118 protein-coding genes and 2 tRNA genes (2 of these 120 cut by a window edge) are annotated in these 108307 nt (G+C 62.9%); 59 read left to right on the forward strand and 61 right to left on the reverse strand.

What is annotated here, in order from left to right:
* Together ACEN84_RS12965 and ACEN84_RS12970 are read left to right on the forward strand one after the other, a co-directional pair.
* Window positions 1-15, forward strand: the 3' portion of a protein-coding gene (locus tag ACEN84_RS12965) for an aromatic ring-hydroxylating oxygenase subunit alpha (RefSeq protein WP_203429493.1). Its footprint begins 1230 nt before the window's first position; the window shows 15 of its 1245 coding nt (coding positions 1231-1245); its start codon lies beyond the left edge, outside the window; the stop codon is at window positions 13-15.
* A 161-nt stretch (window positions 16-176) separates the two neighbouring features.
* A complete protein-coding gene (locus ACEN84_RS12970; protein ID WP_112712983.1) occupies window positions 177-626 on the forward strand; it encodes a BA14K family protein in 450 nt (149 codons plus the stop codon).
* 53 nt (window positions 627-679) lie between these two features.
* Here ACEN84_RS12970 and ACEN84_RS12975 read toward each other — a convergent pair whose 3' ends face one another.
* Window positions 680-1675: a transporter gene (locus ACEN84_RS12975; RefSeq protein WP_112712981.1), complete on the reverse strand. Its 996-nt coding sequence runs from the start codon at window positions 1673-1675 to the stop codon at window positions 680-682.
* Window positions 1676-1891: 216 nt separating this feature from the next.
* Between ACEN84_RS12975 and ACEN84_RS12980 the strand changes: the two genes are divergently transcribed.
* The 5 genes from ACEN84_RS12980 to ACEN84_RS13000 all read left to right on the forward strand — a co-directional run bounded on the left by ACEN84_RS12980 (window position 1892) and on the right by ACEN84_RS13000 (window position 7653).
* Window positions 1892-3670 carry an acyl-CoA dehydrogenase gene (locus tag ACEN84_RS12980; RefSeq protein ID WP_413711073.1) on the forward strand — a complete coding sequence of 593 codons (1779 nt, stop codon included), beginning with the start codon at window positions 1892-1894 and terminating at the stop codon, window positions 3668-3670.
* 7 nt (window positions 3671-3677) lie between these two features.
* The gene (locus ACEN84_RS12985; RefSeq protein ID WP_413711074.1) at window positions 3678-4430 is read left to right on the forward strand and encodes a crotonase/enoyl-CoA hydratase family protein; all 753 of its coding nucleotides are present in this window, start codon (window positions 3678-3680) and stop codon (window positions 4428-4430) included.
* A 214-nt stretch (window positions 4431-4644) separates the two neighbouring features.
* Complete coding sequence (locus ACEN84_RS12990) at window positions 4645-6711, forward strand: methyl-accepting chemotaxis protein (RefSeq protein ID WP_413711075.1); 2067 nt, start codon at window positions 4645-4647, stop codon at window positions 6709-6711.
* A 119-nt stretch (window positions 6712-6830) separates the two neighbouring features.
* Window positions 6831-7178: an ArsR/SmtB family transcription factor gene (locus tag ACEN84_RS12995; protein ID WP_413711076.1), complete on the forward strand. Its 348-nt coding sequence runs from the start codon at window positions 6831-6833 to the stop codon at window positions 7176-7178.
* 4 nt (window positions 7179-7182) lie between these two features.
* On the forward strand, window positions 7183-7653 hold the full coding sequence (locus ACEN84_RS13000) for an SRPBCC family protein (protein ID WP_413711077.1): 471 nt from the start codon (window positions 7183-7185) through the stop codon (window positions 7651-7653).
* A 245-nt stretch (window positions 7654-7898) separates the two neighbouring features.
* Here the strand turns inward: ACEN84_RS13000 and ACEN84_RS13005 are convergent, their stop codons facing one another.
* Together ACEN84_RS13005 and ACEN84_RS13010 are read right to left on the reverse strand one after the other, a co-directional pair.
* Entirely contained in the window at window positions 7899-9149 is a 1251-nt protein-coding gene (locus ACEN84_RS13005; RefSeq protein ID WP_413711078.1) for a class I SAM-dependent RNA methyltransferase, read from the reverse strand.
* Window positions 9146-9892: a TlyA family RNA methyltransferase gene (locus ACEN84_RS13010; protein ID WP_413711079.1), complete on the reverse strand. Its 747-nt coding sequence runs from the start codon at window positions 9890-9892 to the stop codon at window positions 9146-9148. Before ACEN84_RS13010 ends, ACEN84_RS13005 begins: the two co-directional genes overlap by 4 nt.
* Before the next feature lie 128 nt (window positions 9893-10020).
* On the opposite strand from ACEN84_RS13010, the gene ACEN84_RS13015 reads away from it, so the two are divergent.
* Together ACEN84_RS13015 and ACEN84_RS13020 are read left to right on the forward strand one after the other, a co-directional pair.
* Window positions 10021-11028 (forward strand): DUF4424 domain-containing protein, encoded by a 1008-nt coding sequence (locus ACEN84_RS13015; RefSeq protein WP_413711301.1) that lies wholly within the window; start codon window positions 10021-10023, stop codon window positions 11026-11028.
* A 236-nt stretch (window positions 11029-11264) separates the two neighbouring features.
* Complete coding sequence (locus tag ACEN84_RS13020) at window positions 11265-13208, forward strand: methyl-accepting chemotaxis protein (protein ID WP_413711080.1); 1944 nt, start codon at window positions 11265-11267, stop codon at window positions 13206-13208.
* Between the two features lie 195 nt (window positions 13209-13403).
* On the opposite strand, the gene ACEN84_RS13025 is transcribed toward ACEN84_RS13020, so the two are convergent.
* A complete protein-coding gene (locus ACEN84_RS13025) occupies window positions 13404-14279 on the reverse strand; it encodes an AraC family transcriptional regulator N-terminal domain-containing protein (protein ID WP_413711081.1) in 876 nt (291 codons plus the stop codon).
* A 169-nt stretch (window positions 14280-14448) separates the two neighbouring features.
* Between ACEN84_RS13025 and ACEN84_RS13030 the strand changes: the two genes are divergently transcribed.
* Together ACEN84_RS13030 and ACEN84_RS13035 are read left to right on the forward strand one after the other, a co-directional pair.
* A complete protein-coding gene (locus ACEN84_RS13030) occupies window positions 14449-15186 on the forward strand; it encodes an SDR family oxidoreductase (RefSeq protein WP_413711082.1) in 738 nt (245 codons plus the stop codon).
* A gap of 2 nt (window positions 15187-15188) precedes the next feature.
* On the forward strand, window positions 15189-15515 hold the full coding sequence (locus tag ACEN84_RS13035; RefSeq protein WP_413711083.1) for an Atu4866 domain-containing protein: 327 nt from the start codon (window positions 15189-15191) through the stop codon (window positions 15513-15515).
* Between the two features lie 164 nt (window positions 15516-15679).
* Here ACEN84_RS13035 and dxs read toward each other — a convergent pair whose 3' ends face one another.
* From dxs to ACEN84_RS13065, 6 genes are all read right to left on the reverse strand, one after another.
* Window positions 15680-17596: a 1-deoxy-D-xylulose-5-phosphate synthase gene (gene dxs / locus ACEN84_RS13040; RefSeq protein WP_413711084.1), complete on the reverse strand. Its 1917-nt coding sequence runs from the start codon at window positions 17594-17596 to the stop codon at window positions 15680-15682.
* 103 nt (window positions 17597-17699) lie between these two features.
* Window positions 17700-18623: a pirin family protein gene (locus ACEN84_RS13045; protein ID WP_413711085.1), complete on the reverse strand. Its 924-nt coding sequence runs from the start codon at window positions 18621-18623 to the stop codon at window positions 17700-17702.
* Window positions 18624-18687: 64 nt separating this feature from the next.
* On the reverse strand, window positions 18688-19023 hold the full coding sequence (locus ACEN84_RS13050; protein WP_413711086.1) for a DUF86 domain-containing protein: 336 nt from the start codon (window positions 19021-19023) through the stop codon (window positions 18688-18690).
* Between the two features lie 16 nt (window positions 19024-19039).
* A complete protein-coding gene (locus ACEN84_RS13055; protein WP_413711087.1) occupies window positions 19040-19351 on the reverse strand; it encodes a nucleotidyltransferase family protein in 312 nt (103 codons plus the stop codon).
* A gap of 73 nt (window positions 19352-19424) precedes the next feature.
* Window positions 19425-19676 carry an exodeoxyribonuclease VII small subunit gene (locus ACEN84_RS13060; RefSeq protein WP_025582353.1) on the reverse strand — a complete coding sequence of 84 codons (252 nt, stop codon included), beginning with the start codon at window positions 19674-19676 and terminating at the stop codon, window positions 19425-19427.
* Between the two features lie 2 nt (window positions 19677-19678).
* The gene (locus ACEN84_RS13065) at window positions 19679-20614 is read right to left on the reverse strand and encodes a histone deacetylase family protein (RefSeq protein ID WP_413711088.1); all 936 of its coding nucleotides are present in this window, start codon (window positions 20612-20614) and stop codon (window positions 19679-19681) included.
* A gap of 163 nt (window positions 20615-20777) precedes the next feature.
* On the opposite strand from ACEN84_RS13065, the gene ACEN84_RS13070 reads away from it, so the two are divergent.
* Window positions 20778-21179, forward strand: a complete 402-nt coding sequence (locus ACEN84_RS13070; RefSeq protein WP_203429476.1) for an acyl-CoA thioesterase — start codon at window positions 20778-20780, stop codon at window positions 21177-21179.
* Here the strand turns inward: ACEN84_RS13070 and ACEN84_RS13075 are convergent.
* The 3 genes from ACEN84_RS13075 to ACEN84_RS13085 are packed head-to-tail and all read right to left on the reverse strand — an operon-like array spanning window position 21176 to window position 23046.
* Window positions 21176-21739 carry a biotin transporter BioY gene (locus tag ACEN84_RS13075; protein ID WP_112712947.1) on the reverse strand — a complete coding sequence of 188 codons (564 nt, stop codon included), beginning with the start codon at window positions 21737-21739 and terminating at the stop codon, window positions 21176-21178. The two genes, ACEN84_RS13070 and ACEN84_RS13075, sit on opposite strands and share 4 nt — an antisense overlap.
* A 24-nt stretch (window positions 21740-21763) precedes the next feature.
* Complete coding sequence (locus ACEN84_RS13080; protein WP_413711089.1) at window positions 21764-22372, reverse strand: CbiQ family ECF transporter T component; 609 nt, start codon at window positions 22370-22372, stop codon at window positions 21764-21766.
* Window positions 22372-23046, reverse strand: a complete 675-nt coding sequence (locus ACEN84_RS13085) for an energy-coupling factor ABC transporter ATP-binding protein (protein ID WP_413711090.1) — start codon at window positions 23044-23046, stop codon at window positions 22372-22374. The genes ACEN84_RS13080 and ACEN84_RS13085 overlap by 1 nt, the downstream gene beginning before the upstream one ends.
* 98 nt (window positions 23047-23144) lie before the next feature.
* Here ACEN84_RS13085 and ACEN84_RS13090 point away from each other — a divergent pair, with 98 nt between their 5' ends.
* Together ACEN84_RS13090 and ACEN84_RS13095 are read left to right on the forward strand one after the other, a co-directional pair.
* A complete protein-coding gene (locus ACEN84_RS13090; protein WP_413711091.1) occupies window positions 23145-24335 on the forward strand; it encodes a winged helix-turn-helix domain-containing protein in 1191 nt (396 codons plus the stop codon).
* 151 nt (window positions 24336-24486) lie between these two features.
* Window positions 24487-24804, forward strand: coding sequence for a KTSC domain-containing protein (locus tag ACEN84_RS13095; protein WP_413711092.1), 318 nt, complete (start codon window positions 24487-24489; stop codon window positions 24802-24804).
* Between the two features lie 29 nt (window positions 24805-24833).
* Here ACEN84_RS13095 and ribB read toward each other — a convergent pair whose 3' ends face one another.
* From ribB to ACEN84_RS13110, 3 genes are all read right to left on the reverse strand, one after another.
* Window positions 24834-25937: a 3,4-dihydroxy-2-butanone-4-phosphate synthase gene (gene ribB, locus ACEN84_RS13100; RefSeq protein WP_112712939.1), complete on the reverse strand. Its 1104-nt coding sequence runs from the start codon at window positions 25935-25937 to the stop codon at window positions 24834-24836.
* A 10-nt stretch (window positions 25938-25947) separates the two neighbouring features.
* Window positions 25948-27045, reverse strand: coding sequence for a chorismate synthase (gene aroC / locus ACEN84_RS13105; RefSeq protein WP_413711093.1), 1098 nt, complete (start codon window positions 27043-27045; stop codon window positions 25948-25950).
* A 162-nt stretch (window positions 27046-27207) separates the two neighbouring features.
* On the reverse strand, window positions 27208-30354 hold the full coding sequence (locus ACEN84_RS13110) for an EAL domain-containing protein (RefSeq protein ID WP_413711302.1): 3147 nt from the start codon (window positions 30352-30354) through the stop codon (window positions 27208-27210).
* 276 nt (window positions 30355-30630) lie between these two features.
* Between ACEN84_RS13110 and ACEN84_RS13115 the strand changes: the two genes are divergently transcribed.
* Complete coding sequence (locus tag ACEN84_RS13115) at window positions 30631-30891, forward strand: DUF1344 domain-containing protein (protein WP_112386465.1); 261 nt, start codon at window positions 30631-30633, stop codon at window positions 30889-30891.
* 6 nt (window positions 30892-30897) lie between these two features.
* Here the strand turns inward: ACEN84_RS13115 and ACEN84_RS13120 are convergent, their stop codons facing one another.
* From ACEN84_RS13120 to ACEN84_RS13135, 4 genes are all read right to left on the reverse strand, one after another.
* Window positions 30898-31488, reverse strand: coding sequence for a histidine phosphatase family protein (locus tag ACEN84_RS13120; RefSeq protein ID WP_112712935.1), 591 nt, complete (start codon window positions 31486-31488; stop codon window positions 30898-30900).
* Window positions 31489-31514: 26 nt separating this feature from the next.
* Window positions 31515-32333 (reverse strand): enoyl-ACP reductase FabI, encoded by an 819-nt coding sequence (gene fabI, locus ACEN84_RS13125; protein WP_130278924.1) that lies wholly within the window; start codon window positions 32331-32333, stop codon window positions 31515-31517.
* 122 nt (window positions 32334-32455) lie between these two features.
* The gene (locus ACEN84_RS13130) at window positions 32456-33658 is read right to left on the reverse strand and encodes a DnaJ C-terminal domain-containing protein (protein WP_413711094.1); all 1203 of its coding nucleotides are present in this window, start codon (window positions 33656-33658) and stop codon (window positions 32456-32458) included.
* A 241-nt stretch (window positions 33659-33899) separates the two neighbouring features.
* A complete protein-coding gene (locus ACEN84_RS13135) occupies window positions 33900-34358 on the reverse strand; it encodes an RT0821/Lpp0805 family surface protein (RefSeq protein ID WP_130278922.1) in 459 nt (152 codons plus the stop codon).
* A 66-nt stretch (window positions 34359-34424) separates the two neighbouring features.
* Between ACEN84_RS13135 and pdxH the strand changes: the two genes are divergently transcribed.
* On the forward strand, window positions 34425-35045 hold the full coding sequence (pdxH, locus tag ACEN84_RS13140; RefSeq protein ID WP_112712927.1) for a pyridoxamine 5'-phosphate oxidase: 621 nt from the start codon (window positions 34425-34427) through the stop codon (window positions 35043-35045).
* A 4-nt stretch (window positions 35046-35049) separates the two neighbouring features.
* On the opposite strand, the gene ACEN84_RS13145 is transcribed toward pdxH, so the two are convergent.
* Window positions 35050-36096 carry a polysaccharide deacetylase family protein gene (locus ACEN84_RS13145; protein WP_413711095.1) on the reverse strand — a complete coding sequence of 349 codons (1047 nt, stop codon included), beginning with the start codon at window positions 36094-36096 and terminating at the stop codon, window positions 35050-35052.
* A gap of 220 nt (window positions 36097-36316) precedes the next feature.
* Between ACEN84_RS13145 and ACEN84_RS13150 the strand changes: the two genes are divergently transcribed.
* Complete coding sequence (locus tag ACEN84_RS13150) at window positions 36317-37600, forward strand: D-alanyl-D-alanine carboxypeptidase family protein (RefSeq protein WP_112712923.1); 1284 nt, start codon at window positions 36317-36319, stop codon at window positions 37598-37600.
* Window positions 37601-37623: 23 nt separating this feature from the next.
* Here the strand turns inward: ACEN84_RS13150 and ACEN84_RS13155 are convergent, their stop codons facing one another.
* Window positions 37624-38604, reverse strand: coding sequence for an AraC family transcriptional regulator (locus ACEN84_RS13155; protein WP_413711096.1), 981 nt, complete (start codon window positions 38602-38604; stop codon window positions 37624-37626).
* A gap of 126 nt (window positions 38605-38730) precedes the next feature.
* Between ACEN84_RS13155 and ACEN84_RS13160 the strand changes: the two genes are divergently transcribed.
* Both ACEN84_RS13160 and ACEN84_RS13165 read left to right on the forward strand, forming a co-directional pair.
* Window positions 38731-39762, forward strand: coding sequence for an SDR family oxidoreductase (locus ACEN84_RS13160; protein WP_413711097.1), 1032 nt, complete (start codon window positions 38731-38733; stop codon window positions 39760-39762).
* A 104-nt stretch (window positions 39763-39866) separates the two neighbouring features.
* Window positions 39867-40166, forward strand: a complete 300-nt coding sequence (locus ACEN84_RS13165; protein ID WP_413711098.1) for a pyrophosphatase — start codon at window positions 39867-39869, stop codon at window positions 40164-40166.
* A gap of 1 nt (window position 40167) precedes the next feature.
* Here the strand turns inward: ACEN84_RS13165 and ACEN84_RS13170 are convergent, their stop codons facing one another.
* From ACEN84_RS13170 to ACEN84_RS13190, 5 genes are all read right to left on the reverse strand, one after another.
* Window positions 40168-40575, reverse strand: coding sequence for a DUF2442 domain-containing protein (locus tag ACEN84_RS13170; protein WP_413711099.1), 408 nt, complete (start codon window positions 40573-40575; stop codon window positions 40168-40170).
* Complete coding sequence (locus tag ACEN84_RS13175; RefSeq protein WP_413711100.1) at window positions 40568-40807, reverse strand: DUF4160 domain-containing protein; 240 nt, start codon at window positions 40805-40807, stop codon at window positions 40568-40570. Before ACEN84_RS13175 ends, ACEN84_RS13170 begins: the two co-directional genes overlap by 8 nt.
* Window positions 40808-40837: 30 nt before the next feature.
* Entirely contained in the window at window positions 40838-41338 is a 501-nt protein-coding gene (locus ACEN84_RS13180; RefSeq protein ID WP_413711101.1) for a GNAT family N-acetyltransferase, read from the reverse strand.
* Window positions 41339-41355: 17 nt separating this feature from the next.
* Entirely contained in the window at window positions 41356-42771 is a 1416-nt protein-coding gene (gene tldD, locus ACEN84_RS13185; protein ID WP_112712909.1) for a metalloprotease TldD, read from the reverse strand.
* A gap of 87 nt (window positions 42772-42858) precedes the next feature.
* The gene (locus tag ACEN84_RS13190) at window positions 42859-43458 is read right to left on the reverse strand and encodes an invasion associated locus B family protein (protein ID WP_112712881.1); all 600 of its coding nucleotides are present in this window, start codon (window positions 43456-43458) and stop codon (window positions 42859-42861) included.
* A 340-nt stretch (window positions 43459-43798) separates the two neighbouring features.
* Between ACEN84_RS13190 and coxB the strand changes: the two genes are divergently transcribed.
* The 6 genes from coxB (at window position 43799) to ACEN84_RS13220 (ending at window position 49197) form a co-directional block, all read left to right on the forward strand.
* Complete coding sequence (gene coxB / locus ACEN84_RS13195) at window positions 43799-44689, forward strand: cytochrome c oxidase subunit II (protein WP_413711102.1); 891 nt, start codon at window positions 43799-43801, stop codon at window positions 44687-44689.
* 20 nt (window positions 44690-44709) lie between these two features.
* Window positions 44710-46407 (forward strand): cytochrome c oxidase subunit I, encoded by a 1698-nt coding sequence (ctaD, locus tag ACEN84_RS13200; RefSeq protein ID WP_112712877.1) that lies wholly within the window; start codon window positions 44710-44712, stop codon window positions 46405-46407.
* A 146-nt stretch (window positions 46408-46553) separates the two neighbouring features.
* On the forward strand, window positions 46554-47510 hold the full coding sequence (locus tag ACEN84_RS13205; RefSeq protein WP_112712875.1) for a heme o synthase: 957 nt from the start codon (window positions 46554-46556) through the stop codon (window positions 47508-47510).
* A complete protein-coding gene (locus ACEN84_RS13210; RefSeq protein ID WP_165402624.1) occupies window positions 47510-47647 on the forward strand; it encodes a hypothetical protein in 138 nt (45 codons plus the stop codon). Before ACEN84_RS13205 ends, ACEN84_RS13210 begins: the two co-directional genes overlap by 1 nt.
* Window positions 47648-47651: 4 nt before the next feature.
* Window positions 47652-48260 carry a cytochrome c oxidase assembly protein gene (locus tag ACEN84_RS13215; RefSeq protein WP_112714332.1) on the forward strand — a complete coding sequence of 203 codons (609 nt, stop codon included), beginning with the start codon at window positions 47652-47654 and terminating at the stop codon, window positions 48258-48260.
* A gap of 58 nt (window positions 48261-48318) precedes the next feature.
* The gene (locus ACEN84_RS13220) at window positions 48319-49197 is read left to right on the forward strand and encodes a cytochrome c oxidase subunit 3 (protein ID WP_112712873.1); all 879 of its coding nucleotides are present in this window, start codon (window positions 48319-48321) and stop codon (window positions 49195-49197) included.
* Window positions 49198-49258: 61 nt separating this feature from the next.
* Here ACEN84_RS13220 and ACEN84_RS13225 read toward each other — a convergent pair whose 3' ends face one another.
* Window positions 49259-49900, reverse strand: coding sequence for a chloramphenicol phosphotransferase CPT family protein (locus ACEN84_RS13225; RefSeq protein ID WP_112712871.1), 642 nt, complete (start codon window positions 49898-49900; stop codon window positions 49259-49261).
* 120 nt (window positions 49901-50020) lie between these two features.
* Here ACEN84_RS13225 and ACEN84_RS13230 point away from each other — a divergent pair, with 120 nt between their 5' ends.
* The 6 genes from ACEN84_RS13230 to ACEN84_RS13255 all read left to right on the forward strand — a co-directional run bounded on the left by ACEN84_RS13230 (window position 50021) and on the right by ACEN84_RS13255 (window position 54622).
* Window positions 50021-50401, forward strand: a complete 381-nt coding sequence (locus ACEN84_RS13230; RefSeq protein WP_203429461.1) for a DUF983 domain-containing protein — start codon at window positions 50021-50023, stop codon at window positions 50399-50401.
* Window positions 50394-51149, forward strand: coding sequence for an SURF1 family protein (locus ACEN84_RS13235; RefSeq protein WP_413711103.1), 756 nt, complete (start codon window positions 50394-50396; stop codon window positions 51147-51149). The genes ACEN84_RS13230 and ACEN84_RS13235 overlap by 8 nt, the downstream gene beginning before the upstream one ends.
* A gap of 63 nt (window positions 51150-51212) precedes the next feature.
* Window positions 51213-52214 (forward strand): 4-hydroxy-3-methylbut-2-enyl diphosphate reductase, encoded by a 1002-nt coding sequence (ispH, locus tag ACEN84_RS13240; RefSeq protein WP_413711104.1) that lies wholly within the window; start codon window positions 51213-51215, stop codon window positions 52212-52214.
* Window positions 52215-52391: 177 nt separating this feature from the next.
* Window positions 52392-53357, forward strand: coding sequence for a homoserine kinase (locus ACEN84_RS13245; protein WP_413711105.1), 966 nt, complete (start codon window positions 52392-52394; stop codon window positions 53355-53357).
* Window positions 53354-53794, forward strand: a complete 441-nt coding sequence (gene rnhA / locus ACEN84_RS13250; protein ID WP_112712859.1) for a ribonuclease HI — start codon at window positions 53354-53356, stop codon at window positions 53792-53794. The genes ACEN84_RS13245 and rnhA overlap by 4 nt, the downstream gene beginning before the upstream one ends.
* Before the next feature lie 24 nt (window positions 53795-53818).
* Window positions 53819-54622, forward strand: coding sequence for an endonuclease/exonuclease/phosphatase family protein (locus tag ACEN84_RS13255; RefSeq protein ID WP_413711303.1), 804 nt, complete (start codon window positions 53819-53821; stop codon window positions 54620-54622).
* Here the strand turns inward: ACEN84_RS13255 and ACEN84_RS13260 are convergent.
* A complete protein-coding gene (locus ACEN84_RS13260) occupies window positions 54619-56514 on the reverse strand; it encodes a diguanylate cyclase (protein ID WP_413711106.1) in 1896 nt (631 codons plus the stop codon). The two genes, ACEN84_RS13255 and ACEN84_RS13260, sit on opposite strands and share 4 nt — an antisense overlap.
* A gap of 197 nt (window positions 56515-56711) precedes the next feature.
* On the opposite strand from ACEN84_RS13260, the gene ACEN84_RS13265 reads away from it, so the two are divergent.
* Window positions 56712-57146, forward strand: a complete 435-nt coding sequence (locus ACEN84_RS13265) for a hypothetical protein (RefSeq protein WP_413711107.1) — start codon at window positions 56712-56714, stop codon at window positions 57144-57146.
* Between the two features lie 60 nt (window positions 57147-57206).
* Here the strand turns inward: ACEN84_RS13265 and ACEN84_RS13270 are convergent, their stop codons facing one another.
* Window positions 57207-58649 (reverse strand): FAD-binding oxidoreductase, encoded by a 1443-nt coding sequence (locus ACEN84_RS13270; protein ID WP_112712853.1) that lies wholly within the window; start codon window positions 58647-58649, stop codon window positions 57207-57209.
* A 219-nt stretch (window positions 58650-58868) separates the two neighbouring features.
* On the opposite strand from ACEN84_RS13270, the gene ACEN84_RS13275 reads away from it, so the two are divergent.
* A complete protein-coding gene (locus ACEN84_RS13275; RefSeq protein ID WP_112712851.1) occupies window positions 58869-59177 on the forward strand; it encodes a Dabb family protein in 309 nt (102 codons plus the stop codon).
* Window positions 59178-59213: 36 nt separating this feature from the next.
* Here the strand turns inward: ACEN84_RS13275 and ACEN84_RS13280 are convergent, their stop codons facing one another.
* The 3 genes from ACEN84_RS13280 to ACEN84_RS13290 are packed head-to-tail and all read right to left on the reverse strand — an operon-like array spanning window position 59214 to window position 61740.
* Window positions 59214-60113, reverse strand: coding sequence for a metal ABC transporter solute-binding protein, Zn/Mn family (locus ACEN84_RS13280; protein ID WP_112712849.1), 900 nt, complete (start codon window positions 60111-60113; stop codon window positions 59214-59216).
* Window positions 60114-60130: 17 nt separating this feature from the next.
* The gene (locus tag ACEN84_RS13285) at window positions 60131-61003 is read right to left on the reverse strand and encodes a metal ABC transporter permease (protein ID WP_413711108.1); all 873 of its coding nucleotides are present in this window, start codon (window positions 61001-61003) and stop codon (window positions 60131-60133) included.
* Window positions 61000-61740, reverse strand: coding sequence for a metal ABC transporter ATP-binding protein (locus tag ACEN84_RS13290; RefSeq protein WP_413711109.1), 741 nt, complete (start codon window positions 61738-61740; stop codon window positions 61000-61002). The genes ACEN84_RS13285 and ACEN84_RS13290 overlap by 4 nt, the downstream gene beginning before the upstream one ends.
* Window positions 61741-61995: 255 nt before the next feature.
* Between ACEN84_RS13290 and ACEN84_RS13295 the strand changes: the two genes are divergently transcribed.
* Both ACEN84_RS13295 and ACEN84_RS13300 read left to right on the forward strand, forming a co-directional pair.
* Window positions 61996-62235: a type II toxin-antitoxin system ParD family antitoxin gene (locus tag ACEN84_RS13295; protein WP_112712845.1), complete on the forward strand. Its 240-nt coding sequence runs from the start codon at window positions 61996-61998 to the stop codon at window positions 62233-62235.
* A 5-nt stretch (window positions 62236-62240) separates the two neighbouring features.
* Window positions 62241-62543, forward strand: a complete 303-nt coding sequence (locus ACEN84_RS13300; RefSeq protein ID WP_413711110.1) for a type II toxin-antitoxin system RelE/ParE family toxin — start codon at window positions 62241-62243, stop codon at window positions 62541-62543.
* 29 nt (window positions 62544-62572) lie between these two features.
* On the opposite strand, the gene ACEN84_RS13305 is transcribed toward ACEN84_RS13300, so the two are convergent.
* Both ACEN84_RS13305 and ACEN84_RS13310 read right to left on the reverse strand, forming a co-directional pair.
* A complete protein-coding gene (locus ACEN84_RS13305; protein ID WP_413711111.1) occupies window positions 62573-63058 on the reverse strand; it encodes a peroxiredoxin in 486 nt (161 codons plus the stop codon).
* 67 nt (window positions 63059-63125) lie between these two features.
* Window positions 63126-63968, reverse strand: a complete 843-nt coding sequence (locus tag ACEN84_RS13310; protein WP_413711112.1) for a protein-disulfide reductase DsbD domain-containing protein — start codon at window positions 63966-63968, stop codon at window positions 63126-63128.
* Between the two features lie 143 nt (window positions 63969-64111).
* Between ACEN84_RS13310 and ACEN84_RS13315 the strand changes: the two genes are divergently transcribed.
* The 3 genes from ACEN84_RS13315 (at window position 64112) to ACEN84_RS13325 (ending at window position 66164) form a co-directional block, all read left to right on the forward strand.
* The gene (locus ACEN84_RS13315; protein WP_112712837.1) at window positions 64112-64717 is read left to right on the forward strand and encodes a YqgE/AlgH family protein; all 606 of its coding nucleotides are present in this window, start codon (window positions 64112-64114) and stop codon (window positions 64715-64717) included.
* A gap of 87 nt (window positions 64718-64804) precedes the next feature.
* Window positions 64805-64996 (forward strand): CsbD family protein, encoded by a 192-nt coding sequence (locus ACEN84_RS13320; protein WP_413711113.1) that lies wholly within the window; start codon window positions 64805-64807, stop codon window positions 64994-64996.
* Window positions 64997-65078: 82 nt separating this feature from the next.
* Window positions 65079-66164: a putative zinc-binding metallopeptidase gene (locus ACEN84_RS13325; protein WP_413711114.1), complete on the forward strand. Its 1086-nt coding sequence runs from the start codon at window positions 65079-65081 to the stop codon at window positions 66162-66164.
* Here the strand turns inward: ACEN84_RS13325 and ACEN84_RS13330 are convergent, their stop codons facing one another.
* On the reverse strand, window positions 66165-66737 hold the full coding sequence (locus ACEN84_RS13330) for a TetR/AcrR family transcriptional regulator (protein WP_112712831.1): 573 nt from the start codon (window positions 66735-66737) through the stop codon (window positions 66165-66167).
* Between the two features lie 217 nt (window positions 66738-66954).
* Between ACEN84_RS13330 and ACEN84_RS13335 the strand changes: the two genes are divergently transcribed.
* Window positions 66955-67353: a RidA family protein gene (locus ACEN84_RS13335; RefSeq protein ID WP_413711115.1), complete on the forward strand. Its 399-nt coding sequence runs from the start codon at window positions 66955-66957 to the stop codon at window positions 67351-67353.
* Window positions 67354-67415: 62 nt separating this feature from the next.
* Here ACEN84_RS13335 and ACEN84_RS13340 read toward each other — a convergent pair whose 3' ends face one another.
* The 5 genes from ACEN84_RS13340 to thrC all read right to left on the reverse strand — a co-directional run bounded on the left by ACEN84_RS13340 (window position 67416) and on the right by thrC (window position 75061).
* A complete protein-coding gene (locus ACEN84_RS13340) occupies window positions 67416-68516 on the reverse strand; it encodes a porin (RefSeq protein WP_413711116.1) in 1101 nt (366 codons plus the stop codon).
* A 277-nt stretch (window positions 68517-68793) separates the two neighbouring features.
* Complete coding sequence (locus ACEN84_RS13345) at window positions 68794-71706, reverse strand: EAL domain-containing protein (protein WP_413711117.1); 2913 nt, start codon at window positions 71704-71706, stop codon at window positions 68794-68796.
* Window positions 71703-72317, reverse strand: coding sequence for a GNAT family N-acetyltransferase (locus tag ACEN84_RS13350; protein WP_112712823.1), 615 nt, complete (start codon window positions 72315-72317; stop codon window positions 71703-71705). The genes ACEN84_RS13345 and ACEN84_RS13350 overlap by 4 nt, the downstream gene beginning before the upstream one ends.
* 28 nt (window positions 72318-72345) lie before the next feature.
* Window positions 72346-73644, reverse strand: coding sequence for a M16 family metallopeptidase (locus ACEN84_RS13355; protein WP_112712821.1), 1299 nt, complete (start codon window positions 73642-73644; stop codon window positions 72346-72348).
* 25 nt (window positions 73645-73669) lie between these two features.
* Window positions 73670-75061 carry a threonine synthase gene (thrC, locus tag ACEN84_RS13360; protein ID WP_413711118.1) on the reverse strand — a complete coding sequence of 464 codons (1392 nt, stop codon included), beginning with the start codon at window positions 75059-75061 and terminating at the stop codon, window positions 73670-73672.
* A gap of 207 nt (window positions 75062-75268) precedes the next feature.
* Here thrC and ACEN84_RS13365 point away from each other — a divergent pair, with 207 nt between their 5' ends.
* Both ACEN84_RS13365 and ACEN84_RS13370 read left to right on the forward strand, forming a co-directional pair.
* Entirely contained in the window at window positions 75269-75967 is a 699-nt protein-coding gene (locus ACEN84_RS13365) for a hypothetical protein (protein WP_199626802.1), read from the forward strand.
* 58 nt (window positions 75968-76025) lie between these two features.
* Window positions 76026-76943: a diacylglycerol/lipid kinase family protein gene (locus ACEN84_RS13370; RefSeq protein ID WP_112712815.1), complete on the forward strand. Its 918-nt coding sequence runs from the start codon at window positions 76026-76028 to the stop codon at window positions 76941-76943.
* Here the strand turns inward: ACEN84_RS13370 and ACEN84_RS13375 are convergent, their stop codons facing one another.
* Window positions 76944-77633: an HAD family hydrolase gene (locus ACEN84_RS13375; protein ID WP_112712813.1), complete on the reverse strand. Its 690-nt coding sequence runs from the start codon at window positions 77631-77633 to the stop codon at window positions 76944-76946. It abuts the gene before it with no gap.
* Between the two features lie 114 nt (window positions 77634-77747).
* The gene (locus ACEN84_RS13380) at window positions 77748-78431 is read right to left on the reverse strand and encodes an ArsR/SmtB family transcription factor (RefSeq protein ID WP_413711119.1); all 684 of its coding nucleotides are present in this window, start codon (window positions 78429-78431) and stop codon (window positions 77748-77750) included.
* Window positions 78432-78502: 71 nt separating this feature from the next.
* On the opposite strand from ACEN84_RS13380, the gene ACEN84_RS13385 reads away from it, so the two are divergent.
* From ACEN84_RS13385 to ACEN84_RS13400, 4 genes are all read left to right on the forward strand, one after another.
* Window positions 78503-78832, forward strand: coding sequence for an NIPSNAP family protein (locus tag ACEN84_RS13385; protein ID WP_413711120.1), 330 nt, complete (start codon window positions 78503-78505; stop codon window positions 78830-78832).
* Window positions 78829-79185 carry an antibiotic biosynthesis monooxygenase family protein gene (locus ACEN84_RS13390; RefSeq protein ID WP_413711121.1) on the forward strand — a complete coding sequence of 119 codons (357 nt, stop codon included), beginning with the start codon at window positions 78829-78831 and terminating at the stop codon, window positions 79183-79185. Before ACEN84_RS13385 ends, ACEN84_RS13390 begins: the two co-directional genes overlap by 4 nt.
* Before the next feature lie 200 nt (window positions 79186-79385).
* Window positions 79386-80759 (forward strand): pilus assembly protein TadG-related protein, encoded by a 1374-nt coding sequence (locus ACEN84_RS13395; RefSeq protein WP_112712805.1) that lies wholly within the window; start codon window positions 79386-79388, stop codon window positions 80757-80759.
* Between the two features lie 150 nt (window positions 80760-80909).
* Window positions 80910-82040 carry a site-specific DNA-methyltransferase gene (locus tag ACEN84_RS13400; RefSeq protein WP_112712803.1) on the forward strand — a complete coding sequence of 377 codons (1131 nt, stop codon included), beginning with the start codon at window positions 80910-80912 and terminating at the stop codon, window positions 82038-82040.
* 110 nt (window positions 82041-82150) lie between these two features.
* On the opposite strand, the gene ACEN84_RS13405 is transcribed toward ACEN84_RS13400, so the two are convergent.
* The 4 genes from ACEN84_RS13405 to mutY form a co-directional block, all read right to left on the reverse strand.
* Window positions 82151-83071, reverse strand: a complete 921-nt coding sequence (locus tag ACEN84_RS13405; protein ID WP_413711122.1) for a hypothetical protein — start codon at window positions 83069-83071, stop codon at window positions 82151-82153.
* Between the two features lie 255 nt (window positions 83072-83326).
* Complete coding sequence (locus tag ACEN84_RS13410) at window positions 83327-83692, reverse strand: nuclear transport factor 2 family protein (protein WP_112712799.1); 366 nt, start codon at window positions 83690-83692, stop codon at window positions 83327-83329.
* A gap of 2 nt (window positions 83693-83694) precedes the next feature.
* Window positions 83695-84303 carry an HAD family hydrolase gene (locus tag ACEN84_RS13415; RefSeq protein ID WP_413711123.1) on the reverse strand — a complete coding sequence of 203 codons (609 nt, stop codon included), beginning with the start codon at window positions 84301-84303 and terminating at the stop codon, window positions 83695-83697.
* A gap of 3 nt (window positions 84304-84306) precedes the next feature.
* A complete protein-coding gene (mutY, locus tag ACEN84_RS13420; protein ID WP_413711304.1) occupies window positions 84307-85398 on the reverse strand; it encodes an A/G-specific adenine glycosylase in 1092 nt (363 codons plus the stop codon).
* A gap of 96 nt (window positions 85399-85494) precedes the next feature.
* Between mutY and ACEN84_RS13425 the strand changes: the two genes are divergently transcribed.
* Window positions 85495-85980, forward strand: coding sequence for a DUF721 domain-containing protein (locus tag ACEN84_RS13425; protein WP_112714324.1), 486 nt, complete (start codon window positions 85495-85497; stop codon window positions 85978-85980).
* Between the two features lie 4 nt (window positions 85981-85984).
* On the opposite strand, the gene ACEN84_RS13430 is transcribed toward ACEN84_RS13425, so the two are convergent.
* Window positions 85985-86404 carry a type II toxin-antitoxin system VapC family toxin gene (locus ACEN84_RS13430; protein WP_413711124.1) on the reverse strand — a complete coding sequence of 140 codons (420 nt, stop codon included), beginning with the start codon at window positions 86402-86404 and terminating at the stop codon, window positions 85985-85987.
* Window positions 86401-86640 (reverse strand): FitA-like ribbon-helix-helix domain-containing protein, encoded by a 240-nt coding sequence (locus ACEN84_RS13435; protein WP_112714322.1) that lies wholly within the window; start codon window positions 86638-86640, stop codon window positions 86401-86403. The genes ACEN84_RS13430 and ACEN84_RS13435 overlap by 4 nt, the downstream gene beginning before the upstream one ends.
* Before the next feature lie 211 nt (window positions 86641-86851).
* Between ACEN84_RS13435 and ACEN84_RS13440 the strand changes: the two genes are divergently transcribed.
* From ACEN84_RS13440 to ppdK, 3 genes are all read left to right on the forward strand, one after another.
* Entirely contained in the window at window positions 86852-87544 is a 693-nt protein-coding gene (locus ACEN84_RS13440) for a DsbA family protein (protein ID WP_199626362.1), read from the forward strand.
* A 177-nt stretch (window positions 87545-87721) separates the two neighbouring features.
* Window positions 87722-91183, forward strand: a complete 3462-nt coding sequence (locus ACEN84_RS13445; RefSeq protein WP_413711125.1) for a chromosome segregation SMC family protein — start codon at window positions 87722-87724, stop codon at window positions 91181-91183.
* Between the two features lie 414 nt (window positions 91184-91597).
* Complete coding sequence (gene ppdK / locus ACEN84_RS13450) at window positions 91598-94264, forward strand: pyruvate, phosphate dikinase (RefSeq protein ID WP_413711126.1); 2667 nt, start codon at window positions 91598-91600, stop codon at window positions 94262-94264.
* A gap of 12 nt (window positions 94265-94276) precedes the next feature.
* On the opposite strand, the gene ACEN84_RS13455 is transcribed toward ppdK, so the two are convergent.
* Window positions 94277-94552, reverse strand: a complete 276-nt coding sequence (locus tag ACEN84_RS13455; protein WP_112712789.1) for a hypothetical protein — start codon at window positions 94550-94552, stop codon at window positions 94277-94279.
* A 98-nt stretch (window positions 94553-94650) separates the two neighbouring features.
* The gene (locus ACEN84_RS13460; RefSeq protein WP_112712787.1) at window positions 94651-95040 is read right to left on the reverse strand and encodes a hypothetical protein; all 390 of its coding nucleotides are present in this window, start codon (window positions 95038-95040) and stop codon (window positions 94651-94653) included.
* Between the two features lie 254 nt (window positions 95041-95294).
* On the opposite strand from ACEN84_RS13460, the gene ACEN84_RS13465 reads away from it, so the two are divergent.
* Window positions 95295-96206, forward strand: coding sequence for a DUF1499 domain-containing protein (locus ACEN84_RS13465; protein WP_413711127.1), 912 nt, complete (start codon window positions 95295-95297; stop codon window positions 96204-96206).
* Here ACEN84_RS13465 and ACEN84_RS13470 read toward each other — a convergent pair.
* From ACEN84_RS13470 to ACEN84_RS13485, 4 genes are read right to left on the reverse strand one after another with little or no spacing between them, the layout of a single operon-like run.
* Window positions 96203-97888: a DUF4166 domain-containing protein gene (locus tag ACEN84_RS13470; protein WP_413711128.1), complete on the reverse strand. Its 1686-nt coding sequence runs from the start codon at window positions 97886-97888 to the stop codon at window positions 96203-96205. The two genes, ACEN84_RS13465 and ACEN84_RS13470, sit on opposite strands and share 4 nt — an antisense overlap.
* Window positions 97885-98343: a thiol-disulfide oxidoreductase DCC family protein gene (locus ACEN84_RS13475; RefSeq protein WP_413711129.1), complete on the reverse strand. Its 459-nt coding sequence runs from the start codon at window positions 98341-98343 to the stop codon at window positions 97885-97887. The genes ACEN84_RS13470 and ACEN84_RS13475 overlap by 4 nt, the downstream gene beginning before the upstream one ends.
* The gene (locus ACEN84_RS13480; protein WP_413711130.1) at window positions 98340-99254 is read right to left on the reverse strand and encodes an MBL fold metallo-hydrolase; all 915 of its coding nucleotides are present in this window, start codon (window positions 99252-99254) and stop codon (window positions 98340-98342) included. Before ACEN84_RS13480 ends, ACEN84_RS13475 begins: the two co-directional genes overlap by 4 nt.
* Before the next feature lie 3 nt (window positions 99255-99257).
* Window positions 99258-99554 (reverse strand): cupin domain-containing protein, encoded by a 297-nt coding sequence (locus ACEN84_RS13485; RefSeq protein WP_112714318.1) that lies wholly within the window; start codon window positions 99552-99554, stop codon window positions 99258-99260.
* 164 nt (window positions 99555-99718) lie between these two features.
* On the opposite strand from ACEN84_RS13485, the gene ACEN84_RS13490 reads away from it, so the two are divergent.
* Window positions 99719-99793: transfer RNA gene (locus ACEN84_RS13490), tRNA-Gln, on the forward strand.
* A 25-nt stretch (window positions 99794-99818) separates the two neighbouring features.
* Here the strand turns inward: ACEN84_RS13490 and ACEN84_RS13495 are convergent.
* From ACEN84_RS13495 to ACEN84_RS13505, 3 genes are all read right to left on the reverse strand, one after another.
* A complete protein-coding gene (locus ACEN84_RS13495; protein ID WP_413711131.1) occupies window positions 99819-100244 on the reverse strand; it encodes a type II toxin-antitoxin system HicB family antitoxin in 426 nt (141 codons plus the stop codon).
* 24 nt (window positions 100245-100268) lie between these two features.
* Window positions 100269-100436: a hypothetical protein gene (locus ACEN84_RS13500; RefSeq protein WP_413711132.1), complete on the reverse strand. Its 168-nt coding sequence runs from the start codon at window positions 100434-100436 to the stop codon at window positions 100269-100271.
* A gap of 215 nt (window positions 100437-100651) precedes the next feature.
* Complete coding sequence (locus ACEN84_RS13505; RefSeq protein ID WP_130278879.1) at window positions 100652-101065, reverse strand: hypothetical protein; 414 nt, start codon at window positions 101063-101065, stop codon at window positions 100652-100654.
* 271 nt (window positions 101066-101336) lie between these two features.
* Here ACEN84_RS13505 and ACEN84_RS13510 point away from each other — a divergent pair.
* The 6 genes from ACEN84_RS13510 (at window position 101337) to ACEN84_RS13535 (ending at window position 104387) form a co-directional block, all read left to right on the forward strand.
* A tRNA-Pro gene (locus ACEN84_RS13510) sits at window positions 101337-101413 on the forward strand.
* A gap of 57 nt (window positions 101414-101470) precedes the next feature.
* Window positions 101471-101713 (forward strand): hypothetical protein, encoded by a 243-nt coding sequence (locus tag ACEN84_RS13515; RefSeq protein WP_199626381.1) that lies wholly within the window; start codon window positions 101471-101473, stop codon window positions 101711-101713.
* A 235-nt stretch (window positions 101714-101948) separates the two neighbouring features.
* Complete coding sequence (locus ACEN84_RS13520; protein WP_413711133.1) at window positions 101949-102983, forward strand: LacI family DNA-binding transcriptional regulator; 1035 nt, start codon at window positions 101949-101951, stop codon at window positions 102981-102983.
* A gap of 78 nt (window positions 102984-103061) precedes the next feature.
* Window positions 103062-103376: an ArsR/SmtB family transcription factor gene (locus ACEN84_RS13525; RefSeq protein WP_413711134.1), complete on the forward strand. Its 315-nt coding sequence runs from the start codon at window positions 103062-103064 to the stop codon at window positions 103374-103376.
* Complete coding sequence (locus ACEN84_RS13530) at window positions 103373-103732, forward strand: SRPBCC family protein (RefSeq protein ID WP_413711135.1); 360 nt, start codon at window positions 103373-103375, stop codon at window positions 103730-103732. The genes ACEN84_RS13525 and ACEN84_RS13530 overlap by 4 nt, the downstream gene beginning before the upstream one ends.
* Before the next feature lie 43 nt (window positions 103733-103775).
* Window positions 103776-104387, forward strand: coding sequence for an ATP-dependent Clp protease proteolytic subunit (locus ACEN84_RS13535; protein WP_203429418.1), 612 nt, complete (start codon window positions 103776-103778; stop codon window positions 104385-104387).
* A gap of 96 nt (window positions 104388-104483) precedes the next feature.
* Here the strand turns inward: ACEN84_RS13535 and cysN are convergent, their stop codons facing one another.
* The 3 genes from cysN to ACEN84_RS13550 all read right to left on the reverse strand — a co-directional run bounded on the left by cysN (window position 104484) and on the right by ACEN84_RS13550 (window position 107793).
* Window positions 104484-105968 (reverse strand): sulfate adenylyltransferase subunit CysN, encoded by a 1485-nt coding sequence (gene cysN, locus ACEN84_RS13540; protein ID WP_112712763.1) that lies wholly within the window; start codon window positions 105966-105968, stop codon window positions 104484-104486.
* A gap of 1 nt (window position 105969) precedes the next feature.
* Window positions 105970-106923 carry a sulfate adenylyltransferase subunit CysD gene (cysD, locus tag ACEN84_RS13545; RefSeq protein WP_112712761.1) on the reverse strand — a complete coding sequence of 318 codons (954 nt, stop codon included), beginning with the start codon at window positions 106921-106923 and terminating at the stop codon, window positions 105970-105972.
* 126 nt (window positions 106924-107049) lie between these two features.
* Complete coding sequence (locus ACEN84_RS13550; RefSeq protein ID WP_112714314.1) at window positions 107050-107793, reverse strand: phosphoadenylyl-sulfate reductase; 744 nt, start codon at window positions 107791-107793, stop codon at window positions 107050-107052.
* Between ACEN84_RS13550 and ACEN84_RS13555 the strand changes: the two genes are divergently transcribed.
* Both ACEN84_RS13555 and ACEN84_RS13560 read left to right on the forward strand, forming a co-directional pair.
* Entirely contained in the window at window positions 107792-108007 is a 216-nt protein-coding gene (locus ACEN84_RS13555; protein ID WP_130278838.1) for a hypothetical protein, read from the forward strand. The genes ACEN84_RS13550 and ACEN84_RS13555 overlap by 2 nt on opposite strands.
* 207 nt (window positions 108008-108214) lie before the next feature.
* A protein-coding gene (locus ACEN84_RS13560) for an RrF2 family transcriptional regulator (protein WP_112712759.1) crosses the window boundary here: on the forward strand, window positions 108215-108307 show its 5' portion. Its footprint extends 354 nt past the window's final position; the window shows 93 of its 447 coding nt (coding positions 1-93); the start codon lies at window positions 108215-108217; the stop codon falls past the right edge of the window.

A 108307-nucleotide genomic window follows, 5' to 3' on the forward strand; every position in this document is an offset into this window, starting at 1 on the left:
TCCGTCGTCGCCTGACATTCGCGTGATCTGACGAGCGCCGATGACCCGGTTAATCTCCGGTTCATCGGCGCTTTCGTAACTTCAACCCGTGCTTGAAGAAAACGCCAGTTGGAACAATTTCCACCCTCGCGCGTTTGCTGGCAGGCAAATTCTGCTCTTGGGATTGGAGAACTACGATGATTGGCCTCAGTAAGAAGATTTCGGCCGCTGTCCTGTCCGCCGCCGTTGTCCTGACGAGCTTCCTGCCCTCCGAAGCGATGCCGCTGCCGGCAGCGCCACAGGTCGCGCCGCAGGAGCAGGCTTCGAACGTTCAGGATGTCCAGTATCGCCGCTATTACGGCCGTCCGGGCTGGTATGGCGGTTATCGCGGCTATCCGTACTACCGCCGTGGCTACCGTCACTATAACGGCTATTGGTATCCGCTGGCTGCCTTCGGCGCCGGTGCGATCATCGGTGGTGCGATTGCTTCGCAGCCGCGCTATTACGCCCCGCCGCCGGCCTATGCGCCGCGCCTGACGGCCGCGCATGTCCGCTGGTGCGAAAATCGCTACCGTTCGTATCGCGTCTACGACAACACCTTCCAGCCCTATGGCGGCCCGCGTCAGCAGTGCTACTCGCCCTACTGATATCGAGCGATCGGAATGACAAAAGCTCGGCAGAGATGCCGGGCTTTTTGCTGTCAGAGAATGTTGACCCGCTTCAGGAGCCACCAGGCAAACAGGATCGAGGCGAGGATCAGCGCCACCGCATACTCCGTGCCGCCGGTGCCCTGCGCGAAGGGCAGGTTGGCGGTGTTCATGCCGAAGAAGCCGGTCACCAGCGTCGGCGGCAGCAGGAAGGCGGTCATGATCGACAGGATGTAGAGATGCCGGTTGGTCTCCGAGGAGAGCTTCGAGTCGATTTCTTCGTGCAGCAGGCGGGCGCGCTCCTGCAGGGCGTAGATGTCGTGATCGACTGCTTCCAGCCGGCTCGTCAGCCGCCCGGCGATATCCTCGAAGCCGAAGGGCATCTCGTCCTCATCTGAAGCGGAGGCCCGGCGCATCAGCGTCAGCACGTTTCTCAGATGCCGGTGGAGACGTACGATCGTCCGGCGCACCGGCGCCAGCCGCCGCCGCTCGTCGCGCGGCGTGTTGTCGTAGACGAAATCCTCGATCAGATTGAGCTCATCCGTCAGGTCCATGACGACGGAGATCAACGTGCGCTGGAACTCGATGACCAGGAGCTCGAAGATATCGGCCGGATGGTCGAACTTCGCCGGATTCTTCTCGATCATGATCCGCGCGCGATCGACGCTGCGCAACGGCTGCAGCCGCGTGGTGATGATGAACTTGCCCGAAATCGCAAAATGCAGCCAGCCGAGATCGGCGGTGTCCTGATCGAATTCGCGCTGGCAGTCGACCAGCGTTCCATAGAGCATCTGCTCGTCGACGGTGAGCGCCGCATGCGTATCGCGCGTCGTCAGCGCCGCCCGGGCATCCTCGTTCAGCCCGGCAAGCTGCTCCAGCAGCGCCGGCACGCGGGCATCGACGAGATTGAGATGCAGCCAGTAGAAACCGTCCTGCGCGGTGAGCTCGGCCGCCTGCGCGCTGTTTTCCAGCCGGATCGCCGTCTTTGATCCTGCCGGAAATCGATAGGCCCAGATCAAGCCGGGAATATTGGCGGGCAATGTATCCATCGGCGGGGGATCCTCTTCGATGCGGGCATTCTCTTTTTGGCAATCCGCTCTAGAGATTCTCCATGACACCAGTTTGTGCAAGGGCTCGAATAAACTTGAGCCGGGACATCATGGCGCAGATCGGAAAACAAAATTGACGTTTACGTAAAAATCAATTAGCTCTGGCGGCGGAGGATGGTCTTTGCCGCGGGCAGGGCCGAGATGCGAGGAGACAAGATGTACAAGGCGCCCGTCGAGGATATCGCTTTCACCCTGAAGCATGTCGCTGATCTGAAGGATGCGCTGGATAGCGGCATCTTCGGCGATCTCGGCGAAGACCTCGTCGATGCGATCCTCAACGAAGCTGGCCGTTTCGCAACGGAAGAAGTCGCCCCGCTTGCCGAGATCGGCGACAGGCAGGGCTCCCGCCTGATCGATGGCGAGGTGAAGACCCCCGATGGCTGGGCGAAGCTGTATCAGGAATGGATCGCCGGCGGCTGGAACAGCCTGACCGGGCCGGAAGAATTCGGCGGGCAGGGGCTGCCCGTCCTGCTCAATGTCGCGGCCCTCGAAATGTGGAATTCCGGCGCCACCGCCTTCGCGCTATGCCCGACGCTGACGATGGGCGCCGTCGAGGCGCTCAGCGCCCATGGCTCGCCTGAATTGCAGAATGCCTATTTGCCGAAGCTGGTCTCCGGCGAATGGACCGGCACCATGAACCTCACCGAGCCGCATGCCGGTTCGGACGTCGGGGCGCTGAAGAGCCGTGCCGAACGCCGCGATGACGGCACCTACCGCATCTTCGGCCAGAAGATCTTCATCACCTGGGGCGAACACGACGCCACCGACAACATCATCCATCTCGTCCTCGCCCGCCTGCCGGATGCGCCTGCCGGAACGCGCGGCATCTCGCTTTTCCTCGTCCCGAAATTCCTGGTGAACGCCGATGGTTCGCTCGGCGCCCGCAACGATGTCTTCGTCCACTCGCTCGAACACAAGATGGGCATCCACGGCTCGCCGACCTGCACGATGATCTATGGCGACGCCAAGTTCGGCGATGAGAAGGGCGCCATCGGCTGGCTGATCGGCGAGGAGAACAAGGGCCTCAACTGCATGTTCACGATGATGAACAATGCCCGCCTGACGGTCGGCATGCAGGGCGTGGCGATCGCCGAGGCGGCGACCCAGAAGGCCATCGCCTTCGCGAAAGAACGCACCCAGGGCAAGGCGCCCGGCTGGAGCGGCTCCGGCATGAGCCCGATCATCGAGCATCCCGATGTCATCAGGATGCTGCTGACGATGAAGGCGCTGACGCAGGGCGCGCGCGCCATTTCCTATTCCTGCGCCCACGCCATCGACATGTCGCATCACGGGAGCGGCGATAGCAGGCACTGGCAGGAGCGCGCCGCTCTGCTGACCCCGATTGCCAAGTCCTTTGCTACCGACGCCGGCGTCGATGTCGCCTCGCTCGGTATCCAGGTCCATGGCGGCATGGGCTTCATCGAGGAAACCGGTGCCGCCCGTTTCCTGCGTGACGCCCGCATCGCGCCGATCTACGAGGGCACCAACGGCATCCAGGCGATCGACCTCGTCACCCGCAAGCTGCCGCTCTCGAACGGCGAGCATGTGAAGGGTTTCATCGCCGAGCTCTCTGCCATTGCCGACGCCGTGCGCGGCTCGAACCTTTCTTCCTTCGGCGAAACCGCCGCCCGGCTCGATGCCGCGATCGCCGACCTGACGGAAGCCACGGATTGGCTGATGAAGGCGCAGGCCGATGGCAGGATCGCCGAAGCGCTCTCGGGTGCCACGCCCTACCAGCGCCTGTTCGGCCTGGTGCTGATGAGCGGCTACCTCGCCAAGGGCGGTCTCGCCAAGACCGGCGACGGCGCCGAAGAGGGCCGCATCGCGCTCTGCCGCTTCGCCGCCGAAAACCTGCTTTCCGAAACCGCTGCCCTGAAGGACCGCACCGTCAATGGTGCCGCGAGCCTTGCCGCAGCCAGCGCCATCTTGGCCTGAGGATATCATGACCGATCACATCATCGTCGAGCAATCCGCCGAGCATCCCGGCGTCCAGATCATCCGCTTCAACCGCCCGGAAAAGAAGAACGCCATCACCCGCGCCATGTACGTGCAGATGACGGAAGCGCTGAAGGCCGCCGATGCCGATGAGGCGATCCGCGCCACCGCGTTTCTCGGCACCGAAGGCGCATTCTCTGCGGGCAACGACATCGCCGATTTCCTCGCCGCCGCCATGGGCGGCGGTCTCGGCCACGAGCTCCTCGATTTCCTCTATGCGCTGGTCAACTCCCGCAAGCCGCTGGTCTCCGGCGTCGATGGCCTGGCGATCGGCATCGGCACGACGATGCACATGCATTGCGACCTGACAATCGCCTCCCTCCGCAGCCAGTTCCGTACCCCCTTCGTCGATCTGGCGCTGGTTCCGGAAGCCGCCTCCAGCCTGCTTGCGCCCCGCATCATGGGCCATCAACGCGCCTTCGCGATGCTGGCTGCAGGCGAGGATTTCTCGGCTGCCGACGCGCGCGATGCCGGACTGATCTGGAAGGTCTGCGCTCCGGGTGAGGTCGAACATCTGACGCTGGCAACCGCCGCCAAGCTCGCCGCCAAGCCCGCTTCCGCGCTGCGGATCGCCCGCGATCTGGTCCGCGGACGGCGCGAAGAGATTATTGCACGTATAGATGAAGAAGCGCGCCACTTCACCGCACAGTTGAAAAGCGATGAAGCAAGAAAAGCCTTCGAAGCCTTCATGCAGCGCTAATATAAAAACATAGGGTTTTAGCTAAATTTTAAGCGTGTTTTAATTCGGGCCTACTAATCAAAGGGTGACGAATTGCCCATTCGTCCGGGCGCATGACGCGCTTTGCTGAGCTTTGCCCAACCCCATTCGCCCGATCCGCGTTGCCGCGCAGTCCATCCGCGCAAACGAGACGGTGGAATACTTCGAAAGAACGCACTTGAAGAAGACGAATTTGATGACGCGCATCCTCGTCGCCGCGTCAGCCGTGGTTCTGGCGGCCTTCGCCGCCTTTTCCTATTACATCAACTCCGTTCAGCGCGACGTGACGACGGCTTCGATCGAGGCCAACATCCAGTCGTCGGGCGAGCAGGCTGCCCACAGCCTCGCCAACTGGATGAACGGCCGCGTGACGCTGACCGCCATGGTCGCCAACGCCATCGGCCGCGCCGCCGATCAGGCCGGCACGCTCAACGTCCTGCAGAACGATATCCTCACCAACCAGTTCGTCAGCACCTATTTCGGCGATGAGCAGGGCGTCTTCACCATGTGGCCGAAGCTGCCGATGCCCGATGGCTACGACCCGCGCAAGCGCCCGTGGTACCAGGATGCCGTCAAGGCCAATGCCAGCGTCATGACCGAGCCCTATGTCGATGCCTCCAGCGGTGACCTGATCATCAGCGCGGCCGTTCCGGTCCAGCGCGATGGCAAGCTCGCCGGCGTCGTCGGCAGCGACTTCTCGCTCGAAACCATGGTCAAGATGATCAAGGAGATCGATCTTGGCGGCCAGGGCACGGCTTTCCTCGTCAACAAGAGCGGCCAGATCCTCATCCACCCGGATGCCAAGCTCGTCACCAAGACGCTCGCCGACGCCTTCCCGGCGCAAACGCCGAAGATCGGCTCCGGCCTCGTTGCGACGGAATTCGGCGGCAAGCCGGTCCTCGTCAGCTTCATGCCGGTCACCGGCCTGCCGACCGTCGAATGGTATCTCGCCTTCGTCGTCGATAGCGACAAGGCTTTCGCTTCGCTCAACGAGTTCCGTATCGCCGCCACCGTCGCAACGCTTCTCGCCGTCGGCCTGATGATCGCTGCCATGGCATGGCTGCTGCACGGCCTCGTCGTCCAGCCGGTCACCGCCATGACCGCCGCGATGCAGAAGCTCGCCGCCGGTGATTTCTCGGTCGCCATTCCAGGCGAGGAGCGCCGCGACCAGATCGGCTCGATGGCCGAAGCCGTCGCGGTCTTCAAGGCCAACGCGATCGACCGCCAGCGTCTGGAAGGCGAGGCCGAAGAGGGCCGTTCGCTGACCGAGCGCGAGCGCCAGGACCGCGAACAGCAGAAGGCCCGCGAAGCCGCCGAAATCCGTACTGCCGTCGATGCCCTTGGCGGCGCTCTCGGCGCGCTCTCGGACGGCAATCTCGCCCACCGCATCGAGACGCCCTTCGCCGCCCATCTCGACCGGCTGCGCAACGACTATAACAGCGCTGTCGGCAAGCTGCATGGCGCTCTCCAGACGGTCGGCAGCAATGCCAATGCGATCGACGCCGGTGCCGCCGAAATCCGCACCGCCGCCGATGGTCTTGCCCGCCGCACCGAGCAGCAGGCAGCCTCCGTCGAGGAAACCGCAGCTGCGCTCGAAGAGATCACCACGACCGTCAAGGACACGGCCCGCCGTGCCGAGGAAGCCGGTAACCTGGTCGATCGCACCCGCAACGGTGCCGAGCAGTCCGGCGAGATCGTCCGCAAGGCCGTCGATGCTATGACCGGCATCGAGCACTCCTCGGAGCAGATCTCCAGCATCATCAGCGTCATCGACGACATCGCCTTCCAGACCAACCTGCTTGCTCTCAATGCAGGCGTCGAGGCAGCCCGTGCCGGTGAAGCCGGCAAGGGCTTCGCCGTCGTCGCCCAGGAAGTCCGCGAGCTCGCCCAGCGTTCTGCAAAGGCCGCCAAGGAAATCGAGGCGCTGATCACCGCATCGAACGCCCAGGTCCGCTCCGGCGTGACGCTGGTCGGCGAAACCGGCAAGTCGCTGGAAGCGATCGTCGCGCAGGTCCAGGAGATCAGCCGCCACGTCGGCGCGATCGTTACCGCCACCCGCGAACAGTCGACCGGTCTCCACGAGATCAACACGGCCGTCAACACCATGGACCAGGGCACGCAGCAGAACGCCGCCATGGTTGAGGAGCAGACGGCAGCCAGCCATGGTCTTGCGGCGGAAGCCGCCAAGCTGATGCAGCTGCTCTCGCAGTTCAATCTCGGCACCGGCCATGCCACCGCATCCGGCCACCGCCGCGTCGCCTGATACGGTCTGTGCCTGAATTGAAATGCCCGCGGAGACGCGGGCATTTTTGTTTGCGTAAATAGCTAGGTATCTGCCTAACCATTATTGACAGGCAGTCGCGGATGCATATAGTTAGGTGTATGCCTAACCAATCGCATGCACTCGATCTGATGTTTCAGGCGCTGGCCGATCCGGCGCGGCGCAGCATGGTCGATCGTCTGTGCAAGGGGCCGGCCTCCGTCAAGGAACTGGCGGCGCCGCTCACCATGGCCCTGCCTTCGGTTCTGCAGCATCTGCAGATGCTGGAAGCGAGCGGCCTGGTGAAATCGGAAAAACTCGGCCGCGTGCGGACCTGCCGCATCGAGCCATCGGCGCTGCGCTCGGCCGAAAGCTGGATCAACGAGCGCCGCACCCATTGGGAGCGCAGCCTCGACAGGCTGGGAGAATACCTGAAAGCCAACCCGGAAATGCCAGAAGTAGAGGAGTAAGCGCATGTCTGAATACAGCACCGTCCATTCCACCTTCTCCGTCGAACGCACCTACGAAGCCTCGCCCGCCTGCGTCTTCGCCGCATGGTCGGATCCGAAGGCCAGGCTGCAATGGGAGGCGATCGGCGACAACTTCACCACCACCTATACGCAGAACGATTTCCGCGTCGGCGGCCGCGATGTCAGCAAGTTCGATTTCGGCAAGAGCGACCAATATGTCGCCGACGCCCGCTACGAGGATATCGTCAAGGACCGCCGCATCGTCTACGCCTACACGATGTCGCATAACGAGCGCCGCATCTCCTCGTCGCTGACGACGATCAGCCTGACGCCGGTCGCCGAGGGCACCCATGTCGTCCTCACCGAACAGATCACCATCCTCGACGGCGGCGACAAGGTGGAATACCGCCAGGCGGGGATCGCGGGCCAGCTCGACCAGCTGGGCACCTTCCTGGCAAGCCGGCCGGTGGCTTGATCTGTCTATACACGAGTTGAAGATGCCTGCGGGGAGGCGGGCATTTTTGTTTGCGTCGGTTGAGCGTTGGGTGGGAGAGGGCTGCATGCCCAACATCTCCCTCATCCCTGTGCTTGTCACAGGGATCCAGCCACCGCGCGTCTGCGCGGTGAATGACTCATTCCCCTTGAAGGCCATCTCCCGCGCCCCAGGACTGGGGCGCACTGGATTCCTGTGACAAGCACAGGAATGAGGGAGGCGCGGAATTACTTCTCCAGCGTCGCCACCACTTCCACATGCGCCGTCCAGAGGAACTGGTCGATCGGCGTGACGCTGGTGATGCGGTAGCCGCCTTCGATCAGGATCGCGAGATCGCGCGCCAGCGTCAGCGGATTGCAGCTGACGGCGACGACTCTCTTGACGGCCGAGCGCGCCAGTTCCTGCGACTGGAATTCGGCGCCGGCACGCGGCGGGTCGAAGACCACGGCGTCGTAATGCTTGAATTCCGCCGTCATCAGCGGACGGCGGAAGAGGTCGCGCTTCTCGACGCTCACCGGCTTCAGCCCCTGTGCCTTGCGGGCGGCGTGATCGAGGGCGGCGAGCGCCTTGTCGTCGCCTTCGACCGCATGGACGCGGCCGATGCGGGCAAGCCGGAGCGAGAAGGTACCGGAACCGGCGAAGAGATCGGCGATGCGCTTGGCCTTGCCGACATGGGCGACAACGAGTTCCGCCATCGCCTCTTCGGCAGGCTTCGTCGCCTGGGTGAAGCCGCCGGCCGGAGGCGAGACCTGCACGCCACCGAAATCGACGATCGGTTTCTGCGGCTCGACGAGGATCTCGCCGTTCAGCGAGACACGGGCGATGCCGCGCATGCCGAGCACGGTCTCGACAGCCTTGCGGCGCTGCTGGTCGGCAAGCTTCTTGATGCCGTCAACGGCAAGGTCGAGACCCGACAGCGTCTCGAGCACCGAAATGCGGAAGGCTTCGGCATTCGTCGCCATCGCCGCGCCGATCGCCTTGATCGCCGGCAGCCGGGCCATGATCCCTGCCGACGAGATCGGACATTCCTCGATCGCGACGATATGGTGGCTTTCGGCCTGGTTGAAACCGATCAGCATGTCCTTCTCGGTCTTGCGCGCCGCGAAGACGACGCGGCGGCGCTCGCCGGGATGGGCGGCAACGAGTTCGCCGACCTCGGCATCGATCCCCTGCGATTTCAGCGCGTTGACCACCAGCTGCCGCTTGAAGGCGCGGTAGGGCGCGTCCGAAAAATGCTGCAGCGTGCAGCCGCCGCAGGTGCCGTTGACGCCGTCGGGGCCGAAATGGCGGCAGGCCGGCTCCTGCCGGTCCGGCGAGGCCTTGGCGATCGACATGATCGTGCCCTGGTTCTTGACGCGCGCGATCGCGACCTCCTCGCCCGGCAGTGCGAAAGGCACGTAGATCGCGCCATCCCTGCCTTCGGCGATACCGTCGCCCTGTCCGCCGAGTTTCTTGATCGTGACTGTTTCGGTGCTCACGGCTTTATTCCTGCAAGTAGATATTCCTGATTGCCGTCGCCGCCGGTAATCGGCGAGGCGATGAGGCCGAGGCTCTTCCAGCCCATGTCTTCGGTAAACCAGCGCTCCAGCTCTGCGGCCACCGACGGCGCGGAGGAGGGGTCTTTCAAGAGACCGCCCTTGCCGATCGCCTCGCGCCCGGCTTCGAACTGCGGCTTGACCAGCAGCGCCGCCTTGGCGCCCGGCTCGGCGATGTCGAGTGCCGGGGCAAGCGCCAGCTTCAGCGAAATGAACGAGACGTCGGAAACCAGGAAGGTCACGGCATGGCCGATATCGTCGGCCGTCAGATTGCGGGCGTTCAGCCCCTCTATATTCGCTACGCGCGGATCGGCCGAAATGCGTGGATGCATCTGCCCGTGGCCGACATCGATCGCCGTCACATGCGCGGCACCGCGCTCCAGCAGCACTTCCGTGAAGCCGCCGGTCGAAGCGCCGACGTCAAGACAGTGATGCCCGGCCGGATCGAGCCGGAAGTGATCGAGCGCCGCCGTCAGCTTCAGTGCGGCGCGCGAGACGTAATCCTGCGCCGGATCGTCGATTTCGATCTCGGCCGTTTCGGCAAACAGCGCGCCCGGCTTGGTGACGACCTTGCCGCCGACTTTCACGGTGCCGCGGTCGATCGCATCGCGCGCTCGCGAACGGCTGGCAAAGAGACCGAGGCTGACGAGCAGCTGGTCGAGACGTTGTGGGTTCTGATCGGACATTGGCAGTCCATGACTGGCAAAACCCGCGCTTGCAAGCCTTTTGTTTGCATCGCCGCCGTTGACGCCCGCCGGCACCCGGCGATAATTCCGCCGTTGTCCATGGGGTAGGGGAGTGAGACGGCATGCCGATATCGAGAAGCGTGGCTCTGATCGCCGCCGTCCTGACCGCCGCCCCGGCGCTCGCCAATGATACGATGGCCGAGCTGAAAACAGGCGGCCTGACCTTCATCGAATCTCCTGACGTCAGCATGGAGAGCGAGGCGCTTTTCATCTCGGCCAGGGAAGTGCGCGTCGATTACGTCTTCGAAAGCAGCGCCGGCAAGGATGTCGAGACGCTTGTCGCCTTCCCGATGCCGGATCTGCCGGGCCATGTGGAGAGCGATATCGCCATTGCCGATTCCGGCAAGGACAATTTCCTCGATTTCACGGTGACGCAGGACGGCAAGCCGATCTCGCCGGCATTGCAGCAGCGGGCGATCGCCGCCAGCATCGACGTCACCGATGACCTGAAGGCGCAGAACATTCCGCCGCTCCCCTACGCCGAGGGCACGGCCGCAGCGCTCGAAAAGCTCCCCGACGCGGTCAAGCAGGACTGGCTCTCCCGCGGCCTGCTCTACGACGACGTCTATGACAATGACGGCAGCGGCATGAAGCATCACATGACGCCGCTCTGGACGCTGCGCTCCACCTACTGGTGGAAGACCGTCTTTCCGGCCAGGGCGAAGGTGACGGTCTCGCACCGCTACACGCCGAGCGTCGGCGGCACCGTGGCGATCAGTTTCCTGGAGGATGGCCAGGCCAAGGGGGATCGCTTCGCCGAATATAGCAGCCGCTACTGCATGGACGGAGGCTTCGTCAAAGCCGCGCAGAAACTGGCGAAGGCTGAGGCGAATGGCGGCCCGAACTATACCGAAAGCTGGATTTCCTACATCCTGAAGACCGGCGCCAACTGGAACGGCCCGATCAAAAGCTTCAAGCTGACGCTGGATAAGGGCGACCCGAAAAACCTCATCAGCTTCTGCGGCTCGAACGTCAAGAAAACCGGCCCGACGACATTCGAGATGACGGCGGCGGATTTCTGGCCGGAGCGGGATCTCGATATTCTGATCCTCAACGCGCCCGGGCAGGTCCAGTAAGCGCCGGGGTGGCGCAATATCGCCATCCCCTATTTTTGTGCGGTGCAAACTTAAGCAATTTTAAAGCCGCGCCGCCTAGGTTCGCCCCGATTGCAGTGGTTCGCCTGAATCGCTTTTGCCATGACGGCACGCATTTTCTGCCCGCAAATCATGTTCCTCCCAAATTTCTTAGCCTGCTGCCGTCGCCCCGCGGTGGCCCGATCAGACACGCCGATTATTTGCCAGGAGAATTACCGGTGTTCGCCAATATCTCACTCAAGGGGAAGCTTGCGGCCACGTTCGCAGCCCTCATCGTCATTTTCGTTGCCGTCTCGTCCTTCGTCTATATGAAGGCAAACGCCTCCGCTGAGGCCTCCGCACAGCAGGAAAAATCCGAGCTGCTCGTCAACCAGGTAGACGACGCGCTGCAGGCCATGCTCGAGCAGGCCGTCAATCTGCGCGGCTTCATCCTCTTCCGCTCCGACAGCACCTATGGCGATATCTTCGCCAACCGCGAGCGCATGCTCAAGGCGATTGCCGCCGCCAAGCAAACCGCTGCCGGCGAGCCTGAAATCCTCGACATGATCGACGGCATGCAGAAGGCTGCCGACATCTATTTCCATGAGCTCGCCGAGCCGCAGGCCAAGGCCCGCAAGGAAACCGAAACCCCGATCGCCGATGTCGTCAAGATCGGCGTCAATGCCACCAAGGGCCAGCTCGACGGCTTCCGTCAGGCTTCCGCCAAGATCAAGGCTGCCGCCCGCGACAAGTCCGCTGAGCTCGCCGCCATCCAGGCCGATGCCGATAGCGACCTGAACAGCACGCTGCTCTTCGGCGGTATCGGCGCCTCGCTTGCCGCTGCCGTTCTTGCATGGCTGCTGTCGCGCGCCATCGTCCAGCCGATCATCGGCATGACCACGGCGATGAGCCGCCTTGCCGATGGCCATCACAATGTCGACGTTCCCGCCCTCGACCGCCGCGACGAAGTCGGCCGCATGGCCCAGTCGGTTCTGGTCTTCAAGGAAGCTGCCGCCGAAAAGCTGCGCCTGTCGGGCGAAACCGACCGCATGCGCAGTGAAGCCGAGCGTCAGCGCCTGCTCTCTGATGAGGACAAGGCCCGCGAAGCCGCCGACATCCGTTTCGTCGTCGATGGTCTGGCAACCGGCCTGTCGAATCTCGCAAACGGCGATGTCGCAAGCCGCATCACTTCGCCGTTCTCTCAGCAGTTCGATGGTCTGCGCACCGACTTCAACCATGCTGCCGAAAAGCTGCAGGCGACCCTGCAGGCCGTCGGCCGCAACGCCTCGGCGATCAATGCCGGTGCTGGCGAAATCCGCTCGGCTGCCGACGATCTCGCCCGCCGCACCGAACAGCAGGCCGCAGCGGTCGAAGAGACCGCCGCAGCCCTCGAAGAGGTCACCACCACCGTCCGCGACAGCGCCAAGCGCGCCGAAGATGTCGGTCATCTGGTCGAGCGTGCCCGCGTGGGCGCCGAACGCTCCGGCGACGTTGTCCGCAAGGCCGTCACCGCCATGGAGCAGATCGAGAAGTCTTCGGGCGAGATCAGCAACATCATCGGCGTCATCGACGATATCGCCTTCCAGACCAACCTCCTGGCGCTGAATGCCGGTGTCGAAGCCGCCCGCGCTGGTGAAGCCGGCAAGGGCTTTGCCGTCGTCGCCCAGGAAGTCCGTGAGCTGGCCCAGCGCTCCGCGCAGGCAGCCAAGGAAATCAAGGCGCTGATCAACACCTCGGGCGAACAGGTCAATACCGGCGTGTCGCTCGTCGACCAGACCGGCAAGGCGCTGGCCGAGATCGTCAACGAGGTCCAGGAGATCAACCGCCACGTCGGCGCTATCGTCACCGCCACCCGCGAACAGTCGATCGGCCTGCAGGAGATCAACACCGCCGTCAACAACATGGACCAGGGCACGCAGCAGAATGCCGCCATGGTCGAGGAACAGACGGCGGCCAGCCACTCGCTGGCCCAGGAAGCAGCATCTCTCGATGCCCTGCTGCACCAGTTCAAGCTCGGTGCCGCCGCAGCCGTCGCCGTCGCCCCGCGCGCCGTCATCGCCCAGCCGGCCTCCCGCTCGGTCGCCTCTCCGGCCCGCGCGCTGAACAACCGCGTCGCCAGCGCTTTTGGCGGCCGCGCTGCAACGGCCGCTGCTGTTGTGCAGGAAGATTGGGAAGAGTTTTGAGACCAGCCTGATTATCTAAGATGGGGCCTCCGAAGGAAACTTTGGGGGCCTTTTGTTTTGGGCGCTTGCGTGGCCCCCTCATCCGGCTGCCGCCACCTTCTCCCCGAGGGGGTCCGAAGGACGGGTCGAGACCGTTGGCTCGACCCCGGTGGGCAGGGTGAGGGGGCTCCGGGGCGCGACAGTAACTACCGAGGCCTACCCCGCCACCACCCGCATCCGCTCCACATCCCGCCGCGGCGGCACGCTATGCACGCGCACATAATCCCGGCTGAACTGCGAAGGGCTATCATACCCCACGCGAAACCCCGCTTCCGCCGCCGTCAGCCCCTCGGTCACCATCAACCGCCGCGCCTCCTGCAATCTCAGCTGCGTGCGAAACTGCAGCGGGCTCATCGCCATCACCGATTTGAAATGCTCGTAGAAGGTCGAGGCGCTCATGCCTGCCACCGAGGCGAGATGCTCGATCGCGAAGGGCTCGCTGAAATTCTTGCGGATGAAGTCTACTGCCCGGCCGATCTGGTTCAGCCGGCTTTCGCGATTGGCGATCTGCCTCAGCAGCGGCGCCTGCGGGCCGCGGATCAGGCGGTAGAGCATCTCGCGCTCGATCATCGGCGCCAGCACACCGGCATCCTCGGGCGCATCCAGCAGCTGCAGCATCCGCACGGCAGCATCGAGCAGCTCCGGCGTCGAAGCGCTGACGCCGGCTGCCGCACTCTCGTTCGCCTTGTTTTCCGCCGCAGGCATCAGCTCCGCCAGCATGCCGCGATCGAGCTGCACCCGCATGCAGAGATAGGGCCGGTCGGCGCTCGCCTCGACGACGGCGCCGATGACCGGCAGGTCGACGCCGACGACGAGGTAATGAGCACTGTCATAGACATGCACCCTGTCGCCCACCACCGCGCGTTTTCGTCCCTGCGCCACGATGCAGCAGGAGGGCTCGTACATCGTGTGGATCGGCTCGGTCTTCGCCGAGGATCGTATGATCCCGACGCGCGGCAGGGCGGTATCGAAGCTGCCGTCGGTTCCGGCATGGCGATCGATCAATTCTGCAAGCTGGGCAATCTTTTCCATGAGAACAGCATGACCGGCAGCGGCGCAAATGCCAAGCCGTGACGCTCCGCTTCCGGAAGATCGTACAAGAAATCCGGAGAAGCCTGCTACCGGCCGGTGCCATCAAGCGACCATTCTCTGCCGGGGCCGCACCCGGCGGCCTTCACAGTCACAGCATGAGGAAGAAGACATGACCGGCATCAAAGGCAAGACAGTTCTGATCACCGGCGCCAGCAGCGGCATCGGCGCCGCAACCGCCCGCGAACTTGGCGCCGCCGGCGCCAGGCTCGTCATCGGCGCAAGGCGGACCGACCGGCTGGAGGCGCTCGCAACCGAAATCCGCAATCAAGGCGGCACCGTCGAATTCCGCGCCCTCGACGTCACCGACCGCGCCGATATGGAGGCCTTCGCCAGGGCGGCGATCGATGCCTTCGGCCGCATCGACGTGCTCGTCAACAATGCCGGCGTCATGCCGCTATCGCTGATGTCGTCGCTGAAGGTCGAGGAATGGGACCGGATGATCGACGTCAACATCAAGGGCGTGCTCTATGGTATCGCGGCCGTCTTGCCGATCATGAATGCGCAGGAAAGCGGCCAGATCATCAACGTTTCCTCGATCGGCGGCCTCGCGGTGTCGCCGACCGCGGCGGTCTATTGCGCCACCAAGTTTGCGGTGCGGGCGATTTCGGATGGCCTGCGCCAGGAAAACCGCAAGCTCCGCGTCACCTGCATCAATCCCGGCGTCGTCGAATCCGAACTCGCCAGCACCATCACCGAGCCCTTCGCGAAGGATGCCATGGCCACCTACCGCGCCATCGCGCTGAAGGGCGATGCGATCGCCCGCGCCATCCGCTTCGCGATCGAGCAGCCCGACGACGTCGATACCAACGAGATCACCATCCGCCCCACCGCCAACGCGGCGATCTGATCATGCGCGGGCTCTCTCTGATAACAGGCGCCGCCCTCTGCGGCGCCACCCTTGCCTTCGCCAATGACCAGGAGACTAAAATGCAGACCCATCCCTATATCGGCATGTGGATCACCGCCGACGGCCATATCCGCCAGGAACTATTGCCGAACGGCCGCTACGACGAAGCCCGCGGCACCCGCAAGAGCGCCTACCAGGGACGCTACGAGGTAGACGGCGACCATATCGAATACTGGGACGACACTGGCTTCACCGCCGACGGCGATTTCATCGACGGCGTGCTGCACCATGGCGGGATGGTGTTTTATCGGGATGGGATGGTGGAGTAGCTCTGACGCGGAGGTGGTGCCCGCGGCCCCCTCATCCGGCCCTATGGGCCACCTTCTCCCCGCGGGGGAGAAGGGATCGGAGACGTTGCGGCAATTCCCTTCTCCCCTCGGGGAGAAGGTGCCCGAAGGGCGGATGAGGGGGCTCCGGGTAGGGAGTTTCAGACTTATCCAGCAACCCCAACCGCAACACTGCGGCCAAGCGCCTTGAATACCGTCGAAACGATCCCGGCGCGATCGAGCCCTGCATGGGCATTCATCGCCTCGGGCTTTGCCTGCTCCATCCAGATATCGGGCATGACCAGCGAGCGCACCTTCAGGCCGTTATCAAGCAGACCTTCCATCGCCAGGAACTGCATGACGTGGCTGCCGAAGCCGCCGATGGAGCCTTCCTCGATGGTGATCAGGATTTCGTGGTGGGCGGCGAGCTGGCGGATCAGGTCGTGGTCGAGCGGCTTGGCAAAGCGCGCGTCGGCAACGGTGGTAGACAGACCGGCCGCATCGAGATCTTCGGCGGCAAGCAGGCTGTCGGCGAGGCGCGTGCCGAAGGAGAGCAGCGCCACCTTGGTGCCTTCCTTGACGATGCGGCCCTTGCCGATCTGCAGGATTTCACCGCGAACGGGCATTTCTACGCCGACACCTTCGCCACGCGGATAGCGGAACGAGATCGGACCGGCATCATAGGCAGCGGCGGTACGCACCATATGCTTCAGTTCCGCCTCGTCGGCCGCCGCCATCACGACGAAGCCCGGAAGTGCCGCCAGGAAAGTCGTGTCGAAGGAACCCGCATGCGTCGGCCCATCGGCGCCGACGAAGCCGGCGCGGTCGATCGGGAAACGCACCGGCAGTCCCTGGATCGCCACGTCGTGCACCACCTGGTCATAGGCGCGCTGCAGGAAGGTGGAATAGAGCGCGGCAAACGGCTTGTAGCCTTCGGCGGCGAGGCCGGCAGCGAAGGTCACAGCATGCTGCTCGGCAATGCCGACATCGAAACAGCGGGCCGGATAGAGGCTCGCCAGCTTGTCGAGGCCGGTGCCGTTCGGCATAGCGGCCGTGATGCCGACGATCTTGTCGTCGAGTTCGGCTTCCTGCACCAGCGCTTCGGCGAAGACGCTCGTATAGCTCGGCGCATTCGGCTTCACCTTCGCCTGTGCGCCGGTGATGACGTCGAACTTGTTGACGCCGTGATACTTGTCGGCCGCAGCTTCGGCCGGCGGATAGCCCTTGCCCTTCTGGGTCACGACATGGATCAGCACCGGGCCTTCCGCATGGTCGCGCACATTGCGCAGAACCGGCAGCAGGTGTTCGAACGAGTGCCCGTCGATCGGGCCGATATGGTAGAAACCCATCTCCTCGAACATCGTCCCGCCGGTCACATAGCCGCGCGCATGCTCGACGGCGCGGGTGATGGCGCGGTCGACCTTCTTGCCGAGATAGGCGGTCAGCTTCTTGCCGAAGTCGCGGAAGCCCATATAGGTGCGCCCGGAGGCGAGACGCGCCAGATAGGCGCTCATCGCGCCGGTCGGCGGAGCGATCGACATGTCGTTGTCGTTGAGGATGACGATCAGCCGCGCGTCGAGTGCGCCGGCATTGTTCAGCGCCTCATAGGCCATGCCCGCCGACATTGCGCCGTCGCCGATGACGGCGATCACGCGCTTGTCGGTCTGGTCGAGTTCGGCGGCGACGGCCATGCCGAGACCGGCGGAAATCGAGGTCGAGGAATGCGCGGCGCCGAAGGGGTCGTATTCGCTCTCGGCACGGCGGGTGAAGCCGGAGAGGCCGTTTTCCTGGCGCAGCGTACGAATGCGGTCGCGGCGGCCGGTCAGGATTTTGTGCGGATAACACTGGTGGCCGACATCGAAGATCAGCCGGTCGTCGGGCGTGTTGAAAACGCTGTGGATGGCGATCGTCAGCTCGACGACGCCAAGCCCTGCACCCAGATGTCCGCCGGTGCGCGACACGGCGTCGATCATCTCGTCGCGAACCTCGCGTGCGAGCTGCGGCAGCTCGCGGTCATCGAGCTTGCGCAGGTCGGCTGGAAGCTTGACCTGATCGAGCAGCGGTGTCTTCGGCGGTTGTGTCACGGGCGGGCGCTCTTTCTTATCATTCTCGGAGATGCTTATTCCGATTAAATTGCGGCGAAACAAGTGCGTTTCAAGAACCGCAACCGCTCCATTCTAGAGAAGTTCAGCCTTCAGGCAAAGGCACGAATTCCTCTTCATCCCCCGGAACGATGTCAAAACGGCCGGTGCGCCACTCTTCCTTGGCCTTCTCGATCCGCTCTTTCGACGATGAGACGAAGTTCCACCAGATATAGCGCTTGGAGTTCAGCGCCGCGCCGCCGAAGAGCATCAGGTGACAGCCCTGTTCGCCCGCCTCGAGCGTGATGGCATCGCCGGGACGGAATACCAGCAGCTGATCGGCCGCAAACCGGTCGCCGGCAATCACCACCTCGCCGGAGAGAACGTAGACGGCGCGCTCTTCATGCGCAGCACCGAAGGGGAATTTCGCTCCCGGCTGCAGGCTGATATCGGCATAGAGCGTATCGGTGAAAACCTTCACCGGCGACTTCAGCCCCTCGAAGGAGCCGATCACCACGCGCCCGGTCACGCCGCCATCGTCGATAACAGGCATGTCGCCCTTTTCGGTATGGGTGAACTCCGGGTTCATCTCTTCCTTTTCATCGGGCAGCGCCAGCCAGGTCTGCAGCCCGGACATCGCCAGCGGATGTCCGCGCAGATTGTCTGGAGTGCGCTCCGAATGCACGATGCCGCGCCCCGCGGTCATCAGGTTGATATCACCGGGGCGGATCACCTTCTCGGTGCCGAGGCTGTCGAGATGGCGGATCTCGCCGTCGAAGAGATAGGTGACCGTCGAAAGCCCGATATGCGGATGCGGCTTCACATCCAGCGCCTCGTCGGGCCTGAGGATCGCCGGCCCCATCCGGTCGAAGAAGATGAACGGCCCCACCAGCCGCCGCTGCCTGGTCGGCAGCGCGCGACGCACCTGGAATCCGCCGATATCGCTGGTGCGCGGAATGATCAGATTCTCGATCGCATCACAGGCAAAGGCATCGCCGGGCAGGGGATCTTTACCGGGGAAGAAGGACATGGCGGTTTCCTCTAAATACCAGCGAGATCCGGAACATGCGGATAGCGCGACGCGATTTCAATGGTCAGAGCGTTTCCTGCTCTTCAGGATAATGGGCAAGGAAAGATGTAAGCTCGGCGAGCAGAAGTGGAAGCGGATCGGTGGCGGCGTTCCAGATCACAGTATCGATAACGCCGCGGTAGTCGTGGCGAAGCACATTGCCGAAATGACGCATCGCCAGCCAGTCGTGAGCCGGAAACAGTTCTTCGGCCAAGGGTCCCAGTTTGACGGCTGCTTCCGATATCCTGGCAAAGCAGCGCTCAGTCGCATCGCGAACGAGGCGATTCTCGCGGTAGGCTTTCAGGTCCATGCCTCGGATATAGTCCAAAACGGCCTCCCCATTCTCGACGATGTCGCGCATCCGCGTCAGGGGGCGTTTAGAAGGCAACAGTGCGGTCCTGTTCCACGTTCAGGCGAAACCGCTCTTTCTCCAGGGGCTCGGCGATTACATCCACCTTGTGGAAGCCTGTGATCTCGGTGATCTTGTCTTCCAGGTTCGCGATCGCGCTGAAGTAACCGAGACCCGATTTCATAACGGGGTCGCTCAGCTTGACGAGGATGTCGAGGTCCGATTCCGGTGTCGCTTCACCGCGTGCCACGGAGCCAAAGATAGACATATGCTCCGCACCTGCGGCGCGCAGCTCATCTTCGTGCTCTCGGAGCTTGGCGATGACCGTATCCTTGTCCATGCCAAGCAATATAGGGAATTTGCGTTGTCCGGTCGAGTGCCACTCTGGGGTGCATTCATCCGGCTGCCGCCAATCAAGCCCCGTCGAGAGGCTCCACCCCCTGCGGCTTGCCTGACCTGTCGAGGCGGATCTTCTCGATACGGTTTTCGGCCGCGGAAAGCAGCGTCTCGCAATGCTTCTTCAGCGCTTCGCCGCGCTCGTAGATCTCGATGGATTCATCCAGCGCCACGTCGCCGCGTTCCAGGCGCGCGACGATGCTTTCGAGTTCGGCCACGGCCTTTTCGAAGGAAAGACCTGATACCTCAGGCTTGGCGCTGTCAGTCATACTCAACCCTTCATCAATCGAAGCACATGCAGCCCGGCCGATTCGGCTAGACCTTCGAGATCATAGCCGCCTTCCAGCAGGCTGACGACCCGGTTGGAGGCGCTTTTGTCGGCTATCTCCAGCAATCTTCCGGTTGCCCAGTCGAAATCCTCGCCGACGAGATTGATCTGCGCCAGGGGATCGCGGTGATGGGCGTCGAAGCCGGCGGAGATGATGATCAGGTCCGGCCGGAAGTCGTTGAGCGCCGGCAGCACGCGGGACTTGAAGGCCTCGCGGAAATGGTCGCTGCCGACATTCGGCGAAAGCGGCGCATTGACGATCGTGCCGTGCTTGCCGCTTTCGTCCTTGGCGCCGGACCCGGGATAAAGCGGCATCTGGTGCGTCGAGCAGAACAGCACCGAGGGATCGTCCCAGAAGATGTCCTGCGTGCCGTTGCCGTGATGCACGTCCCAATCGACGATCGCGACGCGCTCGGCGCCATAGCGCTTCTGCGCGTGGCGGGCGGCAATCGCGGCATTGTTGAAGAAGCAGAAGCCCATCGCCTTGTTCTTCTCGGCGTGATGGCCGGGCGGACGCGCCGCGACGAAGACATTGTCGGCCTTGCCGGTGAACACGTCATCGACAGCGGCCATCGCCCCGCCGACGCCGGTCAAGACCGCCTGCAGGCTCTTGGCGCTGGCATAGGTATCGGCTTCAAGCTGGTTGATTTCGCCTTCTTCTTCGGGGATCTGCCGCATCACGGCGAAGAGGTGCTCTTCGGGATGCGCCAGCAGCACCGCGTCCTCATTGGCCTGCGGCGCCTCCTTGCGGTCCAGCCGCTCGAAATTCGGATGGCCGAGCGCGACATTGATGGCACGCATGCGGTCCGGCCGCTCCGGATGGCCGTCCGGTGTCACATGTTCGAGGAAGATCGGATGTTCGTAAAGACGGGTGCTCATGGCGAAATACTTATCCTCTGGCCCTGTCATGATCCACAGCAGATGGTGCTGAGGCGGGCTATTTCAACAGACACATGCTGTCGCAACCACGTCACCGCAAGCGTTTACTTCACCTCCGCCCGGGCCTAGTCTTGCTCGTGATGGCAGGGGGAGCCGGCAGACGATGGTGAAGGCAGCGCGCTCGAACAGAGAGCAGATCCGCATTCCGTTCCGTGACGTGGACATGAACGGGCAGATGTTTCTCGCCTCATACATTTCCTATGCCGAATCCGCGCTGGCCGGTTTCTGGTCGATGCGGCCGGAACTCGCCGATGAGCCGCTCTACATCGCCTGCAAGGTCTCCTGCACGCTGCACCGTCCGTTGCGATACGAAGAGGACGCGGTCTTCACCGCCGCCGTCGACAAGATCGGCCTGAGGTCCGTCGGCTTCGTGGTCGCCGTCGATGCGGATGGAGAGCGTGCCGCCGAAGTGGAGATCACCTGGCAGGCCCGCAGCCGCGAGATCGGCGAGCCAGTCTCGCTGCCTGAAGAGACGCGCGACTGGCTCTACACGTTTCTCGATTAGGCGCGAACCGGCAGCAGCGGATAGCCGACCATGACGGCGCGGCCGACGAGGGCTGCGACGAAGGCCTTGGCGACATCGCCGGGCACGAAGGCCATGGAGCCGACAAAGGCTTGCTCGAGGCTGACACCACCGGCAATCGCCAGATAGATGATCCCGAAGGCATAGAGAACGACGATCCCGCCGATCATCGCCGACAGGAAGAAGCCGACGGTCTGGACGAGACCGGACTGCTCGGCCTTGACGAGGCGCTCGCTGAGATAGCCAGTGGTGAAGGCGGCAAACAGCCAGCCGATAAGGAAGCCGGTGGTCGGCGCCGCAAAGGCGGCAAGTCCGCCGCGGCCGCCCGAAAGAACCGGCAGGCCGATGGCGACGAGCACCCAGACGATCAACACGGCGATCGAGCCACGGCGCGCGCCGAGCACGACACCGGCCATCATCACGCCCATCGACTGCGCGGTGATCGGTACCGGAATGAAGCCGAGGGTGATCGGCGGCAGGATGCCGAGCGCGACGATGATCGCGGCAAAAAGGGCAGACAAGACAAGGTCGCGGGTGCTCATTATGGGCTCCGTGTTTACGATCGGTTAACTGACATGCCGCCGAATGCCGCGCGCGTCAATCGCCGCGGCAATGTTATCCGCATCTCTGAGGGTGAGGATGATCAGCGGCGCAAGCAGCGTCACCGGCCGCACCTTGATGCCGCGCGCCGCATGCGCTTCCTTGATCGCCTGATAGCGCCCGAGGATTTCAGGCACGAAACGCACGACAAGCCCGACGGCGAGACCGACATCATTAGCCTGCACCAGCCCGATCCGCTCGAGCGGCCGCGCCAGCAGGGTGATCTCGTCGATGAATTCGGCAATCGTGGTCGTGGCGGTCACGGCCGCCGCAAAGAACATCAGCGATGTCAGCCGCAGCAGCGCCACGACCGCGCCATGCCAAGGATTGAAGGCAAGGCTGAACAGCGCAACGATGGCGATCGTCAGCAGCACCGGCTTCAGCCGGTCGAGCGCCTGCGCAAGGGGAATGCCGAGCCGAAAATAGATGGCTGCCGTCGCCAGCACCGCAAATGACAGCAGCGGTATCTCGCGCGTCGTGAACAGGATGACGCCGAGGATCGCGAGCACCACGAGCTTGGCACGCGCCGGCAGGCGGTGCATGACGCTCTCTCCCTCGACGTAGAGCGACTGCATCAGCGGGCGACCTCCCTGTAGCGCGCGATCGCATCGGCGGCAGGCGCATCGGCGGCAAGCGTGCCCTCGTGGAAGACCAGCACCCGGCCGAAATCGGCGATCAGCTCGAGATCATGGGTAATGACGATCGCATTTTCCGGCAGCCCCTCGATCAGCCGCTGCACCAGCGCCCGGTTCTTTAGGTCCAGCTGGTTGGTCGGTTCGTCGAGAATGAGAATGTCAGGACCGGTGACCAGCACTGCCGCCAGCGCCGCAATCTGCAATTCGCCGCCGGAAAGTTCATGCGCCCGGCGTGGCGCCAGATGCGCGGCGCCGAAACGCGAGAGGACGGCTTCTACCTTCGCGTCGATCTCGCCCTTCGCAACGCCGCGGCTCTTCAGCCCAAAGGCGATGTCGTCCTTGACGATAGGCAGGATGATCTGGTTCTGCGGCTGCTGGAAGATGAAGCCGACATCGGAAAGCGCGCCGCGCTCGCCCGCCGTATCGCGGCCATTGACGAGAACGCGCCCTGCCGTCGGCTTCGCCAGCCCGTTGATCAGCCGCGCGAAGGTGGTCTTGCCGGAGCCGTTCAGGCCGATGATGCCTATGCGGTTTTCGCTCAGCTGCAAGGTCAGCGGTGCCAGTGCCTGGCGCGCGCCATAGCTGACCGAAGCCTCTTCGAAACGGATGTCCAAATGCAGTCCCTCATCCTTCTGGCGCTCGCTTCTATAGCGGCGGCGCCAAAAGTGCAAAAGCGGGTGGCTAGGAAGATTTTCCGGCATATGATGCCGTCATGACGAATCTGCTCTCGAATGCCGATGCCCGCCGCGTCTTCATCGCCAAGCAGGGCCTGAGTACTCCGCCCAACCGCGCCTTGACCAAGGACGGGCTCCTGCAGCTCATCCACGATCTCGGCTTCGTCCAGGTCGACAGCATCCAGACGGTGGAACGCGCCCACCACCAGATCCTGTTCTCCCGCAACCAGACCTATCGCCGCGAACACCTGACCTCGCTGCTGGAGAAGGATGGCGCGCTCTTCGAACACTGGACGCATGACGCCTCGATCCTGCCGAGCAGCTTCTTCAAGTACTGGAAGCACAAGTTCGTCCAGCAGGAGGAGGTGCTGGTCGAGCGCTGGCGCAAATGGCAGGGCGAGGGCTTCGAACACGCTTTCGAGGAAACCTATGACCGCGTCGTCCAGAACGGCGCGATCCTCGCGCGGGACATCAAGGCGGACGATCACGTTTCCGGCGGCTGGTGGAACTGGCATCCGAACAAGACGGCGCTTGAATATTTCTGGCACACCGGCAAGTTCGCCATCGCCGGGCGCTCGAATTTCCAGAAGATCTACGACCTCGTCGAGCGCGTCATCCCCGACGAGTTCCGCGAGCAGGAAGTCAGCCGCGAGGAATTTGTCGACTGGGCCTGCCGCAGTGCGCTGACGCGTCTGGGCTTCGCCACATCAGGCGAGATAGCGGCCTTCTGGCGGCTGATCTCGCCGGAGGAAGCGAAGGCCTGGGTCACCGCCCATCGCGACGAACTCACCGAAGTGATCATCGAACCCGCGCTTGGCGGCAAGCCGCGCCCCTCTTGGGCGCTCGCGGAATTTCCCGCGGAGATCGCCGACTTCCCCGAGCCGCCGGCCCGCATCCGCGTGCTCAGCCCCTTCGACCCGATGATCCGCGACCGCAACCGCACCGAACGCCTCTTCGGCTTCTTCTACCGCATCGAGATCTTCGTGCCCGAGCCGAAGCGTGAATATGGCTACTACGTCTTCCCGCTGCTGGAGGGCGACAAGCTCATCGGTCGCATCGACATGAAGGCTGACAGGAAGAAGGGCACGCTGGATGTGAAGCGTCTGTGGCTTGAGCCGGGTGTGCGGGCCTCCGCCGGACGTCTCGACAGGCTTGCTGCCGAGCTCGACCGCGTCGCCCGCTTTGCCGGCGTGGAGCGCGTGATCCTTGCTGACGGCTGGCTCGGGTAGTCAATGCCAATTGATTGAATTTTAAGAAGTTTTTTCGAAATTACTCGACGTTAATCTTGACGCCGGTTTACCATGCCCGTGCCGAACTTGTTAAGCACCGTTCCCCTACGGTTGGCGCATGAAAACGCACCCCATCAGATACGCCGCATTGTTGGCTTGGAACGACCTGGGCCGCAGGGTCAGGGCTCTGATCCGCAACCGCCGCGACGCCCGTGCCGCGGCGGCCTCAACTGTCTCGATGGGCGAACAGCGAGAGCCGATGAAGCCGGTCGCGGTAAAGTCGGCGCTGATCGACGCGGTCTATTTCAGCCAGCAGGACGGCCGTCTTCGCGTCTGCCTTAGCAACGGCGAGGACCGGACCTTCGAGGGCGTCAACGAGGCGCATGTCATTGCCATGGTCACCTCGCAATCGCCGGGCAAATATTACATGCGCAACGTCCGCCCCCGCTTCAAGCGTATCGCTGCCTGAGCGCGGGCGTTTAAGCACATCTGCTGTGATCAGCCGAGTTCAGTCTTGGTGATCTTGATCCCAAAACCCTCGAGCCCGACATAGTGCCGCTCGCGGGTGGTCAAGAGCTTGATAGAGGTCACGCCGAGATCCTTCAGGATCTGTGCGCCGAGACCGATTTCCAGCCATTCGCTCTCGCGCGTTGCTGCCTCGGCATGCGACTCGCGGCCCTGGCTGCGGGCTTTGCGGCCGTTGTCGATATGGCCGACGCCGACGGAGCCTTCGCGCAGATACACGATGATGCCGCGGCCTTCCTCGGCGATCTTCTGCATATAGTGGTCGACAGGGCTCTTCTTGCCGAACAGGTCCTCGGCGACGTTCTCCGGATGCAGGCGCACCGGAATGTCGATACCGTCGCGGATGTCACCGAAGACGACGGCGAGGTGCTGCATCGGATCCCAGGGCAGCGAATAGGTATGCGCCTTGGCCTTGCCGAACGGCGTCTCGATGTCGAAGCTCTGGCCGAGCTCGATCAGCGTTTCCTTGCGCTGGCGGTAGGCGATCAGATCGGCGACCGACACCTGCTTGAGGCCGTGTTCTTCCGCAAAGCTGCTCACCTGGGGGCCGCGCATCACGGTGCCGTTGTCATTGACGAGCTCGCTGATGACGCCGATCAACGGCAGGCCGGCGAGCTTGCAGAGGTCAACAGCGGCTTCCGTATGGCCGGAGCGCATTAGCACGCCGCCTTCGCGGGCAATCAGCGGGAAGATGTGGCCCGGGCGGACGAAATCGGCCGCACCCACATTCGGGTTGGCGAGGTTGCGCACCGTCAGCGTGCGGTCGTCGGCGGAAATGCCCGTCGTCGTGCCATGCTTGAAATCGACCGAAACGGTGAAGGCCGTCGTATGCGCCGAGTCGTTTTCGGCGACCATGGCGTTCAGGTTCAGGCGCTTGGCCTCTTCCTTCGGCATCGGCGTGCAGACGATGCCAGACGTGTGGCGGACGATGAAGGCCATCTTCTCCGGCGTGCAATGCACGGCAGCGACGATCAGGTCGCCTTCGTTCTCGCGGTCATCGTCGTCCATGACGACAACGATCTCGCCGGCTTCGAAGGCACGGATGGCATCGACGACACGCTTCTGATCGTAAGGCATGGGGTAATTCCTATTTCAACCGGCCGGTCTGGCCGCGGTCGCGGAGATAGTGATCGGCAATGGCGCATGCAACCATCGCCTCGCCGATCGGCACGGCGCGGATGCCGACGCAGGGGTCGTGACGGCCCTTGGTGCGCACATCGACATTCTTGCCGTCGGCATCGATCGACTGGCGCTCGGTCAGGATCGACGAGGTCGGCTTGATGGCGAAGCGGGCGATGACCGGCTGGCCGGTAGAAATGCCGCCCAGGATGCCGCCGGCGTGGTTGGACAGGAACAGCGGCTTGCCGTCATTGCCCATGCGCATCTCGTCGGCATTCTCTTCGCCGGTGATTTCGGCCGCGCCGAAGCCGTTGCCGATCTCGACGCCCTTGACGGCATTGATCGACATCAGCAGCGAGGCGATGTCCTGGTCGAGCTTGGCATAGATCGGCGCGCCGAGGCCTGCCGGAACATTCTCGGCGACGACTTCGACGACGGCGCCGACCGACGAGCCGTTCTTGCGGATGCCGTCGAGATATTCTTCCCAGACCGGAACGATCGCCGCGTCAGGCGCAAAGAACGGGTTCTTGTCGACCTGATCCCAATCCCAGTTCTGGCGGTTGATCTTGTGCTTGCCGATCTGGATCAGCGCCGCACGCACCTTCATGTCGGGAACGACGAGACGGGCGATGCCGCCGGCGGCGACACGGGCCGCGGTCTCGCGCGCCGAGGAGCGCCCGCCGCCGCGATAGTCGCGGATGCCGTATTTCACGTCATAGGTATAATCGGCATGGCCCGGCCGATACTGGCGGGCGATCTCGCCGTAATCCTTGGAGCGCTGGTCGGTGTTCTCGATCAGCATGGAGATCGGCGTGCCCGTCGAGATCATCGTCTCGTCGTCCTCGTCCAGCATCACGCCGGAGAGCACCTTCACCAGATCGGCCTCGCGGCGCTGGGTGACGAAACGCGACTGGCCGGGCTTGCGCTTGTCGAGCCAGACCTGGATGTCCTCGAGCTTGAAGCGCAGGCCGGGCGGCGTGCCATCGACGACGCAGCCGAGGGCCGGCCCATGGCTTTCGCCCCAGGTCGTGACGCGGAAAAGATGACCGAATGTATTATGCGACATGTGGTACCGACCAATGCGCGCCGAACGGACCGTTGCCGGCAGCGCCAACCTTTAGAATTCGGGGTCACTCATAGGCCAAAAAGCCAGGCGGGCAAACGCCTTTCTTTGCCGAAATGCGGGCGGATCTGAGAATGATGTTTCCGCAATTTGGAAACGATGGGCTCAGGAGGCGAGACGCCACGCGGTGCCGAGTGCTGCCTGCGTGAAGTCGTCGAAGGAGAGGGGACGCGAGAAGGCATAGCCCTGCAGCATGTCGCAGCCGAGATCGCGCAGCATGTCGGCATGGTCGATGGTCTCGACGCCTTCGGCCACGGTCTCGACGCCGAGCGAGCGGGCAATGTCGATGATCGAGCGCACCAGCGTGCGCTCCTGCGAGGAATGCAGGATCGGCTGCACCAGCTGCCGGTCGATCTTCAGCCGCTTCGGCTTCAGCTTCAGGAGCGAGACGATCGAGGTGTGGCCGGTGCCGAAATCGTCGATCTCGATATCGATGCCGAGCGCCTTGATGCGGTCGAGGTTCTGGGCGGCGACGTCTTCGCTTTCGTCGAGGAAGATCGATTCCACCAGTTCGAAGGAGAGTTCGCCCGGGCGGATATGCAGGTGGCTGAGCGACTCGAACAGGCTGCCGTCATGCAGGCGCCGCGCCGAAACGTTGACCGAGACCTGCGGCACGATGAGGCCATGGGCCGTCCAGCGCATCTTGTCCTTCAGCGCCGTTTCCAGAACGATGCTGTCGAGCGTCTGGACCACGTTGATCTCGTCGGCGATGCGCAGAAACTTGTCGGGCGTCAGCACGCCGCGGGTCGGGTGGTGCCAGCGCACCAGCGCTTCCACACCGGCGAGCTTCATCGTGCGGGCGCAGAACTGCGGCTGGTACCAGGCGGCAAACTCGTTGTTCTCGATACCGGCGAGAATCTCGTCGGCGGTGCGCTTGTTATTGATGATATCGGCCTGGAGGTTCTGGTTGAAGAACTCGTAGCGGTTCCGGCCCATGCTCTTGGCGCGATAGAGCGCGATATCGGCATTGATAAGCACCTTGCGCGCATCGACATGGATGCCGTTCGCCAGTGCAATGCCGATCGAGACGCCGCAGCGGCAGGAGAAGCCCTGGAAATCGATCGGCTGGCGCATCTCCTCGATGACGCGTCCCGCAAGCTCCGCCATATCCACGTCGCTGACGTCATGCGCCAGGATCACGAACTCGTCGCCGCCGATACGCGCTACAAGATCGCTGCCGCGCACGTTCTTCGACAGAACCTTCGATGCATGGACCAGCATCGCGTCACCCGCCGCATGGCCGAGCGTGTCGTTGATTTCCTTGAAGCGGTCGAGGTCGATATGCAGGATTGCGAATTTCTGGCGCTGCGAGCGGGCATCGACCGTAAGGCTCTCGAGCGCGATGTCGATCTTGCGGCGGTTGGCGAGGCCGGTCAGCGGGTCATGCAGCGAATTGTGCTCGATGCGGTTCTTGGCGAGCTCCAGCTCGATATTCTTGGCGACCGCCTCGTCCTTGGCCGCCTTCAGTTCGGCGGTCAGCAGCGAATCTTCCGTCACGTCGAAGGCGACGCCGATGATTTTCGTGGTGCCAGACGGCGTCTGGTGCACCTTGCCGGTCGAGCGCACGTAGCGGACGCTGCCATCGTCGCAGGGAACGCGGCAGATCAGCGTATGGGTGTCGCCCGGCTGCTTGAAGTAGCGCGCGCTCTCGACGGCTGCAGCCCTGTCGTCAGGATGCACGCGCGAAAGCCAGAGTTCTTCGGGAACGAAGCCGTACTGCGCCGGCAGGCCGTAGAGCTCGTGCATGCGCTCGTCCCAGAGCGAGCCCTGCTCACCGCAGGTCGCGTCCCAGATGCCGCACTGATAGGCGTCGAGCGCCAGATCGAGCTTGCCGGAGATTTCGGTCAGCTGCGCCTCGCGCCGCGAGATTTCGTCCAGCGCCAGTTCCAGCTCGGCATTCTTGATGTCGCTGACATCCTTGGCGTGGCGCAGCGTTTCGGCCGCTTCCGCATCCGTTGTCACGTCGGCGACGATGCCGATCGTGCGGCCGACGCCACCGGCATCGGTGTAGAAGGAGCCGACGGAGCGCAGGTAGCGGACCGTGCCGTCATCGAGAAGGATGCGATACTGCGCGGTGCAGGAAGCCCCGGCAACGCTGCAGTTGAAGAAGTGCATTTCGGCAATGTGGCGGTCGTCGGGAGCGATCCGCGAGAACCAGTTCTCCAGCGGATGGCTGCCTTCGCCTGCCGCTTCGCCGTGCAGCGCCGAGGCGCGCCCGTCCCAATAGAGGCTGTGGCCGCCTTCTTCGAGTTCCCAGATGCCGATGTTGGACGAATCGAGCGCCAGGTTCAGGCGCTGCGAGAGCTCCAGCAGCTTTGCTTCGCGGCGTTCGAGCTGCGAGATGTTGCGGTTGCGCTCGCCGAGCAGCAGCGTGGCGAAGAAGATCGGGATGATGATGACGCAGCCCGCGGTGATGATGATGACGCGCAGCTGCGACTGGTTCGCCGGCGCCTCGTTCCAGCCGGTGGTCGGTACGGCCGAGAGTTCCCAGCGGCCGCCGGCAAAGGCGATCTTGCGGCGCAGTGGCTGCTTGTCGAAGACATCGGTATTGCCGAAGAAGGGCAGGGCGGCATCGGCAGCAGCCGTGCCGAGATCGCGCACCGCGATCGACAGGTGATCGAGATGCGGGTAGCGCTCCTGGTTTTCGCTGTTGCGCGCCGGCTTCAGGCCGGTGTTTTCATAGAACATGTCGCGGTCGATGGTGACCTCGACGGCACCCCAGATTTTCCGCTGGCCGTTTTCCTTGACGAAGATCGGGAAGAAGATCGCAAAGGCATCCTTGCCCTCGGCGGTCTTGATCGGGCCGTAGAACCGCGCCTGCTGGTCGCCGGTATTGCGCCCGACCGATTGCATGGTCGACAGCGCCTCGCGCACGTCCTTGCCGATACGGTCCTTGTCGGATTGTGGCGGATAGACGTTGCTGACGATGAAATTGGGGGCGACGGCGACATTGAGGAAATGCGGGTTCTGGATCAGCAGCCAGTTGATCTGCCGCTCCATTTCCTCGTCATTGGTGCGCGCGCTCAGTGAAATCATGTTGGAGAGGTCACGGACGATAGTAATGTCCATGTTGATCTGCGCTGCCATGCGGGCGCGGATCAGGTTAGTCTCGTTTTCGGTGCGGATCTGCAGTTCGCGCAGATGGGCGGCATTATTGGCGCGATCAAGAGTGATGCCGACAGCGACGACCATGAAGGCGACGAAGCCGGAGACCAGCAGCGAAAGCCAGGTATTCTTGAAAATTCGCCGCAATTGCCTGTGGCCGCCCAGCCCGATAAGCAAAACAAGTTCCCCTTTGTTTAAAAGCAACTGTAGGGGGAACTTGTTAATTTACGATTGCCCGGCCCTCTATATTTCGGGTGCCGAAACAAGACAGAGTGGATGGTTAACGGCGCCTCTTGATTATTGTTAAAATGCTATTCATCAATTGGGCGGTGAAAGCCATTCTTCCGGGCAATTTTTGCCATATTCAGGGGATTATCTGTGTTTGATAAGATTTTAGCGTCGAGTGTGAAGAGGGTTGCCGCGATGCGTTTTTTTGTTGCCACGCTGTTGGCCACCGCAAGTTTCCTGTCGCCGATCAGCGGTTTTGCTGAGAGCGCGGATGTCGAGGCGACGATCAAGAAGGTCGATACCGCCAATCTCAGCCTGACGCTCGATGACGGCAAGACCTACCAGGCGCCCGAAGAGTTCAATTTCGATGGTCTGAAGGCCGGCGTGAAGGTCGTGATCTTCTATACCGAAGTCGACGGCAAGCGCGTCATCAACGATCTCGATATCGTTCAGTAAGCCGGTTCAGATCCAGCCGATCAGCCGCTCGGCAGTATCGATCTTCAAGATCCGGTCCTGCCAGATTTCTCCCTCAGCGGCCTCGTGCTTAGGAACATCGCCAATCATCTTGAAGAGACTGCGGATGACGCCGCCGTGCGTCACGCAAACCGTTGGTTTGTCAACGGAATTCAGCCAGGATGCGCTGCGCCACGACATGATCTCGTAGCTCTCCGCGTCGTCGCCCGGCGGGATGAAATCCCATTTGTTGAGGTTGCGCTCGCTGACCCGGTCGCGCTGCGTCGCCTTCAGTTCCTTGAGCGTGAAGCCTTCCCAGTCGCCGAAGGAAACCTCGACGAGACGCTCGTCGGTGCGGTAGCCCCTGGGGTCGATCCCCATGGCAGTGCGCATGATTTCCATCGTCTGGCGGGTGCGGGTCAGGGGGCTTGCGACAAAGTCGAAGGCAATGCCTTCGACCTTTAGGATCTCAGCGAGATCGATGCCGTTCAGCCGTGCCTGTTCGCGGCCGATGGCGTTCAGCGGAATGTCTTTCTGGCCCTGAAGGCGGCGTTCGGCATTCCAGTCGGTCTGGCCGTGTCGGACCACATAGATAAGCACGGCATATTCCGCTTCTTGGAGTTCGATCAGTCCTTGATAACGGAAATATCCGGCGCGTCCACAGCCTTCATGCCGATGACATGGTAGCCGCTGTCGGCGTGATGGACTTCGCCGGTAACCGAACGCGACAGGTCGGACAGCATGTAGAGACCGACGTCGCCGACCTCTTCGATGGTCACGGTACGGCGCAGCGGAGCGTTGTACTCGTTCCACTTAAGGATGTAGCGGAAGTCGCCGATGCCGGATGCCGCAAGCGTCTTGATCGGGCCTGCAGAGATCGCGTTGACGCGAATGTTCTTCGGTCCGAGGTCGACGGCCAGATACTTGACGCTGGCTTCGAGAGCAGCCTTGGCAACGCCCATGACGTTGTAGTTCGGCATGACCTTCTCGGCGCCGTAATAGGTTAGCGTGAGAAGCGAGCCGCCGTCCGTCATCAGCTTCTCGGCGCGGCGAGCGACCGAGGTGAACGAGAAGACGGAGATGTTCATCGTCTTGGCGAAGTTGTCGGCCGAGGTGTCGACGTAGCGGCCGGTCAGCTCGTCCTTGTCGGAGAAGCCGATGGCGTGAACGACGAAATCGATCTTGCCCCACATCTTTTCGACATTGGCGAAAACTTCGTCGATCGTTGCTTCGTCAGAGACGTCACAGTGGCCGGCCAGAACGCCGCCGAGTTCGGCAGCCAGCGGCTCGACGCGCTTCTTCAGCGCCTCACCCTGATATGTAAAGGCAATTTCGCCGCCCTGTGCATGAATGGCCTTCGCAATGCCCCACGCGATCGAGCGATTGTTCGCGACGCCCATGATGACGCCGCGCTTGCCTGACATGAGGCCTGTTGCTTGAGCCATATTTTGCCCCCTAATGAACCAATTGGAAATTGCCTATGGCATAGGCCGTTAATCGGTTCAAGATTGGGAGCAATCATCAACTGTTAGGGAGCGTAACAAAGGGTGCGCATGTCACGAAAATTTCACAGGAAAAGACCTTCGCGCATGCTGCGCATCAAATCCGTGACCTTATCGTCGGGTTTTTCCCACAGCATGATGCGCAGTTCGACCACCAGATCGCCCCGTCCACTGTTGCCGTCGGGCAGTCCCTGACCCTCGATCCGGATGGTCTTGTCGGAACCCGACCAGGCCGGAACGGTGACCTTGAGCCGGCCGCCCGGTCCCTCGATCTCGGTCTCGGTGCCGAGCACGGCATTCTCGATCGTCACGGGCAGAACCGTGTGCAGGTCGAAGCCGTGCACGGTGAAGCGATGATCGGCCGCGATATGGACGCCGATCACTGCATCGCCGCGCTGCATGTTCGGCAGCTTCAGGCCCTGGCCCTTGAGGCGGATCTGCTGGCCCTCGGTCGTTCCCGGCGAAAGCGTAAAGCTTGCTTCCTGTCCTTCGCCGAGCGGCACGATGATGCGGCTGCCCTTCATCAGGTCGTCGATCGTCACGGTCGCCTGAGCGAACTGATCGGGCGCCTTTTCCGGGGCAGGGGCGGTGCCGGTGAACCGGCGCACCAGCGCATTCAGGATGCTGAACGGCTGGAGGATGCCGGCCGAAGCCGCAGCATTCGGGTCGATGGCGTCAGCGTCGGTCTTCGGCGCGTCCGTTTCGGTCTTGGCGGTCTCGGCGTCTGCCGGCTTGGCCTTTGCCTGGGCCTGAGCTTGCCCCTGTGCCTGCGATTGCGCCTGACCGGCATTGCCGGCGGTACCGCCCGCAGCCTTGGTCTGCGTGCCGAAAATGCGGTCGACGACCTCTTCGGCGCTCTCGGCGCCTGCCGCGTTTGATGCCTTCTGCTTGGCGGCTTCCTCAGCCGCTGCCTTCGCCGCCTTCTGGGCGTTGGCGCGGGCGAGCTCTTCCATCACCCGTTCGGCATTTTCCTGCGCTGCCTTGGCGCGGGCTGCTGCCTCGCGGGCCGCCTGGCGCTGCTGCATGATGGTCTCGCCGCCGCCCATCTTCGCCTCGGCCATGCGGGCCGCGGTGTCGAAGAGGCTGCGTTTCTTTGGGTCCTTGAGGGTCTCATAGGCGCGGCCGATCTCGGCAAAACGCGCCGTTGCATTCGGGTCGCCCTGATTGTGATCGGGATGCACGGCCTTCGCCATATGGCGCCATGCTGCCTTGATCTCGTCTGCCCCTGCGTCCTTCTGGACGCCCAATACCTTATATGGATCGCGCATAGTAATCCGCCGGTGTCCGTGCGGCTGCCGTCCCTTCTGGCAGCCGAAGCCCAATATCAACTCTTTGCGCGCCATCCGGTTCAACCGGACCTCGCGCTTATGGGCTGGATCGTGCGGTAGAGTTGCTAATCACTTGTTATTTTCGCCGGGCGCTCGGCGGCTTTTGCGGCAAATGGTTATCGTTCTGCTAAGCATCGCAATGCCGCAGGCGCCGGTATTAAGCATATGTGTGGAAAACGGATCAGCTCTCGGGCTGGAAGCTCAGAAGCTGCCAGTTGCCGCCGCCGACGAGGCAGGTCTTGCCCATGAACTTGGCAATGCCGTCATAGGAATGGCGGGTGGTGCGGAACTGCCGGCAGACCTGGCCGGATTCATTGTTCTCGACGATCGTGTCGATGACGCCGGCGCTGCCGGTGGAGGCGTTTGCCCAGGCAAGCGGCTGCGCGCCGATCCGGCCGACATCGGCAGACGTCACGGCATTGCGCACGGTCATTTCATCGGAAAGCGTATCGGTGCTCGGTGGGTTCTGCGGCACGGTGCCGGTCGCAACGGACCGGTCGACCTTGGATTCGCTCAGGAAGTCAAAACCACCCGTCATGCAGCCGGAGAGCGACAGCGTCGCCACCCCGATCAGAATGAGAGAGCTGCTGCGTCGCAGGAGCCCCTTTGTATGGTGAGTTGACTTTGCTATGACTTCCACCCTGTGTCCTGTCCAGTCGCTACCAGCTGGGCATTCAACCTAAAACCCCGGGGCATTTGAGCTAATATGTCGGCAAATGAGTTAACAAGCGGTGACTTTACCCAACGCGGCGAACCATTCAAGCTTTTCGCGGAATGGCTGAAGGAAGCCGAGGCTTCGGAGGTCAACGACCCCAATGCCGTGGCATTGGCAACCGTCGACGAAGCTGGTCTTCCCAATGTCCGCATGGTTCTCCTGAAGGGATTCGATACAGCAGGCTTTGTCTTCTACACCAATTTCGAGAGCCAGAAAGGTCGCGAAATCTTGGGGCAGAAGAAGGCCGCCATGTGTTTCCATTGGAAGACGCTGCGCCGCCAGGTGCGTCTGCGTGGTCCGGTGGAGGTGGTAACCGACGAGGAGGCCGACGTCTATTTCCAATCGCGTGCGCGCGGCAGCCGCATCGGCGCCTGGGCATCGAAGCAGTCGCGTCCGCTGGAGAGCCGTTTCGCGCTGGAGAAGTCCGTCGCCGAGTATACGGCGCGCTACGCCATCGGCGAAATTCCGCGCCCGGCCTATTGGTCCGGCTTCCGCATCAAGCCTGTTTCGATCGAGTTCTGGAAAGACCAGAACTTCCGCCTGCACGACCGCGTCGAGTTCCGCCGCGAGACGCCGGAAGCCGATTGGGACAAGGTACGGATGTATCCGTAACTTCTTATTTTCCCATCAGTTTCAACGGAATGCCTGAAGCCAGCGCCGAGACATAGCGCGGCTTCTGATAGAGCCCGTTAAGCGAGAGCCGCGGAAGATAGGTCGTCCCGCCCGCCATGCCGGGCCGGATCACGCCGGGCTGTGTTGTCACCGCAGCCGTAAAGCCGAGCTCGGCCGCGATCGCCGCTTCGCGCAGCGTCGCGGCTTCGCGGGTGCCATAGGGAAAGGCGATCGTCGCGGGCGTCTTGCCGGTGATCACCTTTACGTGTTCCGCCGACCGCAGCATCTCTTCGCGTGCTTCGGCCTCGCTGAGCCGTGCCAGTGCGCGGTGGCTGATCGTATGGGCGCCGAGGCTTGCCAGCGGGCTCGCCTCGATGAGATTGAGCTCGGCCTCGCTCATCACCAGATCCTCGACCAGTTCGCCCGGAGCGATGTCGTAGCGCCGCGCAAGCACGTCGAGCGAGCGCACCGCCTTCTCCTCGTCGCTCATGTGGAGAAAGGCGGCAAATCTCGCGAATGCCGCGTATTGTTCGGCGGGCGTATCGGTCTCCAGAACCTCCTCGCCACGGCCGAAGTCGAAATGCAGCCGGTCGGTGCGGCGCAGCAGCAATGTCAGCGTTTCCCACCAGATCGTATGCGTTCGCTCGGTCAAACCCTTGGCGACGAAGATGGTGAAGGGCGCCTCATGCTTCTCGAAGATCGGATAGGCATGCACGAGGTTGTTGCGGTAGCCGTCGTCGAGCGTGAATGCGGCAAACGGCGCTTCGCGGGCGGGGCCTGAGAGCAGGGCAGGGACATCGGCGAGCGCCGCGAACTCGTAGCCGTCCTGCTTCAGTCTCGTCAGCGCCGCATCCAGGAATTCGGGTGTGATCTCGAGATGCGCATTCGGCTCGAAGTCATGCGCTTCGTAGGGGCGGACATGATGCAGGGTAAAGATCGCGCCGCGGCCACGCGCGCCGCGCATCAGCCGTGCGGCCGAAATCAGATGCGCCGCCTCGAGACCGGCGGTGATGGCAGCTTTCTTGGCCCGTTTTTTCCACAACCCCTGCATGTCAGCTCCGTGAAAGGTGCGGATCCTACCAATTCTGGTGTTAAACCTTGTTGAAGATTGCTTTTCCGACTGAAATCTTTACGTTTCCTTCACCACGGGTGGAAAAAACTCAGAAAACCAGTGTCCGTTGCCTCAAAGTCGCGCGAATGTGCAGGCTCTGTCACAGAACGGGACATATTTTGGCAATGCCGCGCATGCGTGGCACCTAGAGGGGAAATCCATGAAGAGGTTGTTGGCTGCTTTGTTGAGCGTGACGCTCGCCGTGTCGGCGCCCGTCGCGGCTATGGCCGGCAGCGCGTCGTTCATCCTCGATGCCCGCACTGGCAAGGTTCTCGCTTCGGAAAATGCCGATACCCTGAATCACCCGGCATCGCTGACAAAGATGATGACCCTCTACCTGGCCTTCGAAGCGATCAATCGCGGCAAGCTCAGCTGGGACAGTCAGATCGTCATGTCGAAATATGCGGCAAGCCGCCCGCCGACCAAGCTCGGTGTGAGACCCGGCAGCACGATCACAGTTCGCGAAGCCGTCTACGGCATGATCGTCAAGTCGGCCAATGATGCCGCGGCTGCCATGGGCGAAAAGCTCGGCGGTTCGGAAAGCAACTTCGCCCGGATGATGACCCAGAAGGCCCGCCAGCTCGGCATGAGCCGCACTACCTTCTACAATGCGTCGGGCCTGCCGGACAGCCGCCAGGTGACGACGGCGCGCGACATGTCGACCCTCGGCGTGGCGCTGATCAAGAATTTCCCGAGGGAGTACCGGATGTTCTCGGTCGCCTCCTTCAATTTCCGCGGCAAGCAGATCCGCGGTCATAACAATCTGATGTATCGCTACGAAGGCATGGACGGCATCAAGACCGGCTATACCAATGCCTCCGGCTTCAACCTCGTCAGCGCCGTGCGCGATGGCGACCGCCGCGTCGTCGGCGTCGTGCTCGGCGGCCGCACTGCGCGCGCCCGTGACGCCAAGATGGAAGCACTGCTCAACAAGTATCTCGACCGCGCCTCCGGCGGCGGCGGCCTCGTCGCCAGCATCGGCGGAAAGCAGCGCCCGGTTCCAGCCGCACCCGTGGAAGTCGCCTCCGCTGCCGACGATACCGATCTTCCAGTTCCGGTGAATGCGCCACGCGCCCAGGGCGATGCCGAAGCCATCCCGTTTGCGCTTGGTTATAACGAAGCCGCCGTTCCGCTCGATCGTCCGTCGCCGCTGACGAAGATGGGCAAGGCCGGCAGCCTGCAGGCGTCCGCCGGTGGCTGGCAGATCCAGATTTCGGCTGCTCCGAGCGCCGAAGCCGCCCAGGCGCTGCTCGCGCAGGCAAAGACCGAAGGCGGCGCTGCCCTGAAATCCGCTTCGCCCTTCACCCAGGCCGTCGGCTCCGGCGCCAACGCCGTCTACCGAGCCCGCTTCACCGGCTTCAACAGCAAGGACGCTGCCGAAGCTGCCTGCGACGCGCTTAAGAAGCGCTCCTACGACTGCATGACGGTTGGCGGCAACGGCTGATCAGACAGACCTGAAGGCTATTCTCAGAACGCCGTCTCGCTTGCCGGGGCGGCGTTATTCGTTTGTTCGGGCACGGTCTTGTCCAGATCTGAGACGGATGCCCTATAGGCACTCGGCGACTTGCCGTTCGCCCGCTTGAAGGCATTGCTGAAGGCGCTTTCGGACGTATAGCCGAGCGAGCGCGCCACCGTCGCTACGGCCGTCCTTTCATCGCGAAGCGAGCGTTCGGCGAGATGCATCCGCCAGGTCGCGAGATAGGTCAGCGGCGCAACGCCCGCCACGGTTCTGAAATGGAAGGCGAAGGACGTCCGCGACATGGCGCATGCCTTGGCGAGCTCCTCCAGATGCCACGAACGCGCCGGATCTCCATGCATCAGCCGCAAAGCCGGCGCGATCCGCGGCTCGGCCAGCGCCCGCAGCCAACCGGCCGGCATCAGCTTGGCGGTGCCGAGATGCGAGCGCAGGATCTCGATGAACAGCAGCTGTGTCAGCTGCGACGAGGCGAGTTGCGAGCCCGGCCGGCCGCTGGTGCGCTCCTCGATCAGCCGGTCCAGCAGCCATCGAAACGCCGCCGCATGCGGGGAGGCCGCCCGCGTCAGGATCCACGGTGGCAAGATATCCGCCAGCAGCTTGCCGCGGATCGGATCGAGCATCACATGGCCGCCGATATAGCCGAAATCGCCGCCATCGCCGACGACAGCCACAGCGTTGCGCCCGACATTGGAAAACAGGCTCATCGCATCGACGGGCTCAAGGCCGGGGTCGCTGGAAAGAACGGCGACGCGCGGCTTTGCCAGCAGGCCGACATCGCCGGTCTCGAACAGAAGCGGTTCCCGCGCCCCTTCGAGATGCACCCAGCAACTGCCCTTCACCACCGCGAAGAACTTGATCTTCTCCCGAGCCGGAAAGCGGATCGACCACGGGCCGCCCGCCGTGAAGCCGCCGGTGACGACGGCTTCGGCCTTGCTGAGAGTGAGAACGTCTGAAAAGGGATCGACAGCCATTCTCGTACTGTCGCGCAAGTAACGCGCACTTTCAAGCATTCACAGTGCAGGATCGTCGACCTACTTTCACGTCATGTCAATCAGCGGCGGCGATGTCGCCTGCCGTGAAACTCCTTGAGGTATGATATGAAAGACGAAATCGTTCTCGTAACCGGCGGCACCGGCTTCATCGCGCAATACTGCATGCTGGCGCTGCTGAACGCCGGATACCGCGTGCGCACCACCGTCCGCTCGCTGGAGCGGGAAGGGGAGGTGCGCGAGCATCTGAGAACCGGCGGCGTCGAGGCCGGCGACCGGCTGTCCTTCGTCGTTGCCAATCTGACGGATGACGCCGGCTGGGCGGAAGCTGCTGCCGGCTGCACCTATGTCATGCACGGCGCCTCGCCGACGCCTTCGGGCGACCAGACCCGCGAGGAAGACTGGATCGGCCCGGCGGTTGACGGCAATCTCCGCGTCCTGCGCGCCGCTCGCGACGCCGGCGTCAAGCGTGTCGTGCTGACCTCGGCCTTCGGCGCGATCGGCGTCGGCCACAAGCCCGGCCACCGCCGCCCGTTCGACGAGACCGACTGGAGCGACCTGACCGGCGACGTCGCCCCCTATCAGAAATCCAAGACCCTCTCGGAGCGTGCCTCCTGGGATTTCATCGCCCGCGATGGCAACGGGCTGGAGCTTGCATCGGTCAATCCGGTCGCCGTCTACGGACCGGCGCTCGGCGCGGACTTCTCCCACTCGATCCGTCTGATCTCCAACATGCTTGAGGGGCAGCCGGGCTGCCTGAACGTCAATTCCTGCTGCGTCGACGTTCGCGATGTCGCCGATCTCCATCTGCGCGCCATGATCGATCCCGCCGCGAAGGGCGAGCGCTTCCTCGCGACCTCCGGCAAGAGCATGTGGATGATCGAAGTTGCCGAACTGCTGCGTGAACGCTTCGGCAAGGCTGCCGAAAAGGTCTCGACGCAGGTCTGGCCCGACGAACAGGTCCGCATCGCCGGTGAAACCAACGAACAGCTGAAGGGCGTCGTGCCGCTGCTGAACTACGACATGAGTGCAACGGGCGAGAAGGCCGAGCGCCTGCTCGGCTGGGCACCGCGGCCGAAGGAGGAAGCGATCGTCGCCTCCGCCGAAAGCCTGATCCGCCTCGGCCTGCTCCGCAACTGAGCAGCAGCCGTGGCACAGACAGCGGCCGTCCCCCGGCCGCCGTCTGCTCTGGACATAAGCGAGGAATCACGGTTCTCCTGCATGCGTACGAAAGGAGAACGAATATGCTTGAAGACCTCGCCGACAAGTTCGAACGCGCCTCCAGAATCTACGCCGAAGCCAACTGCCTGGAGCGCGATCCCGACTGGTTTCTGTTGAAGCTGCAGGAAGAAATGGGCGAACTCACCCAGGCCTGGAACCGCCTGACGGGCAGGGGCCGCGCCAAGGGCCGCAGCGCCGACGACATGAGCCGCGACCTCGCCGACGAAACCGCCGACCTCCTCGGCCACATCCTCCTCTTCGCTCACAACAACCGCCTCGATCTCGAAGCCGCAATCGAGCGCAAATGGCTGTTCAGGCCTTAGATTACTGGGCAGCCGATTTGCGAGGCCGACCGCCCTTCGCGCCATTCGCCCGCGCCGCCTCGGCTTTCGCAGCCGACGTCGCTTTGCCCGCCTGGCGCGCCATATGGGATTTGGTCCCGAATATTCCGGCGAGAAGACCGGGAACGGAGATATCGACGTCGAGCGCTTCCCAATGCAGGCCGTAACCTGCGCCAAGGATTTCGACGGTACTTAAGTCGCCATCCCCTGCATCTTCCAGCCCCTGCACGAGGCGGGGAGGGAAGGCGAAGGTGCAGCCATTGGTGAGGTCGATGATCATCCGGCCGTTGCGCGCATCGAAACGTGCGGAAAGCGCCCGCGGCTCGCTGGCTCGCGTGTTCCTGCCACGCGCCAGCGCGTCGTCGATGTTCTTATCCGTCAGTTCAGCCATGGATATTCCTCCAGCTTTCAAGGAAGGCATCCCGTTGTTCCTCGACGATCCTCATGGCCTTGCGGATATCGCCGCGCTTCATGCCGTCGGCCCAGATCAGCTCAGGCTCTCCGCCCAATCCGAGAAGATTGATCTTCGCTTCGCCGTCGCCGAAGACATGCACATGAGCAGGCTCATGGTCATCGACGAAGATCACGAACCTCAGCCCATCGGCCCGGAAGATTGTCACCATGGCCGAAGATAACCCAACTCGTTGGGTTTTTCAAGATTTGGCGCCGACCTTCCGCCGGTAGAACTTGCTGTCCACCGCCATCAGCGGGAAAGACCTCGGTAGGTCGTCGCGCTTGATTTCGCTGAAGCCGTTCTTTTCGTAGAAGCGGTGGGCGGCGAGGAATTTGTCCGTCGTGCCGAGGAAGATGTCGGTGATCCCCTCGGCTTCAGCATGGGCAAACAGCGCGTCGAGCAGGCGGGCGGCGACGTTGTGCTCGCGGCCGCGCACATGGGCCGCCACGAACATCTTGCGCAGCGCCGTCTGGTTGTTGCCGATGTCCTTCAGGCCGAGCGTGCCGACGATCGTGCCGTCGAGATCGGCCACCCAGAACTGACCCTTGCGGGCCTGGTAGAAGTCCGGGATGACGGCGAGATCGGGCTGGTCGTCGGCGGTGATGGCGATGCCGAATTCATCGCGCTGGATCGGCAGGATGACGGAGAAGACGCCGTCGATATCGGCGATGTCAAAGGGCCTGATCTCAATGTCGCTCATCGCCGCCTCCTGCCGCGTCAGGCTTGTGTGCCGCCGACTGTTACCTGGTCCATGCGCAGATGCGGCTGGCCGACGCCGACGGGCACCCACTGGCCGCCCTTGCCGCAATTGCCGATGCCGGTATCGAGCTTCATGTCGTTGCCGATCATCGAGACGCGCTTCATCGCATCCGGACCGTTGCCGATCAGCATGGCGCCCTTGATCGGCGCGCCGATCTTGCCGTTCTCGATCAGATAGGCCTCGGTGCAGCCGAACACGAATTTGCCCGAGGTGATGTCCACCTGGCCGCCGCCGAAGGAGACGGCATAGACGCCCTTCTTGACGGACGCGATGATTTCCTCGGGCGTCTTGTCGCCGCCGAGCATGTAGGTGTTGGTCATGCGCGGCATCGGCACATGCGAATAGCCCTGGCGTCGTCCATTGCCGGTCGGCGCCATGCCCATCAGCCGGGCATTCTGCCGGTCCTGCATGTAGCCGACCAGTTTGCCGTTCTCGATCAGGACGTTATAGGCCGAAGGCGTGCCTTCGTCGTCGATGGTGATAGAGCCGCGGCGGCTGTCGATCGTGCCGTCGTCGACGACGGTCACGCCCGGTGCGGCAACCATCTGGCCGAGCAGGCCGGCAAAGGCCGAAGTCTTCTTCCTGTTGAAATCGCCTTCCAGCCCGTGGCCGACGGCCTCGTGCAGCATGACGCCTGGCCAGCCGGAGCCGAGCACGACATCCATCGTGCCTGCCGGCGCCTCGATCGCTTCGAGATTGACGAGCGCCTGGCGCAGTGCCTCGTCGGCGCCGGTCTGCCAGCTGCTTTCGGTGATGAAATCGCCGAAGCCGATACGGCCGCCCTGGCCGAAGGAGCCGCTCTCCTGCCGGTCGCCTTCGCCGACGACGACGGAGATGTTGATGCGCGTCATCGGCCGGATATCGCGGACGCGGTGTCCGTCGGCGCGCAGGATATCGACCACCTGCCAGCTGGCGGCGACCGAGGCCGTCACCTGGCGCACCTTGTCATCCTTGTTGCGCAGATAGGCATCGATATCGGTGAGGATCTTCACCTTCTCTTCGAAGGTCGGCGTGCCGATCGGGTTCTCGTCGGTATAGAGCTTCTTGTTGGTGCCCTGGGGCGCAGCCGCATAGCTGCCGGAATAGCCGCGGGTCACGGCGCCGACGGCATCAGCGGCGCGCTTCAGCGCCGAAACCGAAAGGTCGCCGGCATGCGCATAGCCCACCGCTTCGCCGGCGACGGCGCGCAGGCCGAAACCCTGCTCGGTGTTGAAGCTGCCGCCCTTCAGGCGGCCATTGTCGAACATCAGCGATTCAGCCTGCGCGTGCTCGATATAGAGCTCGCCGTCGTCGGAGCCGGAAAGCGCCTCGGCCACGAGCTTGCGCGTCGTCGCTTCGTCGGCATCGAAGAGCGTCAGGAGATCGGTATTCATGATGGTATGCTCCGCTTCAAAGCAGGAATGCTTTAAAGCCGATGTAGGACCGCAGGGCAGTTCGAGCAAGCCCCTATCGGGCCGACATCAGGGAAGCGCGTCGTAGCCTTCGGCAAAGCCCTTCAGGTCGACGGGAATGCCGATGCCTTCTTCCGGCGTCTGGAAGACGATGAAGGTGGCGCTGGTGCCGCTGCGGAAGGTCTTCAGGAGTTCGTCCTCGAGCACGACTTCGGCATAGCAGCCGTCGGCAAAGCAGCGGACGAAATAGGCGCGGCCGATATCCTTGCCGTCGACATTGAGGCCGAGGCCGTTCGGCAGCAGCACGCCGAGCGGGGCGAGCACGCGCAGGATCTTCGACTTACGGTCGGCCGTCTTCAGAACGACGACCGAGAGGCCGACTTCAGGGCGGTCCTCGGCGATGACATTCTGCATCAGCGCGCATTGCTCGGCCGAAGCGCCGGCCGGCTTGTCGCAGACGACGGACCATGCGCCATGGTTCGATTTCACCGTGCCCGGCGCCTGCGGCTGGCTCTGGCCGGGCGCGGCCTGCTGGGCCGGTGCCGGCTGCGAGGGAGCGGGCTGGGCCGGGGCAGGGGCTGCCGGCTGCTGGGCGAAAACGGGGGCTGCCGCTGCTGCTGCAAGAGTGGTGGTCAGAACAAACGACCGCACAAGGGAACGGAAACCCATGAAAACCTCTGGAATTCGAATCGGTGACGGTATTGTTGAAGGCCGTGACCGGAAATGAAAAGACCTGCCCCGTGAAAACCGGGGGACTACGGCAGAAATAGGACCTTTCCGCAATAATGTTGGAGCTTTGGATTGGCCCGCGTAAGCCTTTTCCGTATGATGGTGCAAATATTCGGTAATGTTTTGTGCCTGCTTGTGAATCGGCTTCTGGCAAAAATGCCGCATAGACAATCGCTCTGGCCTGTTGCGGTCAGTTGCAAACTGTGGTTTGAAGCGCTGAAGATGGCAAGGATTCTGCGTTCGATTTAAGGCAGGTCAAGCGCTCGAGGGAGATACTAAGGTGATTAAGAAGGCTTATGCAGCTCTGACCGCGCTGGTCTGTCTGCTTTTTGCTTCCGGCACATATGCCGATCAGCCGATGCCGTGGCAGGCAACGCTGCAGCCGGCGGCAACGCCGATTATGCGGGAAATCCGCTGGTTCGAACAATATACGCTGTGGTTCATCGTACCGATCACGCTCTTCGTTCTGGTCCTGCTCATCGTCGTCTGCTGGAAGTTCCGTGCGAGCGCCAATCCGGTGCCGTCGAAGACGAGCCATAACACCGTCATCGAAGTTATCTGGACCGTGGGGCCGGTCCTGGTTCTTCTCTTCCTCGCCGTTCCGTCGTTCAACCTGCTCACCGCGCAGCTGACGCTTCCGGAAAATCCGGATGTGACGCTGAAGGCGACCGCCACCCAGTGGCAGTGGAACTACGAATATGAAGGCACCGGCGACAATCCGCTGGCCTTCGATTCCTACCTCCTGAAGGATCCGGATCGTGCCGCTGCCGGCAAAACGGATCTGGCGACCTATCCGCGCCTGCTGGCCGTTGACAACGAAATCATCCTGCCCGTCAACAAGGTCGTTCGCGTTCTCGTGACCGCCGCTCCGACGGACGTGATCCACGCCTTCGCAATGCCGTCCTTCGGCGTCAAGATCGACGCCGTTCCGGGCCGCCTCAATGAAACCTGGTTCAAGACCGAGCGCGAAGGCCTGTTCTACGGCCAGTGTTCCGAGCTCTGCGGCAAGGACCATGCGTTCATGCCGATCGCGATCCGCGTCGTTTCCGAAGACAAGTACAAGCAGTGGCTCACGGCTGCCGCTTCCGATCTTCCCGGAGCCTACAAGGCTCTCATGGCTGCCACCGATGGTCCTGCAAAGACCGTCGATGTCGCCGAAAACGCTCATTAATCTAGAAGGGACTCGGAAAAATGGCTGGTTCCGCCCACGATCATTCTCATGATCATCATGGCCATGACGCACATGCGCATGACGACCATCACGATCACTCGCACAAGCCGAGCTTCGTCAATCGCTGGTTCTTCTCGACGAACCACAAGGACATCGGCACGCTCTACCTGATCTTCGCGATCTTCGCCGGCATCATCGGCGGCGCGCTCTCCGTTGCCATGCGCATGGAGCTTCAGGAGCCTGGCATCCAGATCTTCCACGGTCTGGCCTCGATGGTTTACGGCTTCGAAGGCGACGCCGCGATCGACGGCGCCAAGCACATGTTCAACGTCTTCACCACCGCTCACGCCCTCATCATGATCTTCTTCATGGTCATGCCGGCGATGATCGGCGGCTTCGCCAACTGGATGGTTCCGATCATGATCGGTGCCCCGGATATGGCGTTCCCGCGTCTGAACAACATCTCCTTCTGGCTGATCGTTCCGGCCTTCCTGCTGCTCGTGCTGTCGATGTTCGTCGAAGGCCCGGCCGGTGCTTACGGCGCTGGCGGTGGCTGGACGATGTATCCGCCGCTCGCAACCGCGGGCCAGCCGGGTCCTGCCGTCGACCTCGCGATCTTCTCGCTGCACGTCGCCGGTGCCTCGTCGATCCTCGGCGCGATCAACTTCATCACCACGATCCTGAACATGCGCGCACCGGGCATGACGCTGCACAAGATGCCGCTCTTCGCCTGGGCTGTTCTGATCACGGCCTTCCTGCTGCTGCTCTCGCTGCCGGTTCTGGCTGGCGCCATCACCATGGTGCTGACCGACCGTAACTTCGGCACGACCTTCTTCGCGCCGGAAGGCGGCGGTGACCCGATCCTCTACCAGCACCTGTTCTGGTTCTTCGGTCACCCGGAAGTCTACATCCTGATCCTGCCGGGCTTCGGCATCGTCAGCCACATCATCTCGACCTTCTCGCGCAAGCCGATCTTCGGTTACCTCGGAATGGCCTACGCCATGGTCGCCATCGGTGCCGTCGGCTTCGTCGTCTGGGCCCACCACATGTACACGGTCGGCCTGTCGCTCGACGCGCAGCGCTACTTCGTCTTCGCGACGATGGTCATCGCCGTTCCGACGGGCGTGAAGATCTTCTCCTGGATCGCAACGATGTGGGGTGGCTCGATCGAGTTCCGCACGCCGATGGTCTGGGCGATCGGTTTCATCTTCCTGTTCACGGTTGGTGGCGTCACCGGCGTTCAGCTGGCAAATGCCGGTCTCGACCGCTCGCTGCATGACACCTACTACGTCGTGGCTCACTTCCACTACGTTCTGTCGCTCGGCGCCGTCTTCGCCATCTTCGCTGCCTGGTACTACTGGTTCCCGAAGATGAGCGGCTACATGTACAACGAGTTCCTCGGCAAGCTGCACTTCTGGGTCATGTTCATCGGCGTCAACCTGGTGTTCTTCCCGCAGCACTTCCTCGGTCTCGCCGGCATGCCGCGCCGTTACATCGACTATCCGGATGCATTTGCCGGCTGGAACTACGTTTCCTCGATCGGCTCCTACATCTCGGCCTTCGCCGTGCTGATCTTCCTCTACGGTGTCTTCGAAGCCTTCGCCAAGAAGCGCCTCGCTGGCGACAATCCGTGGGGTGAGGGCGCAACGACGCTCGAGTGGCAGCTGCCTTCGCCGCCGCCGTACCACCAGTGGGAACAGCTCCCGCGCATCAAGTAAGATGCTCCAAATTCCGGGCGCCGCATTCCGATGCGGCGTCCGGCCTTAACGCATGACGCGGTAGGGCATGCGGAAAAACAAGAGGCCAGAGCGCATACAGCCGATCTGAAGGATCGCAACGCGCTTGAGCCGAGCAGGACGGAATAATGACGGTCATCGACAATCACGAGGCACTTGCAGAGGAAGGCGAACTCCGCCTTTCGGAAGCGGGCGCGCGCGATTATTTCGAGCTTCTGAAGCCGCGCGTCATGTCGCTCGTGGTCTTCACGGCTTTTGCCGGCCTGGTGCTGGCGCCGGGTCAAATCAATCCCGTTCTCGGCCTGATCTCGATCCTCTGCATTGCCGTCGGCGCTGGCGCGTCGGGTGCGCTCAACATGTGGTATGACGCCGATATCGACGCTGTCATGACGCGCACGGCGCAGCGCCCGATCCCCGCGGGCCGCATTCAGCCCAAGGAAGCGCTGGCCTTCGGCCTGGTGCTCTCGGGCTTCTCGGTGACGATCCTCGGCCTCGCCGTCAACTGGCTGTCGGCCGGCATCCTCGCCTTCACGATTTTCTTCTACGCGATCGTCTATACGATGTGGCTGAAGCGCTCGACGCCGCAGAACATCGTCATTGGCGGCGCTGCCGGTGCCTTCCCGCCGATGATCGGCTGGGCCTGCGTGACCAACTCGGTCACCATCGAAAGCACCGTACTGTTCCTCATCATCTTCCTCTGGACGCCCGCACATTTCTGGGCTCTCGCGCTCTTCAAGATGCGCGATTACGAAGCCGTCGGCGTCCCGATGCTCCCGAACGTCTCGGGTGAGCGCACCACCAAGCACCAGATCGTCGCCTATGCGGTGCTGACCGCCATCTGCGGCGTCATCCCGTCGCTGCTCGGCTTTGCGAGCTTCGGCTACGGTCTTGTCGCGACGCTGCTCGGCACCGTCTTCATAAGCTGTTCCATCGCCGTCTGGCGCATGCCGGATGGCGATGAAAAGATGATCCCGGCCAAGAAGCTCTTCGCTTTCTCGATCTTCTATCTCTTCGCGATCTTCTCCGCGCTGATGTTCGACCGGCTGGCATCGATCCTGGTCTTCCATGCAGGAGGTATCATCTGATGGAAACCGTGAAGCTGACCGAAGCGCAGCGCAAGTCGCGCCGGAACCGCAACGTGGCACTCGGCCTCGTTCTCGCCGGTCTCTGCGTTTTGTTCTACCTGATCACCATCGTGAAATTCCTGGGACATGGAGGCTGAGCCGATGAGCGACACCGCCAACGCACCGAAGAAGCCGGGCCGCAACAACGGCGCTGTCGTCTTCATGTGCCTGAGCTTCGTCGTCGGCATGGGCGCGATGAGCTACGCAGCCGTTCCGCTCTATCGCATGTTCTGCCAGATCACCGGCTACAACGGCACGACGCAGCGCGTCGAACAGGCGTCGACCGAGATCCTCGACCGCAAGATGCGCGTCACCTTCGACGCCAATGTCGCTCCGGGTCTCTTCTGGGAGTTCAAGCCGGTCCAGCGCGAAGTCAATCCGCGCATCGGCGAGACGATCCAGGTGAATTTCATCGCCGAGAATCGCTCGAACGAAACCCAGCGCGGCCAGGCCGTGTTCAACGTTACGCCAGGCGAAGCCGGGGCCTATTTCAACAAGGTCCAGTGCTTCTGCTTCAACGAGACCGACCTGAAGCCGGGCGAAAAGCTTGAAATGCCGGTGGTGTTCTACATCGATCCGGAAATTACCAAGGCCGTGGAGTCGAAGGACATTCACACGGTCACGCTATCCTATACGTTCTACCCGAAAGAGGGACCGAAGCCGCTGGCTTCGAATGAGGGTGGAGCGGAGAAGGTTGAAAAGAAACTTTGATTGAGGTTCGTTTCCGGCTATGCCGGGGGCGAGCGAGGAAGAGATCCGGGGATTAGAGATGGCCGACGCGCATCAAAAGAATCACGACTACCATATTATCGATCCGAGCCCGTGGCCGCTGCTCGCCTCGATCGGCGCCTTCATCATCACCTTCGGTGGCGTCGGCTACATGCGCTATCTGAACGGCGGCTCGCTGCACCTCTTCGGTGTCGAGTGGGCTCATCCGTGGCTGTTCTTCATCGGCCTCGCGCTGATCCTCTACGTCATGTACGGCTGGTGGGCCGATACCGTGAAGGAAGCCCATGAGGGTGCCCACACGCGCGTCGTCTCGCTGCACCTGCGCTACGGCATGATCATGTTCATCGCTTCGGAAGTGATGTTCTTCGTTGCCTGGTTCTGGGCCTATTTCGACGCCAGCCTCTATCCGCACGAAGCGATCCAGGCCTCGCGTCTTGCCTTCACCGGTGGTCAGTGGCCGCCGAAGGGCATCGAAGTCCTCGATCCCTGGCACCTGCCGATCTACAACACCGTCATCCTGCTCCTCTCGGGCACGACGGTTACCTGGGCGCACCATGCTCTGCTGCACAACGACCGCAAGGGCCTCATCCAGGGCCTGACGCTGACCGTGCTGCTCGGCATCCTGTTCTCCTTCGTCCAGGCCTACGAATACGCCCACGCTCCGTTCGCCTTCAAGGCATCGATCTACGGCGCGACCTTCTTCATGGCGACCGGCTTCCACGGCTTCCACGTTCTGATCGGCACGATCTTCCTGCTGGTCTGCCTGGTGCGCGCGATCCGCGGCGACTTCACGCCGAAGCAGCATTTCGGCTTCGAAGCGGCCGCCTGGTACTGGCACTTCGTCGACGTCGTCTGGCTGTTCCTGTTCTTCTCCATCTACATCTGGGGTGGATGGGGTGCACCGGTCGCCCACGGCTGATCCGGTTCACACGGACAATAGAAAAGGCGGGTGCCATCGGCGCCCGCCTTTTTCTTTGTCCTCACCGCGCCCCGGCGATCCGCTCGAAGGCGGAAGGGTCGGGTATGCCGATATCGAGTTGTTGGCGGATCGCCTCGGCGCATTCATAGGGCGTCAGGAGCGACGTATCGACTTCGAGATCGTAGATGCCGGGCTTGTGCACCTCGTCCTGCCAGCGCCTGACAGCATCAGGCACGGCGATCTCGGCGCTTGCCCTCGCATAGAGTTCCTCGCGGCCCGGCTCGTCGATCTCCCGCCGCTTCATGATCACCTCCAGCGGGCAGCGCACGCCGACGAAAAGCACCGGGAAACCATCGAGCCGGCGCGCGCAATCGGCCAGAATCCCGAGCGGCTGCGAATAGGCGTCGTGATGGCCGAGATCGGCCACGACATTGATCCCGAGCCCGGCATGGATGGCGATCGATTCGTAGAGCGCGGCATAGAAGAACGGCACGAACTCCTCGAGATCCGGCCGCTCGCCGCCCGGCCGCAGCCCGATGCCCGGCAGATATTGCGACGGCGTCATCGCATTGTAGTTGTCGACGCCGAAATTGAGCCACGGCCCGTCGAATTGCTGCTGTATGGCGCGCGCGATCGTCGTCTTGCCGCTGCGCGGCGCCCCGTTGAGAATGACGATCTGGGCTGCGGTGCTGTCGGTGCTCATGTCTCTTCTTTTCTGATTGGCCCGAATCGCTGAGGCGAAATCGCGCAGGTATTTCCCTTCGTCCTGCGGATACTTTATGGGAGAGTTAAGGCGGCTTTAGGTGACGCCACGGGAATCCACATGCAAGAAGACACCGCTCTCTTTCCTCCGGTCGATCCGGTCAAGACAGGCATCAAGGGCTGCTGCCCGCGCTGCGGCAATGGCAAGCTGTTCGACGGCCTGCTGTCGCTGAAGCCGCGCTGCGCCGCCTGCGGCCTGGATTATGCCTTTGCCGATTCGGGCGATGGTCCTGCCGTCTTTGTCATCCTGCTCGTCGGCTTCGTCGTCATTGGCAGCGTGCTCTGGCTCGAGGTCAATTACGCGCCGCCGATCTGGCTGCACATCCTGCTCTTCGGCCCGCTGACGATCATCCTGTCGCTGCTGACGCTGCGCTGGTGCAAAGGCATCCTGATCGCCATGCAATACCGCCACAATGCCCGTGAAGGACGCCTGAGTGACTGACATGAACATCCCGGCCGCGCGCCGCAAGCTGCCGGTCTTCACCGGCATCGCGGTGCTGATCGCGCTCGCCATTCTCATTTCCCTCGGCACCTGGCAGGTCGAGCGTCTCTATTGGAAGGAAGGCCTGCTCGCCGATATCGCCGCGCGCCGCAATGCCGCTCCGGTGCAGCTTGCCGATATCGAGCAGATGCTCTCTTCCGGCACCGATATCGAATATCGCCCGGTCACCGTCACCGGCCGCTACGTCAACAACAAGGAGCGCCACTTCCTCGCCACCTGGCGTGGGGAGGCGGGCTTCTACGTCTATACGCCGCTCGAGCTCGCCGACGGCCGCTACCTCTTCGTCAATCGCGGCTTCGTTCCCTATGAGAATAAGGAGCCGGAAATGCGCATGCAGGGCCAGCTGACCGGCGAGCAGAGCGTCACCGGCCTCGCCCGCAACCGCTTGCCCGGCAAGCCCTCCTGGGTGGTGCCTGATAACGACATCGCCAAGAACATCTTCTACTGGAAGGATATCGACGCGATGGCATCGAGCGACGGCTTCGATGCCTCGAAGGTCGTGCCCTTCTTCATCGATGCGGATTCGACCCCGAACCCGAAGGGCTTCCCAATCGGCGGCGTCACCGAGATCGACCTGCCCAACAACCACCTGGAATACGCCTTCACCTGGTACGGATTGGCCGCCGTGCTGGTCGGCGTCGTCGGCGTCTCCTGGTTCCGCGGCCGCCGCGGCGCTCCCGCGCAATAGTATTGCTTCAATTCGTCCCCATATTGGGCTAGACACCCGGGACGACGGACATCGGACTTGAACATGAATATCGCAGCGAAACCTCCTCTGACGATCAGGCTTTGCGGGCCGCGCGGCTTCTGTGCCGGCGTCGACCGCGCCATTCAGATCGTCGTTCTGGCGCTGAAATCCTACGGCGCCCCGGTCTATGTCCGCCACGAGATCGTCCATAACCGCTATGTCGTCGAGGGCCTGGAAGCCAAGGGTGCCGTCTTCGTCGAGGAGCTCAACGAGATCCCGGAAGAACACCGCGCCCAGCCGGTCGTCTTCTCGGCGCATGGCGTGCCGAAGTCGGTTCCCGAGGATGCCAACAGCCGCAACCTCTTCTATCTCGACGCCACATGCCCGCTGGTCTCCAAGGTCCACAAGCAGGCGATGCGCCACAATCGTCTCGGCCGCCACGTCGTGCTGATCGGCCATGCCGGCCATCCGGAAGTCATCGGCACGATGGGCCAGCTGCCCGAAGGCTCGGTCTCGCTGATCGAGACCGTCGAGGATGCCGATACCTATCAGCCGGTCGACCCCGACAATCTCGGCTACGTGACACAGACGACGCTCTCGGTCGACGACACCGCCGGCGTCATTGCCCGCCTTCAGCAGCGCTTCCCGAACCTGACGGCGCCGGCCGCAGACAGCATCTGTTATGCCACGACCAACCGCCAGGAAGTCGTCAAGCAGGCGGCGCCCGGCTGCGATCTCTTCATCATCGTCGGTGCACCGAACTCGTCCAATTCCAAGCGCCTCGTCGAAGTGGCGCTGAGGGCAGGGGCGACGAAGTCGATCCTGGTGCAGCGCGCCTCCGAACTGAACTGGGACGAGATCGGCCAGATCTCGACGCTCGGCCTCTCCGCCGGCGCGTCGGCCCCCGAGGTCATCGTCAACGAGATCATCGAAGCCTTTCGCGCCCGTTTCGCTGCCCAGGTCGAGCTTGCCGAGACGGTGCAGGAAAACGAACACTTCCTCGTCAACCGCGAGCTCCGCAATATCGAGCTGACCGCGGCGGATATGGCTTTCGTGAACGGCTAGCGCGGCGTTGCGGGGGCACTTGCCTCTGTGCTGCCGCGCGCTCCAAGATGATTTGTTTGGGGAAAGCTCCACCGCAGGCCGATCTCCCCCCTTGTGGGGGAGATATCAGGCAGGGCAGAGGGGGTATCCCGCGCCCTGAAGGCTTCCACTCTATCGAACCGACCGTGAGACCGCACCTTGGCCGTTTACACCGATATCTCCGAAGACGATCTGAAGTGGTTCCTGACGGAATATGAGACCGGCGAGCTGCTCTCCTACAAGGGCATTGCCGAGGGCGTCGAGAACTCGAATTTCCTGCTGCACACCTCGAAGGATCCGCTGATCCTGACGCTCTATGAAAAGCGCGTCGAGAAATCCGATCTGCCGTTCTTTCTCGGGCTGATGCATCACCTGGCCGCCCGCGGCCTGTCCTGCCCGCTGCCGCTGCCGCGTAGGGATGGCGCGCTGCTTGGGCGCCTGTCCGATCGTCCGGCGGCGCTGATCTCCTTCCTCGAAGGCATGTGGCTGCGCAAGCCCGAGGCGAAGCACTGCCGCGAAGTCGGCAAGGCGCTGGCGCAGATGCATATCGCCGGTGAAGGCTTCGAGCTGAAGCGGCCCAACGCGCTGTCCATCGATGGCTGGAAGACGCTGTGGGAGAAGTCCGAAGCCCGCGCCGACGAGGTCGAGAAGGGCATGTCGGACGAAGTTCGCGCCGAAATGGACTTCCTCTCGGCCTATTGGCCGAAGGATCTGCCTTCAGGCGTCATCCATGCCGATCTCTTCCCCGATAACGTCTTCTTCCTCGGCGATACGCTCTCCGGCCTGATCGACTTCTACTTCGCCTGCAACGACCTGCTCGCCTACGACGTCTCGATCTGCCTGAACGCCTGGTGCTTCGAAAAGGACGGCGCCTATAACATCACCAAGGGCACGGCCTTCCTCGACGCCTACCAGAGTGTGCGCCCGCTGAGCGAAGCAGAACGCACGGCTCTTCCGATCCTGGCGCGCGGCTCGGCGCTGCGCTTCTTCCTGACGCGCCTCTACGACTGGCTGACCACGCCTGAGGGCGCCATGGTCACCAAGAAGGACCCGCTCGAATATCTGCGCAAGCTGCGCTTCCACCGGCAGATCAAGTCGGCCGCCGAATACGGGCTTTCGGCATGAAGCACGTCGAGATTTTCACCGATGGTGCCTGCTCCGGCAATCCCGGCCCTGGCGGCTGGGGGGCGATCCTGCGCTATGGCGAGGTCGAGAAGGAACTGTCGGGCGGCGAAGCCGAGACCACTAACAACCGCATGGAGCTGCTGGCGGCAATCTCGGCTCTCTCGGCGCTGAACACGCCCTGCGAGGTCGATCTCCACACCGACAGCAAATATGTCATGGACGGCATCTCCAAGTGGATCTTCGGCTGGAAGAAGAACGGCTGGAAGACCGCCGACAAGAAGCCGGTGAAGAACGGCGAGCTCTGGCAGGCGCTCGATGCCGCCAATCAGCGCCACAAGGTCAAGTGGCACTGGGTCAAGGGCCATGCCGGCCATCCGGAAAACGAACGCGCCGACGAACTGGCGCGCATGGGCATGGCACCCTACAAGAAGAAGTAGGCAGGCAAAGCGGGGGAGGCGGCACTGCGGATCATTTCTCTGAACGCCTGGGGCGGCAAGATCCATCAGCCGCTGATCGATTATCTTGCCGGCGTCAAAGCCGATATCATCTGCCTGCAGGAAGTCACCCGTTCCGTCGGCGTCACGAGCGGCTGGCTGGAATATCGCGACGGCAGCCACATACTGCCGCAGCGCGCCAATCTGTTCGACGAGGTGAAGGCCGTTCTGCCGGAGCATGACGGCATTTTCGCTCCCGCCTCGCGCGGTGAGCTTCTGGATCGCGAGACAGCCGTTCCCTCCGAATTCGGCCTCGCCACCTTCGTCCACCGCTCGCTCGCCATCTGCGGCCAGGCGATGGACTTCATCCACGGCGCCTTTTCGCCCGATGGTTACGGCGCCCATCCGCGCCCGCGCAACGCGCAGGTTTTGCGCCTCTTCGACTACGCCTCAGGCCGCCCGCTTGTCGTTGCCCAGCTGCATGGCCTGCGCGACATGGCCGGCAAGGGCGATACACCGGCCAGACTGGCGCAAGCCGAGGCGCTGGTCGCATTGATCGGGCGTATCCGCGGGCAGGATGAACCGCTCGTCGTCTGCGGCGATTTCAACGTGCTGCCCGATAGCGCCACCTTCGAGATCCTGGGCCAGCTCGGCCTCACCGAGCTCGTCACATCAGGCGGCGTTGCGGGAACGCGCACCTCGCTCTATCCGAAGGACGGCCGCTTTGCCGATTACATGCTGGTTTCGCCGGGCGTAAGCGTTACTCGCTTCGAGGTCGTCAGGGAGCCCGAAGTTTCCGATCACTGCGCTCTGCTCTTGGATATCGCCTAGCCGTTTGCCGTCCGTGCATTGGCCGGCGATTCCCAGATCGAGATCCGGTCGCGGCCATTGCGCTTGGCGTCGTAAAGCGCCTCGTCGGCATGCTGCATGAATTCTGCAGGCGTCGTCGCGCGGGCACGGCTCTGCTTGACGGCAATGCCGGCGCTCGCCGTCACCCGTCCGAACTCGCTGCCGGTATGCGGCAGGTTCAGTGCATGCAGCGCATCGCGGAACTGTTCGGCAACGCGGGAGGCATCCGCCTCGTCGGCTTCGGGCATCAGCACGACGAATTCCTCGCCGCCGAAGCGGGCGACGATATCGGTATCGCGCCGGGCCGCCTTGCGCAGGCAGTCGGTAACAGCCTTCAGGCATTCGTCGCCGGCCAGATGACCATAGGTGTCGTTATAGGCCTTGAACCGGTCGACATCGATCATCAGCAGGCTGAGCGGCGTGCGCTCGCGAACACTGCGGGCGAGCGCCAATGCGAGAGCTTCGTCGAAGGCGCGGCGGTTGACGATGCCGGTCAGGCCGTCGGTATCGGCAAGGCTCTTCATCCGGTCGGCAACGGCGCGCAGCGAATGCTCGGCCTGCTTCATCGCGGTCACGTCGGAGACGACGACCAGCGCCATGCCATCGGCGGTCATGCGGGTGCGCAGGCTCAGCCAACGGCCGTCATAGAGGTCGATTTCCTCGTCCTTGTCGCGGTGCAGGTCGCGTGCTGCGGTCTCGATCCACTCTTCGTCGATCTCGGCCGGAAAGCTGCGGCGCTCCTGCGTTTCGACCGCCTTGCGCAGGATGTCGCGAATGTTGAAGCCGGCAACGCGCACCACGCCGGAGAGCGGGAAGAGATGCGCATACTGCGGATTGGCGTAAACGAGATCGCCCTTCGGATCGTACATCGCAAAGCCATCGGACATGCCGGACATCGCGTGCGAGAGCATGTTGCGGTTCGCGCGCAGCTCGCGCTCGATGCTGCGTTCCTCGGTAATGTCGCGGGTGACGCCCGCAAGGCCGATGACGATTCCGTCACGGTCGCGCAGCGGCACTTTCGAGGTGCGGAACCAGTGCTCCTTGTCACCCTGCTGCAGCGGCTCGATCTTGTTGATCAACGCTTCGCCGCTGCGCATCAGCGCCTGCTCTTCGGCAAACAAGACTTCGGCGCGGCGCTGGGTGGCGATGTGGAAATCCGTGGCGCCCACCATCGCTTCCGGAGAAGTGAAATGATGATGCTCGGCGACATTGCGGTTGACGACGACGAAGACGCTGTCGCGGTTCTTAACATATTGGAAATCCGGCGTCTGCGTCAGCGCCGCGGTCAAGAGATCGCGGTCCAGCGCCATATGCTCGAACTGCAGGAGCAGCGCACCGGCAACGACGATCGCGCCGAAATTCAGCACGACAGCAGGCACGCCAACCAGCTGCAGCGCCATGGCGCTGATCTGCGCCGGCAGGACCAGCATCGTCGCCAACAGTGTTACCGAAACCAGCGCGCCGAGAATGAACGTATCGGCAAGCCTCGCCTTGCGGCGCTTCTGCAGCACCCGCAGCGTCAGCGACACCGCACCGACGCAGGCAATGCTGATCATTCCGTCAAGCGCGCCGGCGCCACCCATCTGCAGGCGGAAGGCGACGGCCAGCGGGATCGTCAGAATGGCGGAAGGCGCGCCGCCGAACAGCGCGGAGATGGCGACCAGCGAATAGCGCAGGTCGATGAAGACGCCATTGCTGAGTGGCACCGACATCATCATCGAAGCCATCGTCCCGGCGCCCATCACCGCGCCGAAGGCAAGCTTCGTCTGCAGGTCGGTCATCAGCCGGAATCGGAAATAGATGTGAGCCCAGATCGAGATCACAAGTGCAACGATGGCAAGATTGCCGATCAGTATTTGCCAGGTTGTATTCATGCAGTACTAATGAACCCAGACGCGCCAATCCCCGCATTTGTAAGGCTTTTTCCTTTAAGCGGGTTTAATTGAATGGAGATTGCGCAAGAAAATCCTGCGCCGGATTTGAGCGTTTGCACCAGCGTCGTTCCAATCGGACACATCCACAAACCGATCACCTTCGTATCAACGTCTGTGAAGCGCGATGCGAGGATTGAATGGCCGTGCACATTGGGATGTGGTTTGAACCATCCCTGGAATCGAGATTTTGGTGGCGGCTTGTGCTGTCGGCGATCTACCTGACCGTCGGCATCCTTCACATGCTGCTACCGGGTCCGTTTCTCAGGATCATGCCGGCTCTGGTGCCGTTTCCGGCTGCTGTTGTCTTCATCACCGGCGCATGCGAGGTGGCAGCCGCGGCCGGGCTGCTTTCGTCGCCCTTTCGCGCCGCCGCAGGGATTGGGCTCGCCGCCTATGCGGTCTGCGTCTATCCCGCCAATATCAAGCATGCGATCGACGGATTGTCGGCGGTCGACGCCAGTACCTATGCCTGGCTCTATCATGTGCCGCGGCTGGCCTTTCAACCGGTTTTTGTCTGGTGGGCGCTCTATGCCGGCGGCGTCATCGACTGGCCGTTCCCGCAAGCCCGTTAGCCGGCCGGCGGAGCGCATCCGCCGGCCTGTTCATGGCAAGCCGCCTGAGCCAGCGCGCCGTCAGCTTGCCGCCCGCATCTCCGGCAGTGGCTTGACGTTCTGGTTCATGCGGAACAGGTTTTCCGGGTCGTAGTGCCGCTTGATCTCGGCCAGCCGCCGGTAGTTCTTGCCATAGGCCTTCTCCACCCGGTCCGCCTCGTCCTCGGGCATGAAGTTGATATAGGCCGTGCCGATCGCATGCGGCTTGGTGGCTTCGAAAAGCCCTCGCGCCCAGGCAATGCCTTTCTGATCCATGGCTTTGTCGCGCCAGCGCCCATGGACGTTCATGACGAAATGCGAGCTGCGCTGCGGGAAAGCCGTCGCCTCGCCGGCGATCCGGCCGGCGGCACCTCCGACATGGCCGACGAAGATTTCGCATTCCGGCCCCGGCAGCTTGCGCACCGCATCGAGCAGCACGGCAATCGCCTGATCAGAGAGCGCCGCGAAATCCTGGCTCTTCCAGTAGTTTCGGGCGCCGGGCGTCAGCAGCGGATCGAAGGCCTGTTGCCAGGCGGCGAAGGGCACCGGCCCCACGACATCGGCGATCGGCTTGCCGATCCCGCGAAGCTCCGCCGTTGCTGCCTGCCCAGCGGCGAGATCGCCGCAATAGCACATGGCGAGCACCAGGACTTCCTTGCCGTGCCATTCGGCGGGCAGGAAGGGCAGGGGCGGCGCCTGGCGCATCACCGCCCAGCAGGTCAGCTCGTCCGGCGCCTTCTCGAGTGCGGCGCGATACTGCTTCAGCACCATCTCGGCATCGGCAAAGGGATGAACGACGAGGCCCGCGAGCACATTGCCGGGCAGATCGTGCAGGCGGAATTCGAAGGAGGTCACGACGCCGAAATTGCCGCCGCCACCGCGCAGCGCCCAGAAGAGATCGGGATCTTCCTTCTCGCTGACCCGCCTCAGCCTGCCGTCAGCGGTGACGACATCCATCGAGATCAGGTTGTCGAGCGTCAGCCCGTATTTGCGCGTCGTCCAGCCGAAGCCGCCGCCGAGCGTCAGGCCGGCAATGCCCGTCGTCGAGTTGATGCCGGTCGGCAGAACCATGCCGAAAGCCTGCGTTTCCGCATCGACATCGGCAAGCGTGGCACCTGGCTCCACCCGCATGCGCCGCGTCGCCGGATCGACCCAGACGGATCGCATCGCCGAGAGATCGATCATCACGCCGCCATCGCAGACCGCATTGCCGGCAATGTTGTGGCCGCCGCCGCGCACCGCGAGCAGCAGGTGATTGTCATGGGCGAAGCGGACAGCCTTGATGACGTCGCTGGCGCCGGCGCAGCGTACGATCATCCCCGGCTTGCGATCGATCATCGCATTCCAGATCGTCCGGGCCTCGTCGTAGTCGCTATCCGCCTTGGTGATCAGCCGCCCGCGCAATCCCGCCGCAAGGGCCTCGATCGCATCGGCGCGCATGACTTTATGGCCCTTCTGCAGGGTCGTGAGGTTCATATCATCCATGATGGTCCTCCCTACGATGGGAGCCCCCGTCCCATCGGGGCGGCATTTTGCGCCTGCGCAAACGCATCCACAAGCTATTGCTAATAAATGTATCCGGGGATGGAAAGCGTGCGGCACCTTGCCCGCGATGCGGGATTTAAACCGGACCCGCCATTTCTGGCGGGCTTGCCCTCGGTGTCATTCCCACTATGCTGCCGCGCAGAAACTGGGAGGAACCATATGATCCTGCATTGCGTATTTCTGCGGCTGAAGGCCGCCATGACCGGCGAAGAGAAGCAGGCACTGTTCGCCTCGGTCGTTGCGCTGCAGCAGGTCATTCCGGGGATCATCGATATCAAGCATGGCCCGAACGTCTCGCCCGAGGGCCTGCATGGCGGCTTCGTCGAAGGCTTCGTGGTCACCTTCGAGAGCCCGGAAGCGCGTGACGCCTATCTCATCCATCCTGAACATGTCGCGGTCGGCGAGAAGATCGTCGAATCCGTCGATGGCGGCCTCGGCGGCCTCCTGGTCTTCGACCTCAACGTCTGAGGAAAAGGCCGCGGATCGCTCCGCGGCCGTCCGTACTCAGCTCGACTTTGCCATCGCCGCGGCGATCTGGTCGACATTGTAGCGGAACATCTTCTCATAGGTCGGCGCCGGTCCCTTGGCGTCCGAGAGCGATTCCACATAGAGCTCGCCGCCGGGCTTTGCGCCGGTTGCCTTCGCCACCTGCTTGACGAGGCGCGGGTCGTTCGAGTTTTCGAAGAAGTAGGTCTTCACGTTCTCGGCCTTGATCTGTTCGATCAGCTTGGCGACGTCGGCAGCCGAGGCTTCGCTCTCGGTGGAAACGCCGAGCGGAGCCAGGAAGCTCACCTGATACTCGCGGCCGAAATAGCCGAAGGCGTCGTGGCTGGTCAGCACCTTGCGGCGATCGTCGGCGACTGTGTCGAATTTCGAATGCGCATAGGCATCGAGTTCGTCGAGCTTCTTCGTGTAGCGGTCGGCATTGGTCTTGAAGGCGGCGGCATCGGCCGGATCGGCAGCCGAGAGTGCCTTCTCGATATTCACCACCCAGACTTTGACGTTGACCGGGCTGTTCCAGACATGCGGATCGGTCACGGTCTTGCCGTCCTCTTCCATCGTCCGCGTGTTGATGCCTTCGGAAGCCGTGACCGGCGTGCCCTTGTAGCCGGAAGCGGTGATCAGTCGGTCCATCCACCCTTCCAGGCCTTCGCCGCTGACGAAGGTCACCTGCGCCGCCTTCAGATGCTTGGCATCGGCAGGCGAGGGCTCGAATTCATGGGGGTCGCCGTTCGGGCCGACGAGGCTGGTGACGCTGACATGATCGCCGCCGACCTGCTTGACGACATCGGCAAGCACGGTGAAGGAGGCGACGACCTTGAGCGTCTCGGCAGAAGCCGGGATCGCCGAGGCGGCAAGCAACGCCGGCAGGGCGGCGGATAGAAGCAGGGTACGCGATAGCATGGTCAGTCTCCTTGGATTCAGCCCTTGAGATGGGGGCGGGGGAAGAGGCGCCGGGCGATGCCCGATGGCGCAAAGAGGATCGAAAGCGCGTAGAGGCTCGCCGCCGTCATGATGATCGTCGGTCCGGAGGCGAGCTCGAGATGGTAGGAGGCGATCAGGCCGAGATAGCCCGACGCCGTGGCGCTGAGGACCGAGATCACCATCATCTGCGGCAGGCTGCGCGACCAGAGCTGGGCGATTGCGGCCGGCAGCATCATCAGCCCGACGGCCATCAGCGTGCCGAGCGCCTGGAAGCTGGCGACGAGGTTCAGCACGACGAGCAGCAGGAACAGGAAGTGATAGACCGGCCCGCGCCCGCCGACCGCGCGCAGATAGCCGGGATCGAAGCACTCGGCGACCAGCGGCCGGTAGATGACGGCAAGCACCAGCAGCGTCAGCGAGGTGATCGTGCCGATCTGCAGAAGTGCAGGCGTATCGATCGCCAGGATCGTGCCGAACAGCACATGCAGCAGGTCGATATTGGAGCCGCGCAGCGAAACGATGAGGACGCCCAGCGCCAGCGACGCCAGATAGAAGCTGGCAAAGCTGGCATCCTCCTGCAGCACGGTCATGCGGCTGACGACGCCCGAAAGCAGCGCCACCGACAGCCCGGCCACCAGCCCGCCGATCCCCATCGCCGTCAGCGACAGCGAGCCGGCGACGAGATAGCCGATCGCAGCACCGGGGAGCACCGCATGGCTCATCGCATCGCCCATCAGGCTCATGCGCCGCAGCATCAGGAAAACGCCGATCGGCCCGGATCCGAGCCCGAGGCAGAGGCAGGCGACGAGCGCCCGGCGCATGAAGCCGTAATCGGCGAAAGGTGCGAGAAAGATATCGTAGGCGGTCATGCGGCAGGCTCGCAGATGGCGGCTTCCTCGTCCCAGCGCTCGGCCATCGCCCGCGCCGTCATCAGGTTCGCCGCCGACATCACTTCGGCTGTCGGCCCCCAGCCGATCAGCTCGCGGGCGATCAGCATCGTCTCCGGAAAATGCGCCCGTACCTGTTCGAAATCGTGCAGCACCGCAATCACCGTGCGCCCGTCGCCATGCCAGCGGGCGACGATATCGAGAAGGTCGCGCGTGGTGCGCGCATCGATTGCGGTAAAGGGCTCGTCGAGCAGGATCACCCGCGCATCCTGCAGCAGCAGCCGCGCAAACAGCACCCGCTGAAACTGCCCGGCCGACAGCGAGCCGATATGCCTGTTGTCGAAACCATCGAGCCCGACTGCCGAAAGCGCTTCCAGCGCCTTCAGCCGCTCGGCCTCCGAGACGCGCCCGAACGCACCCGCCTGCCGCCATGCGCCGAGCATTACGGTATCGAGAACCGAGATCGGAAACCGCCGGTTTATATCGGCCGCCTGCGGCAGATAGCCGAAATCAAGCCGCGCCAGCCGATGCCGGATCATCCCGGCCGCCGGTCTCAGCTCCCCCACCAGGGCCTTCAAAAGCGTCGACTTCCCCGCCCCATTCGGCCCCGCAATCGCCGTCAGGCTACCCTCGCGGATGCTGCCGGAGACATGATGCACCGCCGGATGCCGGTCATAGGTAACGGTGACATTCTCAAGCTCGATCAGGGGATCGCTCACGGCAACACCGCCGCCCAATAGATCGCCAGCCAGAGAGAGGCGATCAGCAACAACACGAAACCGGCGCGCGCAAAGGCGGATTGCCGGAGCAGATTGGGGAGGGGGTGAGGCATTGCAGGCTTTCTAAAATGTAATAACATTACTGTTATGTTGTAACGTTTATGGCAAAAGCGGGGCGGGTGCAAGCGTTCTACGGGATGCTATTTGTTGCGCATTTTTTGTTATCGCTTAGAATGCCGCCAAAGGAGCCCACCCATGAATGTGTCGATCGGAAAACGCTGGGAAGACTTCGTAGAGAAGGTCGTTGAGGACGGAAGGTATGGCTCAGCGAGCGAGGTCGTGCGCGAGGGACTTAGACTGGTGGAGGAGCGCGAGGCCAAGCTGGCGAGCTTGCGGCAAACGCTGGACGCGTCTATCGCCGCAGGTGGAGACGTAAGCGATGACGAGTTAGGCGCCGCGCTTGAAGCACGCCTTGTGGCATTGAGAGGCAAGTAAGATAGGTGGCCCGGCTCCGCTATCTGCAAAGCGCCAAGGCCGACATACTCTCGATCCTCGATTACGTCGAGCAGCAGGCGGGATGGCGAAGCGCTGAAAACCTAGTCTCCGCTTTGCGCCAGAGATGTAGGGACTTGGCAAATCTGCCGGGTCATATGGGCCGTCCTCGGCCCGAGCTTGGGAAAGATATCCGAAGCGCTACACTGGGCAACTACGTCATCTTCTTTCGTTATGTCGGTGACGTGTTGGAGGTGATCGACATCCTCGAAGGTCATCGCGATATCGATCACTTCTTCTTACGTGAATGACGGCGAACCCCAGTCCGCCGCCCCAATCCTCAAAGCTGCTCGATCATCGCAGCTGCACCCGAAACCGTTGCCTGGCCCGGGCTTTCCTCGACGTTGAGCGACTTCACGACGCCGTCTTCGACGAGCATCGAGTAGCGCTTGGAGCGGACGCCGAGGCCGCCGGCGGAGAGGTCGGCTTCGAGGCCGAGCGCCTTGGTGAAGTCGGCGTCCCAGTCGGCCAGGAAATGGATCTTGCCGGCGCCGCCGGACTGCTGTGCCCAGGCGCTCATCACGTGCCAGTCGTTGACGGCGACGACGGCGATGTCATCGACACCCTTGCCGAGAATGGTGTCGCGGTTTTCGAGATAGCCCGGCAGGTGGTTCAGCGAGCAGGTGGGCGTGAAGGCGCCGGGTACGGCGAAGAGCACGACGCGCTTGCCCTTGAACAGCTGCTCGGTCGAGATCTCGACCGGGCCGTCGGCGGTCTTTTCCTTGAAGGTGGCGGCCGGAAGCTTGTCGCCGATTGCGATGCTCATGAAACTCTCCTCGTTGAGATGATGAAGCGGCAGATGCCGCGGGGTCGGTGGGGACTATAGGAGCCGGTCACTCAAAGGCAAGCGGTGTCTCCATGGCGCGGCCACCGTCGATGACGAGCGCATGCCAGGTCTTGCCCTTGAGCGCATAGTTGCGCGGCAGTTTGCCGATCGCGACCGAGGTCGAGAAGGTCTTGCCGTCGCGCTTGCTCATCAGCTGCTTGGTGAAGACATAGCCGTTCGGCCCGGTGACGATCACCTGCGGCGCCGTGTCGCCGCCGCCGGGAAGGGCGATCTCCAGCCACAGCTCCTTCATGTCGGTAGACATCTTGTGCGATACGACCTGGAAGCCGGAAGAGGCCTGTTCGGGAAGGGCTTTCTCCGCCTGTTCCAGCAACGCCTCTTCCTCCGGGCGCGATTGCTTTGCGTCCGAAAGCGGCAGCTCGAAGGCCGCCTGAAAGGGCACGCAGAGTTCCTTGCAGATGCCGATGAAGGCGGTGGCTTTGATCGCGCCGGGCGCACCATCGCCGTCCGCCTTGAAGGTCAGCGGCAATACGACCGGGGCATCGTAGCCGATGTCGTCGACCTTGCCGTCGTTGATATGTTTCGGCACCGGATAGCGGATCTCCTTCAGCGTCACGCCGCTTTCGGGCGCCACGGTGATCTGCGGCGGAATACCGCTGCTGCCGCGCTCGCGCCAATAGGTGATCCAACCGGGTTTCGGCTCGATTTGCAGGCCGCCATGGATCGTTCCGTCGCGCTCTGGCGGCAGCGCAATCAGCCGCATCCGGCCGCCCTCGTTATCGACCCAGTCGCTCATTTCCGCCTGCGCGGCGGCTGCCAGGCTGAGGAGGGCTGCGGCAGAAAGACCGAGGCCGCGGATGATCCGGCGCGTAAAAGAAATAATCTTCATGGAACAAAGGTTTATCGAAAAGTGCTACAGGCTGCCATATGAGGAGTGATTCTAATTCTTCATTTTCGGTTGATTGATTTGTGACATTGCCCCATGTTTCCTGTGTCGGGGCCTTTTCACGCGGTCTGGCAGCAGGAGGAATTATGTCCTTATCGACGCTGAAGAACAGACGGGAACGCGGCTTTTTCGACGGGCAGTTCCTGATTGCCATGCCCGGCATGGAAGACAGGAATTTTGCGCGCACGGTGGTCTATATCTGCGCGCATTCCGATGCCGGGGCCATGGGCTTCGTCATCAACCGGCCGCAGAGCCTGACCTTTACCGACGTCCTGCTGCATCTCGAAATGATCAAGGACAGCGATTCCATCGTTCTTCCCGATCACGCCCGCGACTTCCCGATCCAGACCGGCGGCCCGGTTGAGAGCGGCCGTGGCTTCGTGCTGCATTCCGATGATTATCTGAGCGATTCCAGCATCCCCGTCAGCGACGATATCTGCCTGACGGCGACGCTCGATATCGTCCGCGCCATCTCCAAGGGCGGCGGTCCCAAGCGCGCCACCATGCTGCTCGGCTATTCCTCCTGGGGTGCCGGCCAGCTGGAAACCGAAGTCGGCAATAATGGCTGGCTAACCTGCGCGGCCAACGAAGCGCTGATCTTCGATCGCAGCCTCGATGACAAATACGAGCGGGCTCTGGCGGGCATGGGCGTCACGGCGGCGATGCTCTCTGCCGAAGCCGGCCACGCCTGACTTTCTTCGGAACGAATTCAGATAGCTGACGTTAGTCCTTCCGCAAGCCAGGGCAAGCTCGCCCCGGCGCGATAGGAGGCATCTGATATGGGTAGCACCAGCGACAAGATTTCCGGCAAGACCAACGAGATTGCAGGCAAGGCCAAGCAGGCTGCCGGCAAGATGACCGGCGACCGCAGCATGCAGGCCAAGGGCGCAGTCCAGGAAGGCAAGGGCAAGGCCCAGGTCGCGGCAGGCAAGGCCAAGGACAAGCTGAAGGACGCCGTCGACCGGATGTAAGCATCCTTCCATTTCCATGACACATGCCTGTTGCGCAGCGGCGCGGCAGGCATTTTTCGTCCGTTCGTGCCGGGGTGCTTCCATGAGACTTTTCGCTTGCGACAACTGTGATCAGGTCGTCCATTTCGACAATCGCCAATGCGTGCGCTGCAATCACCGCCTGGGCTTCCTGCCCGAGGATCTGGCGATGCACGCGCTGGAGCCGCGCGATGACGTGGCCTGGCAGCTGGTCGCGAGGCCGCAGAGGGCGGTGCGCTTCTGCGCCAATGCCGCTCTCGATATCTGCAACTGGCTGACCTCCGCCGATGATCCCAATCCCTTCTGCATTGCCTGCCGGCATAACCGGCTGGTGCCCAACACCAACACGCAGGACGGCATCGACCGCTGGCGCCGCATCAGCCAAGCGCAGCGCCATCTTTTCTATTCGCTGCTGCGCTGGCATCTGTCGCATCCCGACCGCGAGGAAGATCCGCAGGGCGGGCTGGTCTTCGACTTCCTGGAGGACGTGGTGCAGAACGACGGCAATGTCGTGCCCGCCATGACCGGCCACGAGGAGGGGCTGATCGCCATCCGCGCCGCCGAGGCCGACGATGTGACGCGCGAGCTGGCGCGCAACGCCATGGACGAACCCTACCGCACGCTGCTCGGCCACTTCCGCCACGAGACCGGGCATTTCATCTGGAACAAGCTGGTGCGTGACCGCAATGGCTTCGATGCCTTCCGCGCCGTCTTCGGCGACGAGCGCCAGGATTATGGCGCCGCCCTTCAGAACCACTATGCCAATGGCGCGCCGCTCGGCTGGCAGGAGAGCTTCATCAGCGCCTATGCCGCCTCCCATCCCTGGGAGGATTTCGCCGAGTGCTTCGCGCACTACCTGCATATCGTCGACACGCTGGAAACGGCGCGCGCCTTCGGCATCGCCATCGATCCGCGCGGTCACGAGGAGATGGCGGCGGAAGTCGATTTTCAGCCTTACAGAGCCAAGGATGCCGAACAGCTCGCCAGCGCCTGGATCCCGCTCAGCGTCGCCGTCAATGCCATCCAGCGCAGCATGGGCCAGCCGGATTCCTATCCCTTCGTGCTCTCGCCGCCCGTCATCGCCAAGCTCGATTATGTGCATGCCCTGATCCAGGGCGCCAATATGGAATGGCAGCGCGCGGCCGCCTGATCAGGCAGGCGTCTTCAGGAGGCCGCTGGCGAGCTGCTTGAACGCTTCGACGGCCTTCGCGAAGACCTCGGCGGAATCCTTTTCCGCGGCGATCCACAGCGCCGCATTCAGCGCCGCGCCGTTATAGAGGCGGGCGGCAGCTTCCGCATCGACAGGTTTGACCGTGCCTTCATCGATCAGCGCCTGGATCGTCGCCGCCGTCGTCGTCAGGCAGGCGTTCTGGCTCGGCCATTGCGAGGGATCGCCGAGAACGGCGGGACCGTCGAGCAGCATGATGCGCTGGATCTCCGGCTCGAGCGCCATCTCGATATAGGCGATCCCCTCGGCCAGAAAGCCCTCCCAGCGGGTCGGTGCCTGTTTCTGCGCGGCGCACATCCGCACCAGCATTTCCGCATCGATCTGGTCGATCACCGCCTGCAGCAGACCCTTTTTGTCGCCGAAATTATGATAGAGCGCGCCGCGCGTCAGCCCGGCCTCGGCGGTAAAATCGTCCATCGAGGATGCGGCATAACCCTTTGTCGCAAAAGCCTTCCGGCCCGCCTGGATAAGCTTGGCCCGGGTCTCTTCCATCATTTCAGCGCGGCGTTTTCCAACCACGGCACTCTCCTGAAATCGAACATACGCCCCGTATGCATATTGACATACGAGGCGTATGCAAACATATGCGCATACGGAGCGTATATCAAAATCGCTGCCACTTGTTAAGTGCGGACCTCACCACAGATCACCGTGCAAGGCCGGGCAGGCGCGTGTCTGCCCGCGGGGTCCGCTTTGTCATCAGGAGTTAGACATGACCAAACGCGAAGCAATCTTTCCAGCTGACCGCCACGCCCTCTACACCGCGCACCGCTATTCCGCGGCCGTGCGTTCAGGAGACCTGTTGTTCGTCTCCGGCCAGGTCGGCAGCCGCGCCGACGGTTCGCCGGAGCCGGATTATGAGCGCCAGGTGAAGCTCGCCTTCGAAAACCTCAATGCCGTGCTGAAAGCTGCCGGCGCCACGTTCGAGGACGTCATCGACGTCACCAGCTTTCACACCGATCCGCAAAACCAGTTCGAGACCTTCATGGCGATCCGCGAGACCTTTCTCGGCGAAGCGCCTTACCCCACCTGGACCGCCGTCGGCGTCAACTGGCTGGCGGGCTTCGATTTCGAGATCAAGGTGATCGCGCGGGTGCCGCAGTCTGCCTGAGTGGCAAAAGCAAAAGACCCGGCCTTGCGCCGGGTCTTTCTTTCACTGTGAAACAAGTCGTCTCAGAAATCACGTTCGAGGCGCACGAAGCCTTCGACGTAATGCGAGTCGTCGGTGCCCGGGAAGTCGTGGTTCTCGGCGACATAGGTGGCGGCAGTGTGCAGGGTCAGGTTGTCGACGATCTTGTAGTCGAGCGTCGCACCGGCACGCCACATGTTGCCGCCGTGATACTCGTCGTCGGCCTCACGAATTCGGCCGGCATATTGCACTTCCGGCGTGAAGGTGAACTTGTCGTTGATCTTCAGCGCATATTGCGCGATCACCGCCCATTCGCTGGCCTCGTAATAGGTGTTCGGACCGCTCGAATAAAGACCGGCAAGTTCAAACAGGCCGGGGCCAATTTCGGCACCGATGCGTGCTGTTACCGAGCCTTCCTGGGCATCTGCATCATAGCCGCCATAAACCTGCCAGGTGAAGCCTCCGGCCTTGCCACCGACCATGGCGTCGATGCCGAGACCGTTATTGTCGTTGTCGAAGTTGGAGCCGAGATCTTCAAATGACAGACCGGCATTGAAGCTGTCGCTGTCATATTCGTAGCGGATCGCGTTCCACTTGGTGTCGATACCGGTCATCAGGTCGGATTCACCGGAGAAGTCGTTATCCCACCAGCTCGCGAAGCGGCCGGCACGGAATCCGGCGAGATCGATATAAGCCTCGTCGATAAACATCGAGTCTTCGGTACCGAAAGCAGAGTTACCTGCACCGACGAACTCCGCACCCGATGAGCCGAAGGGGCCGCCCGAGAAGCGGTTCGCTTCGAGCACGATGCGGCTGGTCAGCGTGCCGTATTCGGTATCGCTCTTGGCGTCGAACGAGACGTGGGCACGGGTGTGGGTTTCCCAGTCCTCACCGCCACCGCCGCCCGGGCCGTTGTTGTCATAACCATCACCGGCGCCGAAGCCGACTTCGAAGCGCAGATAGCCGCCGATCTTCAGGCAGGTCTCGGTGCCCGGTATGTAGAAGTAGCCTGTTCCGTACGCGTCGCAGACGCGGACATATTCCACGGGTTCCGGCTCGGCCGCGACGATGGCGTCGGCAGCCTGGGCGCCGGAAACTGCTGCGAACGCAGCAGCGGAGCCGAGAAGAAGGCTCTTGATTTTCATGCTTGTCTCCGTTTCAGAGCCTGCCTTGCGGTTGGCTCGCATGTGGCGCGAGGCGTGCGGTGCCGCGAGGGGGACGCCGGAGAGGGAACGCGCCGATTGTCAACGGAAACAGTAAGACCGCGCGGAGCGGGTCTCGTCAATTATATGCTAAACGCACACGTATAAAAAAGTGGCAAAGCGCCTTAAACGTGACGCCTTTGCCACATCGTTCTGTCGCAATTTGCAACCATAGGGAATTGTATCGCCGAGCGAATTCCCGCGAAAAGATACTCTCGGCTCAAGCCCGCTTCGTCAGCGGAAAGCGTTCCTTCAGCAGCCGCAGAACCGATTCCGACGGCATCGGCGGGCCGAAGAGGTAGCTCTGGCCGTAGCTGCAGCCCATCTTCGCCAGCTCGATCGCATCCTCGTTGGACTCGATCCCTTCGGCCACCACCTTCATGTCGAGTTCGCGGGCCATGTTGATGACCGAGCGCAGGATGGTCGCCTTCTTGTCGCTGTCGTCGCGCACCAGCGCCTTGTCAAGCTTGATCGTATCGAACGGGAAGCGCGTGAGATAGGAGAGGGAGGAGTAGCCGGTGCCGAAATCGTCGAGCGCCAGGCCGAGACCAGCTTCCTTGAGCTTCTGCAGCACCAGGCGCGCCTGTTCCGGGTTCTCCATCACCATCGACTCCGTCAGCTCCAGCTTCAGGCGCGAGGGTTCGCAATGCGTCTTGGCAAGCACCGAACGCACGTCGTCATAGAGTTCGTTGTTGAGCAGCTGGACGCTGGAGAGATTGATCGAAACGAAGATCGGCAATTCACCGGTCTGGTTTTGCCAGCCCATCAGGTCGTTGGTCGCCTGCTCGAGCGCGAATAGGCCGAGCGGGCCGATAATGTCGGAGGCTTCGGCGATCGGGATGAATTCCGATGGCGGGATATTGCCGCGCTTCGGATGCTCCCAGCGCATCAGCGCCTCGAAACCGGCGATCTCGACATTCTCCAGCCCGGCGATCGGCTGATAGACCATCGACAGCTCCTTGCGCTCGATGGCGCGGCGCAGGTCGGATTCCAGCTGCAGACGGTCGGCGCCGAAATCGCGGAAGGCGGGGCGGAACGGCTCGACGCGATTGCCGCCGGCGCGTTTGGCGCGATACATCGCAAGCTCGGCATCGCTCAGCATGCCCGATGCGTTTTCCTGCTGGTCCACCCAGGAGGCGAGGCCGATCGAAGCGGTCAGGATGATCTCGCGGTTCGAGAAGTTGATCGGCACCATGATCGCCTTGCTGATCGCATCGGCAAAATCGGCAATCTTCGCCGGATCGCGTTCCGAGACCAGGATCAGGCCGAACTGGTCGCCGGCAAGGCGCGCCAGCGTATCCTGCTGCTTCAAGAGGCGGCGAAGGCGGCGCGTCAACGCGATCAGGATGTTGTCGCCGGCAGCAACGCCGAGCGCGTCGTTGACCAGCTTGTAGCGGTCGATATCGATCACCATTACCGTCGGCCGCAGCGTCTCGCCGGAAGGCGCCAGCGCCAGAACGGATTGCAGGCGGTCGAGGAACAGCTGGCGGTTCGGCAGGCCGGTCAGGTTGTCGTGCAGCGCGTCATGGAGCAGCCGCTCGACGGAGTTCTTCTGTTCCGTGACATCGACGATCGTGCCGACGCAGCGGATGATCTCGCCGTTGGAGCCGAGCACCGGCCGGGCGCGGATCAACAGCCAATGGAAATGGCCGTCCTCGGCGCGGATGCGGAATTCGTGGTTCAGGCGCCCGCGGCGATGCTCGAGCAGAACGTCGAGCGTGGCGCGGAAGCGGTCGCGATCGTCAGGATGCAGCCGCGGCAGCCAGTTGCGCGCCGCCCCATGCATGGTTCCCGGCGAAAGCCCGAGCTTGACGGACACATCGGGGATGGTGACGACGCGGTCGCGCGCCACGTCCCAGTCCCAGACCATGTCGCCGGAGCCGGTCAGCGCCAGCGACTGCCGCTCCAGATCGGAGAACAGCCCCTGCTGGAAGGCGCCGCCTGCAAAGGCGTGCTGCATGACGGTGAAGCCGATCAGCAGCACGATGAGGACGAGGCCGCCGCCGAGCGCGGGCTGGATGATGTCGTTGTCGAGCCGGCCGGTGATCGTCAGCCACGCCCCGAAGATCCAGACGAGGATCAGCGCCCAGGCAGGCACGAGCAGGATCGCGCGGTCATAGCGGTTGAGGCCGAGATAGACGATCAGCACCAGGCCCATCGTCGCCGTCAGCGCGAAGGACAGGCGGGCGATACCGGCGGCGATCGACGGATCGTAGATCGCCACGCCGAAGAGCAGGGCGAGACCAAGCACCCAGGCAAGCGTCGCGTAGCCGAGATGCGTGTGCCATCGGTTGAGGTTCAGATAGGTGAACAGGAAGATCACGAAACTCGAGGCCAGCGCCACTTCCGCGCAGGCGCGCCATATTCGCTGGTCTGCCGAAGCGATGCTGATCAGTTTCCCGAGAAAGCCGAAGTCAACGCAGATATAGCCGAGCACCGCCCAGGCGAGCGCGGCCGTCGCCGGCAGCATCGAGGTTCCCTTGACGACGAACAGGATGGTCAGGAACACCGCCAGCAGACCGGCAATGCCGAGCACGATGCCGCGATAGAGCGTGAAGGCGTTGATCGTGTCCTTGTAGGCGTCGGGTTCCCAGAGATAGATCTGCGGCAGATCGGGGCTGGTGAGCTCGGCGACGAAGGTGATGACGGCGCCCGGGTTCAGCGTGATGCGGAAGACGTCGGCCTCGTCGCTCGGCTGCCGGTCGAGCGCAAAGCCCTCGCTCGGCGTGATTGCCATGATGCGCTGCGAGCCGAGATCCGGCCAGAAAAGCTTGGAATTGACGAGGCGGAAATGCGGGGCGACGATGACGCGCTCCAGCTGCTCTTCCGAAAGGTTGGCAAGTGCGAATACCGCCCAGTCGCCCTGGTGGTTGTCCGAGCTGGCACGTACCTCAATACGCCGCCGGATACCATCGGCACCGGCTGCGGTGGAAACCTGGAAGGCTTCCCCCTGGTTGGCATAGATTTCAGTGGTCTTGGTCAGGTCGAGCGCCGTGTCGTCACGCGAAATCTTGACCGGTTCAGCCGCATGCGCGGTGCCTGCAGCCAGCGCAAGCACCGACAGGAAGAAGGCTGCGATCACCGCGATCAATCGGCCGGACGGTGATGTGTGCAGCATGCGGTTCGTGGTCATCGGCTGTCGGTTTTCCTGCCTGTATCCGGATCGGTGGCGAGCAGTGAAAACATCACATGATCATGCCACTGACCGTTTATTTTCAAGTATCCGCGCAGATAGCCTTCCCGCTGAAACCCGGCTTTTTCAAGCAGGCGAATGCTCCGTGCGTTGTCTGGAATACAGGCTGCTTCGATACGGTGCAACTCAAGCCCTGCGAAGATATAGGGTATAACCAACTGAAGTGCGGCGAACATATGGCCCTGGCCGGCGTGCTTCTCGCCCATCCAGTAGCCGATCATGCAGCTTTGCGCCGCCCCGCGGCGGATATAGCCGATGGTGATGCCGCCGAGCAGTTCCATCTCGGGCTTGGAAAACAGGAAGAGTGGGATCGCCTGTCCGGAAGCATATTCCTGCTTGCCGCGGATGACGCGGGCGCGGAAGGCGCCCTCCGTCAGTTCGTCTCGCCGCCAGGTCGGCTCCCAGGGTTCCAGGAACCGGCGGCTGTCCGAGCGCAGCCTGTGCCACTGGTTGAAGTCCTGATAGCGGGGCAGCCGCAGGGCATAGCGGCTGTTTTCCAGCTCGACTGCTTCCGGCTGCCGCGACAGGAACCGAAAAACCGATTTGGGCATCGATCACTCCCGGCGGGCTGAAAGCGGTCTAGCGGCTTGCTTGCTTGGACTGCGGCACCGTGGCGGAAAGCGATGCGGCGATGTCTTCCATCGGGGCAAGCTGCTCCAGCGGGCCGATCGCCGAAAGCGTCGGAACGGTATCGAAGAACAGCCGGCCGGCGAGGTCGGTGAGGCGCTCGACGGTGATGCCTTCGAGGCGTTCCATCATCTCCTGGTTGGAGATCGGGCGGCCGTAAAGCATCATCTGGCGGGCGATCTGACCGGCGCGGGCGGCCGGGCTTTCCTGGCCCATGAGAAGCTGGGCGCGGATCTGGGCGCGGGCGCGCTCGATTTCCTTCTGCTCGATCGAGGATGCCGACTTGTGCAGCTCGTCGATGATGACGGGCACCAGTTCCGGCAGGTTCTCGCCGCCGGTCGCGGCATGGATGCCGAAGATGCCGGTGTCGGAAAAGCCCCAGTGGAAGGCATAGATCGAGTAGCAAAGGCCGCGGATTTCGCGCACTTCCTGGAACAGGCGGGAGGACATGCCGCCGCCGAGGATATTGGCGAGGATCTGCGAACAGTAGAAGTCGCGGGCGTGATAGGCCTTGCCCTCGAAGCCGAGCAGGATCTGCGCGTCCATCAGGTCGCGCGTCTCGCGCACGTTGCCGCCGATATAGCGGGCGGGCTCCATGACGGGCGGGGCGCTCGGCGAGGTCGGCAGGCTGGCGAAGCGCTGCTCCACCATCTTCACGAATTCGTCGTGCTTTACGGCACCGGCCGCGACGACGAACATGCGGTCCGTCGTATAGTTGCGGCTGAGATAGGTGCGGATCTGCTGCGGCGAGAAGGAGACGACGGTCTCCGGCGTGCCGAGGATCGGCCGGCCGAGCGTCTGGTCGCGATAGGCGGTCTCCGAGAACTTGTCGAAGACCACGTCGTCGGGCGTGTCGTTGGCGGCGTTGATTTCCTGCAGGATGACCTGCTTTTCGCGCTCCAGCTCATCTTCCTCGAAAGCCGATTCCGTCAGGATGTCGGCGAGGATATCGATGGCGAGCGGCACGTGATCCTTGAGGACACGGGCGTAATAGGAGGTGGTTTCGGTCGATGTCGCGGCGTTCACTTCGCCGCCGACATCCTCGATTTCTTCGGCGATATCGCGCGCCGAGCGGCGTGCGGTTCCCTTGAAAGCCATGTGTTCGAGCAGGTGGGCGATGCCATGCTCGTCTTCCGTCTCGTTGCGCGAACCTGATTTGATCCAGACCCCGAGCGCGGCACTTTCAAGGTGCGGCATGGTCTGGGTCACTACTGTCAGCCCGGATTTGAGCCGGGTGCACTCAACTGTCATTGGCTATCTTTCTGCGCCTGCCGAATTACGTCCGGGCATGCTTGCCGATAAAGCTTTCAACGGCCTTAAGTTCCGGATCGATGACTTGGAAGCGCTCCTCCTTAAGCATCAGATCAGCAAGCCACGTCGGGAGCGCCGGGTCAATACCGGAGGCGGATTTTACGGCCGCCGGGAACTTAGCCGGGTGGGCTGTCGCCAGCGTCACCATCGGCGTGTTCGGCTTCTCGTGCTTGGCGGCAACGAAGACGCCAATCGCCGAATGCGGATCAAGCAGATAGCCGGTTTTTGCAAGCGTTTCCTTGATCGTCTGGGCAACCTGCTTCTCGCTGGCGCGGCCGGCACGGAAGTCCTTCTTGATGGCGGCAAGCGCCTTCGAGGAGATCTCGAAACCGTTCGATTGCTTCAGGCTGTCCATTGCATGGCGCACCTTCGAGGCGTCGCGGTCATAAGCTTCGAACAGCAGGCGTTCGAAGTTCGACGAGATCTGGATATCCATCGAAGGAGAGGTGGTCGCCTTGACCTCCTTCATGTCGTAGCGGCCGGTCTTCATCGTCCGAGCCAGGATGTCGTTCTCGTTGGTGGCGATGACCAGCTTGCCGATCGGCAGACCCATCTTCTTGGCGGCGTAACCGGCAAAGATATCCCCGAAATTCCCCGTCGGTACGGTGAACGAGATCTTCCGGTCCGGACCGCCGAGCGCAACCGAGGTCGTGAAGTAATAGACGATCTGGGCCATGATGCGCGCCCAGTTGATCGAGTTGACGCCGGACAGCTTCACCTTGTCGCGGAAGGCGCCGTCGTTGAACATCGCCTTCACGAGGTTCTGGCAGTCATCGAAATTGCCGTTGACGGCGAGCGCGTGAACGTTCGGCGAGGTTGAGGTCGTCATCTGGCGCTGCTGCACCGGCGAAACCTTGCCATGCGGGAAGAGGATAAAGATGTCGGTGCGCTCGCGCCCGGCAAAGGCGTCGATCGCAGCGCCGCCCGTGTCGCCCGAGGTGGCGCCGACGATGGTGGCGCGCTCGCCGCGCTTCTCCAGCGCATAGTCCATCAGGCGTGCGAGCAGCTGCATCGCCACATCCTTGAAGGCGAGCGTCGTGCCGTGGAAGAGCTCCATCACGAAGCTGTTCGGGCCGGTCTGCACCAGCGGCGCGATCGCCGGGTGGCGGAAGGTGCCGTAGGCCTCGTCGATCATGGCGCGGAACGTGTCGGCCGGAATTTCGCCATTGGTGAAGGGCGAGAGAATCGTGAACGCGATCTCCTGATAGCTCTTGCCGCGCAGCGCCCGGATGTCCTTCTTGGAGAAGTGCGGCCATTCACGCGGAACATAGAGACCGCCGTCGCGGGCAAGACCCGTCAGAAGCGCATCGCAAAAGCCGAGGGAAGGGGCTTCGCCGCGGGTCGAGATATAGTCCACGTTCTTCATCCTTGACGTTATGGCCGGAGGAAATCCGGAGAAGGAAAGCAAGCCCCCGGAATGATGCGGGCTGAAATGTGCATCAAAACGGTGCTTACCCAATCGATTTTTCTTTGCGCCGCTGATATAGACCATCGCAAACTGTGACGAAAGGCCTTGCAAACGCGACTTCGGGCCTGCCAAAAAACTTTGTAAGAGGGTGGAATAATCGTGTTCGGCAAAGTCTCGCGTCTCATCGTTTCCGCATCGTTGGCCGCTCTTCTCGCAAGCTGCAATTCCCTTGGAATGGGCGGCGACAGCAAGCCGGCAGAGACCCCGGCGCAGCCGAGCGGCAATGCCCAGATCATGCCGATGGCGCCGCAGAACCCGTCTTCCAACGACCCCTCGATCGGCACCGCCACCAACGCTTCCGGCAATGTCCAGCGCGTCGTTCAGGGCGCCTGCCCACAGATTTACATGCGTGATCAGGACGCGATCTTCCGCACCTATGCCAAGGGCGGCAAGAAGCCTGTCGTCAACAGCGCCGCCGGCCAGCAGGATACGCAGCCGACCGACCAGATCGTCTATCAGGCCTCCTTCGCCGATTACACGCGCCAGTGCACGCTGAACGACCAGAACCTGACGATGACCATCGTCGCGCAGATTCGCGTGCTCGCCGGTCCGGCCGGCGGTTCCGGCACTGTGTCGCTGCCGATCCGCATCAGCGCCGTCGATAGCCAGGGTGCGATCAACAGCGAAACCGTGCCCTTCACCGCGCAGATCCCGCCCGGCCAGACCTCGACGCAGGTTCTCTTCCGCCACGACGGCTTCAAGCTGCCGGTCGGCTCGGGCGCGCTGGTGCGCGTCAATATCGGCTTCGATCAGGGCAACGCCCCGAAGACCAAGAAGAAAGCCAAGAGCTCGTAAAGCGCCGCTTGTTTCGGCCCTCCCGTCATGCTTCTGTCATGTCGGGAGAGATTAGATCGTGAAAATCGGCATCGTTCTCAATCCGGCGTCCGGAAGGCGGGGCAGGCGGCTGTTCTGGTCCGCGTTGCGGCGTGCGCTCGAGGCACGCTCGGCCGATATCAGCCTGCGTGAGACCAAGGGTTTCGGCGATGCCGAAAGGCATGGACGTGAGCTCGCCGAAGATGGTTGCGACCTGGTGCTCGCCGTCGGCGGCGATGGCACGGTCGGCGAGGTCGCGGGCGGCATCCTGCGCTCGCATCGCCCGGGCGCCGTCTTCTCCTTCATCCCGACAGGCACCGGCTGCGATTTCGCCCGCAATTTCAAGATCCCGCGTGAACCCGCCAGGATCGCCGAGCATCTCGTCACCGCGCCGGTGCGATCGGTCGATGCCGGTTTGCTCACCTGCGAGACCGAAGATGGCCTGACCTGCACCCGGCACTTCATCAATATCGCGAGCTTCGGCGTCTCCGGCGAGATCGTCCGCGCCGTCAACGAGGCGCGCCGCGGCCGCAAGCTGCCGGGGCGGATGGTGTTCTTCTATCACAGCCTCCGGGAGATCCTGCGCTACAAGCCGCTCAGCATCCGCCTGCGCCTCGATGGCGAGGATGTCTATGACGGTCCGGTCACCGCTGTCGCGATCGCCAACGGCGCCTGGTTCGGCGGCGGCATGAAGGTGGCGCCGGAGGCTGATGTCGCCGACGGCGTCTTCGATGTGGTGATCATCAAGGGGGCGGCGCGGCTCAAGGTGCTGACGCTGATGAACAGCATCTATAGCGGCCGTCACGTGAAAAGCCCGCTGGTCAGCACCCACCGGGCCCGGCTCGTCGAGGTCTGGCCGGCGGGCGAGCCGGCATCCATCGACAGCGATGGCGAGGCGCCGGGCCATATCCCGGCGCGTTTCGAGGTGCTGCCCGGGGCAGTCAACCTCCTCGTCTGATCAGAGCACGCCTTCCCATTCGGAAAGTGCTGCAACGACGCCCGGCAGATCGCTCATCCGCGAAATTACCGTTTCGGCGCCGGCATCGGTCAGATGGTCGGCATGCGAGGGATAGCTGTGCGAAGCGCCGGTAAAGCCGATGACCCGCATGCCGGCACTGCGCGCCGCATGGACGCCGTGGATCGAATCTTCGACGACGACGGTGCGCGACGGCGAAACGCCGAGCTTTTCCGCGCCATGCAGGAAGATATCCGGCTTCGGCTTGACGCGATCCGGCCCAAGATCCTTGGCCGAGAAGATATGCGGCGCAAACAGCGGCTTGAGGCCGACTTTGCCGAGCATCATGTCGAGACGGTGGGAGCTGGAATTGGAGCAGATGCAGCGCTTCAGCGGCAGCTTCGAAACCGCAGCCTCGACACCGGCGATCGCCTGCACTTCGCTTTCGAGCTTCAGGTCGAGCAGCTTCTCGGACTTGTCGAGCAGCGAGGCGGAAAGCGGAATGCTCGCCTCCTTCTCGACCTGCAGCAGGATGTTCTTCCAGGTCATGCCGGCAAAACGCTCGGCCATTTCCTCGGGGCTGATCGGATAACCGGCTTCAGTCAGAAGCCCGGACTCGACTTGCGCCGCAATGATTTCGGAATCGACCAGAACGCCGTCGCAGTCGAAGATAATAAGGTCGAAGCCTTGCATATTCTTCCAGCCTTGTTTGGGGACGCCGCCGTTTACACGATGGAACGGAAAATCTCAACGGGCAGGGCGGCATGGCTGCGATGCGCGCTGTGGGCGGCTGTGTTCAGGCGGCTTTTAGTCGGCCGGAAACAGCTGCAGGAACTGCCGCTCGCCTTCCGGGGAGAAGATCACTGAGCGGCTTTCCGCCGTTCGCCGCGCCCAGCCCTTGTCGAAGAAATTCGAAAGCAGCGCCTTGCCGAGGCTGCCAGCCAGATGCGCGCGCCGCTCGCTCCAGTCGAGGCAGGAGCGGCAGAGCGGCCGCCGCGACGATTTCAGGCCGTGCAGGTCGATGCCGATGCACTTGAACCGGTCTTCGCCCTTTTCGGTCACCACCAAGCCGTCGCCGATGGCATTGATGGCGCCCGAGGCGATCAGGCTGTCCAGCATCCGCACGCCATAGTCGCCGGCAAGGTGGTCGTAGCAGATGCGCGCCTTGCGCAGCGCCGGTTCCTTCGGTCCCGGCTGATGGCGCAGATGCCCGCGCCCGGCCGCAAAGCCCATGATGCTTTCTAGCAGTTTGCCGACCGCGTCGTCGGCCAGCGCGAAATAGCGATGCCGCCCCTGCTTGCGCTGTGCGAGCAGGCCGCCGGCTTCGAGCTTGGCAAGATGCGTGCTCGCCGTCTGCAGCGTGATGCCGCCGGCCGCGGCAAGCTCCGTCGCCGTCAGCGCCTTGCCGCCCATCAGCGCCGTCAGCATGTTGGCGCGGGCGGGATCGCCGATGAGCGAGCCGATCTGTGCGATGTCTGGTCCTTCTTTCATACTTCGATCGTAACCGAAGCATGCCGGTGCGGCAACATGCAAAACTCTTCTCACAACAACAGGAGAAAGAGATGCTCACCTGCTTCATCCGCTACGAGATCGACCCGTTCAAGAAGGAGGCCTTCGCCGAATATGCCCGCAACTGGGGACAGGCCATCCCGAGGAACGGCGCCGGCCTGATCGGCTACTTCGCCCCGCATGAGGGCTCGCTGACGACGGCCTACGGCGTCTACAATATCGAGAGCCTGGCCGCCTACGAGGCCTATCGTGCCCGGCTCGCCGCCGATCCTCTCGGCCGCCAGAACTACAAATTCGCCAAGCGCGAGCGCTTCATCCTGAAGGAAGACCGCATCTTCCTGAAGAATGTCTCCGCTCCCCATGCCGAGCTGGTGCTGCCATGATCGCCGTCATCTTCGAAGTCGTGCCCTTCATGGGCGAGCGCCACAAGTATCTCGATCTCGCCGGGGAGCTGCGCGGCGAACTCGAGAGCATGGATGGCTTCATCTCCATCGAGCGCTTCGAGAGCCTGACCATGCGCGGCAAGATCCTGTCGCTGTCCTTCTGGCGCGACGAGGAGGCGGTCAAGAACTGGCGCAACCGTGAGGCCCACCGCAACGCCCAGGCCGCCGGCCGCAACGGCGTCTTCGCCGATTATCGCCTGCGCATCGGCCATATCGTGCGCGACTACGGCATGTTCGAACGGGACGAGGCGCCCGAGGACAGCCGCAGGGTTCACGATGCGGCAGGCGCCTGAAGCGGATATCAACGAGGGCGTGCCGGTAGTTCTGCCGGCATTCCATTACTGGTAGAATAGAACTTGGATATCACTATCATCTAAAGTATATAAAGTACTATTTTACTGTCACGAAGCCGTGAAGGCGCTTCCATGCTTACGGTATATTATCGAATTTCCCGCATAACGGATTTATATTTTAGATCCGAGGCATATTCTCAATGCGTGTTTTTCGTCCCTTTCTCAAGGACCGGCGCGGCAATTTCGGCGTGATGACAGCAATTCTCATGGTGCCGCTCCTGGGCGCCGCAGGCATCGCCGTCGACTATAGCAACGAAAGCGAAATGCACACCGAGCTGATGGAAGCCGCGGATGCCGCCGCCCTCGGCGCGATCGCTCCCGATACTGCCGGGTACAAGGCCGTCCAGGCCATGACCGGCGATGGCGAGATCACCGTGGCCGAGGCGGACGCCAGGGACATGTTCATGGCGCAGCGCTCCAGCGGCCTCAGCCAGTCACTCTCCGACCTGCCGCTCAACGTCACGATCAAGGTCGCGAAAGCAAGCGGCGTCGTCACCTCGACCGTCAATTTCAGCGTCGATGCGCCGACCACCTTCATGAAGGTGCTGGGCGTCGACACGATGACCGTCGCAGGTACGGCCACGGCGACGAGCGGCGGCATGTCGAGCGCCAGCTACACGGATTTCTACCTGCTGCTCGACAACACGCCCTCGATGGGTATCGGCGCCACCCAGGCCGATATCGACGCACTGGTGAAGGCGACAGCCAATTCCCCGGATGCCGCCGGCCGCAACTGTGCCTTCGCCTGCCACATGGTCTGGGGCAGCGGCGTCGAAAACACCGACAGCGATTACATCATCGCCCGCGCTAACGACATCACGCTGCGCATCGACGTGGTCACCGATGCCGTCAAGGGTCTGATGGACGATGCCGCCGAGGAAACGCAGCCGAACCAGTACCGCTTCGCCGCCTATACGTTCGGTGCGGCAGCCTCCGAAACCGCGCCCTATTACAGCATCTCGCGTATCGCCAGCCTGACCGGCGACCTCTCGACGATGCGCAACGCCATCGGCCAGATCAGCCTGATGACGACGCAGCACCACCAGTTCAACGAGGATGCACTGACGAGCTTCGATACGGCATTGACCAGCATCGGCAAGGAGATCAAGACGGATGGCGGCACCGGCGCCAGCACCGGTGACCGCCAGGAAGTCGTCTTCTTCGTCACCGACGGCATGGGCGACAGCCGCAAGGACAGCTGCACCGGCGGCTCCTGGTGGTCCAACCCCGACCGCTGCCTGCAGCCAATCGATCCCAAGCTCTGTTCGGCTCTGAAGGATCGCGGCATCAAGGTCGCGGTGCTCTACACCACCTACCTGCCGATCCCCACGGATCCGATCTGGAACCAGGCGATCAACCCCGTCTTCGCCAAGAATATCGGCCCCAATCTGAAAGCCTGCGCCACCGAAGGCCTGTTCTTCGAGGTGAAGCCGACCGATGACATGGCCGCCTCGATGTCGGCCTTGTTCAGCAAGGCGGCGAGTGCCACGAGCGGCCTCAGGCTGACGAATTGAGGGGAGGCGGGCCGGGTGCCCGCCTTCTTCGTTTTATGCGTGTATCTTTTGAATAATTTCCCGAAATCGTTCACCGCTTCAGGCTTTGGTAACCAAACTGGGTAACCATAACGATCAGTAAAAAGCGTAAGTGTATGAGCGAGTATCATAATGGCGTCTGTCTTTCCGCTTGCCGATCTGAAGGCCTCCGCAAAATCGGATTCCTGGATCGACACGATCATCAAGGGTGATTGTGTCGCTGCCCTCGAGGCCCTGCCGACCAATTCCGTCGATGTGATTTTCGCCGACCCGCCGTATAATCTCCAGCTCGGCGGCACGCTGCACCGTCCCGACCAGTCGCTGGTCGATGCCGTCGACGATGAGTGGGATCAGTTCGCCTCCTTCGAAGCCTATGATGCCTTCACGCGCGCCTGGCTGCTCGCCTGCCGCCGCGTCCTGAAGCCGACGGGCACGATCTGGGTCATCGGCTCCTATCACAACATCTTCCGCGTCGGCGCCACGCTGCAGGATCTCAATTTCTGGATCCTCAACGATATCGTCTGGCGCAAGACCAACCCGATGCCGAACTTCAAAGGCCGCCGTTTCCAGAACGCCCATGAAACGATGATCTGGGCGAGCCCGGATGCCAAGGCCAAGGGCTATACCTTCAACTACGATGCGATGAAGGCTGCCAATGACGACGTGCAGATGCGCTCGGACTGGCTGTTCCCGATCTGCAGCGGCGGCGAACGCCTGAAGGGCGACGACGGCAAGAAGGTCCACCCGACCCAGAAGCCGGAAGCGCTGCTGGCTCGCGTCATCATGGCCTCGTCGAAGCCCGGCGACGTGATCCTCGATCCGTTCTTCGGCTCGGGCACCACGGGTGCCGTTGCCAAGCGCCTCGGCCGCCACTTCGTCGGCATCGAGCGCGAGCAGGATTATATCGATGCGGCATCCGCCCGCATCGCCGCCGTCGAGCCGCTCGGCAAGGCTGAACTGACTGTCATGACCGGCAAGAAGCAGGAAGTGCGCGTTGCCTTCAACGTTCTCGTCGAAAGTGGCCTGATCAAGCCCGGCCAGGTGCTGCACGACGCCCGCCGCCGCTATAGCGCGATCGTCCGCGCTGACGGCACCGTGGCCTCCGGCGGTGACGCCGGCTCCATTCATCGCCTTGGCGCTAAGGTCCAGGGTCTTGATGCATGCAACGGATGGACCTTCTGGCATTACGAAGACGGGCAGACCCTGCGCCCGATCGACGATCTCCGGTCCGTCATCCGCAGTGATCTGGCAAAGGCGGAATAGCGTAAGCCTTTACCGGTCGAGACTACCTTCTTCCGGTTTTTGTACCTCCAGTTACGGAAGAAGGCCCATGGCGCCCGGGGATCAACACCCCGGGCGTCTTCTTTTTCGGCTTATCGCTGCAGCAGTGCCTGACGCTCCTCGTCGTCGTCCCGCTGGCGGCCGCCGATGGCGGCCGAGACGCTGGCGATGAAGGCGCCGACGAGCAGCGACATCGCGCCGATGAGGGCAACGCCCGACGCCGTCTTGCGCGCCGTATCGGCCGCCTTCTGCGCCGCTGCCTTGGCGTCGTCGATGCGCTTCAGCACGCCATCGACACGGGTTTTCGCATCGGCTTCCGAAAGCCCGGTCCGCGTGGCGACCACCTGGTCGAGATAGGCGCGGTCGTCGGCCGAAATCTCGCCTTCTGCCGCACCATTGATCAGCACGCGGGAGATCTCGGCGCTGACGGCTTCATTGCTCTGGTTCTGCGGCGCGCTGCGGCCATCGGCCGGGCGCAGCAGGGCATCCGTGAAATAGGACGTCGAGAAGCCGCCGGCACTGTCCGAGTTCGAGGCTACAGCTGCTGCTCCGGCACCACCTGCCGCGGCCGTGGCGCCGACTGCGGTCGCCGTCGCGCTGGCTCCGGCACTGGCGAGAGACGATATCGCGGAGCCGAGCAGGCCGACGACGATGAGCGTTGCCAGCGCCCAGGCAAGGAAGCCATGCGCCGTATCGCGGAAGAACACCTCATAGGTGTGAACGCCCACCCATTTTGATCTCAGGCGGCCGGTAGTGTAGCCGCCAAGCGCCGACGATGCCCATTGCACGACGATCAGCCAGACGGCTGCCGTCGCACCGATGGTCGCCAGCGAACTGCTGCCGCCGGCAAATGGCGAAATCATCGTCAGCCCCAGTCCGGAGCCGATCAGCATGAAGATCAGGGTGATCGCCGTGGCGGCCAGCGTGCCGGCAAGGATCGGTCCCCAGCTGACGGCCGAGGACGACGATTCCTGCGGAGCGCCGGTGACGGCGCTCGATAGGGGTTGCGACATCTTGATCCCCCTAGTGCCAGAACAGAAGGATGATCAGGATCAGCGGAATCGGAACCCCGAGAAACCAAAGCAATATACCTCTACCCATCCTAGTCCTCCTGCCGGCCATGCCGGGCTGCTGATTGATGCATGCCGCAATCTGTGCGGCTGGGATCAAAACAGCGGGAAACCGAGAATGTTCCTGAAGTCTTTGAGTTGGTTGCAACATTTGCAGGGATTGTTGCAGAAAGGGCGGCAGCGGTGCCGCCCTGCCGGTCAGAAGGCCTGGTAGTCGGTGACCTGCACGTGGGTCACATGGCCGTCCTCGTCGAAGGTGATCGTCTCCTCGCCCTCGCGGATCAGCGGCTTGCCGGTGCCGCTATGCGTGGCCCGGACGGACCAGACTGCGCGCCCGGCGCGGGGCGAGACTTTTTCGACCAGCGTATCGATTGCCGTCTGGTCCGGGTAATCGTCGAAATACTTGCGGAAGGCCGCCATGATCTCGTCGCGCCCGGCAAGGCTGCCGACGCCGTTGGAGACGTAGGTCGCATCCTCCGCGAAGTAATTCTCGATGGTTTCGAAATCCAGCGCGTTGATGGCGCCGTGGAAGAGCTTGATTTCCTCGACAGGATCGAACGCCATGATCAGACCCTCACGCCGAGCGCGGTCAGATCGGCGCGCAGCTTGTCGGCGCCGGTGAAATGCACCGCCTGCCATCCGGCCTGCTTGGCGCCGTCGACATTGGCGACGGTATCGTCGATGAACACTGTGGTTGCTGGATCAAGGCCGAAGCTATCGGCATGCATCTCGTAGATCGCCACATCCGGCTTGATCAGCTTCACATCGCCCGAAACGGTGACGCCCCGCGTCTTCGTCAGGAAGGGATAACGCACCTGCGCTTCGCGGAACGTATCGGAGGCGAAGTTGGTCAGCATCGTCACGTCATGCCCGCCCGCGATCAGCTCTTCCAAGACCACGACGCTGTCTTCATAGGCATGCGGCACCATCTCGTGCCAGTATTTGCGGAAATGGCGGATCTGCTCTTCGCGCTCGGGATGCACCTCGATCAGCAGCGCTTCAGCCTCTTCCCAGGTGCGGCCGCGGTCCTGCTCGATGTTCCAGTCATGGGTGCAGACATTGTCGAAAAACCACTTGCGTTCTCCGGCATCGGGGATCAGCCGCTGGTAGGGCAGGCTGGGATCATAGTGGATGAGCACTTTGCCGATATCGAAGACAATATGATTGATGGGCATCTATCATTCCTTGGCTGATTGGAACGCGAGAGGAATAGCCGCTGCGATCGCTTTTTTCATGATGGTCGGCAGCGCCTGGGCTTCAAGATTTGTAACCGGCTCCCACCATCCGTCATTGATTTCAATGGGATCGGCAATGGCGACGCGATAGATCGACAGCCGCAGCTCGAAATGCGTGAAGACATGCGTGACCGTTCCCGACGCCTGCCAGTCGGCGGCGAAAGGTGCCGCATCCGTCCCGGTCGCCCCGTCGATCCGCGCCGTCCATCCTGTTGTCGGCACTTCCGTCATGCCGCCGAGCAGGCCGCTCTCGATGCGCCGTCGCAGCAGGATTTCGCCTTCCGCGGTCACCGCGATGAAGGCCGCCCCGACGCGCACCGGCTTGTCCTTCTTCGCCGCCTTCACCGGAAACTTCTCGGGATCGTGCAGGCTCAGCGCCTCGCACGCATCCCTGAACGGACAGAGCGAACAGGCAGGGCGTTTCGGCGTACAGATCGTCGCCCCGAGATCCATCATCGCCTGCGCGAAATCGCCCGGCCGGCCGGCAGGCGTCAGCAGCGCCACCTTCTGCTTCATCAGCGGCTTGCCGGCGGGAAGCGGGGTGGCGATCGCATAGAGGCGGGAGATCACCCGCTCGACATTGCCATCCATCACCGCCGCCTGCCGGTTGAAGGCGATGGCGGCGACCGCAGCCGCCGTATAGTCGCCGATACCAGGCAGCGATTTCAGGCCTTCCTCGGTATCTGGAAAGATGCCGGCATGATCCGCTGCCACAGCCTCGGCGCATTTCTTCAGATTGCGGGCGCGGGCGTAGTAGCCAAGCCCCGCCCAGGCCGCCATCACGTCCTCGCTCGGCGCCGCGGCGAGATCCTTCACCGTCGGCCAGCGCGACAGGAAATTGGTGAAGTAGGGTTTTACCGCCTGCACCGTCGTCTGCTGCAGCATCACTTCGGAGAGCCAGACGCGATAGGGATCGGCCTTGATGCCGCGCGCAGCCATTGGCGGCGAGACGCGCCAAGGCAGGTCGCGGTGGTGCCGGTCGTACCAGTCGAGCAGGTCTTTTGCGCTTGGCGCGAGGAGTGTCGTGGAAGTCATCATTTACCGGAGTGCGGGGAGTGGCCTATAATTGGCGAAGCATTGCCGCCTGATCAAGGCAGCAGCGCCAATTGGCGGCGGCATCAGAAGGTTTCGATGAGTTATCCACGCAAAGGTGAAAAGCAGATCTCCGAGCTGGCGAACGGGCTGATCGATCCCGTGCTCGCCAAGCGCGCCGGTATCAACACCGCGCTCCTCGGCTCATGGGACGAAATCGCCGGCGAGGACTTTGCCGATTGCACCCGCCCCGAAAAGATCGCCTGGGCCCGCGGCAGCGAAGACGGCACCTACAAGCCCGGCGTTCTGACGATCGCCTGCGAAGGCGCGCGCGCCCTTTTCCTCACCCACGCGCAAGGCGAACTCATCCAGCGCATCAACAGCTTCTTCGGCTTCTCCGCCGTCCACCAGATCCGCATTGTCCAGAAGCCGGTCTCCCAGGCCAGCAAACGCTCCCGCACCCCGCCACCGCTGAAAGGTGAGGCAGCCCGCAAGCTCGAAGGCATGATGGAAGGCATCGAGGGCGACAAGCTGCGCGAGGCGGTGAAACGGCTGGGTACGGCGGTGCTGGGGAAGCGGCGGTAAAGCCTTAGCTTTCCCAGGGATTGATGATCGGCACCCCAGCCGCCTCGAAAGGCGCCACGTCCCGCGTCGCGACGGTAAAGCCGCGTGTTGTGGCGATTGCCGCAATCTGGCCGTCGGCCATGGAGATGACGCGGCCTGCGCTGCGTGCTCTTCCGATCAGCGGCGCAAATTCCCTTGCTGCCGGTTCATCGAAGGGCAGTACCCGATCCTCGAACAAGCGCGCCATCAACTCAACAAGCTTCTGATGAAGCCCTGCCTTTCTGCGGCCATCGGGAAGAACCTCGATACCGGACAGCAATTCGGCAAGATTGACCGACGTGAGATAAAGTGTTTCCGCCGCTTGATCGTCCAGCCAGGCGAGCACCTTCGGATCGGCATCGGGCTTCATCGGCTCCGAAATCACGTTGGTGTCGAGAATGATCATTCGAAGTCCGCGGCATCGACAGGTGTCTGATCGCGTTCGAAGCTAAGATCCGCATCGCCGATCTCCTTGGCGAAGGCGGCCAATTCCGAACCGATCTTCAGCCGCCCGGATGGCCTGACCGCCTCTTCGAGAATACTGCGGATTTCAGCCTCGGTGCTTCGGCCATTCTTCGCCGCACGCTGCTTCAATGCGCGGTGCGTTTCTCCGGGCAGGTTACGAACCACTATAGCGGACATCTGGGCCTCCATATCATGCGTATGATATCATTTTAATTGTGATGATATCAACGTCGATTTTCTCGACCAATCACGCTAGATGAAGAACAATTCATCCTATAGCCTTTGCAAGGTCACAATTCTTTGAAGAAAGTTGGCCAAGCGTGCCTTGTTCGCGGCCATTGGCCGTTATATCGCACATGCAGCCGCCACTTTTGTTTATGGGGAACCCATGCAGCTTTCTGAAATGCAACTGACGAAGCGCCAGCTCATGAGCGGTGTCGCCGCAGCGACCGCGACGCTCGCGCTCTCCACCGCGGCCCATGCAGCGGTTGAAATGCCGCAGCCGGAAGGCGATGTCGATATGGAAGCGGTGCTGAAGCCCGGCGAGCTGCCGGAAATGGCGCTCGGTCCTGAGGACGCCAAGGTCAAGATCGTCGAATACATGTCGATGACCTGCCCGCATTGCGCCCACTTCCACAACACCACCTTCGACGAGATCAAGAAGAAGTATGTCGAAACGGGCAAGGTCCGTTTCATCATCCGCGAGTTCCCCTTCGATCCGGCCGCCGCCGCCGCTTTCATGCTGGCGCGCTGCAACGCCTCCGACCCGACGAAGCTCAGCACGCCGGAACAGTATTTCCCGATGGTTTCGATGCTGTTCAAGCAGCAGGAAACCTGGGCTGCCGCCGACGATCGCCGCGCCGCACTTCTGCAGATGTCCAAACTCGCTGGATTTAGTGAGGATAGCTTTACGAAGTGCTTGACGAACCAGAAGCTTCTGGATGAAGTGAACGCGACCCGGGAAAGGGGCTCCAAGGAGTTCGGTGTCAACGCCACGCCGACTTTCCTGATCAACGGCAAGCGTTACGCTGGGGACATGACGGTTGACTCCATGTCGGCACTTATCGACAGCCTGCTCTGAACCGTACCGTTTTGATCTGACGGGCGGCGAAAGCCGCGCGCCCGTCTTTTATTCTGTGCCTTCCCTTCTCCCCAGCGGGGAGAAGGTGCCCGAAGGGCGGATGAGGGGGCCACGGAGCAAAAGCTTCAATGCATCCTTCCCGCCTCCTCACACGGTCCGTCGATTGGAGACGACCGCATGAAGTTCAACAAGCTCCGCCTTGTCGGCTTCAAATCCTTCGTAGAACCGACTGAATTCATCATCGAGCGCGGCCTCACGGGCGTCGTCGGGCCGAATGGCTGCGGCAAGTCCAATCTTGTCGAGGCGCTCCGCTGGGTGATGGGCGAGAATTCCTACAAGAACATGCGCGCATCCGGCATGGATGACGTCATCTTCTCCGGCTCGGGAAACCGCCCGGCGCGCAACACCGCCGAAGTCGCGCTCTATCTCGACAATGGCGAGCGCACCGCGCCAGCCGCCTTCAACGACAGCGACGAGATCCAGGTCACCCGCCGCATCGAGCGCGAGCAGGGCTCGATCTACCGCATCAACGGCAAGGAAAGCCGCGCCAAGGATGTGCAGCTGCTGTTTGCCGATGCCTCGACCGGTGCCCGTTCGCCGTCGATGGTCGGCCAGGGCCGTATCGGCGAGCTGATCTCGGCAAAGCCGCAGGCCCGCCGTCAGCTGCTGGAAGAGGCGGCCGGCATTTCCGGCCTCCATTCCCGCCGCCACGAAGCCGAGCTTCGCCTGCGCGCCGCCGAGAGCAATCTCGAGCGCCTCGACGACGTCACCTCGCAGCTCGAAAGCCAGATCGAGAGCCTGAAGCGTCAGGCACGTCAGGCAAACCGCTTCAAGACGCTGTCTGCCGATATCCGCGCCCGCGAGGCGATGCTGCTGCATATCCGCTGGGTGCAGGCCAAGGAAGCCGAAGCCGAGGCCGACAGTGCGCTGAACCAGGCCACCGTCGTTGTCGCCGAGAAGGCGCAGACCCAGATGGAGGCGGCGAAGTCTCAGGGCATCGCCAGCCTGAAGCTGCCGGAACTGCGCGATGCCGAGGCGCGCTCTGCCGCCGCCCTGCAGCGCCTGCAGATCGCCAAGACGCAGCTGGAAGAGGATGCCAACCGCATCCTGCGCCGCCGCGACGAGCTGACCCGCCGCCTGACGCAGCTTGCCGAGGACATCCGCCGCGAAGAGCGGCTGGTCTCCGACAATGCCGAAATTCTCGCGCGTCTCGATGCCGAAGAGGCCGATATCACCGAGATCCTGGCGGATTCCGGCCGCCACGCCGACGAGCTTCGCGAAGCCTTCGAGGAAGCCGCCGCCAAGCTCTCCGACAGCGAGCGCATCTTCACGTCGCTGACCGCCGAGCGCGCCGAAGCCGCTGCCGGCCGCAACCAGCTGGAACGCGCCATCCGCGATCTCGCCGATCGCAAGATGCGCCTCGAGCGCCAGATGGACGAGGCAAACCGCGAACTTTCCGCCATCGAGGAAAAGGTCTCGGCGCTTCCCGATCCCGAGGAGAAGCGGGCGATGGTCGAGGCAGGCGAGATCGCCGTTGCCGAAGCCGAAGCTGCGATCCAGGCCGTCGAACAGGCGCTCGCCGAAGCCCGCCGCACCGAGGCGCTTTCGCGTGCCCCGGTCGATGAGGCCCGCGCCAAGCTCAATGGCCTGGAAACCGAAGCCCGCACCATCCAGCGCATGCTGGCTGCCGGTGCCGCCGCAGGCGAGTTCCCGCCGGTTGCCGAAGAGCTGCGCGTCGATCGCGGCTTCGAGACGGCGCTCGGTGCAGCACTCGGCGACGATCTGGAATCGCCGCTCGATCCGAAGGCGCCGGCCCACTGGTCCGAGAATGGCGATGGTGCGTCAGACCCGGCATTGCCCGCCGGTGCGACGCCGCTCCTGAACCATGTCCGCGCTCCCGCCGCCCTGACGCGCCGCCTGAAGCAGATCGGCCTTGCCGCCGAAGCCGATGCCCGCCGCCTCGTGCGCGATCTGAAGCCCGGCCAGCGCCTGGTCACCAAGGAAGGCGCCGTCTATCGCTGGGATGGCCACGTCACCGGCGCCGATGCGCCGAGCGCGGCTGCCCTCCGCCTTGCCCAGAAGAACCGGTTGGCGGAACTGGAAAACGAAGTCTCGCTCGCCCGCGATGTTCTGGTCGAAGCCGAGGAGCGTCTTGCCGCTGCCGCGGAAGGCATTCGCGGCGAGGAGCGCCGTCTGAACGATGCCCGCGACATGAGCCGCCTGTCGGCCCGTCATCTCGCCGAAGCGCGTGACGCGCTTGCCGCCGCCGAGCGCGCTTCCGGCGACCTCGTGCGCCGCCGCGATGTCGTTGCCGAGGCCGTCAGCCAGCTGCAGTCGCAGCAGGAAGACCTCTCGATTCAGGAAGAGAACGCCCGTATCGAGCTGGAAGACGCGCCTGATCTGACGGCGATCGACGAGCGGCTGCGCCTGCAGCAGGTCGAGGTCGCGACCGATCGCGGTCTTGCTGCCGAAGCCCGCGCCCGCCACGAAAGCCTGAACCGTGAAAACGATGCCCGCCAGCGCCGCATCGTGGCGATCGGCCAGGAGCGCGAAACCTGGCGCCAGCGCGCCGCCAGCGCCGAAGACCATATCGCCACGCTCCGCGATCGCGAGGAAGAAGCCCGCGACGAAGCCGCCGAGCTCGAAATGGCGCCGGATGAATTCGACGACAAGCGCCGGTCGCTGCTGAGCGAGCTGCAGAAGGCCGACGAATCCCGCCGCAACGCCGCCGATCTGCTTGCCGCAGCCGAGCTCGTCCAGCGCGATGCCGACCACAAGGCCGCCACCGCTCTCTCCGAACTGGCCGAAAGCCGCGAACGCCGCGGCCGCGCCGAAGAGCGTCTCGTCTCCGCCCGCGAAAAACGGCAGGAGAGCGAGGGCCGGATCCGCGAGGCGCTGAACGTCGCCCCGCACGAAGCCTTCCGCCTCACCGGTCTTCAGCCGATGCAGGCAATCCCGGATCCGCGCGAAGTCGAACGCGATCTGGAGCGCCTGAAGATGGAGCGCGAGCGTCTCGGCGCCGTCAACCTGCGCGCCGAGGAAGAGCAGAAGGAGCTCAGCGAAAAGCTCGAAGCGCTGATCAAGGAGCGCGACGACGTCATCGACGCCATCCGCAAGCTGCGCGGCGCGATCCAGAGCCTGAACCGCGAAGGCCGCGAGCGCCTGATCGCCGCTTTCGATGTCGTCAACGCCCAGTTCCAGCGTCTCTTCACCCACCTCTTCGGCGGCGGCACTGCCGAGCTGCAGCTGATCGAATCCGACGATCCCCTCGAAGCCGGCCTCGAAATCCTCGCCCGCCCGCCGGGCAAAAAGCCGCAGACCATGACGCTGCTCTCCGGCGGCGAGCAGGCGCTGACCGCCATGGCGCTGATCTTTGCGGTATTTCTCACCAACCCGGCGCCGATCTGCGTGCTGGACGAAGTGGACGCACCGCTCGACGATCACAATGTCGAGCGCTATTGCAACCTGATGGACGAGATGGCCGCGTCGACGGAAACGCGATTCGTGATCATCACTCACAATCCGATCACCATGGCCCGCATGAATCGCCTATTTGGTGTGACGATGGCAGAGCAGGGCGTCTCACAGCTTGTATCCGTCGACCTTCAGACGGCCGAGCGCCTGCGCGAAACCGCTTGAAAACAATAGCTTTTCAAGAAAACCCCAAAAAAGTACGGGTCTGGCGGAAACCTTAACCCAATTGGGTGATGCTTTCAGCTTGCTTTTGCATTAGAAGTTGTCCTAGCGAATAAAGAGATTGCTGAAAAGTGAGCTCCGTCGCGCATGTTGGATACTGCTAGACGGTCCGGGACGAGGGCAAAAACCGGGCTTGATGGCATAGGTGGACCCCCCGTCCAGTTTTCCTGGCTGGACGGAAATAAGGCTTTGCGGGACCGTTGTTGCAGTCCCGCAAAGCTTTTTTTATGCGCTTCCCTCATTAAAACGGTTTGATGTCCCGCATTCATTGTGCGGTGCAACATTTTGCCGTATTTGTCGATTTTCATTTCCGGACCAAGGGATTAAGGTGGTCCCGGAGAATGAGACGGGGGGAAGATGTCCAAGCTGGTCTATACGTTCGGAAACGGGCAGGCGGAAGGCCGTGCGCGCGACCGGGACGTTCTGGGAGGCAAGGGCGCCAATCTTGCCGAAATGTGTGCACTGGGACTTCCTGTTCCGCCCGGCCTGACGATCGTCGCCGATGCCTGCACCACCTATTACAAGAATGGCCGCACGCTCGAAGACGCGCTGAAGCAGCAGATCCGCAGCGGCCTCGAAGGCATCGAGAAGGCGACCGGCCGCCGCTTCGGCGATACCGCCCATCCGCTTCTCCTCTCCGTCCGCTCCGGCGCCCGTGTCTCGATGCCGGGCATGATGGATACGGTGCTCAATCTCGGCCTCAACGACGAGACGGTGCAGGCGCTCGGCCATGATGCCGGCGACGCGCGCTTTGCCTGGGATAGCTACCGCCGTTTCATCCAGATGTATGCCGATGTCGTCATGGGCCTCGATAACGAGGTCTTCGAGGAAATCCTCGAGGACGAGAAGGCGCGTCTTGGCCACGAATATGATACCGAGCTGACTGCCGCCGAATGGCAGCATATCGTCACGCTCTACAAGGACATCATCGAGGAAGAACTCGGCGAAGCCTTCCCGCAGGAGCCTGAGGTCCAGCTCTGGGGCGCCGTCGGCGCCGTCTTCGCCAGCTGGATGAGCCCGCGCGCCGTCACCTACCGCATGCTCCACAATATTCCGGAAGTCTGGGGCACGGCGATCAATATCCAGGCCATGGTTTTCGGCAATCTCGGCAATGCCTCGGCAACCGGCGTCGCGTTTACCCGCAATCCCTCGACTGGCGAGAAGTCCTTCTATGGCGAGTTCCTGGTCAATGCCCAGGGTGAGGACGTCGTCGCCGGCATCCGTACGCCGCAGAGCATCACCGAGGAGGGGCGGCTGAATTCCGGTTCGGAGCGCCCGTCGCTCGAAAAGCTGATGCCCGAGGCCTTCGCAGAGCTCACCCGCATCTGTTCGGAGCTCGAGGCGCATTACCGCGACATGCAGGACATCGAGTTCACCATCGAGCGCGGCAAGCTCTGGATGCTGCAGACCCGCTCCGGCAAGCGGTCCACCCGCGCTGCCATGCGGATCGCCGTCGATATGGTCGATGAGCGGCTGATCACCGAAGAGGAAGCGGTGCTGCGCATCGAGCCCTCGACGCTCGACCAGCTTCTGCACCCGACCATCGATCCGCGCGTCCAGCGCCAGGTGATCGGCAGCGGCCTTCCGGCTTCCCCGGGGGCGGCGACCGGCGCCATCGTCTTCACCGCTGAGGAGGCGGTTGCAGCGGAAGAGGAGGGTCGCAAGGTCATCCTGCTGCGCGTCGAAACCAGCCCGGAAGATATCCACGGCATGCACGCCGCCGAAGGCATCCTGACCACCCGCGGGGGCATGACCAGCCACGCCGCTGTCGTCGCCCGCGGCATGGGCATCCCCTGCGTCGTCGGCGCCGGCACGATGCGTATCGATCTGCGCAACGAGCGCCTGATCGGCGTCGGCGTGACGCTGAAGAAGGGCGACATCATCACCATCGATGGCTCGGCCGGTCAGGTGCTGAAGGGCGAAGTGCCGATGATCCAGCCGGAACTCTCCGGCGATTTCGGCCGCATCATGGGCTGGGCGGATCGCGTCCGCCGCATGACGGTGCGCACCAATGCCGATACGCCGGCCGATGCCCGCGCCGCCCGTTCCTTCGGTGCCGAAGGTATCGGCCTCTGCCGCACCGAGCACATGTTCTTCGAGGGCGACCGCATCCATGTGATGCGCGAAATGATCCTTGCCGAAGACGAGAAGGGCCGCCGCGCCTCGCTCGACAAGCTGCTGCCGATGCAGCGGCTGGATTTCACCAGTCTTTTCAGCGTCATGCACGGCCTGCCTGTTACCATCCGCCTGCTCGATCCGCCGCTCCACGAATTCCTGCCGAAGTCGGATGAGGAAATCGCCGATGTCGCGGCGGCCATGGGCATGGAGCCGCTGGCGCTGCGCCAGCGCGTCGATGCGCTGCACGAGTTCAACCCGATGCTCGGCCATCGCGGCTGCCGCCTGGCGATCTCCTATCCCGAAATCGTCGAGATGCAGGCCCGCGCCATCTTCGAGGCGGCCGTCGCCGCCGCCCACGAAACCGGTGCCGCCGTCGTGCCCGAGATCATGGTGCCGCTCGTCGGTCTCCGCTCCGAGCTCGATTACGTCAAGGAACGCATCGATACGATCGCCAAGGCGGTCATGGCCGAAGCCGACATGAAGATCGATTACCTCGTCGGCACGATGATCGAGCTGCCGCGCGCGGCCCTGCGCGCCCATACGATCGCCGAGGCCGCCGAATTCTTCTCCTTCGGCACCAACGACCTGACGCAGACCACCTTCGGCATCTCGCGCGACGACGCCTCGGCCTTCATCCCCACCTACCAGCGCAAGGGCATCATCGAGCATGACCCCTTCATCTCGCTGGATTTCGATGGCGTCGGCGAGCTGATCAGCATTGCCGCCGAGCGCGGCAGGCGCACCCGCAACGACATGAAGCTCGGCATCTGCGGTGAACATGGCGGTGATCCCGCCTCGATCCATTTCTGCGAAAGGATCGGCCTCGACTACGTTTCCTGCTCTCCCTTCCGCGTGCCGATCGCACGGCTGGCGGCAGCGCAGGCCGCCATCAACGGCGGCCATTGAGGCAGGTCAATTCTAGCGGCGGTAATAGTAGCGCGGGTAGTAACGCGGCCCCGCCATGAAGTCGTCGAAGTTCTCGTCGGCCTGGATGCGGAAGGCGCGGGCATCGGCGCGGCGGTCGAGATCGATGCGCTGCAGGCAGGTGGCGAAACCGTTGGTGCCCGGCTTGAAACCGTAGCTCAGGCACTGCCGCTCATCGGCCGCGCGCCGCTCTTCAGGCGTCATCGTCTGGCAGGCCGAAAGGCCGATCGCCAGGGCAGCGAGCGTGAGCGAAAGGGCGGAAAGACGCATGGTACAGTCTCCGGTGCGTGAAACGGTCGTCCGGACATGAGGCGATTTGCCAGCCCGCGTCAACACCGCATCAACAGCCTGAGACAACGCGGCTGCAGTCAGATTCGTTCCAGCACTTCGATGAAGGCATCGGCAAAGCGCACGAGATGGACGGTATCCTCGTCGGGCGCCTGCATCCGGATCTCGACGCCGTCACGGTCGAGCACGGCGAGCACCACCCGCATGTCGTCGCTCGATGTCGGAACCCGCAGCACCGCGATGCGGCGGCAGTCCTCGATCAGGCCGGCTGCAGGCAGGTCGAAAAGGAACTCTCCGCCAGCCTTTCCGGCAGCGGTGCGCACGGCTTCGCAGAAACCTGCTTCGCCGCCATTATAGCCTTCCAGCGAGAGCTCCAGTTCAAGAAGCTCCATCGGCAGGAAGGGTTCGGATGAATCGACGGCACCGAGCGCCGGCGATTGCTGTCTTTCGGTCATTTCCGGTGAAAGCATGGCTCTTCTCCTGAAACGCGCATGCTTTTGCCTTAAGCATGCTTCAAACCTCCCGGCAGCATGAAAGCCCGCCAGAATGGCCATTTTACGGCATATCAGATGTCGCTCATAAAGACCATCTCCGCCTTTCGGTGGATTGGCGGCGCTGACGAGAGACAACAGTTTCAAAAACTAGGCGAATCTTGCCATAAACAAGGTGTGGGTGCTTCGCGTGTCCGCGACGGGCGTGTGCCCGCGTATAACCGGTAAGTTTGATGGCCATCCGTTTCGACCGCCCCGTTTCCAGTTCGGCCCGCTTCGCGCGGCGCTTCGGGGCGTTTGCGCTGGTCCTCTGGGTAGCCGTGCTCGCTGCCCACCGCTTCGGCGGCCTCGCTACGCCCTACATGGTGCTGCTCGTTCTCGTCGCCACCGGCTGCGCGGCGCTCGCCGTGCTGTTGGCGCTCGTCGGCCTGAGAAGCCTCTGGCTGACAGGCGCCGAAGGCGGCCTCGACGCGCTGAAGGCGCTCATCTTTGCCGCGGCACCATTGGCTTTCGGCGGCCTCGCCGCCGAGCGCTGCTTCACCCTGCCTGAGATCTACGATGTCTCCACTGACCTCGTCTCGGCGCCGGAATGGCTTTCCCAGCCGCATGCCGACCAGATCTGGATGAAGCGCAGCCCCGAAGTAACCGGCGCCGACCGCGAAAAGCAGCTGGAAGCCTATCCCGAACTGACGGGCCGCCGCTACGAAGGCGCCATCGACCGCGTTCTCGAAGCCGTCAAGAAAGTCGCCCGCCAGAACGGCATCGTCATCACCAAGACCAGCGATGCCAGTGATCCCGGCCGCGATCTCGAAGACGTGCCCGCCAAGCCGCCGGCGCCCGGCGCCGGTGATGCCGTGGCCGAAGCGCCCGATCAGGTGCCGGTGCCGACCCCGCGCCCGTACGACGACGATGTTGCCAAGCTGATCCGCGGCGCCAATGGCGTCACCCTGCAGGGCGAGGACAAGACCCTCATTCTCGGCCTGCGCTTCGATGTCATCATCCGCCTGCGCGAAGAGGCCGAAACCACCTTCGTCGATATCCGCGTCGCCTCGCGCTACGGCCCGCACGACCTCGGCTTCAGCGCAGCCCTTGCCGACCAGTTCCTGGAAGCGCTGGATTCCGAGCTCCTCGGCATCGCCGGTTAATCCGGCATCAGCCAGCCGGTATAGCGCACGATCAGCCCGGTCAGCGGACTGCCGATCTCCACATGGAAGCGGAAGCGCCCATCGGCTTCTTCCTCGAACGTATCGCCATCCGGCGCCAGGAAGCGCGGCAACGGCAGGCCGAACACCTGCCATCCGCGGATCACCAGCCGCATCCGCCCGCCTTCGGGCACCAGTGCGATGAATACCCGGACCGGCCCGAACTGTTCCGCCAGCAGATGCGCATGCCGCCCGGTGCCCTCAAGCTGGCGGCTGAAAAACCGCCGCCCGCCGAAATCGCGCACCCATGTCTCCCGCCCGTCCTCGACCGTGAAGGTGACGCTGACGGGAATATCCTCCGCCGCCTTGGGAAAGCCGATCACCGCGGCCACCATCGAGGCAAGCAGACCCTTGCCCCGCTCCACCCGCGCCCGGCCGGACACGCGGTATTCGCCGCCGCTGACGGAATGCATCGCCGCGACTGCCGGCGGCAATGCAGCCCAGGCATCGCCCAGCACCCTCCGATAAAGCGGCAGGTCGCGATCGCCAGCGCGATGCCGCCGGATCCCGGTCCGGATCGCCAGCGGCCGGAATGCCGCCTCGAATGCCGATAGCGGCACTTCGCCGATCGCCGGCCGCGCCCCGGAGACCGGCCGCTGACCATCCGCAAGCGCCCGCAGCAGCGCGGCCGCGCCGGTCACCGGAATGAACGGCCCGTCATCGCCCTCGGCGATCAGATGCCAATCGGCGCGATAGTCCTCGCCATCCAATCCCTTGCCCTCCACCGATACGAACATGCCGCCGCGATGTTCGCCGAAGGCGAGACGGCGGCTCACAGCATGGATGAGCCCGGCAAACGGCGAAAGCGACGGCAGCAGCCGGAAGTTCACTGTCCGCGCCGCAAGCCGCAGCAGCGATTGCAGCCAGCGCGGCTCCGTTCCCGCGCCGGTGAACGCGGTCTTCAGCCCCGGAAAGCGCATCGGCAGCAGCGCAAGATCCGGCGCATCGGCGAGGAGGAAATCCCGCGCCCGCAGCGGCACGGCCCCGGGCGGCGCGATCACCATCCGCCTGAAATCGACAAGGCCGACCCCATCCCGCGCCCGCCCATCTTTCGTCACCGGCACCGGCTTCCCGGCATAGCTCGCAATCGCTTTGATGACATTGAGCCCGATCCCGGCGCGCGGGGAGGGCGCAATGCCCGCACTGACGCCTGTCACTTCGCTAAATTCGTCTGCAAGCACCTCCGCCGCCGCAAAGGAGAGCGCCGGAAAGCTGCTGAGCCCCGACAGCACAAAGACGCCGCTTTCGCTCGCCGCCGCATCGAGAGCGCCGATCCCGGCGACGAAATCGCGGCTGTCGGCCAGATCGAGATAGGAGATGCCGAGCGCGATCGCCGCTTCCGCCACCCGGTAACGATCCTCCCCCATCGCCTGAAACGGGCCGGATGCATCGACGATGACCGATGGCATCAGGGCCTTCAACTGTGGGATCAGCTCCGCATCGCGATCGAACCGCGCGCCCTCAGCCTGACCGCCGAGCTCCGCCGCATATCCACGAGCCTTCTCAAGCGACCGGCCCCCGATGATCAAGCGAAAACGCGGGTCGTCTTTCAGCAGCCGCGCCAATCGGCTGCCGAAGGTGCCGTAACCGCCGATGATGAGCACACGAAGCTCACTGCTTGTCATCCCAGGAAACGGCTCCTCACCTCGGGCGTCGGCACGAAACAGCTGCGGCTGCGCCCGGCGATCCGCAGCCGGTTGCGGGCGACGAATTCGTAGAGCCGGTCGGCAAGCGCCCGCGGCAGGACGCGGAAGACGGTGACGAGCGACCAGGGAAAGCCGAGCCCGGCAATCATCCGGATCGAGCCGTCGGATTTGAAATGCGCGACGCCCTTGTCGATGAAGATGTTGGTCTCGTAATCGCGGCTGTCCAGCCCATAGTGCCGATAGAGCGCCTCGCCGAGCGGCGATTGCGCCGTCAGAAACCGGTAGCGCCGGGATTTGTCGTGCTTCAGCGCAAACTTCACCCAGCCGGAGCAGAAGATGCATTCGCCGTCGAAGATGATCAGCGGCTGGTCATCGGGAAAGGCCGGAACGCCGGCATCGCTGCGAAAGCTGTAGGCATCCCTTTGCCCGCTCATTTGACCACCCAGTAATCGCCTGTCAGTGACGGCGGGCCGTTGGTCTCCACCTTGCCGCGCTCGACGAGATCCTCGATATGCGCCAGCACCGAAAGCGCCGCCGCCCCGTGCAGCCGCGGATCGGTATCGCGGTAGATCGCCTTGACCATGTCGGCGATCTTCCGGTCTCCCGTCTTGATCCGCTCCAGCACTGCCCGCTCGCGCATCCGCCGGTGGGTCTTCAGCGCTCGCAGAAAGGTCAGCGGGTGCTTCACCGGTCCGCCATGGCCGGGCAGCAGCAGGTGGTCACGCCGGGCAATCAGCTTGTCGAGCGACGCCATGTAATCGGCCATCGACCCATCCGGCGGCGCGACGATCGAGGTCGCCCAGGCCATGACATGATCTCCCGACAACAGGATCTCGCTACCCTCGAGAGCAAAAGCCAGGTGATTGGCCGCATGCCCGGGCGTCGCGATCGCCCTGAGAGCAAAGCCGTCACCTTCGATCACGTCGCCATCGGCGAGCGGAATATCCGGCATGAAACCCATGTCGGAACTCTCCGAGAAGGGATTGACCTCTCCCGCATGAAGCGGCCGCGAGGCCCGGTGCGGCCCTTCGCCGGCGGTCGGCGCGCCGGTCGCCGCCTTCAGCCGCGCCGCAAGCGGCGAGTGGTCGCGATGCGTATGGGTGATCAGGATATGCGAGACGCGCCGCTTGTCCAGTGCAGCCATCAGCGCCTCAAAATGCGCATCGTTCTCCGGCCCCGGATCGACCACGGCAACGGTATCGCCCGCGCCGACGATATAGCTGTTGGTGCCGTGAAAGGTGAAAGGGCTCGGATTATTGGCCGTCAGCCGTTGGATGCCGGGCGCAACGGCAATGGGCGTGCCATAGGCCGGGTCGAAACTCAGGTCGAATCGCGGGCTCGGCATGATCTACTTGTATTCGATCTCGATGAAGGACATCGGCTGATCGCCGGCATTGACGACATTATGCTCGGTACCAGCCTCGCGCCGGTAGGCGGCACCCTTGGCGATATCCACCCGGCGGCTTTCCGCCCCTTCCTCGATCAGAAAGGCGCAATCCGTCATCGGCACCACGACATAGCCGTATCCATGCGTATGCACCCCGGTATCGGCCCCCGGCTCGAAATCCCAGCGGGTGATGCGCACCACGGCATCGTCAAGCAGCAGCGTCGCAAGGGCAGGCGGGCGGGCACGGTACTGGCTCATGGCAACTCCGGCAGGCATTTCATATCTCGCCCCAAGACCTACCACGCCCGCCGCCCGCGCGCACAGAAATATGCTGGCCCGCCGAACTTAGTGATTGTGACGCGCCACCACCTTTGCTAATCAGGCCTCGCTTCGGCAAAAGCGGTTTTCCGCAAAAGCTCTGGTGGGGCGTCGCCAAGCGGTAAGGCACCGGTTTTTGGTACCGGCATTCCCAGGTTCGAATCCTGGCGCCCCAGCCATTGTTTTGGTTTCTACTTGTGTTCCCTACGCCGCTTCCAGCACGGAAATGACAATCGTCTTGCCCAGTGCCTGCATTGCATCCTGCAGCTGGCTGAGCTTGGAAGGGTGGTCCGGGTCGAGGATGCGGCGGGCTTCGTTTTCGCTCTTGTTCAGCCGCCGCGCCAGCTCCCGTTTCGAAATTCCGGCCTCGCGGAACGCCTCGATGACCGCGAGCTTGATTGCCTCCTCCGCATCGACGGCCACTGCCACACCATCAACGGCCAAAGGTACCGGCGTCGCTCGCCCTTCCTGAACGATACCCCGCAGTGCCAGGCCGAGCGCTTCCCTTGCATTGCTCAGCGCCTCGGAAAGCGTTTCGCCATGGGTGATCGCTTCCGGCACGTCGGCAAAGGTCACAAGCATTCCGCCGTCGGGATCGGTTTCGAGATTTGCCATGTAGACATATCGCATCGTGCTCTCTCCGTGCCTCAGCGTTCAATCGACGCCAAGCTGCTTTCTGATCAGCCGGACATAGCCGGGCGTAAGCTCGCCCGACTTTATCGTCGTGAAACGGTCTCCGAACGTGACGCGATAATTCGATCCCTTGCCCCGGTCTTCATAGACGCTGCTTGCCCGTTTCCTTGGCGAGCTTTCGAAGGTCACGCAGAAGCTGCTCGCGTTTCATTCGCCCTCTCAAGTGCGCACATTTTTGTGCGCAACGCAAGTTCATATCGATGATGCGTGCATGCCTCGCCAGGGCTTCGAGCGAAGGGATTATCGGTCGATTTCGTGTGTTCGGTCACCAGCAGTTTTGAGGGGCACAAACGAAAACAGGCGGCCTCTTGGCCGCCTGCATCAAACCCGATCGTTGATCCCGATCAGCCTGCCGGCTGGGCCGGGGCCAGGAATTCGGCGCAGTAGGACTTGCCGCTTTCGCCGGGCATGTCGTTGACCGTGCGGATGCTGCGGATCGTGTAGTCGGAATTGGTGGTGATTTCGGCCTGGCAGCGCAGATACATCGTGCGGGCCGGTGCCGTCTGCTTGCCGCGCTTGCCGTTGTCGCCTTCGGCATATTTCGCCGGAACGCGCACGGTCTTGTAGCCGCCCTTCCAGGTGTAGACGACGGAGGAGCCGTTTTCGGCGTCGCTCAGCGGCGGGCCGTAGGCCGCAAAGAACTTTCCGGCCGACTGGCCGTTCCAGCGTGCGGAAACGGGATCGCCGGCAGAAGGAATGGTCGTGCAGCCGGCAAGCGCAATAGCGAGCCCGGCCGCGGCAAAGGTGCGGAGTTTCATATGTATCGTCCCTGAATTGTCGCGCATTCGACGGCGGGAATCGCTATGTCCGAGCGGTTTCCGCTTGTCCCGGAAAGCGCTTTAGCGCGGAACCCGGCAAAAGAAAATTGCCCTTCATTCGCATTTGCGAAATTTGCGGCCGGTGTGGCTTTTTGTTGCAGTTCAGGGCGTCCCAAGCGGCCATTCGCGGGCCTCGAAAAAATGCGTCAGTTTTTTGAAATTTGGCGCTTGCGCAATAAGATGGGCCGTTCTATAGAGGCGCCGCTGGTCACGGAGTGTAGCGCAGTCTGGTAGCGCACCACGTTCGGGACGTGGGGGTCGCAAGTTCGAATCTTGCCACTCCGACCAGCCGAAAACCCCGCTCCGGCGGGGTTTTTTCTTTTATGGCTTTGCGAGTGCATCCTCATGGACATGGACGGCGAGAAGACGGTCGAGACGATCAGCGAGCGGGCCTGTATCGACAGCAACGGTCTGCCGGTCAGGCTCTATGAGCGCCGCCACGTGATCCTCAGCCAGACCGCCGCGGGGCCGCGCCGTTATGTCGGCGCCCGCTTCTGGTGCACCGCCGAAGGCGATGCCGTCAGGCTGATCGACAGCTCGATGTTCGAAATGGTCGAAAGCGGCGAGCTCCTCGTCGCCATGGAGTAGGCCGCGCCGCGGCTCGCACCATTCCAAAATTGTCTATTTTCCCAGAATCTGGACAGTTCTATCGGGGCTGTGATCCAGTAGGCGGCCTCCAGCGTATCTAAAAGCGCTGCAAACGCGGCCCTTTGCTTAGCCTTTCGTCGCAAAAGCAAAAGGGTTAGTAGACTCTAATTTAATTTCTCTTCACAAAGGCATCTGCGAGTCGAAGGGGGAGGGGTTCGCAGCGTGTAATGCCGGAATGGGGAATGAAGTGCCGGGTAGGGAAAGCAAGCGCTCAGCGCATGTCAGATTGAGCGATGTCGCAAAGAAGGTGGGCGTCAGTCCCATCACCATCTCCCGGGCACTGCGCAATCCGGAGATCGTTTCCGAAGATCTGCGTCAACTCATTCTGCGCACTGTCGATGAGATGGGTTATGTCCCGAACCTCGCGGCCCGCGCGCTCGCCAGCCGTCACAGCGGCGTCGTCGGCGTCATTACGCCGGCCCTCCATCAGCACTCCTTTACCGATATCATGAGCGGCATCGAGGATCGCCTGCGGGCGACCGACCTGCGCGTCCAATATGCCAATACGCTCTATGATCCCGACCAGGAAATGAACCAGCTGAAATCCTTCCTGGCGCAGAAGCCGGCCGGTATCATCGTTGCCGGCGCGGAATATTACGATGCGCTGGCGCCGCTTTTGAGCGCCGCTGCCTGCCCCGTTGCCCATATCGTCGATTCCAGCCAGAAGGCCGAGGGCCTGGTCGCCGCCGTCGATCACTATGCGGCGGGTGCTGCCGCCACCCGCATGCTGCTGTCGAAGAACTACCGCCGCATCGCTTTCGTCGGCTGCCGCCGCGATACCCGCCCGCGCCGCCGTTTCGATGGATATGCCGATGTCATGCGCGAAGCCGGCTGTTTCGACGAGGCACTGGTCGCAAGCCAGGTGGGTGCAATCGGCATCGGCGCCGGACGCGAGCTCTTCAGCAAGCTGGTGGAGGTCGCGCCGGATGTCGACGCGGTCTTCTGCCAGAGCGACGACCTCGCCGTCGGCGCGCTTCTCGAATGCTGGACACGCGGCCTGCGCGTCCCCGAGGATATCGGCATCTGCGGCTTCAACGATCTCGATTACGCGATCCATTGCGAACCGGCGCTAACGACGGTCAGCATCCCGCGCTACGATATCGGCCACCGCGTCGCCGATATGCTGCTGAAGGCTGTCCGCGAGGAAGAGCCGTACGAAGCCCATGTCGATTTCGGCTTCAAGATCGTCGAGCGCGGCTCCACCCGCTAGACGCAATCTCCATAACACCGCCAGAAACCTGCCGCGAAATCGCTTGCGAATCGCATAAGCGCGTGCTTATGTGTTTGCATGATAGAGAACGATTTCTTCCGGGCTTTGGCAGACCCGACTCGCCGCGCGATCTTTGAAAAGCTGGCGGCAGGCAGCATGAACGCCAGCGCCTTGCGCGAGGGCATGGAGATCAGCCAGCCGGCGATGTCGCAGCACCTTGCGGTTCTGCGCAGCGCAAAGCTCGTCAGGGAAGAGCGGCAGGGGCGTTTCGTGATCTACGAAGTCGATCCCGATGGGTTGGCTCTCATCGCCCAGTGGCTGGCGAAATACCGCGCCTACTGGCCAGACCGTATCGCAGCACTCAAAGTCTTGCTGAAGGACATGGATCAATGAGCGAAGCGCAGATGAGGGAGCAGCAGAGCAGCATCGAGCTGGAGTTCGACCTCGGCGATCCGCCACAAAAGGTCTGGCGCGCCGTCACCATTCCCGAACTTAGGGAACGGTGGTTGCCGAAGGAAGCCTTGGCCGATCCCGATGCGATATCGGTCACCCCCGGTGAACAGGTTCGCTACAAGCTGCGCGACGACACGCCGCCTTTTCTTGAAAGCACCGTGACCTTCACGCTCAGGCCTAACGCCGATGGCGGCACCTGTCTGCGGGTCGTCCACGAGCTGACGGACGCGAGACTCGATGAAATGACCAGAGCGCCGGCAAACAGCAACAGCCCGCTCCTCATGTTCGCCGCCTGACGGCGAGCCTTCCCCTCAAAATCTGAAAGCCTGGAGGTCGCCGATGCGCGAAGCGATGCAACTCGTCCCTATGGTGGTGGAACAGTCCAGCCGAGGGGAGCGGTCCTTCGATATCTATTCTCGGCTGCTGCGCGAGCGGATCATCTTCCTCAATGGCGAGGTCAACGATACCGTCTCGGCGCTCGTCTGCGCGCAACTGTTGTTTCTGGAAGCGGAAAACCCCAGAAAGCCGATCCATCTCTACATCAATTCGCCGGGCGGCGTCGTGACCAGCGGCCTCGCCATGTACGACACCATGCATTACATCCGCGCGCCGGTGCATACGCTGTGCATGGGCACCGCCCGGTCGATGGGCTCGTTCCTGCTGATGTCCGGCCAGCCGGGCGAACGCACGGCGCTTCCCAATGCCAGCATCCACATTCACCAGCCGCTGGGCGGATTCCAGGGGCAGGCATCGGACATGCTGATCCATGCGGAGGAAATGCAGAAGACCAAGCACCGCATGACACGGCTCTATGCCGAGCATTGCGGGCGTTCCTACGAAGACTTCGAGCGCGCGATGGATCGCGACCGCTTCATGACAGCGGAGGAGGCGCTGGAATGGGGTCTTATCGACCGCATCCTGAAGGTTCGGGAAGACACGGGCGAACTATAGGCCGCGCTTCAGAAATCTCATGTCTGAGAAACGCTCTCGATGACCGGCCAAGATAATGGCCGGTCATCGCAGGTCGTATCCGTTCCGGAATGCCGCTCAGATATCGCTGGCGGCATTCTTCCAGAGATCGGCGGCTTCTGCGGCGGTCATCCGCTGCACATGCGCTTCGTCACGGCGGCTGGCGAAGAGTTCGCTTGCCATGATCTGCTCGGCGAGATCGGCCGGCAGCGAGAGAATGACGCGGGCGTCGCCGCCGTGGAGGCCGCTGACGTCGCTGCGCTTGCCGCTCACCATGCCGCCGGCAACCGTGTTGTTGGTTTCCGGATCGATCAGGATGAAGGAGCCCGATGCGCGGTTCTGCTCATAGGGGTCGAAGATCGCCGTTTCGTCGAATACCAGGCGAACCTTGCCGATGGCGTTCATGTAGAGCCGGTCGGCCGGAGCCCAGGCGCCGGACTTCAGTTCCAGCTGCGCGATCGGCTGCACCTGGACACGCTGGCGGCGGCTGCCGCTCTTCAGCCAGTAGCGCTTGCCGGCTTCGATGCCCTCAGGCTGCAGCGCCACGATCTGGGCGTCGAAGTTGATGCCGGTCTGCGGCTGTGCGTCGATCGAGACGATCATGTCGCCGCGGGCAACGTCCACCTGGCGGTCGAGAACGAGCGTGATCGCATCGCCGGTGACTGCGGCGTTACGCACGAGGTCGAAGGTGACGATCTTGGAGACGTTGGCGACCATGCCCGACGGCAGGATCATGACACTGTCACCCGGCTTGACCGAACCCCCGGCAACCGTGCCCTGATAGCCGCGGAAGCTTTCGCCCGGGCGCGACACGCGCTGGACCGAAAGGCGGAAGCCGGTCGACTGTCCCGAGCGCACGCTGGCGAGCTCCAGCGTCTCGACCAGCGTCGGGCCGTTATACCAGGGCATCGCTGCCTGGCCGGAATAGACGACATTTTCGCCCTTCAGCGCCGACATCGGGATCGCGGTGATCTGCTTGACGCCGAGCGACAGCGCGAATTCCTTGAATTCGTGGGTGATCTTGTCGAAGCCGGCGCGATCGTAGTTCGTCAGGTCGATCTTGTTGACGGCCAGCACGAACTGCTTGATGCCCATCAGCGAGGCGATCGTCGCGTGGCGGCGCGTCTGCTCGAGAATGCCGGCGCGGGCATCGACCAGCAGAATGGCGAGATCGGCGGTCGAGGCGCCGGTCGCCATGTTGCGCGTGTACTGCTCGTGGCCGGGCGTATCGGCAACGATGAACGAGCGCTTGTCGGTCGAGAAATAGCGATAGGCGACATCGATGGTGATGCCCTGTTCGCGCTCGGCCTGCAGGCCGTCGAGCAGCAGTGCGAAGTCGGGCAGGCCGAGATCGTTCTGCTTGCCGGTGGAATCGCGCTGCAGGGTCGCGGCCTGGTCTTCCTTGACGGCCTTGGTATCCCAGAGCAGGCGGCCGATCAGCGTGGACTTTCCGTCATCGACGGAACCGCAGGTGATGAGGCGCAACGGCCGCGTGTCGCGCAGGGCCGCAACGGGCTCGGCTGCGGGCTGGGCAACGGCGTTGGCGAGGTTTGCTGCGGTCATCTCAGAAATATCCTTCACGCTTCTTCTTTTCCATGGAGCCGGACTGGTCACGGTCGATGGCGCGGCCCTGGCGCTCGGAAACCGTAGCGATTTCCAGCTCCGCGATGATCTCTTCAAGACTGGTGGCGTTCGAGCGGATGGCGCCCGTCAGCGGGAAGCAGCCGAGCGTGCGGAAGCGGATGTAATCCTCCTGCTTCGTTTCGCCGGGCAACAGCTCCAGACGCGGATCGGTCGCATCGATCATCATGCCGTCGCGCTCGACGAAGGGGCGCTTCGCAGCGAAATAGAGCGGCACGATCGGAATGTTCTCGGCCTGGATGTAGCGCCAGATATCGACCTCGGTCCAGTTCGACAGCGGGAAGGCACGAACGCTTTCGCCCTGGCGGATCTGGCCGTTATAGATGTTCCAGAGCTCCGGGCGCTGGTTACGCGGATCCCAGCGATGGTCGGGCGTGCGGAACGAGTAGATGCGCTCCTTGGCGCGACTGGCTTCCTCGTCGCGGCGCGCGCCGCCGAAGGCAGCGTCGAACTTGCCGGCGTCGAGCGCATTGCGCAGCGCCTCGGTCTTCATGATGTCGGTATAGCGGGCTGAGCCGTAGGTGAACGGCGTGATGTTTTCGGCGGCACCGCGCGGATTGATGTGCTCGATCAGGTCGAGATCATATTCCTTCACGATCTTGTCACGGAAGGTGATCATCTCGGCGAACTTCCAGCCGGTGTTGACGTGCAGCAGCGGGAAGGGGACGCGGCCCGGATAGAACGCCTTGCGCGCCAGATGCAGCAGGACGGAACTATCCTTGCCGATCGAGTAAAGCATGACCGGGCGTTCGAACTCGGCAGCGACCTCACGGAAAATGTGAATCGCTTCGTTCTCAAGTGCCTTCAGGTGCGGATCGAGCGGCGGCTTGCTGCTCTGGGGATTGCTGAGTTCCGTATCCTTGCGGGTATCGGGCATTTCCTACTCCAGACTTCTCAATTCGTATGCAGAGATGTCTCTGCGTGATTTGCTTCGTGGCCTCACCGGCGTTGCACCGTGCGGCCCGAAAGGGCCGGATGAGGGGGCTCCGGGCGTTGCCCTCGCTTACTGAGCAGCCGGGATCGCCGACGCCTCTTCAGCAACATGCAACCCGCATTCGCGCTTTTCGTCCTGTTCCCACCACCAGCGGCCGGCGCGCTCGGGTTCGCCTGGCTTGATGGCGCGGGTGCAGGGCTCGCAGCCGATCGAGGGATAGCCGCGCGCATGCAGCGGGTTCACCGGCACGCTGTTGTCGGCGACATAGGCCTTGATCACGTCGATATCCCAGTCGGCCAGCGGGTTGACCTTCAGGAGATGGCGCTCGGCGTCATATTCGGCAAAGGGCGTGTCGGCGCGGTTGTTGGACTGACCGCGGCGCAGACCGGTGATCCAGATGGTTGCCCCATTGAGTGCGCGCGCAAGCGGCTTCAGCTTGCGCACGCCACAACAGGCATGCCTGGCTTCGACGCTTTCGTAGAAACCGTTCAGGCCATACTTCGCCGCATAGGCGTCGATATCGGCCTGTTCGGGCTCGTAGCGAGAAATCTTGATGTCGTACTGGCTCTCGGTCTCGTCGATCAGCGCCAGCGTCTCGGGAAAGAGCCGTCCGGTCTGCAGCGTCACGACGTCGATGGGCAGACGGTGATTGCCGATCTCGGCGGTGATCACCTGGTCTTCGATGCCGAGCGACGTCGTGAAGACGGCGCGGCCGCCGAGACCGGCGACAAAGGCCAGCCTTCCGGCAAGGTCGAGAGACGCGAGCTTGGCATTCAGCGCCTCGGCCTCTTCGATTGTATGGATAACAGTCATGGCAATCCTGTCCTCGATGTTGGCCGGAGTATCGCAGCTGGAGGAGGGATCGGACAGAAAAAGGGATTTCGAAAGCAGCATAAGCAGGAGCAAATATCTCTCCGAAGCTGCCGCAATGCAGAAAAGCAGCCGCCCCGGCGATGAAAACCGGCGGGCAGCGCTAATGTCTAGTGATTTAGTAGAGTTACACGCCGCCTGTCAATTCGAAATCTGAAGTGATGCGCCGAAAGATGCGGAAGACGCAATTTTGACGTAGAATTAAGCCCATTGGCCAAGCTTGAAAAACAGGGCCAAAATGCTTGTATCTCAAGGCTTTTGCCGGCGCGTTCAAATTCCGTTCATGCTGGTTGTGCAATAGGGGTGCAGGTAAGCTTGAAAAGCGGCGGGGCTCATGGGCCGCTGATGTGTGTGACGGTCTAAAATGATTACGCAGAAGGCAAAATATGCGCTCCGTGCGCTCACGGTTTTGGCGGAAGCCGATGCCGACGAACCGGTGATGATCTCGGATATTGCT

This window comes from Rhizobium sp. Rhizsp82 (genome assembly GCF_047325115.1).
In the GTDB taxonomy this organism is placed as follows: Bacteria; Pseudomonadota; Alphaproteobacteria; order Rhizobiales; family Rhizobiaceae; genus Rhizobium.

What these genes read in the sequence shown, in the direction of transcription:
- ACEN84_RS12970 (WP_112712983.1), top strand. Translation starts at nt 177, where the DNA reads ATGATTGGCCTCAGTAAGAAGATTTCGGCCGCTGTCCTGTCCGCCGCC.
- ACEN84_RS12975 (WP_112712981.1), bottom strand. Translation starts at nt 1,675, where the DNA reads ATGGATACATTGCCCGCCAATATTCCCGGCTTGATCTGGGCCTATCGA.
- ACEN84_RS12980 (WP_413711073.1), top strand. Translation starts at nt 1,892, where the DNA reads ATGTACAAGGCGCCCGTCGAGGATATCGCTTTCACCCTGAAGCATGTC.
- ACEN84_RS12985 (WP_413711074.1), top strand. Translation starts at nt 3,678, where the DNA reads ATGACCGATCACATCATCGTCGAGCAATCCGCCGAGCATCCCGGCGTC.
- ACEN84_RS12990 (WP_413711075.1), top strand. Translation starts at nt 4,645, where the DNA reads ATGACGCGCATCCTCGTCGCCGCGTCAGCCGTGGTTCTGGCGGCCTTC.
- ACEN84_RS12995 (WP_413711076.1), top strand. Translation starts at nt 6,831, where the DNA reads ATGCCTAACCAATCGCATGCACTCGATCTGATGTTTCAGGCGCTGGCC.
- ACEN84_RS13000 (WP_413711077.1), top strand. Translation starts at nt 7,183, where the DNA reads ATGTCTGAATACAGCACCGTCCATTCCACCTTCTCCGTCGAACGCACC.
- ACEN84_RS13010 (WP_413711079.1), bottom strand. Translation starts at nt 9,892, where the DNA reads ATGTCCGATCAGAACCCACAACGTCTCGACCAGCTGCTCGTCAGCCTC.
- ACEN84_RS13025 (WP_413711081.1), bottom strand. Translation starts at nt 14,279, where the DNA reads ATGGAAAAGATTGCCCAGCTTGCAGAATTGATCGATCGCCATGCCGGA.
- ACEN84_RS13030 (WP_413711082.1), top strand. Translation starts at nt 14,449, where the DNA reads ATGACCGGCATCAAAGGCAAGACAGTTCTGATCACCGGCGCCAGCAGC.
- ACEN84_RS13035 (WP_413711083.1), top strand. Translation starts at nt 15,189, where the DNA reads ATGCGCGGGCTCTCTCTGATAACAGGCGCCGCCCTCTGCGGCGCCACC.
- ACEN84_RS13045 (WP_413711085.1), bottom strand. Translation starts at nt 18,623, where the DNA reads ATGTCCTTCTTCCCCGGTAAAGATCCCCTGCCCGGCGATGCCTTTGCC.
- ACEN84_RS13050 (WP_413711086.1), bottom strand. Translation starts at nt 19,023, where the DNA reads ATGCGCGACATCGTCGAGAATGGGGAGGCCGTTTTGGACTATATCCGA.
- ACEN84_RS13055 (WP_413711087.1), bottom strand. Translation starts at nt 19,351, where the DNA reads ATGGACAAGGATACGGTCATCGCCAAGCTCCGAGAGCACGAAGATGAG.
- ACEN84_RS13060 (WP_025582353.1), bottom strand. Translation starts at nt 19,676, where the DNA reads ATGACTGACAGCGCCAAGCCTGAGGTATCAGGTCTTTCCTTCGAAAAG.
- ACEN84_RS13065 (WP_413711088.1), bottom strand. Translation starts at nt 20,614, where the DNA reads ATGAGCACCCGTCTTTACGAACATCCGATCTTCCTCGAACATGTGACA.
- ACEN84_RS13070 (WP_203429476.1), top strand. Translation starts at nt 20,778, where the DNA reads ATGGTGAAGGCAGCGCGCTCGAACAGAGAGCAGATCCGCATTCCGTTC.
- ACEN84_RS13075 (WP_112712947.1), bottom strand. Translation starts at nt 21,739, where the DNA reads ATGAGCACCCGCGACCTTGTCTTGTCTGCCCTTTTTGCCGCGATCATC.
- ACEN84_RS13080 (WP_413711089.1), bottom strand. Translation starts at nt 22,372, where the DNA reads ATGCAGTCGCTCTACGTCGAGGGAGAGAGCGTCATGCACCGCCTGCCG.
- ACEN84_RS13090 (WP_413711091.1), top strand. Translation starts at nt 23,145, where the DNA reads ATGACGAATCTGCTCTCGAATGCCGATGCCCGCCGCGTCTTCATCGCC.
- ribB (WP_112712939.1), bottom strand. Translation starts at nt 25,937, where the DNA reads ATGCCTTACGATCAGAAGCGTGTCGTCGATGCCATCCGTGCCTTCGAA.
- aroC (WP_413711093.1), bottom strand. Translation starts at nt 27,045, where the DNA reads ATGTCGCATAATACATTCGGTCATCTTTTCCGCGTCACGACCTGGGGC.
- ACEN84_RS13115 (WP_112386465.1), top strand. Translation starts at nt 30,631, where the DNA reads ATGCGTTTTTTTGTTGCCACGCTGTTGGCCACCGCAAGTTTCCTGTCG.
- fabI (WP_130278924.1), bottom strand. Translation starts at nt 32,333, where the DNA reads ATGGCTCAAGCAACAGGCCTCATGTCAGGCAAGCGCGGCGTCATCATG.
- ACEN84_RS13130 (WP_413711094.1), bottom strand. Translation starts at nt 33,658, where the DNA reads ATGCGCGATCCATATAAGGTATTGGGCGTCCAGAAGGACGCAGGGGCA.
- pdxH (WP_112712927.1), top strand. Translation starts at nt 34,425, where the DNA reads ATGTCGGCAAATGAGTTAACAAGCGGTGACTTTACCCAACGCGGCGAA.
- ACEN84_RS13145 (WP_413711095.1), bottom strand. Translation starts at nt 36,096, where the DNA reads ATGCAGGGGTTGTGGAAAAAACGGGCCAAGAAAGCTGCCATCACCGCC.
- ACEN84_RS13150 (WP_112712923.1), top strand. Translation starts at nt 36,317, where the DNA reads ATGAAGAGGTTGTTGGCTGCTTTGTTGAGCGTGACGCTCGCCGTGTCG.
- ACEN84_RS13155 (WP_413711096.1), bottom strand. Translation starts at nt 38,604, where the DNA reads ATGGCTGTCGATCCCTTTTCAGACGTTCTCACTCTCAGCAAGGCCGAA.
- ACEN84_RS13160 (WP_413711097.1), top strand. Translation starts at nt 38,731, where the DNA reads ATGAAAGACGAAATCGTTCTCGTAACCGGCGGCACCGGCTTCATCGCG.
- ACEN84_RS13165 (WP_413711098.1), top strand. Translation starts at nt 39,867, where the DNA reads ATGCTTGAAGACCTCGCCGACAAGTTCGAACGCGCCTCCAGAATCTAC.
- ACEN84_RS13170 (WP_413711099.1), bottom strand. Translation starts at nt 40,575, where the DNA reads ATGGCTGAACTGACGGATAAGAACATCGACGACGCGCTGGCGCGTGGC.
- ACEN84_RS13175 (WP_413711100.1), bottom strand. Translation starts at nt 40,807, where the DNA reads ATGGTGACAATCTTCCGGGCCGATGGGCTGAGGTTCGTGATCTTCGTC.
- ACEN84_RS13180 (WP_413711101.1), bottom strand. Translation starts at nt 41,338, where the DNA reads ATGAGCGACATTGAGATCAGGCCCTTTGACATCGCCGATATCGACGGC.
- tldD (WP_112712909.1), bottom strand. Translation starts at nt 42,771, where the DNA reads ATGAATACCGATCTCCTGACGCTCTTCGATGCCGACGAAGCGACGACG.
- ACEN84_RS13190 (WP_112712881.1), bottom strand. Translation starts at nt 43,458, where the DNA reads ATGGGTTTCCGTTCCCTTGTGCGGTCGTTTGTTCTGACCACCACTCTT.
- ctaD (WP_112712877.1), top strand. Translation starts at nt 44,710, where the DNA reads ATGGCTGGTTCCGCCCACGATCATTCTCATGATCATCATGGCCATGAC.
- ACEN84_RS13205 (WP_112712875.1), top strand. Translation starts at nt 46,554, where the DNA reads ATGACGGTCATCGACAATCACGAGGCACTTGCAGAGGAAGGCGAACTC.
- ACEN84_RS13210 (WP_165402624.1), top strand. Translation starts at nt 47,510, where the DNA reads ATGGAAACCGTGAAGCTGACCGAAGCGCAGCGCAAGTCGCGCCGGAAC.
- ACEN84_RS13215 (WP_112714332.1), top strand. Translation starts at nt 47,652, where the DNA reads ATGAGCGACACCGCCAACGCACCGAAGAAGCCGGGCCGCAACAACGGC.
- ACEN84_RS13220 (WP_112712873.1), top strand. Translation starts at nt 48,319, where the DNA reads ATGGCCGACGCGCATCAAAAGAATCACGACTACCATATTATCGATCCG.
- ACEN84_RS13225 (WP_112712871.1), bottom strand. Translation starts at nt 49,900, where the DNA reads ATGAGCACCGACAGCACCGCAGCCCAGATCGTCATTCTCAACGGGGCG.
- ACEN84_RS13230 (WP_203429461.1), top strand. Translation starts at nt 50,021, where the DNA reads ATGCAAGAAGACACCGCTCTCTTTCCTCCGGTCGATCCGGTCAAGACA.
- ispH (WP_413711104.1), top strand. Translation starts at nt 51,213, where the DNA reads ATGAATATCGCAGCGAAACCTCCTCTGACGATCAGGCTTTGCGGGCCG.
- rnhA (WP_112712859.1), top strand. Translation starts at nt 53,354, where the DNA reads ATGAAGCACGTCGAGATTTTCACCGATGGTGCCTGCTCCGGCAATCCC.
- ACEN84_RS13260 (WP_413711106.1), bottom strand. Translation starts at nt 56,514, where the DNA reads ATGAATACAACCTGGCAAATACTGATCGGCAATCTTGCCATCGTTGCA.
- ACEN84_RS13265 (WP_413711107.1), top strand. Translation starts at nt 56,712, where the DNA reads ATGGCCGTGCACATTGGGATGTGGTTTGAACCATCCCTGGAATCGAGA.
- ACEN84_RS13270 (WP_112712853.1), bottom strand. Translation starts at nt 58,649, where the DNA reads ATGGATGATATGAACCTCACGACCCTGCAGAAGGGCCATAAAGTCATG.
- ACEN84_RS13275 (WP_112712851.1), top strand. Translation starts at nt 58,869, where the DNA reads ATGATCCTGCATTGCGTATTTCTGCGGCTGAAGGCCGCCATGACCGGC.
- ACEN84_RS13280 (WP_112712849.1), bottom strand. Translation starts at nt 60,113, where the DNA reads ATGCTATCGCGTACCCTGCTTCTATCCGCCGCCCTGCCGGCGTTGCTT.
- ACEN84_RS13285 (WP_413711108.1), bottom strand. Translation starts at nt 61,003, where the DNA reads ATGACCGCCTACGATATCTTTCTCGCACCTTTCGCCGATTACGGCTTC.
- ACEN84_RS13295 (WP_112712845.1), top strand. Translation starts at nt 61,996, where the DNA reads ATGAATGTGTCGATCGGAAAACGCTGGGAAGACTTCGTAGAGAAGGTC.
- ACEN84_RS13305 (WP_413711111.1), bottom strand. Translation starts at nt 63,058, where the DNA reads ATGAGCATCGCAATCGGCGACAAGCTTCCGGCCGCCACCTTCAAGGAA.
- ACEN84_RS13310 (WP_413711112.1), bottom strand. Translation starts at nt 63,968, where the DNA reads ATGAAGATTATTTCTTTTACGCGCCGGATCATCCGCGGCCTCGGTCTT.
- ACEN84_RS13315 (WP_112712837.1), top strand. Translation starts at nt 64,112, where the DNA reads ATGTCCTTATCGACGCTGAAGAACAGACGGGAACGCGGCTTTTTCGAC.
- ACEN84_RS13320 (WP_413711113.1), top strand. Translation starts at nt 64,805, where the DNA reads ATGGGTAGCACCAGCGACAAGATTTCCGGCAAGACCAACGAGATTGCA.
- ACEN84_RS13325 (WP_413711114.1), top strand. Translation starts at nt 65,079, where the DNA reads ATGAGACTTTTCGCTTGCGACAACTGTGATCAGGTCGTCCATTTCGAC.
- ACEN84_RS13330 (WP_112712831.1), bottom strand. Translation starts at nt 66,737, where the DNA reads ATGATGGAAGAGACCCGGGCCAAGCTTATCCAGGCGGGCCGGAAGGCT.
- ACEN84_RS13335 (WP_413711115.1), top strand. Translation starts at nt 66,955, where the DNA reads ATGACCAAACGCGAAGCAATCTTTCCAGCTGACCGCCACGCCCTCTAC.
- ACEN84_RS13340 (WP_413711116.1), bottom strand. Translation starts at nt 68,516, where the DNA reads ATGAAAATCAAGAGCCTTCTTCTCGGCTCCGCTGCTGCGTTCGCAGCA.
- ACEN84_RS13345 (WP_413711117.1), bottom strand. Translation starts at nt 71,706, where the DNA reads ATGACCACGAACCGCATGCTGCACACATCACCGTCCGGCCGATTGATC.
- ACEN84_RS13350 (WP_112712823.1), bottom strand. Translation starts at nt 72,317, where the DNA reads ATGCCCAAATCGGTTTTTCGGTTCCTGTCGCGGCAGCCGGAAGCAGTC.
- ACEN84_RS13355 (WP_112712821.1), bottom strand. Translation starts at nt 73,644, where the DNA reads ATGACAGTTGAGTGCACCCGGCTCAAATCCGGGCTGACAGTAGTGACC.
- ACEN84_RS13375 (WP_112712813.1), bottom strand. Translation starts at nt 77,633, where the DNA reads ATGCAAGGCTTCGACCTTATTATCTTCGACTGCGACGGCGTTCTGGTC.
- ACEN84_RS13380 (WP_413711119.1), bottom strand. Translation starts at nt 78,431, where the DNA reads ATGAAAGAAGGACCAGACATCGCACAGATCGGCTCGCTCATCGGCGAT.
- ACEN84_RS13385 (WP_413711120.1), top strand. Translation starts at nt 78,503, where the DNA reads ATGCTCACCTGCTTCATCCGCTACGAGATCGACCCGTTCAAGAAGGAG.
- ACEN84_RS13390 (WP_413711121.1), top strand. Translation starts at nt 78,829, where the DNA reads ATGATCGCCGTCATCTTCGAAGTCGTGCCCTTCATGGGCGAGCGCCAC.
- ACEN84_RS13395 (WP_112712805.1), top strand. Translation starts at nt 79,386, where the DNA reads ATGCGTGTTTTTCGTCCCTTTCTCAAGGACCGGCGCGGCAATTTCGGC.
- ACEN84_RS13400 (WP_112712803.1), top strand. Translation starts at nt 80,910, where the DNA reads ATGGCGTCTGTCTTTCCGCTTGCCGATCTGAAGGCCTCCGCAAAATCG.
- ACEN84_RS13405 (WP_413711122.1), bottom strand. Translation starts at nt 83,071, where the DNA reads ATGTCGCAACCCCTATCGAGCGCCGTCACCGGCGCTCCGCAGGAATCG.
- ACEN84_RS13410 (WP_112712799.1), bottom strand. Translation starts at nt 83,692, where the DNA reads ATGGCGTTCGATCCTGTCGAGGAAATCAAGCTCTTCCACGGCGCCATC.
- ACEN84_RS13415 (WP_413711123.1), bottom strand. Translation starts at nt 84,303, where the DNA reads ATGCCCATCAATCATATTGTCTTCGATATCGGCAAAGTGCTCATCCAC.
- mutY (WP_413711304.1), bottom strand. Translation starts at nt 85,398, where the DNA reads ATGACTTCCACGACACTCCTCGCGCCAAGCGCAAAAGACCTGCTCGAC.
- ACEN84_RS13425 (WP_112714324.1), top strand. Translation starts at nt 85,495, where the DNA reads ATGAGTTATCCACGCAAAGGTGAAAAGCAGATCTCCGAGCTGGCGAAC.
- ACEN84_RS13430 (WP_413711124.1), bottom strand. Translation starts at nt 86,404, where the DNA reads ATGATCATTCTCGACACCAACGTGATTTCGGAGCCGATGAAGCCCGAT.
- ACEN84_RS13435 (WP_112714322.1), bottom strand. Translation starts at nt 86,640, where the DNA reads ATGTCCGCTATAGTGGTTCGTAACCTGCCCGGAGAAACGCACCGCGCA.
- ACEN84_RS13440 (WP_199626362.1), top strand. Translation starts at nt 86,852, where the DNA reads ATGCAGCTTTCTGAAATGCAACTGACGAAGCGCCAGCTCATGAGCGGT.
- ACEN84_RS13445 (WP_413711125.1), top strand. Translation starts at nt 87,722, where the DNA reads ATGAAGTTCAACAAGCTCCGCCTTGTCGGCTTCAAATCCTTCGTAGAA.
- ppdK (WP_413711126.1), top strand. Translation starts at nt 91,598, where the DNA reads ATGTCCAAGCTGGTCTATACGTTCGGAAACGGGCAGGCGGAAGGCCGT.
- ACEN84_RS13455 (WP_112712789.1), bottom strand. Translation starts at nt 94,552, where the DNA reads ATGCGTCTTTCCGCCCTTTCGCTCACGCTCGCTGCCCTGGCGATCGGC.
- ACEN84_RS13460 (WP_112712787.1), bottom strand. Translation starts at nt 95,040, where the DNA reads ATGCTTTCACCGGAAATGACCGAAAGACAGCAATCGCCGGCGCTCGGT.
- ACEN84_RS13465 (WP_413711127.1), top strand. Translation starts at nt 95,295, where the DNA reads ATGGCCATCCGTTTCGACCGCCCCGTTTCCAGTTCGGCCCGCTTCGCG.
- ACEN84_RS13470 (WP_413711128.1), bottom strand. Translation starts at nt 97,888, where the DNA reads ATGACAAGCAGTGAGCTTCGTGTGCTCATCATCGGCGGTTACGGCACC.
- ACEN84_RS13475 (WP_413711129.1), bottom strand. Translation starts at nt 98,343, where the DNA reads ATGAGCGGGCAAAGGGATGCCTACAGCTTTCGCAGCGATGCCGGCGTT.
- ACEN84_RS13480 (WP_413711130.1), bottom strand. Translation starts at nt 99,254, where the DNA reads ATGCCGAGCCCGCGATTCGACCTGAGTTTCGACCCGGCCTATGGCACG.
- ACEN84_RS13485 (WP_112714318.1), bottom strand. Translation starts at nt 99,554, where the DNA reads ATGAGCCAGTACCGTGCCCGCCCGCCTGCCCTTGCGACGCTGCTGCTT.
- ACEN84_RS13495 (WP_413711131.1), bottom strand. Translation starts at nt 100,244, where the DNA reads ATGCGATATGTCTACATGGCAAATCTCGAAACCGATCCCGACGGCGGA.
- ACEN84_RS13505 (WP_130278879.1), bottom strand. Translation starts at nt 101,065, where the DNA reads ATGAAACTCCGCACCTTTGCCGCGGCCGGGCTCGCTATTGCGCTTGCC.
- ACEN84_RS13515 (WP_199626381.1), top strand. Translation starts at nt 101,471, where the DNA reads ATGGACATGGACGGCGAGAAGACGGTCGAGACGATCAGCGAGCGGGCC.
- ACEN84_RS13520 (WP_413711133.1), top strand. Translation starts at nt 101,949, where the DNA reads ATGGGGAATGAAGTGCCGGGTAGGGAAAGCAAGCGCTCAGCGCATGTC.
- ACEN84_RS13525 (WP_413711134.1), top strand. Translation starts at nt 103,062, where the DNA reads ATGATAGAGAACGATTTCTTCCGGGCTTTGGCAGACCCGACTCGCCGC.
- ACEN84_RS13530 (WP_413711135.1), top strand. Translation starts at nt 103,373, where the DNA reads ATGAGCGAAGCGCAGATGAGGGAGCAGCAGAGCAGCATCGAGCTGGAG.
- ACEN84_RS13535 (WP_203429418.1), top strand. Translation starts at nt 103,776, where the DNA reads ATGCGCGAAGCGATGCAACTCGTCCCTATGGTGGTGGAACAGTCCAGC.
- cysN (WP_112712763.1), bottom strand. Translation starts at nt 105,968, where the DNA reads ATGACCGCAGCAAACCTCGCCAACGCCGTTGCCCAGCCCGCAGCCGAG.
- cysD (WP_112712761.1), bottom strand. Translation starts at nt 106,923, where the DNA reads ATGCCCGATACCCGCAAGGATACGGAACTCAGCAATCCCCAGAGCAGC.
- ACEN84_RS13555 (WP_130278838.1), top strand. Translation starts at nt 107,792, where the DNA reads ATGGCAATCCTGTCCTCGATGTTGGCCGGAGTATCGCAGCTGGAGGAG.
- ACEN84_RS13550 (WP_112714314.1), bottom strand. Translation starts at nt 107,793, where the DNA reads ATGACTGTTATCCATACAATCGAAGAGGCCGAGGCGCTGAATGCCAAG.